Origin of the sequence: Peijinzhouia sedimentorum (assembly GCF_049340005.1) — a bacterium.
Classification (GTDB): domain Bacteria; phylum Bacteroidota; class Bacteroidia; order Cytophagales; family Cyclobacteriaceae; genus CAXBDP01.
The window spans coordinates 230454-345796 of the sequence record NZ_JBMPIY010000001.1; the positions used below are offsets into that span (position 1 = coordinate 230454).

Consider the following 115343-nt stretch of genomic DNA (forward strand, 5'->3'; position numbering starts at 1 on the left):
ATCGAAACTTGTTAATTCCATTAGATCAAATTTTGAGCTGAAATTAAATATACACTATGTATTTAGAAATCTATAATTAAAGCTTATTCGGAAAAATAATAGATGAATCGCCATAGCTTAAAAATCTATAGTCATTCCTTAAAGCCTCATCGTACAATTCTCTCCAACCATTTCCCATAAATGCAGCAATCAGCATTACAAGCGTTGACATTGGCCTATGAAAATTAGTAATCAGTGCATCACACATTTTGAAAGTATAGCCCGGATAAATAAAAATCCCCGTTTCGCCATGAATGTTTTCAATTTTATTAGAATTCATAAAATTTAAAACAGCATGCATACTTTCTGTTTTACTTGGTAAGTAATCCGCAGCCTTATATGGCAAATCCTGATCAATAAAAAAGCGGGAGGTTTTAGGGTCATTAATTAATTGAACTCCAAACCAATACAAACTTTCTAAGCATCGAAGTGAAGTTGTTCCCACTGGAACAATTGAACCTTTATGATTTAATATTTCTTCGACTTTAGTCTTATTAAAAAAAAGCTGTTCCACATGCATCGGATGCTTTTTAATATCCTCTTCGAATACTGGCAAGAATGTGCCGGCACCAACATGGAGCGTAAGAAAAGTTCTTTTAATTCCAGCATTGTCCAAGGTAGCCCAAGTATTTTCAGTAAAATGTAAACCAGCCGTTGGAGCAGCTACAGCACCTTGATGTTGCGCATAAATGGTCTGATAATCTTCCTTATCCTTACTTACAACCTCCCGCATTAAATAGGGTGGGAGTGGCACTTGACCCAAAGCTTCTATCCACGATGCTGCACTTATATGTGCTGGCTCCCATTTAAAGCGAACGGTTTTATCTTCTCGATTTTCTAATTGAAGTCTTAGATTAATTTTTTCACCATTTACTTTAAATTGCTTCCAGAGCACTTCCCCATCGCGCCATCTTTTCAAGTTTCCAACAACACATTTCCACACACATTCACCAGTCACTTGCATAGCGTCCTGCACAATATTAGTGGGTTGGTTTGGCTCTACCATAAATACTTCCACACGTCCTCCCGTAGCTCTATGGAAAATCAACCTTGCAGGAATTACTTTCGTATCGTTGAATACCAAAAGTGAATCTTTCGGCAAAAGTGAAGTCAGATCAGTGAATTTATGATGTGAAATTGCACCTTGCTTGTAGCAAATAAGCTTTGAGGAATCGCGAGGTTCAGCGGGAAATTTGGCAACAACCTCCTCAGGGAGCAAATAGTCAAAGTCTGCTAAGTTATTTTTCAATATTTCTATTCAATTCAAATTGCAACAGCAAAACTAATAGTTATTCAGTTTAAAAGCCCGATTATATAATTGCATTATCATTTGTGGCCTTTCAAGGGCATATTCGCAATTGATGTAGAATTTAAGTTTTGACATGAAGATTACCTCACAATTAATACGATTTTTCAGAAAGTACCATAAATGGATAGGCTTATCCCTTGCAATATTTTTACTTATAAGTGCGCTTACCGGCTTTTTGTTAGGTTGGAAAAAGAATGTTGATCTATTACAACCTGAAGAATTGGTACATGGACAAATGAATTTTGATGAATTCTTACCATTACCTGAGCTCAAAAAATCAGCTGATCAATATTGGCTAGAACAGTTCCCAAATGAGCCAAATGAAGTGACTCGTATAGATGTGCGGGTGGACAAAGGCATAATAAAATTGCTATTTGAAGACGGTTATTGGGAAGCACAAATAAATCCAATGACAGCCGAAGTATTGTCGTTAGAAAGACGGCATGCAGATTGGATTGAAAAGATTCATGATGGCTCGATTATCTCAGATAATTTTAAGTTAATCTCAATGTCACTGCTAGGTTTGGGCTTAACAATTCTTGTAGTTACAGGTTTCTATCTTTGGTTTGGCCCCAAGAAAATCAAACAAAATAAGATTGAAAAACCACGAAAAAGAGCCGTAAAAAAGCCTCAATAGCATGAAATTTAATATTAGGGTAGAGTCAATTGTATTTAATTTCAAATTCGACGCAGGCACTTCCCGAGGAGTTCTAAAGCAGAAGCAATCCTGGTTTATATTAATATGGGATGTGAAAAACCCACAACAAATCGGCATTGGGGAATGTGGCCCATTGCCAGGTTTGAGTCCAGAATATGGTCAAGATATTGAGAAACTACTAGTTCAATATGGAAGTGGAATAGAAGATTTATCTATTGAAAGCATCAACGAACATATAGCTAATATTCCAGCACAATTTCCAGGAATCAAATTCGCAATCGAAACTGCACTTTTAGATTTAAAAGCGGGAGGGAAGCAAGTTCTTTTCATAAGTCCATTTACAGAGCAAAAAGCTCCTATTAAAATTAATGGACTTGTCTGGATGGGAGAACAGAAATTTATGTGGTCTCAAATAGAAATGCTTGTTGATAAAGGATTTAAAAGCATCAAGATGAAAATTGGTGCGATGGATTTTGAGGCTGAGCTTGAGTTCATCGATAAGTTCAGACAGCAATACCCATCTAGCGAATATGAATTGAGATTGGATGCAAATGGCGCTTTTGAGGCTGATGTGGCTTTAGAAAAACTGTATGCACTTTCCCAATTCGAAATTCATTCTATTGAGCAACCAATTAGGCAAGGCCAAATACACGAGATGGCTCATATTTGCGCAGAATCGCCAATTCCTATTGCCTTGGACGAAGAGTTAATTGGAAAATCAAGTCTAGAAGAAAAGCAAGGTTTAATTGAAAGAGTCAAACCTGAGTATTTGGTCTTGAAACCGACTTTGGTTGGCGGATTGAAATCTACCAAAGAATGGATTGAATTAGCTGAAAGTAATAATATTAAATGGTGGCTCACGTCTATGCTAGAATCCAATATTGGCTTAAATGCAATAGCACAATTCGTAGCTACTCTCAACCCAAGCTTACCTCAAGGGTTGGGTACAGGCCAATTGTACCACAACAATATTCCATCACCTTTATATCTTGATGGTCCGTATATGAAATATGGAATGCATAGCGATTGGAAAATCCCTTTCAAATTTAGGTAAAAGTATTCCCACCAAAATTGACTTTAATTATTGACTATATTGGCCTTGATTAAAGCTAAATCTATTTCCTATGTTTTCAGAAGCTATAGAGCAAGTCTCTAATTTTACTCGTGCTATTCATACAATTTCACGCAATTACCAAAGTCAACAAATCACACCAGGGGCCGGTACGTTGTTTTTTGTGAATGAATTGGGCTATGCAGTTACCTGCAAGCATGTAGCTGAACTACTTATTCAAGCGAATAATATCAACAACCACTACGAAGGATTCAAAAAGGAGCGAGAGCTGATTCCCAAAGATGGCAAGTTCAAAAAGCAGCTAAGAGCCTTGGAAATAAAGTACGGCTATGATCCTAAGAAAACTGCTCAAATGAAAATCAATTTCGTGGGCTGTATAGATAAAATGTCAGGTTTTACATGGCATCTGCATCCTGAATACGATTTGGCAATTGTTATTTTCAATGGTTTTCAGCAATTAGGTTACGATCAATTCGCAGTGTTTCCGAAAGACACAGAGAGTATCAAGCCTGGAAATTTTCTTTGTAGATTAGGCTATCCGTTTCCGGAGTTCAGCAATTTCCAATACAATGATAGTAGCGATGATATCGAATGGACGCAAACTGGGAATCCTCAATCACCACGGTTTCCATTAGAAGGTATGGTTACCCGATTTTTGGTGGATAGGCAAGGCAATAAAAATGGAATTGAATTAAGTACGCCTGGTTTGCGCGGACAAAGTGGAGGGCCTTTATTTGATCGAGAAGGGCTAGTTTATGGAATGCAAAGTCAAACGAAACACCTTCATCTTGGTTTTGACATTGAGAATAAAAGCATCCTATCCAATGGTCAATTAAAGAAAGTAAGCGATTATTCATTTATCCATTTGGGCGAATGCGTTCATGCCGAAACGATCAAGGATTTTCTAAGAAAACATCAAGTGAAGTTTTACGAAAAGTAGCAAATTTGACTTGAAATTAAATTTGGAATTACCTAAATAAATTACTGAAAACTAGCTTAATATTGCGACCTAATTTATAAAACCATGGAATTATTCTTATTACCAGAAACCTGGATTGCCTTATTAACCCTTACCTTTTTAGAGGTGGTACTAGGAGTGGATAACATTATATTCATTTCCATTATTTCAAATAAGTTACCGCAAAATCAGCAAGCCAAAGCAAGAAATTTAGGATTGCTTTTCGCAATGGTTTTCCGTATTGCTTTGCTACTAGCCATTTCGTGGATTATCAAATTCACAGAGCCAATTATCTCAATTTATGGTTTTGATTTAAGTGGTAAAGATTTAATCCTTGCGGGAGGTGGTTTGTTCTTGCTTTTCAAATCTACTATTGAGATTCACCACAAAATGGAAGGTGTGGCTGAAGAGGTAAAAGCCAATTCAGCCAAAAGTATTGGATCGGTTGTTTTTCAAATCATCCTACTAGATATGATTTTTTCATTTGATAGTATTCTGACGGCTGTTGGTTTGGTGCAAGAAGTGATCATTATGATTATCGCTGTTGTGATAGCTCTTATCATTATGATGGTATTTGCAGGAAAAATTAGCCGATTTATCAACAAACATCCAACCTTACAAGTGCTTGCACTTTCTTTCTTGATTTTGATTGGTTTTATGCTTTTGGTAGAAGGATTCCATGTGGAAGTGCCAAAAGGTTATATCTACTTTGCTGTTTTCTTCTCTTTAGCTGTGGAACTTGTGAATATGAGAATGAGAAGGAAGAAAGATAAGCCAGAAGATAAAGTTGAATTGATTCCTCGTATAAAAGAAGCAGAAGAGTAAGACAATTTCAAAAACGAATATTGAAAAGCGGGAGGGTAAATTATCCTCCCGCTTTTAATTTTTGCTGCAATATGGGCATGCCAATTCCGGCCAATTCAGCAATTACCTCAAAGTTGTTTCTGCTTATTTCATGCGCCTTTGGATCCACCAAATATTTAGGAATTTCTGGTCTTGCAAAATCCAATAAACCTGCCGCAGGATATACTTGCAATGAAGTGCCAACAACCACAAAAATATCAGCTTTAGAAACCCATTCGGCTGCAGGTTCTATCATTGGAACCATTTCACCAAACCACACAATATTAGGTCTTAGTTGAGATCCTTTTTCACAGGTTTCTCCCATATTTAGCTGCCAACCATCTATTGGATAAACTAATGATTCATCCATGCTGCTTTTGGCTTCAAAAAGATTGCCATGCAAATGGATCACATTACTTGATCCAGCTTTCTCGTGAAGATTATCTACATTTTGGGTGATTACCACAACCTCAAAATATTCTTCTAATTCAGCAATAGAGAAGTGCCCTGGATTGGGCAGTACTTCCAATGCCTTTTTCCTGCGCCAATTGTAGAAATCTAACACTTTTGCGGGATCCTTGTGAAATGCTTCTGGAGTAGCCACCTCATATATGGAATGGCCTTCCCATAATCCTCCCGCATCTCTAAAAGTAGGAATTCCGCTTTCGGCACTTATTCCTGCACCTGAAAGTACAACTAGTAACTTTTTAGATATATGCCCCATAAAGCCTAAGGATCAAGGAGCATTCATTCTGTTCATTGTCCATTGCAAACCTTAGCGGTGTAATTCCCTCGTCAGTTTTTACATTTATATCTGCATGAAAGTGGAGAAGCAATTTGAGCATAGCCAAATTACCATGTGAAGCTGCACTATGAATGGCTCTAAACCCACCATGTTGGGCGGCATTTATATCAGCTCCGTTTGAAAGAAGCAGTCGAATAATCTCTAAATTAGCTGATGCCGTTGCTGCATGGATTGGAAATATTTTGCTGGCATTATTGGCCGCCAAATTCACATCAGCTCCTCTATCTACTAATTCGTTGGCAATTTCTTTATGGCCAAAGAAACATGCTAAACTCAATGCACAAAACCCATCCTTTGCCAATTCATTTATCAAATCTGGCTGTTTGTCCAGTATGGTTATTAACTCTTTTAATTGACCACTTGCTGCAGCTTCAAATAGACTCCATTTCTTCTTTTTTGATGCTACAATCTTTGCAAGATTAATTTGCTGCTGATAAAGCAATTGCATTAGCAAACTTTCACCATTTGCACCAATTTTATCAATTATGTCTGGCTCAGATTTTAATAGGCTAGCCAGCTCATCTTCATTTTGTATATTTTGTAACTGCATGAGTTCATTTATTTGAATTTCAATATACATATCCAAAGCATAATAAAGGAGGATATGCATTGAAATATCTGTCGTTGTTAATTTTGTATGGACAAAAAAAAGCCGACACAAATGCATCGGCTTTCAAATTAATTTTAATTGATCTTATTTCTGAACACCTGGATTTCTTTCCAAAAACTCATTGTACAAACGAGTATGGCGACTAATCATTGGGATGTTATATCCATCGATAAATACATGAGAGATATGGGAGTTTGTCTCGAAAGGATCGCCATCAATGATAAACAATGTAGCAGATTTACCTTCTTCGATTGAGCCAAGCTTATCGCTTACACCAAATATCTCAGCAGGGTTGATTGTTACCGCTTTTAAAGCATCTTCTTTTGTCATGCCATAAGCTACAGCAAAACCTGCATTGTAAGGCAAGTTTCTTACATTCTCAGTGTCCATCGTACGGATAGCTACTTTTACACCTGCATTAGACATAACGCCTGCATTTGCATACGCTCTATCGTAACGGTCGGACTGGCGAGACGGCATGCCAATTACAGGACCAGTAATAACTGGAATCCCAGATTCAGCAATTTTATCAGCAACTCTCCAACCTTCAGAAACACCCGAAAGAATTGGCTTAGCAATTTTTTGGTCTTTCACCCATTCGATTGCCGCTTCAATGTCAGCCGCACCATTTACCTCAATGATTAATGCAACTTCACCAGCAACCACTTCAGCAAGAGCTTTCATTTCTGGATAGAACCTTGCAGTGCCAGCTTCTTCATTCACTCTGTAAAGAGCTGCTCTCTCAAACATTTCATTGATTTCCTTTTGAGCTTTTTCAGCATCCTTTTTCACGTCAGCATCACTTCTTCTATCGCGGAAGCCACGACGAGATGCAGATGGGAAATTCATTAACACACCACTAAAACCTGTGTGCATCTGGTTAGGCGTATAGCCCACTAGATTGATCAAAGCAGCTGTACCAGGAATAAGCCCACCAGCAGGCATAGTTAGTACTGTAGTTACGCCAGAAACTCTCGTTACCGGAATGGCTACTGAATTAGGATTCACCGCCGTTAAAGCTTTTACATGCGGTTTCACATTACCTATTTCCTGATGGTCTTGAGTTTCAGGTACTGAATTTACTTCTATAATACCTAAGCGAGTACCACCGTCGATCATACCTGGGTAAATTAATTTACCCGTACAATCAATCACTTCGGCACCTGCAGGCACTGTAATGTTTGCTCCTAAGTTCTGAATAACACCATCGTTGATAATAACTGTACCGTTCTGGATTACACCATTAGTTACCGTATGAATGGTAGCATTTGTCAGTGCAAATAAACCTTTATAAGGTTTCAATGAGCCATCGTCAATATCTTGTCCCAACAAAGAAAGCGGGAGGAAAGAGATGGCAATTATTAATAGTTGAATAAATCTTGTTTTCATAGTTTTCCTCCTTCTTAACGTTGGCCATTAAATAAATTTAAACCAAACTGAAGAAACTCTTCAGTTCCAACCATGCAACTGTGCTCGATACCTTCTGCGTGTACATGCAAAGCTTCTACAGTTTCCTCAGGATTAACCGTCAATCGCATATCAGCAGGATCATTTTTCAAATCGAAATATACTGTACCATCTACTAAAGTGTATTGTGGTACTGCATAGATTGAAAGTGGATGATTATTGAAAATTGCGATATCTGCATCCTTTCCAACTTCGATAGAACCAACTCTATCTTCAATACCTAATTGAATGGCAGGATTAATTGTGATAAGCTTTAATGCTTCTTCATCTGAAAGCATACCGTATTTCTGAGTTTTACCAGCTTGGTGGTACAAGTGACGAATAAAATCACCAGAATCACTATTGATTGAAGTGATTACACCATTACGTGTAAGGATTGCTGCATTGTAAGCTGTAGAGTAATATACCTCAAACTTATATGCCCACCAATCAGCAAATACTGAAGCCATGGCACCAAAATCAGCAATTTCTGGAGCTACTTTAAAGCCCTCATTTGTATGCTGATAAACAAGCTTCTTAATACCGAAGTCTTTGAATACTTCCATCAACATCAAAATCTCATCAGCTCTGTAGCTATGGCAATGAACGATGATTTTACCTTCAAGAATCTCTTTTAAAGTCTCTAAACGCAAGTTGTACTCAGGAGCCATTGCTCTCGTACTGTTTGATGCCTTTAGTTGGTTGTATGTATCCCAGGCTTCTTTGTATTCAAGAGCTTCAGAAAAACCATTACGAATTACTGTTTCCACGCCCATTCTACTTCTTGGTTGGATTCCATTTCCACGACCATGAACTCTAGTTGGGTTTTCGCCAAGAGCAAACTTGATAGTACGAGCAGAACCTTCGAATTTGATATCTTCAGGATCCATTAGACCATAGCGATGTTTAATCGTTTGGTTTTGTCCACCAATTGCATTTGCAGAACCGTGCATTGCATGCGAGGATGTAACTCCTCCCGCCAATGCGCGATATATTGAAATATCCATTGGGTTGATCGCGTCGCCTGTATAAACTTCAGCGGTGATTGGACTAGTAGCCTCATTAATTGCGTCTAGTGCAATATGCGAGTGAGCATCAATAATTCCTGGCATCACAAATTGGCCAGTTGCATCAATTACTTTTATGCCGGATGGTGCACTAATATTTTGACCGATTTGGGCAATTTTTCCTCCTCGAACCAAAACATCCGTATTTTCCTTTACACCATCAGTAATGGTGAGTACGGTTCCATTTTTTATAAGCACATCGCCTTTTGGAACTTGAGCCATTACAGTTCCAAGTGCCAACAAAAAGGCGAAGCTATATGATAATATTTTCTTCATGTTGCTTTTCATTTTATTTTGAGTTGCCTGGATTTTTTACAGCTGTTAATCCAAATGAACCAAATTGGCCTGTGTCCATCATTCCTTTGAATTCATTACCTGTAACTGTTCCGCTAATTGTTAATCCGATGGTTTGTCCGCCCATGTTCATTGATATATCGAATGACAAGTTTGGTCCATCTACTTCAATATTGGATAATGGGAGAGGATCTGGACCTGCCATTGGCATAGTCATCGTGCCTTCGTAAGACCCGTTGTTGTTAGTGAAATTTAGTTCACCTTCTGATGAGCCCATTGGAGTTTCAGTTTTGTAATTCCATCTTCCATCAATTTCAGCAGCAGGGCCACCACCATTTGCTTTTGCAGGGCGAGCTTCATATTCGTACATGATACCATCTACAAATACATATCTTACTTCAGAGTCTTTGCTGAAATAATTTCCAGTAGAAATTACCAAGTTGGCAATCTTACCTTGATCTATAGATCCAATTCTATTGGATAAACCAAGCATTTCTGCTGGTGTAGTTGTCAATGCTGTTAAAGCAGCTGTCTCGGACAGACCATTTTCAGTCATTATACGAAGGTTCTTTTTCAAGTTTGAAGCATTACCTGAAAGGCTTGAGAAGCCAAACTTGATTCCAGCTTTTTCATATTCCGCTGCTTGAGAAACATACTTGCTGTAGAATTCAGCTCTTCTTTCCTCCCGCGCTTTAGCTTCGTCTTTAGCATCTTTAGAAGCTTCTTTTTCTTCTGGCAAGTCCATTGATAAAAGCACCTTAGCATTGCTTGCTTTGATATCATTTATCAATCCCCAACCATCTTTCATGTTTGCAATTACCAAATCAAAACCAAACTCATCTTTCAATGACAAAGCACGACGAACATCTAATTGATCGGCTGCATGAAAAGTAATTGGGTATTGCTTGTTGATAACTGGATAAAATGCTTCAAGCGTACGATTTTTAGTAGGTCTGTTTATTCCAGTTGAATTTGAAGCATACACACTCTCATTTTGCATTTGATTCTCTGCATTTGTGTAAAGCTCCCTCCATTTTGCCATTACTGCTATCACAGTGCCAGGATACACACCTTGGCCACCTTGAAACTGAGCAAATAATGCGGAGTTGTTCTTAAGTACCAGTTGGTCAGAAGTGGCTTTGTCAGCATACAATATCACTGCATTTGAGCCAGGAAGCATTCGACCTTGTGGAGCAACTTGCGCTACAGTGAATCCTGCTTTACGCATATCCTCCATTGCTTTGGCTCCTAAGTCAATATTATCCAAAACAGTATTTTCAGGTGTAATGCCTGCAATATTGTTTGGTGGATTATTTGGCTTTAGATCTCTTGGTCTTTCTGGGTTTTCATAGCTTTTTACACCATTGTGTGTAAGGCCATCTATAAAGCCTGGATACACAAACATATCACTACCGTCGATCTCGAATGTGCCGGCTGGTACCGTTACATTTTTGCCAACAGCGGTAATCAATCCGTCTTTGATCAAAACGGTGCCGCCTTCGATCACTTTTCCCGGTGCCTGAACAATTGTGGCATTTTTTACTGCATAAGTACGAGTAGCTGGCGCTTTAGCGTCGCTATCACTTTGGGCTTGCAGTAAAACCGGAAAACTAAATAACAACCCCACGGCGAGGATTGCCTTAGTTAACAGTTTTAGTCTCATCTTCATATTTGTGGTTTATATTGAATAACAACTTACAATCTAAGGCCATCATTGACCTAAATCAAAGCTTGTTATTTATATGGTTAAAATGGTAATCTAACTGCCTTATTCGGGGAGGAAAGGAAAAGGAATATTTTTTCCAGCGGCTTAAACTTATCTGACTTTTGTCTGTCATATCAGCCGAAGCAAAATGCAACAAACTCAATTAAATATTTTTAGGAACAGCAAGTATATTTGGATGGCATTTTGCAATAGACTGAATTGAAAAAATCGCACTTAAATTAACTATAAAGCATAAAATGAAAAGTCTGAAATCATTATTTCTATCTGCCCTTTTTGTAGCCACTGGGCTTAGTGTTTCCGCTCAAAATGTAGAGGAAATTCTCAAAAACCACCGTGAAGTAATGGGCTTTGAAAATTGGGCAATGGTACAAACCATCATTCTTGAAGGTAAAACCATGGCGGGCAATTTTGAAATCCCTTACAAAACCACCATTTATGGCAATAACCTGCGCAATGAAATCACAATGGGGCCAATGTCGCTTGTTCAGATAACTGATGGTACTAAAGGTTGGATGAATAATCCCCAAAGCAGTGAGATTATTGAATTGCCTTTCGCGGCGGTTCAAGCCTTACAAGGAAGAGTAGATTTTGGTCTTGATTTGCTTAAAATAGCTGATTTAGAAAATTTAACTTTAGTAGGTACTCAAGAAATGGATGGCCTAACTGTTTATCAATTGAGATACGATACGCCAAGCTATCCACTTACAGATTTCTTCGTAGAATCTGAAAGTTTTGTCCTTTTGAGAAAAGATATTACTCGTGAATGGGAAGGTGAAAAAACAATAACACGCACAGATTACTCTGACTATAAACTAGTAAATGGATTGCTAATCGCTCATAGCAGAAATGCTACAGTAGAAGGTGGTGCTAATGCAAGAAGAGGAGGAGCGGGAGGTCAATTTGGCGGCGGTCCTGGCGGTGGAAGAGGCCAAGGTGGTGGAGGCGGAATGGCCAACATGATCACCAATATGGCATCACGTGGTGGCAAAGATGTAATTACAAAATTGACTTTCAATGAGCAATTAGACGCTTCTCTTTTCGATAAGGATAAGTTGAAATAAGAAATATTAATCTCAATCAAAATTGGAAAAGCGGAATGGGTATTCACCTAGCTCCGCTTTTTCTTTTAGCTTCAATTGTACCATTTGCTTGTCTTCCGGATAGGTAAACCCAAACCAATCTTTTCCTTCAGCCAAAACTTTTACGGCGATTTCATTCCTTTCAATTAGTTGATTAATCACAGTCGGAAATTGGAATTCACTCGATTGATCATCCTTGGAATCGGATAGGAATTCTTCAAATGCCACTTCCAATTTCGGAAAAATAGATGAGTTTAAAGCCCATAAATTCATGGAAACTAAAGCATTTTTATCCTCCCGCTTTTTTCCAAATTCCGGGTGTAATATAAATGGCCCATTATCATCGTTTTGAATATTTGTGTGTTCTTGAATTGCCTGCAAGTTTCTATTTTCATCAATTTTACAAATGCCTCTATTTACACTTCCATTTTCAGACAATGTATCATGTAATACATAAGGAACCATTGCGTAAAAATTTGAATCATTGTTCTTTATAAAAAACTCAGTTGCGGACAAAAAAGCTTCCTTTCCATAATAATCATCAGCATTGATTACTATAAAATTTCCTTGGACAACATCCTTGGCTGATAATATTGCATGAGCTGTACCGTAGGGTTTTGCTCTATTTTTTCCTTGAGTCTGGATCACATATTCAATATTCAGTTGCTTAAACTTTGATGAAGAATAATAACTTCTCATTTGATCTTTAATCTCCTCTCGGATTACCAGAATCACCTTTTGAACACCAGCTTTTAGCGCATCATAGATATTAAATTCCAACAGCGTCTCATTGTTTGGACCAACCGGTTCCAATTGTTTCAATCTACCAAAGCGAGAGGACATGCCGGCGGCTAATATGACAAGGGAAATTTGGGAGCTTCTATTCATTTGGGAAAACTATAAATTTTTAGCTGTAGAAAGAAATTACCTATATTTCGATTCATTGAGTTTCCTCTACCAAAAAACATTGACTCAATTGATGGAATCTGTATTCCAAACTAGCCTTTGATTAATTTTGTCTAGCAAACCTTAAATTTTAAAATGAGCCTAAATATTCTTGACTGGTCGATCATTGCCGTTATTCTATTGATTTATTTGGCAATTGGCTTTTATACCTCTCGCACTGCTGGCAAAAATCTAAATGAGTTTTTCTTATCTGGCAGAAATATGCCTTGGTGGCTTTTGGGAATTTCCATGGTTGCTACCACATTTAGCTCAGATACTCCCAATTTAGTCACGGATATCGTTCGTAACGATGGTGTATCAGGCAATTGGGCTTGGTGGGCATTTTTGTTGACTGGGATGCTTACTGTTTTTGTATATGCAAGACTTTGGCGTAGATCGGGAATTAGTACCGATTTAGAGTTTTATGAACTTCGCTACTCAGGTAAAGCAGCCTCTTTTTTACGTGGCTTTCGAGCGCTTTATTTAGGATTCTTCTTTAATATTTTCATCATCGCTACGGTGACTTTGGCAATGATCAAAATTGCTGGTGCATTGCTTAATACCGATCCGATTACCACGGTGGTGATAGCCTCTGTTATTACGGTAGCTTACAGTATGCTTGGTGGACTTAGAAGTGTGATTCTGACAGACTTCGTGCAATTTACCATTGCCATGGTGGGTGCTATTTGGGCGGCTTTTTATGTCGTGAATTTGCCTGAAGTAGGAGGGATTGACGCTGTGCTAAGTAATGTAAATGTGGTTGATAAATTATCCATGTTGCCCGATTTCAACAATCCTGACGTTTATATTCCTTTGATGATCATACCACTAGCTGTACAATGGTGGAGCGTTTGGTATCCCGGAGCTGAGCCGGGTGGTGGTGGCTATATTGCTCAGCGAATGCTCTCTGCTAAAAATGAAGACCATGCAGTAAAAGCAACTTTGCTTTTCAATGTGGCGCATTATGCATTAAGACCTTGGCCTTGGATTATTGTTGCTCTATGTTCATTAGTTGTATTCCCGGATATTGCTTCACTGAAATCGGCCTTTCCTGATCTACCGGATTCAGTAATTAAAGATGACTTGGCATATCCGGCGATGTTAGGGTTTTTGCCGGCTGGTTTGTTAGGATTGGTAGCTGCATCGTTGATTTCGGCATTTATGTCTACTGTTTCCACTCACCTCAATTGGGGCTCATCTTATCTGGTAATTGACTTCTACAAAAGAATGCTTGATCCGAAAGCATCAGAAAAGAAACTGGTAATGCTTGGTAAATTATTCACCATTCTGTTGATGGTTTGTGCTGGAGTTTTGGCCTTATTTCTAGAAAGCGCAAAACAAGCCTTCAATTTATTGCTTCAAATTGGTGCGGGCACAGGCTTAATATTTATCCTTAGATGGTTCTGGTGGCGCATCAACGCCTTTAGCGAAATATGGGCAATGATCGTGTCTTTTGTACTGGCATTTTATTTCCAATTGGTGCACACCAAATTGGGTTTTGAGCCTATTCCAGACCACATGCAATTGATCTATGGAGTAGCGATTACAACTGTTGCTTGGCTTATTGCGACCTTTGCGACCAAGGCTGTAAACCCTAAAGTTCTTATAGAGTTTTGTGAGAAAATTAATCCAGGTGGCCCGGGTTGGAGGCATATTCAGAAAATGAGAATGACGAAACCGAAGCCCAAAAAAGCATGGAGTGTGCCTTATGAAATTGCCGCAATGCTCACAGGTTGTGTGATGGTTTATGCGTTTTTATTTACCACAGGATCAATTATTTATGGCAATTATACTCAAGCTGGAGTTTTAGGCCTAATTGGCTTGCTTACGCTGTATATCTTAATTAGGCTTTGGAATAAAATAAGGAAATTAAGACAGGTTAGTTCTTAACTCCGCACAGTTTGATGGTCATTTCCTGAGCTTCACGCAAGCCCATATTTGCAGCGATTCTGAAGTCGCTACAGGCTTCGGCTAATTTACCGTTTTTCTGAAATGCAACGGCTCTATTGAAATGGTAAATGGGATTGGTAGAATCATAAAACAAAGCTAATTGGAATGCCTCAATTGCAGCCGTATAGTTTTCTAATTCGATGTGATTATTACCCATTGCAGCCCATGCCGGAGCATGATCCGGTTGTAAGTTTATGGCCTCCAATAAATTCTCATTCGCTTCTGAATAGCGTTCCATTTTGGTAAGAACCAATGAGCGATTGAAGTAGTAAATTCCTTTATTTTCATCCAATTCAATAGCCCTATTTGCATTATCTAGCGCTTCCAAATAGTCACCTTGCTTGTAATGCAAAATGCCCTTATTCATAAATACTTCAGCTATATCAGGAGATGTGGCTAATATTTCTTCATACAGTTTGAGAAGATCATCTTCGGTAACATCCTCAGTGCTCAATTGAAGCAAATTAAACTTTGCTTGCTCGTTGCTTGGGTTAATAATTAGCGCATTTTTCAAATCATCAGTAGCTGCTTTGATGTCACCTTTTGCCAATTGTACATCTGATCGACCAACCAAATAATGAGAATTTTCGGGCGATGACGAGACTAATTCCTGATAGTAAAGCAAAGACTCCTCATATCTATTCAATTTCAAAAGTGTTTTAGCCTTCCATTCTTTAAATTCATTGACCCAGCTTACTGATGTATTGATGTCCTGCAATTGAGTGGCGCTATTCTCAGATGGAGTCCAGCCTTTAAACTGCACCATTCTAGTTTCCCTTACTGGAATTTGCTCTCCTTTTATAAAATCATCAAGTGCCGCTTCGAATTGCTTTTTATCATACCTGATTTTACCTCTGTTCATATAGATTTCAGGCAATTCGAATTCATAGTGAACCAACAGATTGTAATAAATAAGAGCTTGATCAAAATCATTCAATGCTTCTGTGGTAAGCGCCAAACCAAACAATACCTCACCATTATCAGGGTATTCCTGTAACATTGCATTGTAGGCTTGGTACGCTGCTTCTAATTCTTGATTGTTGTATAGCAGTCTAGCAGATTCTATTTGATCTTCGGGTGGACTTGGGAAAGTATTAGTAAGGCCTTGTGCTATAGATACTGAGTGTGAGAAAGCAACGATACAAAAAATTTGTAAGCAGCGCGTGAATAATGAATTATTAAGGTGGTACATTTGCGGCATATTCACTAAACAATAATGCAGGGTAAAATAGTTGCCCATTTATGCAATTACACCATAAAGTGAGGGCTGTAGAAAAGGTTTTTTCTAGTCTTCAAAAAGAGATAGAGTCGTTTCAAGGTGAGTCCGGACTATCATGTGTTGCCAATTGTGGCTTTTGCTGTACCAAAGCCGATATCGAAGCTTCAGCGCTTGAATTTCTTCCTTTAGCCTATGCGCTCTATAAAAAAGGCGAAGCCATGAATTGGTATGAAAGAATGAAAGCTGATATCGATAATCCCACTTGCTCCATTTTTAGAAGTTTGAAAAATGCCGAAGACAAAGGTTTTTGTTCAAGCTATGCTTATAGAGGTCTAATTTGTAGATTGTTTGCATTCTCGGCTATTCGAGACAAATATGGAGAGAAGAGCTTTATTGTATGCAAACCACTGAAAACAGAAAAGGCAGAATTGATCGCTGATATCAAGCAAGGAATAGCGGGAGGAATGAAAATCCCTATGATGAGCGATTACTATTACCAATTATATGCGATCGACGAAGCTATGGGCAGAGAAAGAATGCCTATCAATAGAGCCATTGTGAGAGCATTAGAAGAAGTGATGTTCTATTACGCATACAGAAAGCCACCAAAAATGGCTTCTTAGGTTCGTTTTGCTAAAGTAAATAATTAGTGAAAACTAATAATTTTAGTAAATGATTTGAATACTAATTTTATTATCTTTCCGGCATGTTTGCCATTGTAGATATTGAAACAACAGGAGGGAGGCCACAAGATGGCGGGATTACAGAAATTGCGATCATTCTGCATGATGGCAAGCAGATAATTGAAACCTACGAAACACTCATAAACCCTCGACAAAATATTCCATCATTTATTACCGGCCTTACAGGTATTGATAATGAAATGGTGAAACAAGCTCCCTTATTCGAGGAAATTGCTGATGAGCTCAATCGTTTGCTTAATAATCGAATATTTGTTGCTCACAATGTGAATTTTGATCATTCATTCTTGAAGCAAAATTTTGAGGAGTTGGGCTATCCATTTAGCCCAAAGAAACTATGCACCGTAAAGTGGGCTAGAAAAGTAATTCCAGGTCTTAAATCCTACAGCTTAGGCAGGCTTTGTAGCGATTTGGATATTAGCATTGAAAATAGACACCGAGCTATGGGCGATGCTATGGCAACTGCCAAATTGGTGGAAATGCTCTACGACCAAGACCAAACCGGCCATTGGCAACAAATGAGTAAAGCCAACAATGGTATGTACCTCCCGCCATTAATCGACCAAGAGAAGATTCAATCCTTGCCTGAGGCTACGGGCATTTACTTTTTTCATGATGAAAAAGGGAAAATTATCTATGTCGGAAAAGCCAAATCTATCCGCTCCAGAGTGCGAAGTCATTTCACTGGAAAGGATGGACAAAAGAAGCAAGATTTACGAAGAAAAATTGCCAATATCAGTTATGAAATTACAGGTAGTGAATTCATCGCATCGCTACATGAAGCTGCTCAAATCAAGAAATTTTTTCCAGAATTCAATAAAGCTCAAAAATTCCCGGATCCTAAATTCGGGATTTACAAATGGGTAGATCAGCAAGGATTTGAAAGACTGAGTTTATCCAAAGTTGTTAAAAATATGAAACCCGTGGCCAGCTTCACTTCATTCACCGAAATGCGATCGATGATTGGAAAAGCGAGCTTGGAATTACAGCTTTGCCCAAGACTTTGTGGCATGGAAGTAAAAGAAGGATTATGCGCTATGCATCAAGGAAATTGCCCAAAGATTTGTGTTCAAAGTGAGAATACAATCGAGCATAATCAACGCTTAAATGAATTTATAGCTTCTAAATTCTATACAAATGAAAATGAAGTATTTATAGACAAAGGAAAAACCGATAATGAATTGAGCTTTGTCTTATTTCTCAATGGTGTTTACATCGGTTTTGGATATATCCAATCTGATCATTTTCAGTTGGAATTAGCTCTACTCCAGCAACATTTGATTCCCCAAAAAGAAGACACAGAGATAAAAAGAATTCTTAAATTTTATCGCCAAATATGGCCAGAGAAAAAGCGATTTGTATTGAAATAATTGCGAACTCCTCACATTAAAATATCTGCTTCGAAATCATTGAATTAAGGTTTACTCACAATCGCTTCGTATAGTTTTTTGTCTCGATTGTAAAGATCATTTCGAAAATGCGTTTGTCCTTGCTGGTCGGTCCAGGCTGTGAGATAACCAATAAAAACAGGTATTGGCTCAGGCAAGCGTACGATTTGCTCACGACCAAGATTCATTGCTGCTCTTATTTTCGTTTGATCCCAATTCAAGTCTTTCAATAGAATTTCCGCTAATTCAGCTGGATTTTGAATGCGAATACAGCCCGAACTCAATGCTCGATTGTCACGACTAAAAAGCTCGCGACTAGGCGTATCGTGTATATACACATTGTATGAATTTGGAAACATAAACTTCACCAAGCCAAGCGCATTTGCAGGTCCCGGAGCTTGACGAATCATATAAGGAAAATTCCTCCCGCTCACATTCGACCAATCTATAGAATTTGCAGAAACAGGTTTTCCGCTATAATCCAGCACTTGCATATTTTTTGAGCTCAAATAATTGATATCCTTTTTCACAGCAGGGATTACATCATTTGCCAATATAGTAGGAGGGATGGTCCAAGTTGGACTAAATACCAAATGATCCATCTTCGCTTCAAATACAGGCGTGCTGCGGTATTCTCGGCCTACAATTGCACGTGTCGAAAACACGGTATCCTTATCCTGAATCATAAATACAGATTGATCAGCGATATTACAGACAATGAATTTTTGGCCAAAATCCCATGGCAGCCAACGCATTCTTTCAAGATTGATTTCCAATGACTTCACTAGGTCTTCATTAGGTAAATTGAGCAATGCCAAAGTACCCCCGCCAATTATAGCATCTTGATTTAAGCCATGTTGCTTTTGTAGCTTCTTAATTCCTTCCTGCATTTGTTCGTCATACAAGAATTGCTCTCTGTAATTATAGGGCTTTAGCAAGCCCATGATTACCAACCTTTGTCGAATTGATGGGACAACATCTGAAATACTATCCGGCCTAATGGTTTCCTTCGCTCGAATTTCTTCCATTTTAGGCAATCTTTCTCTCAATCTAAACTCCCGCAAAGAAGCCATCATCGCTGGATACAAGGTATTTTGAGGATAAAATTTCTTGAGCATTTGATTTGGAGTCAAGCCTTGGGAAAGCATTATTTCCAATTGCTCATCCATATTCAAATCCGGTCTACGTCTTTGAATTTTCCATTCAGCATTTATCTTTTCGGGATTCACTTTTCCTTGGTACAAATGCGATGACATCATAAAAAACGCATCGGTGAATAGAATATCCAATTCAGCAATACTTAGCGGACTTTCAGTACCCTCCCGCATATCGGATGCAAGTCGAGCAAAAGCTCTTCTGATGGTTTTGAAATGATAATCTTCAGCTTGCAGGCCGTGCCATTGCATGCCTTCAATTTCTGCTATAAACATACTCGCTCGATCAATATCATTCGGACCGGCAATCCAAGCAGGTTCAAAATTTCTATTGGTATAGAAGGAAGGGACGAGCACGGAAGAAAATAATCTTTCCCCCATAATCTTGATATGCTGCCCTTGCTCTACATTTTCCAATCGATTTTTTATCACATTAGATGAAATAGATTGAGAAAGAGAAGAAAAATGGCCTCCGAATAGGAATAGCAGAAAAATAGTTATTGAGAATGGAAATTTGGATTTGTTCACAGAAGTAAAAATAGACTTGGGAATTTAGATTTCTAAATCAGCATTTGCAAAAAATGCTACTGATTGATGGCTAAACGTGTTCAAAATAAAAACAGACAAGATATCAGTAATTATAATACACACTCAAGTGAAATAAAAGCGGGAGGTAGGGCATTTTGGAAAGTAAATCTGAATTTTCAGAACGTTCATCTAATATCTGCTTAAACTCCTAAAGCTCAATTAGATTTCGTTATTTTGATTAGAGCTGATACTATATTTTGTCAATTAGCATAAATCCAACATAATATACCTTTAGGGAAAATCTAGCAAAGTTCTAACGCTCTTAAAATGAAGGCTTAACGCTTCTGAGCTACTATATTTAATTGCATTACTTGCTTATTTATTTAATTATTAATCGTACCTTTGCGGTTCACTTAAAAAATGTTATTTGAAAAATTTTCATGAATTGGGCTTGAACGAGCCTATCCTTAAAGTACTTCCTGAATTAAATATTCACGAACCTACTGAGATTCAACGACAAGCAATTCCTATTCTGATCCAAAACAACACAGATTTTATCGGTTTGGCACAGACAGGAACCGGTAAAACAGCTGCATTTGGACTTCCCCTTGTACAAAACATCGACCCATCTTTCAAAGCCGTTCAGGCTTTAGTAGTAACCCCTACAAGAGAGCTAGGTCAACAAGTGGCCCAGCAATTAGCTGCATTCGCTCGCTACCAACCAGGAGTAAAGGTTGAAGTAGTTTATGGTGGAAAACCCATCTTTCAACAAATTAAAAATTTGCAGCGCAAGCCGCAAATCATTGTAGCCACACCAGGTCGTCTTATCGATCTAATTCAACGTAAGGCTATATCTCTCAAGTCTATCAGAAATGTAGTACTTGATGAAGCTGATGAAATGTTGAACATGGGATTCAAGGATGCGATCAATGAGATCCTTACTTACACCCCGAAAGAAAAGAACATTTGGTTATTCTCTGCCACAATGCCTGCCGAAATACGTCAGATTGTTGGTGATTACATGAGCAATCCTCAAGAGGTTGCCGTTAACAGTTCCGTTAAGGTAAATGTTGACATCGATCACCAATTTATGCGTGTGAAATCAAGCATGAAAAAAGAGGCTTTCCAGACGCTAGTTGATTCAGATCCGGAAATGCGCGCAGTCGTTTTTTGTCGTACAAAAAATGACACTCGCGATTTAGCTCATCAATTGAGCAGAATGAATTACCCTGTTGATGCTTTGCATGGCGATTTGAGCCAAGGTCAAAGAGACAAGGTAATGCGTAAATTTAAGTCAGGTCAATTGCAATATCTTATCGCTACTGATGTAGCTGCAAGAGGTATTGATGTAGACAACCTGTCGCACGTTATTCACTTCCAGCTTCCTGATGATATCGATTTTTACACTCATCGTGCAGGTAGAACTGCTCGTGCAGGTAAAAAAGGTGTTTCATTGGTATTGGCGTCTCGTTCTGATTTCCACAAGATTGATTCATTACAACGCAAGTTGAAAATCAATTTTAGCGAATCAGCACTAGAAATTGGTGATGCTTATGAAGAAGCAGCTAAGCCAAGAGAAGGCAGATCATCTAGAAGAAGCGACGATGGTTTCAGAACCAGAGGTCAATTCAGAGAAAGATCTGAAAACAGAGGTGGAGATCGCAACAGAGGCGACCGTAATAGAGGTGGTTCTGACAACAGAAGATCTGATAATAGAAATTCTGATAGCAGAAATGCTGGCTACGGCGATCGTAACAACAATCAATCAAGTGCTCCAAGGCAGCAAGGCGAAGCGAAAGAGACCGTAAGTTTCTTCGACCGTGCCGAAGGTGGCTACAGCAAGCCTAGACGCGATGGCGGTTCTGGCAGAAGTAGTGGAGGCTCGAGCTATGGCAATTCCAATAGAGGCGAACGCAGAGAAAGCTCTTCTTCGAACTATGGTGGCGGCGGCAGATCCAACAGAAATGGTGGTGGCGGCGGCAGACGCGGTGGTAATGAAGGCGGAGGAGGAAACTTCCGAAAAAGGAAATCTGCTTCAAATTATTAATAATCTAAAGTGGTCCTAAAAAGACCACTTTTTTTTTAACCTTTTCCATCAACGGACAGATTATTATACATTAAGTAAAATTTGGATCGAATTTTACAGTTTATTTGTATTGATATCAACCACGTGAAGCAAGAAGAAATCATAGCCCAATATCAACCGCTTTTGCAAAGTATTGCAAGCAAAATTCTCGGCTCTACCGAAGATGCTAAAGATGTGGTGCAAGATACTTTCTTGAAATGGCTAAGTGTAGATCGTAGCAATATTGACAACACCAAAGCCTATCTCATCCGATCTGTCAAAAACAATGCGCTCAGCCATTTAGAAAACCTCAAAAACAAGAAAGAGGAATTCAATCCTAACTTCGATATTATCGATAAGCTGGACAATTGGTACAAAGAGACTGAGTTTCCCAAAATTGATATCGAAAATGAATTGGCTGCGGCTTTATTCATTTTGCAAATGAAATTGGAGCCTTTGGAAAGGGCCGTGTTTCTAATGAAGGAAGTTTTCAATTTCGACTATGAAACGATTCAAGAGACTTTAGAAAAGCGAAAAGACCATTTGCGCCAATTAGTTTCCCGAGCCAAAAAGAAATTGGCAATGGATAAAGAAAACTTTTCTTTTCCGGTGATCAAAAAACCTGAATTTATTAACAGTGTGGTAAAAGCCTGTGATTTAGGTAGTTTCAATGATATGATAGCCCAGCTGAAACTTGAAATTGCATCTCCATTCAAAAAGTAAAAATTATTTTTTCATTCCTGTCACAAACAGACACTCAAGCAGTCTATGTAAGTGAATGGGAGAGTTACGTTCTGTCCCAAATAATTTAATCTCAACTTAAAAAATAGAAAATTGGAAGTAATATTAGCTTTCTTTATTGCACATTGGTATTTGTCTCTCTTTTTCCAGACATTTTTTCTTCACAGATATGCCTCGCACAAAGCCTTCACCATGAGCCCAGCTATGGAAAAGGTATTCTTTGTACTTACTTGGATATTCCAGGGAAGTAATTACTTAAGTCCATACGGATATGGCGTGATGCACAGAATGCACCATGCTTATGCAGATACACCTAACGATCCACACTCTCCAAAATACGATGAAACGATTTGGAAGATGATGTGGAAAACTAAAACCATATATTCTGATATTACAAACAAAGTTGTACAAGTAGATAAGAGATTTACTGAAGGTGTACCAGAGTGGACATGGTTCGACAAAATGGCTCGTTCATGGCAATCCAGAGTTCTCTGGGGCGCTCTTTATGTAGGAGTCTATTTTGTATTTGCTGATGTTTGGTGGTTGTGGTTGTTATTACCCATCCAGTTTGCTTTGAGCCCAATACATGGCGCGATCATCAACTGGTTTGCGCATAAGTATGGATACAGAAATTTTGAAGTAGGAGATACGAGTAGAAACTTCCTTCCTGTAGATGTTTTGATGATGGGAGAGAGCTACCATAACAATCACCATAAGCATGGAAACAGAGCTAATTTTGGTGGTTTCAGATGGCATGAGATTGATCCGACTTATATAGTGATCAAGCTATTGGATAAAGTCGGTGTGATAGAATTGCCGAAAGCGAAAAATATTGAAATGCAGAATATTAAAAAGGCTGCATAAAAAACAGCGGGAGGGAAGATGGCTACACAGCTACATTCACCTCCCGCTTTTTTATTTTCTACGATATGGCTAAGGGATTAAAAAATATATTATTACGCAATATTAGGATGCTAACTTTTACAGAGTTACATTTGTGAGCGTTTAAGAATAAGTGTTTGCCAATACCTCCTCAGAGTACATTGTTTCCCACCTACCTTAATTTAATAAACCTCGTTTCCGGTAGGAATTTAATACCAAGAGTAATTTATCGCAAGACCAAGGTTTAACAGACCTTTCAACAAGAATTTTTTTTAATAATTAATAAATACAATGCAAGGAACAGTAAAATTCTTTAATGAAACCAAAGGTTTCGGTTTCATTAAACCATCAGATTCAAGCGAAGATATCTTCGTACATTCTTCAGGTCTTATTGACGAAATTCGTGAAAACGATAACGTTAAATTCGACGTGGAAAGAGGCCGTAAAGGCATGAATGCAGTTAACGTAGAAGTAATTGACTAATATTATATATAGTATCAATTTTGCTTAAATTATTAAAAACCACCTTCTTAGGTGGTTTTTTTTTGCCCAAATTTTTTTAGAAATTAGGGAAATCATCAAAACAAAGAATCTATTTAGCGGTTTAACAATACTATGAAAAACACACTACTTACCCTATTACTAATATTGACAGTGAGCCTAGCGGCTAGCAGTCAGAATAGAGATACGCCCGACCAATACGCTACCGATAATGGCAACCTGATTGTTCACCCCATTACGCATGGCACTTTCGCTATGGAGTGGAATGGCATGACCATTTACGTGGATCCTTATGGCGGTAAAGCAGGATTTACCGGCTTGAATGCCGCTGATTTGGTTTTGATTACGGATATCCACGGCGATCACTTAGACAAGAATACATTGGCTGAGCTTGAATTGAGCAAGGCTACTCTGATAGTACCTCAAGCTGTAATGGATATGCTATCGGATAACCTAAAAGCTCAAGCAAGGGTAATTGGAAATGGAGAAAAAACAGATTTGATGAATATCAGTATTACAGCTATACCCATGTACAACTTGCCGGCAGATGAGGAAACCAGGCATCCAAAGGGTAGGGGCAATGGCTATGTTTTATCAATGGGTGGAAAGAGAATTTATATTTCTGGTGACACTGAAGACATTCCTGAAATGCGTGCCTTACCCAATATTGATATCGCTTTCGTATGTATGAATTTGCCTTATACAATGAGTATAGATCAAGCCTCAAGTGCTGTAAATGAATTCAAACCAAAGGTAATCTATCCATACCATTACCGTGGCACAGGAGGATTGGCCGATGTAGCCAGCTTTAAAGAAATGGTCAAAGAAGATGAGCTAGGTATCCAAGTAAAATTGAAAAACTGGTATCCGCAGAATTAGTCTTTTTTAAGCAATTATTTTGAACCCTAATAGGCTTTGTGGCTTAAACATGTAAGGGGAGTAAATCAATCAAACCAAATTAAACTTATTACATATCCATAGCTGTCGGAATAATAGCATTGCTCATACATCCGTCTGTTTGCTCTGTTATCATTTGAAGGTGTGTAAAACCAGTCGTCTGCTGATACGGATTCAATTCCTATGTATTTACTGTTTTCTTTTGTAAAATACTCTCCTACAACTGTCGTCTGCGGAACTGTGTTACCTATTTTAAATTTAAAAGTCCAATTTGGAAAGTCAATACTTTTCACAAACCACTTAGCAACATTATCTTTTGAAATAACAGCAAATATTTCGTGCGTTCCAACTTCTCCGAAACGGATAAGGGTTGATAATACGCTTGTTTGAAAGCTATTTGAAAGGCTAAGAATTGTATCAATAGAAAACTTTTTGTTTCCAGTTAGTTTCCTGTATTCTGAGGAAAAGTTTCTGAATTTGTCTTTTGGCATTAGTAGGCAACTTGCAAAATAGTCTGCTTCTAATTCAATTGCCGATTTGTGGTTGATGTTATGAAATGAAGCGTGTGGTTCAAGCAAACCGTATTTTAAACCCAAACGATGTTCGTCCAAGAAAAAATGGCCGAGCTCGTGAGCAAGTGTAAATCTTCCACGTTTAGAGTTTTGCTTGTTCCCGTTATCAATATTTATGTGAATGTGAAAGTCTTTGTTATCTATATCATATAGCAACATTCCATCAAAAGCGTCTTCGTAGTTATCAAAATGAATCGGTACACTTTCAAACTTGGCAATCTCATCAAGCAAAGTAAGATTTTTGTTTGAAAACTCATTAGCAATATATTCTGCTAATTTACTTATTTGTGTTTTCCGACCCGTCTGAATCATCTTTTGGTTTACTTTGATTTTTCTTGATTTTGTCCATAATGTGCTTAGCCAAGTTATTGCCATTACGTGCTGCCACACGATATGGGTTGATTTCTTCCTGATTAATGTAAGTAGGCTTTTTTACAATTTTTTCCTCTCTAAAAGTGCCGTTAATGATTTTATCTGGGTCAATTTCTTTCCCTGTTAAGCCGAAATCAACATCACCATATAGTTTTTCAAATCTTTCAAGCTCAACTTCGTTCCTTGGGAAAAGGAAACCCGTAGAAGATAACCATTCAGTTATGTTCTCTGGTGTAATATGTTTTTTATTTTGAGCCATATATTTTTATATGTGTATTAACTGCTTCAATTGCTTGTTTCTTGTAAACACGAATACTGTTTTGCGTTAGGTCAAGCTCGTCTTGTAACTTCTTCGTTAAATGTCTCGGTAAATTATACCCTTCACTTGTTATTGATTCGTGCTGCTTATATGTTAGGTAAATTATCTTATGCTTTGGCGAAAGTTTGGATAGAGCTTCATTTAAAAGTTCATATAGTCTTTTTAATTGAGCTTTACGTTCTTTCCCTAACTCTAACATTTCTATATCAGGAAAATCACGAATTATGTCTTCGTCTCCTGTGAATGGATTAGGTTCTTCTGTTTCATTTCTTTTGAAATCAGCTAAAAGTCGTTTAGCAATTCCAAAAAGGTAAAATGTGATAGCTTTACTGTAATCTTTTTGTTTCGATTTTGAAAGGTCAAATTTTGGATATTTCCAAATTCTGTCAAAAGTCTCGTAAGCTAATTCATTTGCAACCTGTTTATCATATCCCCAATTTATACAGATTGGTACAAGTTTCTTAAGAAGGTCTAATTGGTAACGAAAAATAAAAACCTTCAATGCTTCTTTAGCTACTTCCGCATAGTCAGGTTCATCCTTCCATTGGATATATTCCAAGAGATTTTCCGTTGGTTCGTTATTTAAGTCCTGACTTGTACTCATTTTTTACTGCTACATATTAGCTACCAAAAACCGTTAGTAACGGTTTGAGTAGTATGGATGAACGCTGTTACAAAGGTAAAATAATGTAACGCTTTCAGTAGTTAGTTTGAATAATTAAATTTTAAAGCAATGTCAGAAAAAAAAGAAACCAAACCTACAGGTGAAAAAGGTAAACCTGAATTTAAACTTTCAATCAATGGTAAGTTGTATGAATGGAATCATCCGAACATTACGGGTGCAGAAATTAGAAGTCTTGGGAATATCTCATTAGAGGATGAAATATTTCTAGAAAACACTAAGCCAAAGGAAGATGAATTAATTCCAGACGATAAGAAAGTAAATCTTGCCCGTCCCGGTATTGAACGCTTTTACTCTAAGACTAAGGAAGTAATCATTTTAGTGAACGGAACGCAGCACAAATGGACAAAGGAAAAAATCAGTTTCAAAGAGGTTATTGTTCTAGCGTTTGGGCAATTTATAGATAAGCCGACAATGGTTTACACTGTTGCATACGAAGATGGGCCAAGACAAAATCCCGAAGGTTCAATGTTTGCCGGTCAAGAGGTTTTTGTTAAAAATAATATGATTTTCAATGCAACAGCAACTGATAAGTCTTAATCCAGACTTGAATCGTCTGCAAGAAGAAGGTTACAATATTGAGGTAAAGGGCGGACACTTGGTTGTCCGCCAAATTCCCTACGCAACTCCTTCTAAAAACGTAGCCTACGGTACGTTGGTTTGTGTTTTAAACTATGCAACCCCAACAAAAATATCTACGCCACCTGACCACACGATTTTTTTCTGTGGTGAAACGCCTTGTAACTCTGATGGAAAACCACTTGTCGCAATAATTAATAATTCAAATAGACAACAATTGACGAGTGAACTTTTAGTAACACATTATTTTTCAAGCAAACCAAGTTCAGGCAACTACCCTAACTATTACGAAAAAATCAGGACTTATGCCGAGATACTTAGTATTAATGCAAAAGCTATTGATATTACAGTAACAACTAAACCTTTTAAAAAAGCTTAAATGAAAATAGAAGTGATGAGTGATGCAAACGTTTTTAATTATCCTGATACCAATTCTTCACGTGCAGGAATTGAGTTTCTAAATCGCAAATTTGAAAGTCAAAAAATCGCAATTATCGGATTAGGTGGAACTGGTTCATATATTCTTGACCAAATTGCAAAAACGCCTGTCAAGGAAATACACATTTTTGATGCTGATGTTTTCCAACTACACAACGCTTTTCGTTCTCCTGGTGCTGTTTCAACTGAAAAATTGGAAGCAGAAAACGGGATAAGGAAAGTAGATTACTACTATGGAATTTATTCGAATATGCACGCAGGAATAAAAGCACATGCGAAGTATGTAACGCTTGAAAATATAAGTGAGCTAAAGGATTTTAGTTATGTCTTTATAAGCATTGACAAAAATGAAATTCGCTACAATCTTACTAAAGCGTTCTTGAAGATGGGCGTAACATTTATTGATGTCGGAATTGGTGTGAACAAAGCCGGTGATTGTCTAAATGGTGCTATTCGTGTTACAGTTGGAACGACTGATAAATGCGACCATTTGGATTTTCGGATTGGTTCATCTGAATCGGAAGAAAACGAATATTCAAATAATATTCAAATTGCAGACTTGAATTGTCTTAATGCTATACTAGCAGTTTTAAAATGGAAAAAGCTAAGTGGCTTTTATCAAGATTTAAAGCAAGAGCATAATAGTTTGTTTTTAATCAATACAAATAAATTACTTAATGAGGACAATCCAGCATAAATTTATTGAGTTCATACCGAACTCTCCAGAACCAGGTATTCTTTATATTTCCGTTGAATATCGAACGGCTGTTCATTTGTGTATCTGTGGGTGTGGGAATAAGGTGGTAACCCCAATCTCACCAACAGACTGGGAAATTCGTTTTAATGGAAGATCCGTTTCTCTTTATCCATCTATTGGCAACTGGAATTTTGAGTGTAAGTCTCACTATTTCATTACACAAAATAAAATATTAATTGCTAGAAAATGGGAGGATTGGGAAATTGATGAAGTTCGTGTTGAGGATAAGATCATTAAGGAAAAATATTTTAAAAAGCAAAATAAAAGAAAGAGAAAAGATTGATTTAATTTGAAATTCATAGCCTTGTCGATTACAAGGAATTTGTTTAAAAACTAATGATAAATTGTTTCAAGTGCGGAAAATATTTGAGTAGGGTCGAATTAGCAAGTGAAATATTACTAGAGCATACATTGCCTGTTTGATTATTTATTTTCGCACATCATTAATATAGAATGAAACTCTGTGAGTTGGATTTTTAGATACAGCTCATTTGTTCCATAATTTATATTATGTTAAATTATAAATTCTAAAATAAGAAAGGGAGCTTTTACACTCCCTTTTATTCTTTTGTAATCAATTGTGCTTATTCACCAAACAACTCAATCAGTTTGGCTTCTAAGGTTGGTCCTCTTAAGTTCTTTGCAATAATTACTCCTTCAGGATCTACCATCACTGTAAATGGAATAGCATCTACTTTGTAAAGCAAGGCTGCTTCTGAATTGAAGTACTTAATATCGGAAACCTGTGGATAAGGAAGTCCATCTGCTTCGATGGCACCAACCCAATCCTCCCGCGTTCTATCAAATGAAACACCGAATACGGTAAAGCCTTTGTCATTATACTTGTTGTACAATCGTACTACATTTGGATTTTCTTCTCTACAAGGACGACACCAGCCAGCCCAGAAATCTATCAATACATATTGTCCTCTATAATCTGAAAGCGATAAAATCTCACCGTCAGGATTTGGAAGGGAAATATCCGGAGCTACAGCGCCTACAGCTAATGAGCGTGCATCGTCCACCATTCTGCCCAAGTCTGTTACCAATACAGAGTTTGGAAAGGCTGTGCGTAAATCATAAGCAAGCGAATCCATAAACTGGAAATCTGTGTCAACATCAAAGAAATTGAGCACCAAGAGCGACGCAATTGAAGGATCATTACTATAGATCAGGTTCTTCAAAGCATTCTTCTTTTGCGCTTCCACATTAAAATATTCATCTCTCAAGGAATCCATTTTATCACCATCACCTTGCTGACTTGCAGCTACAAACTGATCGTTTAAGGCTCTCTCCTTTTCCTGATATTCACGAATGATCACCTGCATTGCCGTAAATAAATCCGTATCTCTAGAACCTTCGATCTTAGCTTTATCACTTGATTCTGATGCATCTAAACTTACTTTAACATCCTCATCATTAAGCACTAAAGTGATTGGAGTTAAATCAAAAACACGCAATAAAAATAGGTTTGGTTGATCTAGAGAAACTATAGTTTCAAAGGAATTCTTATTGTCTAAGCTTATCGTATCAATAGTTTTCAATTCATTCGCTTCAAGAGCTTGAAGAAGAATAAGTCCCTCCTTTGGATTCTTAATTTCGCCACTCAGCGTAATTTCTAGCGGAAAAGTTTGTTGCTTATGCTCGGTCTCTTGAGGCTGGCAAGCAATGAATATTAACAGGCTTAAAATACTTAGTATCAAATTCTTCATTTGTTAAATTTTGATCAGTCCTAAAAACTTGGAGTTATATGGTTTAGTTCCTTTCGAGAACTTCTCTAACCAGTCCGCTCGCAACTTTAGGATCAGCTTTGCCTTTACTCTTTTTCATTACTTCGCCCATAAACATTCCCAAAAGGCCTTTTTTGCCATCTCTATATTCTTGCGCTTTCTCAGGAAATGCAGCGATTACCTCTTCGATAATTGGCATTAATGAATCTTCGCTACTATCCTGCACCAAGTTCAATCTCTCTGCAATTTGCAATGGATTTTCTCTTGGATTCTTTAATAGCTCCGGATAGATCTTTTGTGAAGCAGATGAGAAGTTCACCTTTCCGCTATCTACCAAATCGATCAATAGTGACAATTGCTTGGTCGTAATTGGGAAGTCTTCGATATGAAGAGTTAGTTCATTCAAATAAGATTTCACCGGACCCATTACCCAATTGGATGCAGCTTTGTAATTCTTCGTATGTGTACACAAATCTTCAAAGAATAAGGCAATCTCTTTGCTATCCGTCAACACTTGCGCATCATATTCGGGCAGATTATAATCCTTCATAAAACGATCGAACAATACCCAAGGAAGTGGCGGCATATCGTTTTTCACATTATTAAGCCATTCTTCTGAAACCACCAATGGGCTTAAATCGGGCTCTGGGAAATAACGATAATCGTTCAAATCTTCCTTCGTACGCATGCTGCTTGTTTTGCCCGATACAGCATCGAAAGTTCTGGTTTCGGATGGGATATTTTCACCCTTCTCTACCATCAAGATTTGGCGTTCAATTTCATGTTCAATCGCTCTTTGAACATTCTTAAAGGAATTCATATTTTTCACTTCCACTTTTTTGCCAAATTCCTTAGCATCCTTGAGCATGACAGAAACGTTGGCATCGCAACGAAGCGAGCCTTCTTCCATATTGCCATCGCAAATTTCTAAGTAGCGAACAAGCTTTTTGATCTCAGTTAAGAATGCATAAGCTTCGTCGGAATTGTCAATATCAGGATTGGTTACAATCTCAATTAGCGGAACGCCCGCTCTATTCAAGTCAATCAACGTATCCGTTTCTTCCGCCATGTGGATGGATTTACCGGCATCTTCTTCCATGTGAATACGTGTGAGCGTAACTGTTTTCTCCTTCTCTCCCACCTTTATTTTCACGCCACCGCCAATACAGATCGGTGTACGATCTTGCGTAACCTGATAGCCTTTTGGTAGATCTGGATAGAAGTAATTTTTGCGATCGAAGATTTGATATCTACTGATTTCACTATTACAAGCAATACCCATTTTGATGGCATATTCCACTGCCGTTTTGTTGACTTTGGGCAAAGTACCCGGATGACCTAAAGTAATTGGGCTGATATGCATATTGGGCATATTGCCATATTCCGTAGAATCCGAAACATACATTTTGCTTTGTGTCAATAATTGAGCGTGAACTTCTAGTCCAATTACAACACGGTATTTATCTCTTATTGTGGTAGTTAACATTTCCTATTTTTTACAATATCTCTTTAATCATTGATTGTGCAGCTTCTATAACTTTTGGCAAACCAGCAAGGTTTTTACCTCCCGCTGTTGCGAAAAATGGCTGACCTCCCCCTCCACCTTGAATATTCTTGGCGAGTTCTCTTACCATTTTACCAGCATCTAAGCCTTTTTCGGTCACCAAATTATCTGCAATCATCACAGCAATCATTGGCTTTTGGTCGATCTCAGCACCTAAGATAAGCATCAAGTTTTCAACCTCATTTTTTAATTCATAAGCGATCTTTTTCAGCGCATCTGCATTGGGCAGATTCACTTGCTCTACGATCACATTCATGCTGGAATGAGCAAACAGCTTTTGCTTCAATTCATCCTTCATACCGGAAGCTTTGTCGAGATGCAGCTTTTCCAATTCCTTTTGCAGATTGCTACGATCGTCCAGCAATTGTTGGAGTGCTTTGGCAACATCTTTTGGTGCTTTCAATATCTGTTGCACTTCATTAAGAATGGCTTCTTTTTCACGCATATAAAGTTCGGCTCCTTCAGAAGTCAACGCTTCGATGCGTCGAACACCCGCAGCAACAGAACTCTCGCTCACTATTTTAAAATAGCCAATATTACCTGTTGCCGGAGTATGCGTACCACCGCATAACTCTACGCTGAAATCCTGTCCAAAAGTAATCACACGTACAAATTCGCCGTATTTCTCACCGAATAGCGCTGTAGCACCCAATGCTTTTGCATCTTCTATTGGCACATTTCGCTTTTCGTCTAAGGCGATATTCTCTCTGATTTTACGATTTACAATATCTTCGATTCTTTGGATTTCGCTTTCTTCCACTTTGCTGAAATGCGAGAAATCGAATCTTAATATTTCTGAATTTACCAAAGAGCCTTTCTGCTGCACATGATTGCCTAATACTTCTCGTAAAGCTGCATGAAGCAAATGCGTTGCGCTGTGATTATTGCGTGTTCTATTTCGCTTCTCTACATCGATTTGGCAAAGAAAGTCTGCTTCCAGATTGCTCGGTAGCTTTTTCGTGAATTGGATGATCAGGTCATTTTCCTTTTTGGTATCGAATACTTCGATAGTTTCATCACCACAAATCAACCTGCCGCTATCTCCTACTTGGCCACCACTTTCGGCATAAAATGGTGTTTTGTCCAATACCAATTGGTAATATGTGCCTCCTTTTTCTTTTATCTCTCTATAGCGTAGCAATTTGGCAGATGCTTCAGTATTGTCATATCCCACAAATTCCACATCCGTTTCATCCGATACGATCATCCAATCTGATTTCTCTTGCTCAGCTGCTTTGCGCGATCTTGATTTCTGAGATTCTAATTCTTTTTTGAATCCTGCCTCATCTAATTGGAGGTTATTTTCTCTTGCTAATAAAGCCGTGAGGTCATAAGGAAAACCGAAAGTGTCGTACAATTCGAAAATCTGACTTCCTGGAATAGTATTGGATTTTAAGTTCTCTTTAATCTGCTGGAAGCTTTTAAGACCATTCTCAAGTGTACGGAGAAAAGAAATTTCCTCTTCCATAATCACACGAGCGATGAAATCTTGCTGGCTTTTAAGTTCCGGAAATACGCCATCGAACTGATCGGCCAAAATCGGTAGCAGTCTGAATAAAAATGGATCGCGGAAATTCAAGAATGTATAGCCATAACGAACTGCACGACGAAGAATCCGGCGAATTACATAACCCGCCTTATTATTACTCGGCAATTGACCGTCCGCAATCGTGAATGAGATAGCTCTGATATGATCCACAATTACACGGATGGCAATATCCGTTTTGGTATCGGCGCCATATTTCACTCCGGCTTCAGCGGAAATTGCTTCGATCAATGGAGTGAATACGTCGGTATCGTAATTTGATGTCTTTTGCTGAATGGCCATGCAAAGCCTTTCGAAACCCATTCCTGTATCCACATGCTGTGCAGGCAAAGGCTTCAAACTTCCATCGGCCATGCGATTGAATTGCATAAATACCAGGTTCCAAATCTCCACAACTTGCGGGTGGTCATTGTTGACCAAATCACGACCCGGCACTTTATCTACCTCAGATTGAGGTCTTAAGTCTATATGGATTTCCGAACATGGGCCGCAAGGACCTGTATCGCCCATTTCCCAGAAATTGTCCTTTTTGGAGCCATAGATAATACGCTCTGCCGGGATTATTTCATTCCACAAGTCAAACGCCTCCTGATCGAAAGCCAAGTTATCATCCTTGTCACCTTCAAACACAGATGCATACATTCTGTCTTTTGGCAGTTGATATACTTCCGTCAACAATTCCCAAGCCCATTGGATCGCTTCCTTCTTGAAGTAATCGCCAAAGGACCAATTTCCTAGCATCTCGAACATGGTGTGGTGGTAGGTATCCATACCAACATCTTCCAAGTCATTGTGCTTGCCCGAAACCCGAAGGCACTTCTGACTGTTGGCAACGCGAGGCCAAGGTGCCACCTTATTACCCAGGAAATAATCCTTAAACTGATTCATACCAGCATTGGTAAACATTAAGGTTGGGTCATTTTGTACTACTAGAGGCGATGAAGGCACATAACTATGCTCTTTGCTTTTGAAAAACTCGATGTATTTTTGACGTATTATTTTCGATTCCATTCGGATCTTGGACTTTTTCGTAAGACTTGAACTATAAAAAACTATAATCGTATATTTGCGACAGTAAAATTACCGTTATTTGGGTGTCTTGATTAAATATTTTACACCAAAGCACAAAATTAAGATAATATTTAACCCTACCACATGGCAAGAATAAAATATTACTACGATACCGAAACCTGCAAGTACGAACGCGTACGAGTAAGCAAATGGGATGTATTTCTCAATTTTTTAGGTTTCTTCTCAGTATCATTTATCCTTGCCATCAGCATACTTTTTATTTACAGCCAATACTTCGAATCTCCAAAAGAAGCTCAACTCAAAAAGGAAAATGAAGAGCTCGTAATCTATTATGAGTTTTTCAAACAAGAGCTAGATAAGATGAACTCTGTGATAGCTTCATTAGAAGAAAGAGATGATGATATATACCGCGTAATATTTGAAGCAGAGCCGATTCCAGCGACTATCCGCAGAGGTGGCATTGGCGGTGTTGACAGATACAAATCCTTCAAGGAAAGTGGTTTACAGCGGGAGGAATTAATTATTGACTTGATGAAAGAGGTTGACATACTAAAAAGGAAAATGTATGTCCAAACACGAAGTCATGACGAACTGATGGAGCTGGCCATGAATAAAGAGGAACTTTGGGCGGCCATTCCATCTATCCAGCCAATCAACAATAAAGAATTAAATAGACTTGCTTCCGGCTATGGAATGCGAACCCATCCAATTCTGAAAGTAAAGAAATTCCATGCCGGTGTAGATTTCTCCGCTCCTCGTGGCACACCAATCTACGCAACAGGTGATGGCGTAATAGTAGAAGTAAAAACCACTTTTGGGGGATATGGAAAATATATAGAAGTAGATCATGGATTTGGCTATTTAACCAGATATGCACACATGAGTGCTTTTGAAGTACGAAAAGGTCAAAAAGTAAAGCGTGGCGAAAAAATCGGCTATGTTGGTTCAAGCGGTCAATCTACTTCGCCTCACCTGCATTATGAAATATTGAAAGATGGCAAATTCGTAAATCCAGTAAATTACTTCTTCCAAGATTTGACTCCTGAAGAATACGAGAAATTGCTTGAGCTTGCTTCAATCGAAAACCAATCACTTTCTTAATTAGAATGCATTATATTTAAGCACCGAATACCAAAACGAGATGCCTTACAAGGAAAAAGAGATAGAGAAAAAGTATTACACCATTGGGGAAGTTGCTGCAATGTTCAAAGTAGCTACCTCAATGATTCGTTTTTGGGAAAGTGAGTTTGATATAATAAAGCCGGGTAAGAACAAAAAAGGCAATCGAGTATTCACCAAGAAAGATGTAGAAAGCGTAAAGCTCGTTTACCATCTCGTAAAAGAAAAAGGCTACACATTGCAAGGTGCTAGGGAATTTATCAAGAATTCACAGCAAGAAGGTACAATTACCGACAATGTAGCCATGATCAATTCACTCCGTAACATCAGAAGCTTCCTTGTGGAGCTACAGGAAAGCCTTCCTTAGTCAATGGCCGCAGACGATAGGCTATATCAACTTGCGCTGTACCTCACTCCTTCCATTGGTGATTTCAATATCCGGCAACTCATAAGTTATTGTGGTAGTGCGCAAAAGGTATTCGATTTACCTGAAGGCAAACTTTTGAAAATCCCAGGCGTTGGTAAAAAAACGACTGAGATTATTAAAACCAAATCTACTTTTGACATAGCCAAAGCTGAACTGGAGGAAATCGACAAGCATGGCATCGATCTACTTTTCTTTACAGATTCTCACTATCCCACCAAGCTCAAGCATATTCCAGATGGCCCGGCCGTTTTGTATTTCAAAGGAAATAGGGCATCTCTGCAAAGCTCATTCAATTTGGCAATTGTAGGCTCTAGAAATGCATCAGAATATGGTCGATCAGTTACCGAAGAACTCATAAAGAACATTGCAGGCAAGGATATCATGATTGTAAGTGGACTTGCTTATGGGATTGATATTCAAGCTCACAGAATGGCTTTGAAGTATGGATTACCTACCATTGCGGTGATGGGTAATGGTATGGATAAAATTTACCCTGCAGCACATCGAGATATAGCCAAGCAAATGCAAGAAGCGGGAGGAATTATGACTGAACTTCCATTAGGTTCAATTCCAGATGCACATAATTTTCCTGCCCGAAATAGAATAGTAGCTGGAATGGCCGATGCCGTGATTGTGGTAGAAGCTGCAAAAAAAGGGGGTGCATTGATTACTGCCGAACTTGCCAATGGTTACAATAGAGAAGTCTTTGCCGTTCCGGGTAATTTGGGTAATACATATTCGGAAGGCTGTAATAATTTAATTAGCCAAAATAAGGCTAGAATTTTCACCAGCATCATCCAATGCCTCGCAGAAATGGGCTGGGATGATACAGATTTGTCCGCACCTAAAAACCAAAATGGGAATTACAACCAAGCGGATTTTACTGAAGAAGAATGGCAAGTATTAAATCAATTGATTGAGGCTAAAAGTGCCATTCTACTTGATGAGCTTAGCTGGCGTACACAAATAAACGTAAGCAGACTAGCAGGAATACTATTGAGCCTTGAATTTAAAGGTGTTGTGAAATCATTGCCGGGAAAAAGATTTGGTCTTTCTTAAATTAGATTATTGAATTTCCTGCAATTACCGTAATTTCAAACCTGCAATACACCTATTTCCCATGAAAACCAATCCTAGTCATACAAGACTAGCACTTATTGATCTTTGGCGAGGAGTACTTTTGGTGCTTATATCCTTATTGACCCTGTGGTATTTCACAGGCAATAATATGGGTGCTGAATTTTGGACTAGAAGACAGTTTGCCGACCTCCCGCCTTTTCAATTTTGGGCAACTTTGGTAGCGAGCTTAGCTATTCCAAGCATTTATATTTTGCTAGGCGCATCAATCATTTTGTTTTCTAAAAACAAAAAATGGGAAAGCTGGAATACACCGAAAATAGCTCGAACGATGGCAACTCGTGGTGTTTTCTTAATCGCTCTTCAATTTTTAATTGAAAACCCTTTGCGCATATTAGCCAATTTTAAATTTCAAGGTTTTTCTATACAGCAAATTAACACCGGCTTTGAGTTTTACTCTTCCAATCTATTATACTTTGGAATCCTTTCATCTTTGGGATTCTGCCTTATATTTTGGAGTGTATTCACCAAGATTAGAAGCAAACAGCTATTGGCTATATCGGTTCTTTTAATGGGACTTGGCTGGACAATTATAAATCTAAAAGGCCTTTCAAACCCAAATGAGGCTATTTATTTTAGATTTTTGGCAATTCCAGGATTCACCATTCCCATTAAAGTTGGATTTGCATTATTACCTTGGATGGGCTTACCGGGATTCGGAATGGTGCTAGCAAGATATTACCGAAAGCAGCCAATACAGACGTTGAAAATCACCACTATACTAGCCTTGGTTTTGCTATTAGTTTTTGTGGTTCTTCGATGGAAAAATCTTTACGATGATTTCACAATGAGAGACAATGGTTTGATAGGCTTTTTTAATTTCAGTAAACTGCCACCATCACTCAGTTATATTGTTTTATCTACTTCTTTTGGATTGACAATACTTTACTTGAGCTTTCATTTTATCAAAAAGAGAACCTTGGTGAGAGATGCGCTTATCGTTTACGGTAGTTCTCCCCTCCTTTTCTATATCCTGCAATTGTTTCTATTTGGCATTGCAGGATTGTTTATCGATTTCTCAGCTTCACCAGTATTGACAATACTTACTTGGCTAAGTATGCTCACCATTATTCTGCTACTACTCGATTACTTTGAGCATAATTTCAAAGCACTGAAAACTGAGTCGGTGTGGAATTACTTTTAATTAGGGAAGATTTCTCCCGCCATTGTTAATGACTTTTTGAATTCAGATTTATCCAAGCCCAATTCTATCTTATTGGCTTCTAAAACAGCTATTAATTGCTCAGTAGCTAAATTTCCGGTCAAATCATCCTTTGCCATTGGGCAGCCACCAAATCCTCGCATTGCAGAGTCAATTCGTTGCACATTTGCCCTAATCATTGCTTCAATTTTCACCATCGAAGTATCTGGCGTGCTATGCAGATGCGCACCAAATTCCACTTCCGGAAATGCTTTCATCAATGCCGGGAAAATATCTTCTATCTGCTGAGGTTTTGCATTGCCAATGGTATCAGATACGGAAATGATTTTTACTCCCAAATCAGCAAGCTTCTCGGTATATTTCTCTACCAATTCCACATTGTACACATCATTGTATGGATTCCCAAATCCCATCGAGATGTAGGCTACTACGGCTTTATTTTTCTGCTCGGCTATTTCTTGAATTTTCGCCAACTCCTCCAAAGCTTGGGCAATAGTTTTGTTTGTATTTCTTAATTGGAAGGTCTCTGAAATAGAAAATGGAAAGCCCAAATAATCGATTTCTTCAAATTGTGCTGCATCAGTTGCTCCTCGAACATTGGCTATGATGGCAAGAAGTTTAGACTTAGTATTACTCAGATCTAATTGAGCCAATACCTCAGCTGTATCGCGCATTTGAGGAATTGCTTTTGGCGAAACAAAGCTCCCAAAATCAATGGTATCAAAACCAACTTTTAGTAATTGGTTGATATAAGCAGCTTTTTGATCAGTATCTATAAATTCTTTAATGCCTTGCATGGCATCTCTTGGGCATTCAATAATCTTCATGGCTTAATTCGATCAGAAATAATTTGTCTGGATTTAAAAGGCTTTTAGTTCTAAAATAGTTCTTTGGCTATTTGAACAATAGAATCTGATTTGCCCATTGAATAATAATGCAAACAAGGCACTCCGTAATCCATCAATTCTTTCGATTGCTTGATCGACCATTCTATTCCAATTTTCTTTACTTCTTCATTGGTTTTGCAAGTTTCCAAAGCATCTGCAAATTCCTCAGGAATATCAATATGGAAAATACGCGGGAGGGTAGTTATTTGCTTTTGAGTAGTGAGTGGTTTTAAGCCAGGAATTATCGGCACATTTATTCCATTTGCTCGGCACTTTTCTACAAACTCAAAGAACTTCTGATTGTCAAAAAACATTTGAGTAACGATATAATCAGCGCCCATATCAACCTTCATTTTCAGGTATTTAAGATCTGACTTTAGGTTTGGTGCTTCAAAGTGTTTTTCAGGGTAACCTGCTACACCAATACAAAAATCGGATGGAAAGTGATTTTGCAAATCGTCTTCTAAATACCTTCCTTCATTCATATCTTTTACCTGCTTCAACAGGTCTGTCGCATATTTATGGCCATCAGGTTCCGATATAAATACAGGCTCCGATTTAATAGGGTCGCCTCTTAATACAAGCACATTGTCAATACCCAAGAAATTGAGATCGATCAAAGCATTTTCAGTTTCTTCTTTTGAAAAGCCACCACAAATTATGTGTGGTACTGTGTCTACATCGTATCGGTTTTTAATGGCCGCGCATATTCCTACAGTTCCAGGTCTTTTGCGTACAGACTTTTTCTCAAGCAAGCCATTCCCACGGTTCTTATAAACATACTCTTCCCTGTGGTAGGTAACATCAATAAAAGGAGGTTTGAACTCCAACAATGGATCAATATGATCGAAAAGCTTATTGATGCTTTCGCCTTTTAATGGTGGCAAAACTTCAAATGAGAAGAGTGTTTTATCGCCAGCTTTTTTGAAATGTTCAGTTACTTTCATTCTATTTTTGAAATGAGATCATTGCTTAAAGATCTCTTGTTTAATTTAATAGTTTACAAATTTTAAACTTCTACTGTGACAAAATCACTTGGTTCGTAGTTGAGGTTTGGAGACAGCCATCTTTCCAAATCTTTCAAAGGCATATTCTTGCGTTTAGCAATGTCTATTACTTGGTCTCTACCAATTTTTCCTAAGCCAAAATACTTTGATTGCGGATGCGCATAGTACATTCCGCTCACCGATGAAGCTGGATACATCGCCAAACTATCCGTGAGTTCAATAGAAGCATTTTTCTCTACTTCAAGCAAATTGAACAGTGTGATTTTCTCAGTATGATCTGGACAGCCAGGATAGCCCGGAGCTGGTCGAATACCTCTATATTCTTCTTTGATCAACTCATCATTTGGCAGACTTTCATCTGAAGCATAGCCCCAATATTCCTTTCTTACTCGCTCATGCAAGTGTTCAGCAAATGCTTCTGCCAGTCGATCTGCTAAGGCTTTTAGCATTATAGAATTATAATCGTCATGTTCAGCTTTGAATTTGTCTAGCCACTTTTCGATTCCCAATCCGGCTGTTACTGCAAAGCCTCCAATATAATCCGGCAAATTAGTTTCCACTGGTGCTACAAAGTCCGCAAATGAAATATTTGGAATTCCTCCCGCCTTTTCTCCTTGCTGCCTTAGTGTGTGAAACTGCGTGATTACTTCATTCCTGTCATCATTTTCGTACACCAAAATGGTATCATCGTCTTTTACATTTGCCGGGTAAAACCCAAATACGGCATTTGCCTGAATCCATTTTTCACTAACTATTTTTTGCAATAATTCCTGTGCATCATCAAACAGCTTTTTGGCTTCTACACCATAATTTGGATCGTTCAAAATTTTCGGATATCTGCCTTTCATTTCCCAAGTCTGAAAAAATGGTGTCCAATCGATATAAGGAACCAAGTTTTCAAGAGGATAATCAATCAATGTTTTGGTTCCTAAAAAGGTCGGTTTTGGCGCAGAAGGTTGATCCCAATCTATTTTGAATTTATTCGCTCTTGCACTTTCGATGTCGATAAATCTCTTGTCTTTATTTCTGCTTTTATGGTCGGTGCTTAGCTTGGTATATTCCTCTTTGATGGATTGGAAAAAGGCTTCCTTATTTTCGGATAATAAGTTTGATGCAACAGGAACACTGCGGGAAGCATCATTTACATGCACTACAGGGCCTGAATATACGGGAGCAATTTTCACGGCTGTATGAATGCGGGAGGTTGTAGCACCTCCTATAAGTAATGGCGTTTTCATTCCTCTCGCTTCCATTTCTTGGGCTACATATACCATTTCATCCAGCGATGGGGTAATCAATCCACTAAGTCCGATTATATCAACTTGGTGTTTTTCAGCTTCGGCAAGGATTTTCTCTAAAGGCACCATTACGCCAATATCAATCACTTCGAAGTTATTACATGCCAGCACCACTCCTACTATATTTTTACCAATATCGTGGACATCCCCTTTTACGGTAGCCATCAATATTTTACCTGCATTGCTAGAAGCTCCTTCTTGCTTTTCGGCTTCCAAAAATGGGAATAAGTAGGCCACGGCTTTTTTCATTACACGCGCGCTTTTCACCACTTGTGGGAGGAACATTTTACCTTCGCCAAATAAATCACCAACGATGTTCATTCCAGCCATTAATGGACCTTCAATTACACTTAGTGGCTTGTCAAATAGCTTTCTGGCTTCCTCAGTATCTTCATCTATATATTCAACTATCCCTTTCACTAAGGAATGGCTAAGGCGCTTTTCTACAGGCTCTAATCTCCAGCTTTCGTCGCGTACCTGCACTTTTCCTTTGGAGGTGATTTTCTCGGCTTGTTCAAGCAATCTCTCCGTAGCATCTTGTCGGCGATTGAGGAGTACATCTTCAATTCGTTCTAGCAGCTCTTTTGGAATCTCTTCATATACTTCGATCATCCCGGCATTTACGATTCCCATATCCATTCCTGCTTTAATCGCATGATATAGGAATGCAGAGTGCATCGCCTCCCTTAATACATCATTGCCACGGAACGAAAATGAAATATTGGATACACCACCACTTACTTTGGCATAAGGAAGATTTTCCTTTATCCATCGAGTGGCATTTATAAAGTCAACTGCGTAATTATTATGTTCCTCTATACCCGTTGCGACAGTCAGAATATTAGGATCGAAAATGATATCGTGAGCTGGAAAACCTACTTTTTGAGTAAGGATATCATAGCACCTTTTACAAATTTCGATTCTGCGTTCATAATTATCGGCTTGACCATTTTCATCAAAAGCCATAACAATAATTGCAGCGCCGTATTTTCTAGCTTTGTTGGCTAGTTCTATAAATTTCTCTTCACCTTCTTTCAGGCTTATTGAATTGACAATTCCTTTGCCTTGGATACATTTTAGTCCTGCCTCAATTACCGACCATTTAGAGGAATCTACCATTATGGGTAGTTTGGAAATATCAGGTTCTGAGGCAATCAGGTTAAGGAATAGGGTCATGGCAGCTTCTGAGTCAAGCATGCCTTCATCCATATTCACATCGATGATTTGGGCGCCACCTTCTACTTGGCTAAGGGCTACTGTAAGCGCTTCATCGTAGCGATCTTCACGAATAAGTCTCGCGAATTTTTTGGAGCCTGTTACATTCGTACGCTCACCAGCATTTACAAAATTGATTTCTGGAGTGATATTGAAAGCTTCCAATCCACTCAGCCTCATCAATGGTTTTATTTTAGGAATAGCTCTTGGACTGTATTTATCTGCAATAGCAGCTAATGCTCTAATATGAACTGGCGTAGTTCCACAACAGCCACCGATTATATTGATCAATCCCTCTTTAAGAAATTCCTCTACGATACTTGCCATTTCGCTGGCACTTTGATCGTACTCTCCAAATTCATTTGGCAGGCCAGCATTTGGATGCGCACTTACAAAAAATGGTGCTTTGCGCGAAAGCTCTTGCAGATAGGGCTTAAGTTGTCTAGCGCCTAAAGCACAATTGAGTCCAACCGAAAGTAAAGGAGCATGACTAATGGAATTGAGAAATGCCTCTGTAGTTTGCCCGGACAGTGTCCTCCCGCTTGCATCTGTAATGGTTCCAGAAACCATAATTGGCAATTCTCGGCCAATTTCCTCGAAAAGATCCATTATAGCGTAGAGTGCGGCCTTGCAATTCAAGGTATCAAAAACCGTCTCTATTAATAGGATATCTACTCCACCTTCAATTAAAGCTCTTGCTTGTTCTTTGTAATCTGTCACCAAATCGTCGAACAGAATTGCTCTATACCCAGGTGCATTTACATCTGGAGATAAAGAGGTGGTTTTATTTGTAGGACCAATTGAGCCTGCAACAAATCGAGGTTTATTTGGATTTGCTTTTGTGTATTCTTGAGCAGCTTTTTTAGCCAATTTTGCAGATGCCACATTAAGCTCATAAACGAGCTCTTGCATGTCATAATCTGCCATAGAAACGCGGGTGGAATTGAATGTGTTGGTTTCCAATATATCCGCACCAGCTTCTAAGTAATCCTTATGGATTTGATAAATAATATCAGGTTGGGTTAGGGAAAGTAGATCGTTATTTCCCTTTAGTGGCGAAGGATAATCTTTAAATCTTTCACCTCTATAATCCTCTTCACTCAATTTGTAGCGTTGGATCATTGTGCCCATTGCACCATCCAGCACCAAAATTCTTTCCTTTAATACGTCTTTGATTTGCATAGTTGTCTTTCTAGATGCTCAAATACAAGAAAGACAGTCAAGGTAGGCTCAACTTATCTATACCAACTATTTGTTGGTAGGGATTTGGCACCAAGTCGAACAAGGTTGCCAAGACGTCAAAGGGCCCTTCCCTCGGTCTTTCTTGATAAGATTTACAAAAGAAGCACAAAAGATTCGCTTTGCAAAGCTTTTACACTTTTTCAAGAAATACTTTCTATAAGGTTTTATTCAATGGGATTGAAGAAGTAATTTAGATTCATTGATTACATTTGATTAGATTAAATATTTCTACTTTGAAAATTGCTGCTATAGACATCGGTTCCAACGCTATTCGACTTCAAATTACGAGTGTATTAGAGTATGAGGAGAGCATTACTTTCAAAAAAATAGAGTACGTTCGTTTTCCTCTTAGGCTTGGTCAGGATGTTTTTACGGAGAAATTGATTAAGCCTGACACTGAGGAGAAATTTGTGAAGTTGATGCGATCGTTCAAAATCTTAATTGATTTGTTCGAAGTAGATATATATCGAGCTTGCGCAACCTCAGCAATGCGGGAGGCAAAAAACGGAGCCACAATAGCCGCTAGAGTTTTGAATGAAATTGGCCTTAAGATCGACATTATCAATGGCGATAAGGAAGCGGAAATAATCAACAATTCACTCTCATCTTATCTTGAAGACAAAGCCTATTTGCATATCGATGTGGGCGGTGGTAGCACGGAGTTGAATATTTATGTGAATAAGCAAAAAGTTGCTGCTAACTCATTTAAAATAGGTTCAGTTCGGCGTTTGTCTTTCCATCAATCTCCACTTGTGTGGAAAAGAATGGAGGATTGGATCAAGCAAAATATCAAAAAAGAATATGGTAGAATCACAGCTATTGGCACTGGAGGAAACATTAATAAATTAGCTGATCTGGCTAAGAAAAAACCCGGTAAAACCATTTCTATCAAAAAAATTGAAGCTGTAAGAGAATATCTTGCAGGATTTACGCTGGAAGAAAGAATCAACAAATTACAATTGAATCCTGATAGAGCTGATGTAATCTTGCCAGCATCGGATATATACATGTTTGCAATGAAAGCAGCCAAAGCCACCAATATCCTAGTGCCAGATATGGGTTTGAAGGATGGTATGATTCAAGATATGTATAAAAAATTGAAATATGGGAAAACTCAACAGAGAAGAAGCAAAGGCCTTATTGCTTGAAATGACTAAAGGTGAAAGCCTTTTAAGACATGCGAGAAGTGTAGAATTGGTAATGGAAGCTTATGCAAACAAACTTGGTGAAGATCCTGAGGAATGGGCAATTGCAGGACTGTTGCACGATGCAGATTATGAGGCTTTTCCTGACCAGCATCCAAATATTATAGTTGCCAAATTGAAAGAATTGCGGGAGGATAAATTGGCTCATGCCATATCTGCCCACTACACCAAATGGGGGAAAGAATACACCAATACATTGGATAAAGCACTAGTTGCTTGCGATGAGCTTACAGGTTTTATTATAGCTTGTGCTCAAGTAAGGCCGGAAGGAATCAACCAAATGGCCGTAAAAAGTGTGAAGAAAAAATTAAAGCAAAAGTCCTTCGCCGCTAGTGTAGATCGTGAAGAAATAAATAAAGGAATGGAAATGCTACAAGTAAATGAAGATGAGCATATTTCCTTTATCATTGATGTACTCGAGAAGAATAAAGAAGAATTAAAAATCGGTTAATTATCGATAACTTTTCTTCTCATCCTCTTTTGCCATTCCTGAAAATAATCCATTCAGAATAGATAAAATTAAGCTAAAAGCTAAAGCCCACCAGAAATTGACTACAATAAAGCTGTCTATAAAATAAGCGGCAATCATTACCATTAATGCATTGATTACGAGTAAGAAAAGACCTAAGGTAAAAATAGTTACTGGAATGGTTAAGATAATGAGAATGGGTCTTACCGTAGAATTTAAAATAGCCAAAAAAGCGGCTACAATCAAAGCAGCCCAATAATCTTCTACAGAAACTCCAGACAAAAGGAATGCAGCAATAATTATTGCAATAGCAGAAATAACAAGACGAATAAGCAGATTTACCATGATGATAGATTTAAAATTGATTGGAAGAGCTCAACTACACTAATCTAAATCTACCTCCCGCTTCCTTTTCAAATCTAAATAATTATTTGGTAAAAAATAATGAGATAAGGCCTGAAAATTCAAAGACTAAAAATTCAAGCCATTATAATAAGAGGTGATTTGAACTAAGTCTGAGCGCTGATCAACTTTCAATTTATTCCCTTTAATATAATCCTTAACATTTGAGGCGTGATTATCCATAATATTTAAAAGAGTACTTCTTTTACGATTAAACTCTTGTATTTCGCCTGTTTGAGCATTTAGAAAAAAGTACTTGAAATCTAATCGCTGGTAAGGCCACCAAAAGCTCCCTCCCCTACTAAACCATGAATTATATCTTGGAGATGACTCTGTTAGAATATATTCTCTAGCTAGCAAGGTAAGATTTCCCTCAAACAGTACTTCAAAAAATATGGGTCTTTCGTAGCCTTCATCTGTGAAATAAGGAAGTGAGTAGAAGTATCTAAAATCACCAAAAATCTCATCGAAGATTTCAAAAAATTTAACTTGAAGAGATGAAAATGTTTCTATTCCATTACCATTGGTTACCTGAACAGCATTGTTATCCAAGTCATATTTTACTTTGCCTGTTACAGAATCACCTTCCATTAAAACTACCCTCCCAGAATGCCATAAATCTGAAGGGAAGGTTTGGGAATTTGCTTGAAGTGAAAAACAAACAATAATTACTGAAAGGAAGAAAATATTTTTGAACATACTATGAATAAATTAACCAAGAATATTGTGACCCATTTTATCACGTTTGGTTTGCAAATACTTCTCGTTATGTGGATTAGGAGAAATTTCAATCGGAACGTTTTCAACTATTTCCAAACCATAGCCCATCAGACCAACACGCTTCTTTGGGTTATTCGTAATTAATGACAATTTGGTTATACCTAAGTCACGAAGTATTTGAGCACCAACGCCATAATCTCTGTGATCCATGCTAAAGCCAAGTGCTTCATTTGCTTGAACTGTATCCATTCCCTCCTCTTGAAGTTTGTAAGCTTTCAGCTTATTAATTAAACCAATACCTCTACCCTCTTGGTTCATATATAGAACTACTCCTTTTCCGGCTTTCTCTACCATATCCATGGCTGCATGCAGTTGAGGACCACAATCGCAACGGCATGAACCGAAAATATCGCCTGTAACACAAGATGAATGGACGCGCACTAAAACCGATTCATCCTTTTTCCACTCTCCCTTGATCAACGCCAAATGTGTTTCTCCGGTACTTACCTGCTTATATGCAACCAAGTCAAAATCACCAAAATCTGTAGGTAATTTCACATCGATCAATCGCTCTATTAGGCTTTCCTTTTGTAGTCTATATTCAATAAGATCCTTGATGCTAATGATTTTCAGATTGAATCGTTCAGCAACTTTCAGCAATTCCGGCAAACGAGCCATTGTGCCATCTTCGTTCATTATCTCAACCAATACACCAGCTGGCTCAAACCCAGCTAATCTAGCAATATCAATAGTGGCTTCAGTATGTCCGGCGCGGCGTAATACTCCGCCACGCTTAGCACGCAAAGGGAAAATATGACCTGGTTTACCCAGCTCTTCAGGTTTGGTTTCAGGATTGATTAATGCTTGAACAGTTTTGGCTCTATCCGAAGCCGAAATACCAGTGGTGCAACCATGCCCACGTAAATCGACAGAAACGGTAAATGGCGTTTCATGCAAAACAGTGTTATGGCTGACCATCAAGTCTAATTGCAGCTCATCACATCTATCTTCAATCAATGGAGCGCAGATCAAACCACGTCCATGTGTAGCCATGAAATTTATGATTTCCGGAGTTACATTTCTTGCAGCTGTTAAGAAATCGCCTTCATTTTCTCTGTCTTCGTCGTCAACAACAATGATAATCTCACCATTACGAATGGCTTCCAAAGCCTCATCTATTGTGTTTAATTTCGTCAATTTACTCATATCTATTTTTCAATCCCGAAGGCAAATTTACTTTTTATTTTTTGGGAATAATTACCAATGTACACCTAACATTATTATGGCTCCTGTGGTTCTGAAAATTATCTGGCCACTACTACACCTAATTGCTTGGCTAGTTCCATTTCTGTGATCTTAAAATTTTTATGTCGGTTCATCAAGATAATTATGTCATCATCGGAACTAGAGTTCTTTAATTCGAGCATATTTTCTCTAATCAGCATTTGAACGATTCTAAATTTCAATCGAAGGATATTCGTCACAACCATCCTATCCAATATTTCTGATTCATGTGGAATCAAAATTTCATGCTCATGTTCCCACCTTTCACTTATTTCGTAGCGAGTACTTACCAAGTCAATTACGACTTCTTTTAAATCACCTTTTGTGTTCTCAATAAAGTATTGAGCATCCGGTACTTTTCCATTTGCAAGCTCAATTTTGTAGAGATTTATAAGCTCAGCATAGTGCGGTGTTGTGAATTCAACATCGGCCAAACTCGCCATAATAAAGTCTGCTAGACTGCCTTCATCCTCCAATTCATTGAAGCCATAATTGATTAGCAATCGCACACTTTCCTTTTCTTGAAGCTTAATTACTTCCTCTAAGCTTTGGCTTGATTTACTTTGATTTTCAGTATGATCTGGAGTATCTTCTGGAGGCAATGGTAGCTCCAGCTCTTCTCTATTTTTGGCCCTCCTTTGCTGAATCGTAATCTTATTCAACTCAGCAATAAGAATATCTTCGCCAATTTCAAGCAGTTTGCTACACTCCTTTAAATAGACAGTTCTTTTGATCGGGTCTGGAACTTTAGCAATACTCTCAACTATATTGCGAATGGTACCTGCCTTTTTTACAGGGTCATTTCCAGCTTCATTTACAAAGAGCTTGGTTTTGAAAGAGATAAAATCTTGTGACTCTTTTTCTAAATATTCTGCAAACGCTGAGCTGCCAACCTTTCTAGAATAGGAATCCGGATCTTCTCCAGTCGGGAACATTACCACCCGCACATTCATATCCTGCTCCAATATCATATCGATACCACGAAGCGAAGCTTTTATCCCAGCTTCATCACCATCGAATAGCACTGTGATGTTTTTGGTAAACCTTGATATCAGCTTTATCTGCTCTTCTGTAAGAGAAGTACCAGAGGAAGAAACCACATTCTCTACACCAGATTGATGCATTGAAATCACATCCGTATAGCCTTCTACTAGATAGCAATTATCAGCATTTCTTATGGCAGCTTTTGCCTGAAATAAGCCGTAGAGAATTTTACTTTTGTGATAAACAACCGACTCGGGCGAGTTGATATACTTTGGCTGCTTTTTATCTTTAGACAAAGTCCTAGCCCCAAAACCAACCACTTTTCCAGAGGTATTATGGATTGGGAACATTACTCTGCCTCTAAATCGATCGTATTTTTTGGCATCGTTTACCAAGATCAAACCCGCTTTTTCGAGAATATCTTCGCTGTAAGAATTCTGAATAGCCAGCTTCATCAAGTAATCCCATTGGTCTATGGTATAGCCTAGCTCAAATTTGCGAATAGTGCTTTCGCTAAAAGCTCTTTCTTTAAAATAGCTCAGCCCAATTGCCTTCCCATCTTCATTTTCCCAAAGCAAACTTTTGAAAACATCATTGGCGAAATTGAGGACGATAAAGAGACTTTCTCGCTCATTTTGCTGCAACTGTTCTTCGGGTGTACTTTCTCTTTCTTCAAACTCAATTCCATATTTTCCTGCCAGAAATTTTAAGGAATCAATGTATGATAAGCCTTCAATCTCCTCAATAAAAGTAATTGCATCACCTGCTTTGCCACAGCCGAAGCATTTGAAAAATTGCTTATTGGGAGAAACGGAAAACGAAGGAGATTTTTCGTTATGAAATGGACAGCAAGCCCAAAGGTTTTGACCTTTCTTCTTGAGCGAAACGAAATCAGATACCACTTCAGTGATATCCATTCTTTCTTTTATTTGATCGATCGTTTCTTTACTCAGGCTCATTCTGCAAAAATACCTAAAAACATGGAAGCGGGAGGAATTGCGACGAATCTATTTACAAAACCGCAATGACCGCACTATACAATCATATTTACCATTCAATAGAGAAGAAAACACATCAAAAGAAAAACAATAAATCATTTACCCGCAATTTTGGTTAAGCATTTAATATTAATGAACTTAATTTGCACAAAGTTTTAGAGAATTGAATAGAAGAATGGGAATTACGAAGGAAACAATAACCAAAGCATTAAGTACAGTAGAAGATCCAGATCTCAAAAAAGATTTGGTAACCTTAAACATGATCAGGGACTTAAGTGTAACAGATCAAAAAATCTCCTTTCAGTTGGTATTGACTACGCCAGCTTGCCCAATGAAGGAAATCATCAAAAATGATTGTATTGCGGCAATAGAAAAGGTAGCAGGAACTGAAATTGAAATAGATATTGATGTCACGGCAGAAGTAACAAGTATCCGCAGTGGAGCTAATTTTCTGCCTAATGTAAAAAATATTATTGCCGTTGCATCCGGCAAAGGTGGTGTTGGGAAATCTACCGTAACTACCAATTTGGCTGTATCCTTAGCGAGACAAGGTGCCAGAGTTGGTTTGATAGATGCCGATATTTCCGGCCCAAGTATCCCAACCATGTTTAACTGCGAAGCTGAGCAGCCAACTTTAAAGCAAGTTGACGGCAAAAATCTAATTGTACCTATACAGCAATATGGAGTTAAATTAATTTCAATTGGCTTTTTGGCACCAGCGGAGAATGCAGTAGTTTGGAGAGGACCCATGGCAAGTTCGGCTTTAAGGCAGTTTTTTAATGATACAGATTGGGGTGAATTAGATTACCTTTTAATAGACCTCCCGCCAGGTACCAGCGACATACATTTAACGATGGTGCAATCTGTACCGGTAACGGGCGTGGTAATAGTAACAACTCCACAGAAAGTGGCACTGGCAGATGCTCGCAAAGGTTTAGCAATGTTTAAGCAACCTCAAATTAATGTACCCGTTTTGGGTGTTGTAGAAAACATGGCTTATTTCACTCCAGAAGAACTTCCCAACAATAAATATTATATTTTTGGAACAGGAGGAGGAAAAAAATTGGCATCTGACAATGACATCCCTTATCTTGGTGAAATACCTATTGTACAGAGCATTAGAGAAAGTGGTGACCTGGGTTACCCAATTGTGCTCAAGAATGATGTTATTTCTGAATCATTCCTCAATTTAGCTGAGGAAGTAGCACGCCAAGTAGCCATCCGAAATGCAAAAGGTGAAAAAACAAAAGTGGTTGAATTAAAAGCTTGAAAATGAATACAATAACGAATATAGATCCTGAATTGCTTGATAGATTAGAAAAGGCTCTTGATAGCATTAGACCCTATTTGCAAACAGATGGTGGGAACGTACGAATTTTAGATCTTTCTGATGATATGGTTTTATCATTGGAATTGTTGGGCACTTGTGGCACTTGCCCTATGTCTACAATGACGCTAAAAGCAGGAGTTGAGGAAGCTGTAAAAAAGGCAGTTCCAGAAATTAAAGCTGTAACGGCTGTAAATTTGACTCAGCCTGAATTCTGATTTCCTTTTTATCTCCTACTATGAATTTTTTCAATTTCACTGTTTGTAAGGCTCTCCTCATTACAAGCAGTTTTTTTATTTTATTCCTAAGTCAATTCCAAAGCCAAGCACAAAGCGAATTTGATAAGGAGTGCGGCGTTACCTACTTTGAGGAGATGCGTCAAAAGCGTTTTCCTGGCCGAAATCTCATTATGGAATTCGAGCAATGGATGGATCATAAGCAGAATGAGCGCTTAGAAAATTTTGGCCAAATTCAGCTTTTTGCTAATCAAGAAAAGATATATAAAATACCCGTAGTCATCCACGTATTGCACAAAGGCGAGTCCTACGGTCAAGGCACAAATATTCCAGACGAACAAATCCTTGCTCAAATTGATATTTTAAATGAGGATTTTAGACGACAAAATGAAGACGCAATTAATACTCCAGAGCGCTTCCTTCCAGTAGCTGCAGATGTGGGAATTGAATTTGTGTTAGCTGGAACTGATCCTGATGGTAACCCAACAAATGGAATTATAAGAAAGCAAGGCACACGTAATATTTGGGGACAGCCAAATAGCCAAGAAATAAGCAATAATAGCTTTTGGCCTTCAGAAGACTATCTTAATATATGGGTTGCTGATTTGACTTTTGGAGTAATCGGCTGGGCACAATTCCCTGACTCTGATTTACCCGGTATTGAGCCAAGTTTAGGTAGAACCACAGACGGAGTAGTGATAGATTATGAGCTTTTTGGGACTGGAGGAAGTGCAAGAACAACCTCCTTGGGAAGAACAGCAACACACGAAGTTGGACACTTTTTTGGATTAAGGCATACTTGGGGGGATGGTGGCTGTGATGTGGATGATTTTTGCTTGGATACACCTAATATGAGTAGTCCATCTGCAGGTTGTGATCCAGAAAGAGAAAGCTGTGGAGAAATTACCATGGTGCAGAATTACATGGATTACTCCAGCGATGCTTGCATGAATTTATTCACGCTAGATCAAAAAGGACGGATGCTTACAGTAATCGAAAATAGCCCAAGACGCCAAAGTTTGTTGAATTCGCCTGGGTTGATTGATGCTAATGAAAGCTTTACCGATTTAAGTATTACAAGTCTTATCAGCCCTGATATCGCCACTTGTGAAAATGGATTTGAAGCAACAATAAGAATCAGAAATATTGGAACAGAACCAATCACAAGTGCTAGTATAAGTTTATACAGCAACAATTCATTAGTTGAAACTCATGAGCTTACTCAAGTGCTAGCTTCTGGAGCTGAAAGAATAATTTCATACAGCCCGGTTTTTGTAACTGAAAGAGGCGTTCAGTCTTTATCCTTTTCTATTGAAACTGTAAATGGTGAAGTGAGTGACGATCAGCCTGAGAATAATACATTGCTGCATGAGATAAATGTGCCATTCAGAGCGAATCTTCCTGTATTTGAAACTTTCAGTAGCTTTCCTGCAAATTGGAGTACATATAATCCTGATAAACTTTTTACTTGGGAATTAAATGCTGCTCCTGCTATTACTCCAGCCAACCAAGCTATTGCATTGAGGTTTTTTACTCATGGTGAAGTGGTAATTGGAGCAACGGATTACTTACTCTCTCCATTATTAGATTTCACTACAGCCGAAGCTCCAGAATTATTTTTCAGATATGCCTACGCAATGAAAAATGAAGCTTTCTATGAAGATGAGTTCAAAATAATTTATTCGACAGATTGTGGAAAAACCTTTCCAGAGAGCAATACATTACTGCATTTGAAGGGAAGTCAATTAGCAACTGCATCCTCCCGCAACAATCAATTTGTTCCAGCGGGAGCGCAAGATTGGACGTCAAGAACTATTGATCTTAGTTTGCTAAAAGGCTTATCAGATATTCAGATTGCATTTATTGGAATCAATAGCAGAGGTAACAATCTCTATTTGGATGACATAGCCATTTTACCAGATCAAACTCCACAAATCGATTTGAGTTTAACTGCTACTACCGAATTAAAACCAATTTACTGTCCCGGCCAAATTGATTTTGATATCATGATTTCAAATTTGAGCCCTTTCGATATAAAAGGTATTGTCATCAACTATCAAATTGGAGATCAGGAATTTAGTGAAAATCTAAATCAACTAGAAATTGGTGCTTCAGGTGTTTATAACCACACAATCTCTGCCAATGTAGGTCAAATTGGAATTCAAGATTTGAACATCTCGGTAAGTCCTTTGGAAGGTAGCGATATTGATTTTAGCAACAATCTGATTGCAAGCAAGTTTGGCGTTAGTACCAATACTGCATTAACTCCCTATCGCGATAAAATTGAAGGTAACTTTCCAGATGGATGGTTATCATTTTCAACTCAATCAGATACTCAATGGGAATTAAGTGTAGCACCTGATCAAACACCTGAAAATGAAGCTTTGAAGTTGCATTTATTCGAATCGAATGAGCCAACAAACAATTACTGGTTAGTTTCTCCGGCTTTCGATCTTTCCAATTTAGATGAGGCTTCTTTCCATTTCAGACTCTCCTATGCACTCAATACAATCTATGAAAATGACATTCAAGTCTATGCATTTAAAGAATGCTCTGAAGAGAATGGTTTGCTGCTTTGGGAAAAAGAATGGGAGGAACTGGAGGAAGAAACTGAAGATAATGATGAATGGATTCCTAACTCACGAGAGGATTGGGAGAACATTTATGTATCCTTAAATGAAATAGCGGGAGGTGGAAATTACCGATTAGCCATTAAAGTTACATCAGGTAATGGCAATAATCTATACATCGATAATCTAGAGCTATTTATCCAAGATATTGCCCAACCAACTCGAATTCCAGAAAATAGCTTTTATATCTATCCAAACCCAACACAGAGCCTACTCAATATTGTATTTGTTCGCGATGAAAGAGAGTCAATTAAAATGACCTTATTTGACCTTTCAGGTATTCCATATTTTGAGCAATTTTACCCAAATACTCTTAACCAGACCTACACATTGGATTTAACAACAATTCCGATGGGAATGTATATCTTGCAAATTGAAGGTCAGGGCTTTAAAGAGGTAAAAAGGATCGTTAAAAATTAAGAAACTTTATTTATGATTAACAAAATTGCGTTGCAGCAGCATTGCCTTAATATAGTTGCAGAAAAGTTGAAGAGCACTAAGGAAGAAATGAATTTGACCAAAGAGGCTTCTTTCGAAGAAACAAAAAGCAGTGCAGGCGATAAATTCGAAACTGGCAGAGAAATGATGCAACAAGAAGCTGATAAATTCACTCGTCAAATCGAAGAACTCAATAAAATCTACAGATTAATAGACACATTAAATCTTAGTAAATCATCAGAAAAGATCGAAGCTGGGAGCATTGTAAAGACAAATTTGAATACCTTTTTTATATCAGCAAGCCTTGGAATGGTTGATTTTCAAGGAGAAAAGCTAATGCTTATCTCAGCAATTTCGCCGCTTGCTTCTGCCCTACTTGATAAAAAGGCTGGTGAACAAATTACCTTTAACAGCCGCACTTATACAATCGAAGAAGTTTATTAGCATTAGAATAAAATCAAAAATGAAACCCTGTCAGAATTTACATCTAGCAGGGTTTCATTTTTGAAAATGTTCTTTCCTAAAATATCGTCAGACAAAACGAACCGTTATTTAAGACTACTGAACTAAAAAAACCGTCCTCTTTCGAAGACGGTTTAAATATTAGTAAATTCTATTCTTAAAGTTTAAAGTTTTTCTAATACAGCCATTACGTCGCGTACGTGCTGTTCAGATACTTTCAATAGAGCCATTTCTTCATCATTCAAATCAAGCTCAATAACTTTCTCTACACCATTTTTACCTAAGATTACCGGTACGCCTAAGTAGCAATTTTTGATACCATATTCGCCATCTAATTGCATACATACAGGGAATACTCTACGCTGATCTTTTACGATAGCTTCTACCATTTGTGCCGCAGCCGAACCTGGTGCATACCATGCAGAAGTACCCATTAATTTTACTAGCTCACCACCACCAAATTTGGTGCGCTCTATGATTGCATCCAATTTATCTTTGGCGATCAATTCCGTAACTGGAATCCCCGCTACAGTAGTATATCTTGGAAGTGGCACCATTGTGTCACCATGACCACCCATTAGTATCGCTTGAATTTCTTTTGGAGAAACATTTAGCTCCTCAGCCAAAAATGCTCTGTAACGAGCTGTATCCAAAATACCAGCCATACCCAATACGCGTGTTCTTGGGAAATTTGAAGTGATATGCGCTTGGTAAGTCATCACATCTAGTGGATTTGAAACCACAATGATGATTGCATTTGGAGAGTATTTTACCACATTTTCAGTCACCGACTTCACAATACCGGCGTTGGTACTAATCAAGTCATCACGAGTCATTCCTGGCTTTCTTGGCAATCCAGATGTAATAACTACTACGTCTGATCCAGCAGTTTTGGAATAATCGTTTGTAGAGCCTGTAGTGCGGCTATCATACACATCGATTGGTGCTTTTTGCCAAATATCCAAAGCCTTGCCTTCAGCAAAACCTTCTTTGATATCCACAAGCACAATTTCATTAGCAATTTCCTTATAGGCTAATACGTCGGCACAGGTTGCTCCTACATTGCCAGCTCCTACTACGGTTACTTTCATTTTATATGGGATTTATTATTAGATTAAATTATGGTGCTAAGTTAATTACCAAAGCCCACAAAGGAAAAGTCTTTTACAAAGATGGCAGACAATCTTAAGGATTCTTGTAAGTCTGCGATAGATCGAAGAAACCAAAGGATGCCTGATAAGCTCTAAATAGATTTTGGGTGTATCCATTGTACAATTCCGACAAGGAGGTCATTACCTTGGCTTGAATCTCTATATGGTCTTGAAAAATCTCCATTAGGTTGACATGCGGAACCACATAAATATCAGCAGATTCTGATTTTACAATGGCTGTGTATATACGCTGCGCATTCTCCAGAAGTGAATTGTCTCCAAATGCCTTATTAGCAGTAATTTCCGTTAATGCTTCGAAGGTATCATTTACATCTACTGTCAAAGCTACCCTCCCACTTTTTACAATATAAAAGGCGTTTGCAGGATCGTTTCTGAAGAATACAACTTCCTCAGCAGTATAATGTCTTAAATACAAATAGGGAAGAAAAACAGATAGCTCTTTATTATTTAAGCGTTCAAAAACTTTTATTTTTCTCAAAAATCGGAATAGCACCAACTCTTTATCCGTGTAGCGTTTCTTAAATGGATTAATCATGCGGTTGGTACGTTAGTTTTAATATTCTCTTTGTGCTATTTGTAAGCTTAAATTTATCATCTATTCTGTGGCTGATTACCCAAGCAATTTTTTCGCCAGAGCAAAGTAGCAAAACAGAACTTTTCAAGTTTAACGGAATTTTGGCATCTATCATAAAATCACTGAGCAATTTTTTGCCTTTCATGCCCAAGGGCTGAAAATGATCGCCTTCTCTCCAATTTCGAATTGTTAATTCCTCTTCAATTTTATCAGCATCAAAATACGCAATATTTGGATTTTTAAAATCGGGCATCCTTTCAAAATCCATCAGCTGCCATTCCAAGGTGCCAAAACCCTTTATTTCTATAGCTCCATTATCTGCATCAAGTATAATTACTAAATCCTGAAAAGGAATTTCTCCATCTATTTTTTTAGGAGAAATAATCAAAAAATCTCGATCAATCAAACCAGTGAAATATTCGCTGTTAAATCGACTGCCCGTTAGCAAATTTTCTGTCTCGGTAATATTCTGACATTGGCTTTCTGTAAACCCCAATTCTGAAATCCACTCATGAAGTATAAATGCCGGATGTGGGTTTTTCAAAAGAAGCAGGAGGTTAATTTTGATTGAATCATTCTCTCGCAATAGAATATTGGATTTCAGCTTATCGAGAGTCGCTTGCATCAATGTTTCAGCTGCTTGAAAATAGGCTACACTACTTTTCATACTCTCACTCCATGCTGGATTCAAATGCTGAAATTGAGGAATCAAATTATGCCTTATATAATTACGCTGATATTTATCACTTGCATTGGAAGCATCCTCCCGCCAAATTAAATTCTGCTTGTCAGCATAGGATTCCAACTCATCTTTACTTGCAAATAATAGTGGTCTAATCAGATTTCCCTTTTTGGGTAATATACCGTGCAAGCCTCTAATGCCCGTGCCTTTTGCCAAATTCAACAATACAGTTTCTACCGAATCGTCCCAATGATGCGCCGTAGCAATTTGTTTATAATCGTATTTGATAGCCAATTCTTGAAACCAAGCATATCGTAATTCGCGCGCTGCCATTTGAATCGACACTTTATTATGGGAAGCAAATTCTTCCGTATTCATTTTCTTTACATGGCATTCAACCCCATACTTTTTGGCAAGTTGGATCACGAACTCCTCGTCACCATCGGACTCAATTCCCCGCAAAGCAAAGTTCACATGAGCCAATGCAAAAGGCAGATTTGCTTGATAGAATAGATGCGTCAACACCACCGAGTCGAGACCACCACTAATTGCTATAAGGGTTTTGTCGCCGTGGCATAAGAGTTGCTGTTTGCCGATGTAGCTTTTAAAAGCGTGAATCATAGCGTAAAGATACTTTATTCCCTATTTTTGTCAGAATTTCTTCTTAATGATTAAAAACTTCCTCCTTTTACTCTTTTTAGGCTTTTCTCTTTCGGGATTTGCCCAGCAAGGTTCCAGAATAATTTTGGAAGAAGGTGCAGCTGAATTAATCGGCGCAGAAGTAAATGGCCGAAAATTCAATATCATAAAAGGAGGTAATGTGAGCCTGCGTCAAGACGACACCCAAATGACAGCAGATTCGGTGCATCTTTATCGCGATACTAACTCGATGGAGGCTTTTGGTCGTGTGCGTATTTCAGATGGCGACTCTGTAGTGATTTACGGCGATTACCTCAACTATGAGGGAAATTCTGGTAAAGCAATTCTCAGGGGTAATGTTCAATTTAATGACATGGTGGTTCAGTTATTTACTGAAAACCTTGATTACTACAGAGGTTCAGAAACAGCCTATTATTTTGAAGGTGGTCGTCTACTTGATAGTGTAAATGTACTAACAAGTCAGAATGGAACTTATGTAATGCCCATTAAACAATTGGATTTTTACACCGATGTAGTTTTGGTCAACCCTGAATACACCCTGAAAGCTGACACCCTAAAATACAACACTTTATCTAGAGAAGCTCAAACTTTTGGTCCAACTGAAATAATTGACAAAGAAGGCCAAATAATAATTGCTGAAGAAGGTAGTACCTACCAAACTGACTTGAAACAAAGCCAATTTACAGATGGCATTATCAAAACAGATACTTACGAACTCACCGGCGATGTAATTTCAGCAGACGAATTGCGTAAAATCTACAAAGCTGCAAATAGGGTTAGTTTATGGTCTCGAGAAGATAGCATTCTCATCACTGGAAAATTTGGAGATTACTATAAAGAGCAAGGAATTACCAAAGTATATGGTGATGCTATTTTCAGAAAAATAAGCGAAGGCGACACCATTTTTATGCGTGCAGATACACTTACTTCATTGGAATTTGAGGATGGTAAAGAGAATAAAATTATTGCAAATAGAAACGTTAAAATTTTCAACAAAGAATTTCAAGGTCGAGCTGATTCACTGCATTATCGCTCAGTAGATTCTACACTATATTTCATTCGGGATCCGATCCTATGGACAAACAAAAACCAATTGGTAGCCGACCAAATGGAAGTTACTTTTATTAAAGACAAAATCCATGAAGCTAGGCTGTTGAATAATTCCTTCGTGTCGAACATTGATACACTTGAGAACTTCAATCAAGTGAAAGGCCGAACCATGACTGCCAAATTTCTGGATGATCAGATGCATCAGATTTTGGTAAATGGAAATGGCGAAAGTATCTTCTTTGCCCTCAATGACACTACAAACCAAATGATGGGCATGAACAAAATTGAGTGTAGTGATATAAATGTCAATTTTGTGGATGGCGATGTGGTAGAAGTTTTATTTCTCACGCAGCCTGACGCAAAGTTTATTCCTCCACACGAATTAAAAGAACCTGACAAGAGACTTCCGGGTTTCGAATGGAAAATAGATTTGAAACCTACGAGAGATTCCATATTTGTGGTTACTCCCATAGATTCAACACTTATCAAAACCGATTCGCTAAGCACTCCAAAATTACCTGATAGCACTTCTATGGATTTGGAGATTATCAAAGATGAAAAAATATTAGAGGTAGAGGAATTGATAACTGAAGAAACTGTAGAAGAAAGCACAGGAGAAGAAAAAGCTAATACTGAAACAGGAGAAAAGAAAAAGGAAGAAGAAACGGAAGTTGAAAAGAAGAAAGAAAATACAAAAAAAGAAGAAGGTGAAGAAGAAAAGCGGGAGGATAATTTGGCTTTAAATCTTGATCAAATAAATTTAAAACCCAAGCCACAGTATTTTAATTGGTAAATCTGGCTTATATTATGTAATTTTGCGGGCTTATGCGAATACTCAGATTCTTATTTATCATTTTAGTAGCGACTTCGGTACTGTCCTCTTGTTCCAAATACGCCAAATTGGAAAAAGTAACAGATTCAGAGGTTTTATTAGAAGCAGCAAACGAATACTACGAAAATGAGGAGTATCGTAAAGCAGCAGAACTTTATGAACGCATACTACCTGCAATCGGTGGTAGTAGTCAAGCTGAAGATGTAAGTTTCAAAGTCGGAATGGCCAATTATTTGGTAGGCAATTATATACTAGCTGATTACCATTTCAGGAGATTTCATGAGAATTACGGTAGAAGCCCTAGAGCTGAAGAGGCATTTTACCTGCAAGCTTATTCTCTTTATAAGGAAGCTCCTATATCTTCCCTTGATGCAACCAATACAAGAGAAGCCATTGCCACAATGCAAAACTTCTTGAACAGGTTTCCATCAACTGAGAAAAGAGAAGAGGCCACAAAAATTATAGATGAGCTACAAGTAAGGCTTGAAACAAAAGCATATGACATTGCTAAATTGTATTGGGACTTATCAGAAGGCTTATTTGCTCAAAGTTATCTTGAAGCATCATTAGTCACTTTCGAAAATTTTGAAAGAGATTTTCCAGATTCAGATTACAGAGAAGAGTTAGGCTATTTGAAAGTTGAAGCTCAATTTAGAATAGCTCAAAACTCAATAGAATCAAAAAAAGAAGAAAGACTTTATAAAGCTATAGGCTATTATGAGGACTTTTTAAATTACTATCCAGGTAGTAAATATTCAGCTCAGGCACAAAAAGTCTACGAACAGTGTTTAACAGAATTAAGTAAAATCAGTAAATCCAATACATAAAATGAGTAAGCTTACAATTAATCCTTCAATCATTACTCGTGACACAGACAAAATAGCTGCACCAACAGGCAATCTATATGAGTCTATCGCAATCATTTCTAAAAGAGCTCGTCAAATTTCAGTAACCATGAAAGAGGAACTTAATGGCAAGCTTGCTGAGTTCGCATCTTCTGTTGACAACCTTGAAGAAATTTTTGAAAACAGAGAGCAGATTGAAATTTCAAAATATTACGAAAAACTACCAAAGCCATCTACTCTTGCAATTGAAGAGTTTATGGAAGGTAAGGTTTACGCAAGACTACCTGAAGAGGATAGCGAAAACGCTTAATATTCTATCATGCTCCGAAATAAGAAAATCTTACTGGGAGTATGTGGTAGCATTGCTGCTTACAAAGCGGCATTTTTAATAAGACTATTAGTAAAAGCGGGAGCAGATGTAAGAGTAATTTCTACTACATCTGCTTCTGATTTTATTAGCCCTCTCACATTATCTACACTTTCCAAAAATCCTGTTTTAACAAAGTTTGTTAAAAACGAAGAAGGTGAATGGAATAATCATGTAGAACTCGGACTTTGGGCAGACCTAATGCTCATTGCTCCTCTTAGTGCTAATACGCTTGGCAAAATGTCCAATGGCATTTGTGACAATCTCCTTCTTGCCACATACCTTTCTGCCAAATGCCCAGTAATGGTGGCTCCTGCAATGGATCTAGATATGTATGCACATCCCAGCACTCAGAAAAACCTCAATATTATTCGTTCATTTGGCAATATGGTGATTGATGCTGAGGATGGAGAATTAGCCTCTGGCTTGAGTGGCCAAGGCAGAATGGCCGAGCCTGAGAATATCATTCAGTTTGTTGAAAGCTATTTTTCCAAAAGTCAGGTGCTTGCCGGTAAAAAAATACTGATTACTGCCGGACCAACTTACGAAGCAATAGATCCTGTTCGTTTTATTGGAAACCATTCTACAGGAAAAATGGGCTATGCACTAGCAAAAACTTGTTTAACGCTAGGAGCAGAAGTAGTGCTAATTAGCGGCCCAAGTAATGAATCAATCTCTGAAAATCCTGCTTTACAGTTGATTAAAGTACAATCGGCAAAGGAGATGTTAGTAGCTGCTGAGGAAAATTTTGCTAAAGCAGATATAGGAATAATGTCTGCGGCAGTAGCAGATTATGCGCCGAAGAATGTGGCAGATAAAAAGATAAAAAAGAGTGTAGATACGCTCACTATCGAACTGATTAGAAACCCTGATATCGCCAAAACACTTGGCGCAAAAAAGCGGAAGAATCAACTGCTTATTGGCTTTGCTTTGGAGACGGACAATGAAGAAGTGAATGCAAAAAGGAAATTAGAAGCAAAGAATTTCGATCTAATTATCCTTAACAGTTTACAAGATGAAGGAGCTGGATTTGCTCACAATACCAATAAAGTAACCTTAATTACTTCAAAGGATTCACTTTCCCTCCCGCTTCTTTCAAAGGATGAAACTGCCAATAAAATCATTGATTACGTTGTAGGTTTGCTGAATCAGAAGACAGGAAATTAATTCTTTCATCTCAATTAGATTATTTTTCGTAATATTGATTATGTCTAAAAAGTCACTCCTATTTCTTGTATTATCATTTCTGAGCTACCCTATACTAGCACAAGAAATTAATTGCAATGTGACTGTCAATGCTCAAAACATTCAAATAAGTGATCGCAGTATTTTTCAAGATATGGAAAATGCCTTCGAACAGTTTTTGAATAACAGAAGATGGACAAGCGAGACATTTAGACCTGAAGAGCGAATAAGATGTAATATCGTTCTCACATTAGAGACTATGCCGAATATTGGCAGTTTTACGGCTTCTATGCAAATTCAGGTATTGCGGCCTGTATACGGCACCAATTATGAAACTGTAGTCTTCAACTTCGCAGATAGAAATTGGCAGTTTGATTATACTGAATCCCTCCCCCTCGAATTCAATGAGAATACTTTCAATACAAATCTAACCTCAATGTTAGGATTTTATGCCTATGTGATTTTGGGTTATGATTATGATTCATTTTCAAGATTGGGCGGTTCCGCATTTTTCGATAAAGCATTTAATGTAGTCATTAATGCACAACAAAGTCCACGTGCCGGCTGGAAACAATTCGAAAGCAACAGGAACAGATATTGGATTACAGAAAATCTTATGAGCAGCCAAATGGTGCCTGTGAGGGAAGCCATTTACGAATATCACAGACTTGGATTGGATATGTTTGGACGTGACCCTGAGCAAGGCCGAGATGCAATAATTGCCTCCTTACAAAAAATTAAAGAGGTGAATAAGTTAAGACCAAATTCTGTGATTGTAAATTCATTTTTTGATGCCAAATCAGATGAACTTGCTAATATTTTCTCACAAGGTAATGAAGCAAAAAGACAAGAAGTACTTGAATTGCTTAGAGAACTTGATCCTACAAACACAGAAAAATATAGCCGCATTAATCCTTAGGGCAAATTCATTTCAATAATCTATTTGTAAGCTATATTCTTAAATTAGATTTGTATTTTTGATACCAATCTAAATCTATCCATTTTGCGCTCTTATGTTGCAGCAATTAAGTATTAGAAACTACGCACTGATAAAAGAACTCGTAATGAGTCCATCTGCCGGACTGAATATGATAACTGGAGAAACAGGTGCAGGTAAATCGATAATGCTAGGTGCTGTGGGTTTGCTTTTGGGAGAAAGAGCAGATTCTTCGGTAATGCTGGAAGAAAAGGAAAAATGCATTATTGAAGGGCATTTTGACATTGCTGCATATCAGATGGAAGCATTGTTTGAGCGGGAGGAATTGGACTTTATAAATCCCTGCATAATACGCAGAGAAATGAGTCCGGGTGGCAGAACTCGAGCCTTTATCAATGATACGCCTGTAAAACTCGAAACACTGAAAATCATTGGTTCGCTGCTTATGGATGTTCATTCTCAGCACCAGAATTTGGCATTAGGTGAGAAAGTCTTTCAACTGAAAATCATCGATGCATTTGCTGGCAACAGAGCTATTTTGGAAAACTACCAGACCTTATATAAGGAATGGAAAAATGCCAAAGACGAGTTGGATGCTTTGGAGCAAAAGAGAATCAATCTTCAAAAAGACCAAGATTACAATCAATTTATGTTTGATGAGCTAGATGCCGCCAAACTAAATAAAGATGAACAAGAAGAAACAGAAGCTCAACTGTCAGTATTAGAAAATGCTGAGGAGATCAAACTAAAAATTGCTGAAGCACTAGCATTATTGAAAGAAAGTGATTTTCCTGCATTGGATGCATTAAGACAATCTAGGTCACTATTAGGGCAAATAAGCTCTTTTGGCAAAGGTTTGAAAGAACTATACAATAGGCTTGAAAGTGCATTTATCGAACTTGAGGATATTAGCCAAGAATTAGAAACTGAAACTGAGCAAGTAGAGTTTGATCCTGAAAAAACTGCTCAGCTTAAAGAGCGACTCGATCTTATATATCGTCTGCAGCAAAAACATCAAGTGGCTACGATTGCCGAGCTAATAGAAATTAAGGAACAGTATTCTGCTAAATTGTTGGACTCTGAGGATACTGATTACGCTTTCAATAAACTGAAATCACACATTGCTCAACTGGAGCAAAAGCTAGTAAAATCTGGCACTGAACTAAGCAAAGCAAGAAAAGAAGTAGCTCCGAAACTTGAAAAAGAAATTGTGAGCATACTGCAAGAACTAGGCATACCGAATGGAAATTTCCAGATTGAAATGAAGCCAGCTGAGCCAAAGTTATCTGGTGCAGATGATATTCAATTTCTATTTTCAGCGAATAAGGGTTTAAAGCCTGGAGAATTGAAAGATGTTGCATCCGGTGGTGAGTTTTCCAGATTGATATTTGCGCTCAAATTCATAATAGCTGGAAAAACCGCTTTACCAACAATTGTATTTGATGAGATTGATACTGGAGTGTCTGGTGAAATTGCTTTGAAATTGGCTAAAATGATGCGCAAAATGGCATCGAAGCATCAAGTAATTACTATCACTCACCTCCCGCAAATGGCAGTAGCTGGAGAGAAACATTTCTTTGTATATAAAGACAACAGCGAACCTCGCACGGTAAGTCGAATTCGTGAACTGTCACCAAATGATCGATTACTCGAAATTGCAAAAATGATTGGTGGTGAGAATCCAAGTGCTACCACTATTCAAAATGCAAAAGAATTGCTTGAAACCGTTAACTAATAAAATTGAACTATACCTCCAAAACATAAATTATGGCTCGCGAAAAGAAAGTTGATTCCAAAGAAGTAGGTCTTGAATTAGGTCTCGTAATATTCAGATTTTTTGTTAAAACAGACCACTTACATTATGGCCTATTTACGGATGGACTCAAAGCCGATGTAGCTGATTTGAAACCTGCTCAAGAAAAGTATACAGATCTACTAAAGAGCCTGATACCTGAAGGAACTAAAACCATTTTGGATGTAGGTTGTGGCTCTGGAGCTACTGCTCTATCCCTAATAAATGATGGCTACGAAGTAGAATGTGTGTCTCCAGGTAAAATCCTTACAGCGCAAGTGAGAAAACTATTGGGTGATAAAGCTGTTGTTCACCAAAAGAAATTTGAAGAAGTTTCTATTAACAAAAAATACGATTTGATTCTTTTCAGCGAAAGTTTTCAATACATCCCAATGGATAATTCTATTCCTGGTGCATTGAAATTGTTGAATCCAGGTGGAAGCATCATTGTGGCAGATTTTTTCAAAACGGATGCTCCAGGTAAAAGTCCACTGGGTGGGGGACATAATTACAAAGAGTGGCAAGGCAAATTGGAAAACTTTCCTGTGAAAGTGGCTTTTGAGCGTGACATCACAGAAGAAACTTCAGTTACTATGGATATTGTACATCAATTATCCAATGAGGTTTTGGCTCCAGTTTGGAAATCAGTATTCGAACTTGCCGAGGATCGTGCGCCAAGAATTATGAAATTGGTAAAGTGGAAATTCAAGAAGAAATTCGAGAAAATGGAGAATAAGCATTTCACCGGGCAACGAAATGGTGAGAACTTCAAGAAGTACAAAAAGTATATGGTCTATTTACTCAAGCCTGAGTAAAATAAATTAGGATCTGTAAATGCATTTTTTCTGCTTTATTTTTCGTAATTTGAAAATAAAAAAATTATGATTATCGCTTTAATTGCCATTGCCGTAATTGCCATCTTTTTGATCGCAACTTACAATAAACTGGTTAACCTAAGAGTAACTAGAGAAAATGCCTTTGCAGATATTGATGTCCAACTTAAGCAGAGACATGATTTAATTCCTCAGCTTGTAAACACTGTAAAAGGCTACATGAAACATGAGGAAGGCGTACTTACACGTGTAACGGAAGCTAGATCTCGTGCAATGGCTGCCACGACAATTGATGGTAAAATTGACGCTGAGCAACAGTTGGGCTCTGCTCTTGCTGGTCTAAAAGTACAAGTAGAAGCATACCCTGAATTGAAGGCTAATCAGAACTTTATGCACCTGCAAACTGAAATAAGCGACGTTGAAAACAAACTTGCTGCAGTAAGAAGGTATTTCAACTCAGCTACCAGAGAATTAAATGTAGGAGTGCAGAGTTTTCCTGCAAATATCATTGCTGGAATGTTTGGTTTCAAAACGGAGAAAATGTTTGAAATCGCTATGGAAGACCGCGCCAGTGTAGAAAAAGCTCCAGATATCAAGTTCTGATTTTCCCCCTCCCGCTATGTCCAAATATGTAGGAATCCAAGGTCAAATCCGATCAAATAATAGGAAGTCTATTTTGCTTTTGCTTGCTTTTCCTACATTGGTATTGGTTGCAGTATATGCATTTATTTACTTCACCAGTTTCGATGAAACCACAGGAGGAATCAACTCCCAAATGGTGAAGGAGGACTTCATTGCATCCATTCCTGCTACGTTGATTATTGTGGGTATTTGGTTTAGTATTGCCTATTTCTTCAATGTCAAAATGATCCAAAGTGCCACTGGCGCAAAGCCATTGGAGAGAAAAGAGAATATGAGGATTTACAATCTGACGGAAAACCTTTGCATAAGTAAGGGAATGAAAATGCCCAAAATCAATGTAATTCCAGATCCTTCGCTCAATGCTTTTGCAAGTGGAATAAATGAAAAGTCTTATACTGTAACCCTCACTCAAGGAATTATAGATAAACTCGACGATCAAGAGTTAGAAGGCGTTATTGCTCATGAGCTTATGCATATCCGGAATAATGATGTAAAGCTTTTGATCATTAGTATCGTTTTTGTTGGCATATTCTCACTCGTTGCCCAAATGCTATTTCGAATGCTAATATATGGAGGTGGCAGAAGACGCGGCAAGGATAATAAAGGTGGTGGAGCATTAATCATCGCTTTGGTAATCGCTGCAATTGCTTATTTCCTTTCTCTTATTTTCAAATTTGCCATTTCTCGGAGTAGAGAATATATGGCTGATTCCGGTGCAGCAGAAATGACTCGAAATCCAAGAGCCTTAGCATCAGCACTAAGAAAAATTAGTGGAAATTCAGAAGTTGGCACTTTAAAAAGCGAAGATGTTTCAGCTTTATTTATTGATAATTCTTCCAAAAATAAGAAAGGCTTTGCAAGCATGATAAGTGGTATATTTGCCACACACCCTCCTATCGAAAAGAGGATTAAACTACTTGAAGAGTTTTAAAAAAATCATAAATATATTTTTTGTCAAATTTTAATAAAAAGATATGTCAAATAATCTGCTCAAAGGAAAAAGAGGAATCATATTCGGTGCATTAGATGAAAATTCTATTGCTTGGAAAACTGCATTGAAATGTAAAGAAGAAGGTGCAATATTCACACTAACCAACGCTCCTGTAGCTATGAGAATGGGTGAAATTCAGAAACTTGCAGAAATGTGTGGCTCAGAAGTGATTCCAGCAGATGCTACTTCTGTGGAAGATTTAGAAAACTTATTCACCAAGTCTATGGAGATATTGGGAGGTAAGATCGATTTTGTTCTTCACTCTATTGGCATGAGCCCAAACGTACGCAAAGGCCGAGATTATGGTGATCTTAATTACGATTGGTTCTTAAAAACATTGGATATTTCGGGAGCTAGTTTTCATAAAGTACTGCAAACTGCAGAGAAAACCGATGCAATGAACGAATGGGGTTCTATTATGGCGTTAAGCTATATTGCAGCCCAAAGATCCTTCCCGGACTATTCGGATATGGCACATGCAAAAGCATTACTTGAGTCTATTGCTAGAAGCTACGGACACCGATTTGGCAAACTTAAGAATGTTCGTGTCAATACCATTTCGCAATCGCCAACAAAGACTACTGCTGGCACTGGAGTGACAGGCTTCGATGTGTTCTACGACTATGCTGATAAAATGTCGCCACTCGGCAATGCGAGTGCAGAAGACTGCGCCAATTACATTGCAGTAATGTTCTCAGATTTCACCAGAATGGTTACTATGCAGAATCTTTTCCATGATGGAGGTTTCTCTTGCGCAGGTATTACCGACGAAATCGTAGAGCAAATGCTCAAATAAAAATTCAATAATCAATCAAATCCCTGTTGCATAACAACAGGGATTTTCTTTTTTGATCCTCAAATTCCATTTTCAATGATTGCCTTTCCAAATGCCAAAATCAACTTAGGGTTAAGAATCCTTAAAAAAAGATCGGATGGTTTTCACGATATTGAAACTTGCATGTACCCTATCGGCTGGCAAGATGCGGTTGAAATAATTGAGCATGGAAAGCTTGAACTAAGTACTTCAGGATTGGAAGTGCCAGGGGATGACAAATCTAATCTCTGCATTCGGGCATATCGAGCCTTACAGAAAGCTTATGGCCTTCCAAATGCCAAAATCCACTTGCACAAAGTGATTCCTTTTGGAGCTGGATTAGGTGGTGGCTCATCAGATGCGGCGTATGTTATGAAAGTTGCTTCAGAGGTATTTCAGCTATTTCTCGAAGACGATTTGCTGGAAGAAATCGCAGCGGAGCTAGGAAGTGATTGCGCATTCTTCATTAAAAACAAACCGGCAATGGCGGGAGGTAGAGGTAATGAATTAGAAGTTCTCAACTTCAATCCAGATGGATACTACGCTTTGGTAATCTACCCAAATATCGCAATAGGTACTGCATTAGCATACAAAAATGTAATTCCAAGTACTGATGGAATTTGCATCCAAGAAGCTCTATCCCAACCAATAGAGGAATGGAAGAATCACTTACATAATCAATTTGAGGATACCATTTTTCCTGCATTTCCTATTCTAAAGGAAATCAAAGATTCCCTTTACCAGCAAGGAGCTGTCTATGCATCCATGTCTGGATCTGGTTCTGCAATGTATGGGCTATTTAAAAATGAGCCTCAGATAGATAATTGGAAGGAATCTGGCTATGCCATCTGGAGTGGTAAACTCTGAATTATTTAAAGAGCCTTGTCGAAAGTGGTCTTCTTTGCATTAATCTATTCAGAATTGGATAAGAAAGTACTGAAATCAAAATCACCAATGTGCCAATATAAAACTGCTCACTCATTTTCTCCTTTTCACCGAATACAATTACAGCTAGAATAATTCCGTAAACAGGTTCTAGATTTACAGTAAGATTTAAGAAAAAAGCACTGATTCTTTTCATCAGTTCAATTGAAACGGAGTACGCAAAGACAGTACACACAAGCGCCAATATCAAAATGTAAATGAAATCCATCCCAGTTGGCATCAATTGCAAACCTAAGCCATCAGTCATATAAACTGAGTAAAAAGGAAGAAAAAGCACAGTTCCTAAAAATGCACCAATCATCTCATAAAAGTTGATCATATATGGATGATGCTTCTTGGTAAATTTGCCATTAATTACGGTGAAAATGGCGGCTAATAGTGCTGAACCAAGAGCCATTGACAAGCCAAGTACATGATCAAACTCAAATCGAAAAATAATATAAAGTCCGAAAAGCACCACTAAACCTAAGGCTACTTCAAAGATTTTAATCTTTCTCTTTGTTAATATTGGCTCAATAATGCTTGTCCAAAGAGAGGTAGTTGCCATTCCTGCTAAGCAAATAGATGCAGTTGATACCTTGGCTGCTCCAAAAAATAAAATCCAATGTGCTGAGATCAAAAAACCTGTTGCTAACATTTTCACTATTTCCACCTGCCCAATCGAGAATGAATGTTTGCGGAAAAGTAAAATGATGCCTAATCCAAGAGCTGCTAATAAGGTACGATGAAAAACAATTTCTACAGAAGGAATACTTATTAATACGCCAAGGATTGCGGTAAAACCCCATAGCAGCACTATTAAGTGGAGCATAAAAAAATCCTTACTATCGGCGGTCATTATCTAGGCAGCGTTTTGTACAATATCAATGTGATAAATGTAAAAACAATATTTGGCATCCAAACGGCCAATAGTGGATTAATAGCTCCACCTTCCGCAATATTTTTGGAGACTAAAAAGAAAATGATAAAAACAGCTGCCAAACCAAAGCCAACTGCCATTTGGGCACCTGTACCACCTCTAGATTTGCGGGAGGAAACGATCACGCCTAATAATGTCAATACCAAAGCGGCAAATGGAGCCATAAATCGAGAATACTTCTCTATATAATACACAATAAGATTATCGGCTCCTCTTGACTCAAGCACCGCAATGTACTCGTTGAGTTCTGTAAGAGTGAGCATTTCTTGTTTATTATCCACTATTTCAAAATCTTCAGGAAAAAGATTGATAAGAGTATCTAATTCGCTACCAGTTCTAGCTTCCTCCTCCATTCCAGAAAACTTACGATATTTCCAATCTACCAAGTGCCATACGCCTGATTCACCTACTGTATCAGGTTTCCAAATGATTCGCTCCGCATAAAGTTTATCAATAAGCTGATTACCTTTTATTGTCTCAATAGTAAACCTAAAACCCGTATTAATTGCATTGGAATAGCTCTGCATATAGACGTACGATTCCGGTCCAACCTTCACATGGAAATTGGTTTGACCAAACATCTGTTTTCCATCTATATACTTTATTTCAAAATCAATCCTTGGCTTATTGGCCATTGGGATGATCCAGCCTTGCAATAAAAAGCTAGCAATAGTAATGATAAAAGCACCAATCATATAGGGCCTCAAAAGACGCTGAAAGCTCATCCCACTACTTAGCATCGCAATAATCTCTGTATGCGAAGCCAATTTGGAAGTCATAAAAACAGTGGCAATAAATATGGTAATTGGAGTCAAAACATTACCCATGTACGGAGCATAGTACATGTAGTATTTAAGAATTTCTAATGTGCTGACATTATTTTTGAGATAGGCGTCATTATTCTCCACAAAATGTAAAACAGAGATTATGGATATAAGCAACAACACCACAAAAATGAAGGTGACGAGAAAACGCTTTAGAATATATTTATCTAAAATTTTCAATAGATCTACAGAATTGGGAATGCGTTAAACAAAATTTGAACCATCATTGACACAATTACAAACGACGCGAAACTTTCTCAACCATTTCCTTTTTCCAACTTGCAAAATCACCTTCAATAATGTGGATACGAGCTTGCTTCACCAACCATAGATAAAAGCTAAGATTTTGAATACTAGCAATTTGTGCTCCTAGCATCTCCTTACTTGTGATTAGATGTCTTAAGTAGGCTTTTGAATAAAAATTACTTGAATGGGCAGTCAATCCAGCATCAATTGGGCTGAAATCATCCTTCCACCTTTCATTTCGCATATTCAAAATTCCCTCTGTGGTGAAAATCATTCCATTACGGGCATTTCTTGTTGGCATTACGCAGTCGAACATATCGATACCTAAAGCAATACATTCAAGCAAATTGGCAGGTGTGCCCACGCCCATCAGATAGCGAGGCTTTTCAAATGGCAATATATCGCAAACTACCTCTGTCATTTCATACATATCTTCAGCTGGCTCGCCAACCGATAATCCTCCGATTGCATTGCCTACCCTATCCATTGAGGCAATTTTTTCTGCTGAAATTTTTCTCAATTCCGGATATACACTCCCTTGAACGATAGGAAATAAATGCTGCTCAAACCCATAGATTCCCTCTGTTTCATCAAATCGCTTGCAACATCTCTCAAGCCAGCGGTGAGTCATTTCCATCGATCTCTTAGCATAGCCATATTCACAAGGATATGGAGTGCATTCATCGAAAGCCATTATAATATCCGCTCCGATTCTCCTTTGGATGTCCATCACTCCCTCCGGACTGAAAAAATGCTTACTCCCACTGATATGAGATTTAAACTCAACTCCAGCTTCCTTTATCTTGCGTGTGCCAGACAAAGAATACACTTGGTATCCTCCACTATCTGTCAAGATAGGTTTGTCCCAACCATTGAATTTGTGTAATCCTCCCGCTTGCTCCAATATATCCAGACCTGGACGTAGATATAAGTGATATGTATTGCCCAAAATTATTTGGGCTTGAATATCCAATTCCAACTCTCGCTGATGAACAGCTTTGACTGTAGCTGCTGTGCCCACAGGCATAAAAATGGGCGTTTCTACCGCCCCATGTGCTGTGTGGAATATACCTGCCCTAGCCTTTGTATTTAGGTCTTTTGCCTTCAGTTCAAAATTCATCTGCAACAAGTCTCATTTTTCAAGTCGCAAAAATAACATTAAATAATCCCTGAAAGACTATCTTTGGCAAGAATTGAACACGTACTTTCAAATGATATTACCTTTACTGCTCTACAGCCTCATTGCCCTTGTATTTATTCAACTTATTTATCACTTAGTTTACTTCATCCGGATTCCATTTTTCAAGCGAAAAACGGTAGATGAAAGTCAAATTGAAGGAGTATCAATTGTAGTCTGTGCACACAATGAGGAAGAAAATTTACGAGAATTGCTCCCTTTACTTTTGGAGCAGGATCATCCAAATTATGAAATAATTATTGTGGATGATAAATCTTCAGATGGGAGTTATGACTTTCTGACCGAAGAGAAATTGAGGCATCCAAAATTAAAATTGGTGGTGATTGATTCAACTCCTGATGCTTTTAACTCAAAAAAATACGCATTAACCCTGGGTATAAAAGCTGCCAAAAATGACATCGTTTTACTGACCGATGCTGATTGCCGTCCAAATAGCAAATCTTGGGCAAGCGAAATGGCTAAAACCTTCGATCCGGAAACGCAGATAGTTTTAGGTTACTCGCATTATCAGAAATCCGGCGGGTTTTTGGGCAAACAAATTGATTTTGAAACGCTTATAACAGGAATACTATATATTTCATCTGCGCTCGCTTTTAGACCATATATGGGTGTAGGTAGAAATTTGGCTTATCGCAAAAGCTTTTTCTTAAAGAATAAGGGCTTTTATGGAATGATGGAATTGACTGGTGGCGATGATGATTTGTTTGTAAATAAGTACGCCAAGAAAAAGTTCACTAAGGTGTGTATCGGTTCAGATGTGGTCTTAATGTCAGTACCTAAAAAATCCTGGTCAACATATTACAGACAAAAATTAAGACACATGGCAGCCGGAAAGCATTACAAATTTCGAGATAAATTCAGGATTGGCCTTTTCCATATTTCCTTATCGCTAATGTGGCTAAATGCCTTTATATTAGCCTTCTATTGGGAGAACTTATTAGACTACAAACTTTTATTTGGAATAGCGGCGGGAGGATTCCTTTTAAGGTTAATTTTGTTGCATACATTTTTTATTCTAGCTGCTAAGCGATTTGGTGTGAAAGTTGCTGGATTTTTATTAATTTTTTCCGAGATTTTTTATCTCAAATATTATTTATTGGTTGGCATATCTGCACAGTTTTCTAAAAGGATAAAATGGTAGCTTCACGTGGTTTTTCTCAAAAGGCTTTAAAGGATTTCGAACTTATTGACCAGGCGGTTGATGAGAAAGATCAGCAAGCATATGCAGATTTGTTGAAGAGGTACAAAAAACCTGTTTATCATATGATCCTGAAAATGGTTCGTAATGTTGATGATGCAGAAGACTTAACCATTGAAGCGTTTGCAAAGGCTTTCAAAAATCTCCACAAATTCAAAAAAGATTATACTTTCAGTACTTGGCTATTTCGTATTGCAACCAACAATGCGATTGACTTTATCCGCAAAAAGAAATTAGATACACTGAGTATTCATCATGCTTACAAAGATGATAATGGTGATTCTGTAGGTATAGAAGTGATGGATCTGAAAATGGATCCAGAGGAAGAGGCAATCAATACCCAGAAAAAAGAACTTATTAGAATATTCGTAACAAAGCTACCTCCTAAATATCAGCGACTTGTGAAGCTTCGCTATTTTCAGGAATTTTCTTATGACGAAATTGCCAAAGAAATTGAAGCACCCCTAGGCACAGTAAAAGCCCAACTTCACAGAGCAAGAGAGTTACTTTCTGACTTGGTAAGAGGGAAAGAAGAGCACATTTAACCTATCTTTGCTTCTGTGAAAGGATCAGAAATTATTTACCATTATTTCCCGGCACTTACCGAGAAGCAAATCCAGCAATTCGATCAACTGAAAAGTTTGTACGATGAGTGGAATTCCCAAATTAATGTAATATCCCGAAAAGACATGGATGAATTTTATATTCACCATGTCCTTCACTCATTGGCTATTGCTAAGATCAATCCCTTTAAGCCAGGAGCTAAAATCATGGATATTGGTACAGGTGGAGGTTTCCCAGGAATTCCACTGGCAATCTTATTTCCAGAGGCTCAGTTTCATTTGGTGGACTCCATCGGAAAAAAGATAAAAGTAGTAGAAGGCGTGAAAACTTCTCTTGGACTAGACAATGTGACAGCAGCCAATATTAGAGGAGAAAAGGTAAAAGGTACTTTCGATTTTGTGATTAGCCGAGCCGTTGCTCGCTTAGCAAATCTTCATTTATGGTCTAAGCACAAAATCAATCCAGGCCACACACACAAACTGGCCAATGGCATGCTCCTACTAAAAGGAGGTGATTTGGCTGAAGAAATAGAGGAATCAGAATTATTCGTTCAAGAATTTCCCCTTAGCAATTTTTTCAAAGAACCATATATGGAAACCAAGAAGGTGATTTACGTCCCATATACTGAGAAATAATTTATCAACCCATTTTGATCTAATTATTCCTATTTGAAATTTTAAGAGTCAGTTCTAAAAATTGATCAAGGGTTCCATCATTAATTTTGATAAATTGTGAGATAAATTTATCATTAATTTTTCATTCAGAGAATCCACTAAATTGCGAACAGCACCTACTCAAAATATTCAAACTGCACTAATTGTAGCTTTGCTATTTTTCTTTTTGCTATTCACTTGGCAAGTATCCCAATTCAATTTTGCCTTCAATTGGGATGATGATATGCAAATTTTGGAGAATGAATTAGTTAGAAACCCAGTCAAAAACTCAATTTTCAAAATATTTTCCGAGCCAGCTGCAGGTATGTACCAACCTATAGTCACCTTACTATTCAAAATTGAGACCTTGCTTTTTGGCTTTAGTCCAAAGGTCTACCATACTTTTTCGATCATATGGCACTTTATTGCAATTTTGGGTGCGTATTTATTGGCATTAAGGCTTAGTCGCAATAATTGGGTTGCCTTAATAGTAGCTTCCCTATTAGCTTTTCATCCATCTGCTTCAGAACCAATCGCATGGATTTCAGCAAGGAGTACGTTGGTCTATGCTAGCTTTGGCTTTTTTGGTTTAGCATTTTGGGTTCAATATTTAGATAACCATAAAAAGAAGCACGTTTTCATTGCAATTTTATTGGTTATAGTATCCATGTTAAGCAAGGTACAAGGAATAATTTGGCCAATAATGATGGTAGCTATATGGTGGCTGTATAGTAAAAGAAGTATTAAGGATTTTCAGAAACTATCCCCCTTTGTATTAATCGTTCCAGTTATCATTTGGTTAGGGTTCAAGTTTAGACCTAGTATTCCTGAATCTGAGAATTATACAGAACTACTATTATTGTCAGGAGTTAAGCTTATATGGTTCCTTAAGCGTATATTTTGGTTTGGAGATATATCAGCAATTTATCCCCCATTTAGCATTAGTATTATTACACACACAACACTATTATTATGGCCAATTTCATTGGTTTTGTTAATCAAACTATATCTAATTAAGTCGAAGTTTACATTTCCTCTCTTCTATTTTTTGACATTTACCACAATTCACCTAATTCAATTTAGTATAGCAAGTCCGGTCGCAGATAGATATTTGTATGTGCCCATTTTTGGTATGGCATTGATATTAGCACTAGCATTACAAAAACTGCCTATCAAACAAAATATTGCTATTTTTGCTTTGATAGTTATTTACTACGGATTCAATTTCATACAAGCATTACCCAAATGGAAAGAACCTTTAGCTCTTTGGCAGTCAGCAAGTAATACCCATCCTGATTTCTATTTTGCTTGGGAAAAATTAGCCATAACTCAAGCTGCATACGGAGATTATAATGCTGCCTTGAATAGCTATTCAAAAGCACTAAAGTTAGAGAAAAATTCAAGTCGATTATATTTCAACGCTGCAGTAGCACAATTTCAAAGTAAGAATCTGGAAAAGGCAGAAGAATACTATAGCAAAGCGATTTCTTTAGAACCTACTGTATTTTATTATTACATGAATTTAGGCAGAACCTTGTTTGAATTGGGTAAAATCGACCAAGCTTGGATTACATTGCAACAAGGAGAAAATCTAGCTCCAAATGACCCATTGGTTCAAATGACATTGGGTCAATTTGCCGCTGAAAGTGGGAAAACAAATCCCTGCCCTTATTTCCAAAAAGCTCTAAGCTTGGGACATACTCAGGCTCAAGCATTTTTAAACAACTATTGCAAATAAGCTATGTATTTAATATTCGATACCGAAACCACTGGTTTACCTCAAAACTACAATGCTCCTGTAAGTGATCTAGACAATTGGCCGAGGCTGGTTCAGTTAGCTTGGCAATTGCATGATGCAAAAGGAAATCTGGTTTCTAGTCACAATTATATAGTAAGACCAGAAGGTTTTACAATCCCTTATAACTCAGAAAAAATTCATGGAATCTCTACTGCACTTGCAGAAAAGGAAGGTCATTCTTTACGCAAGGTTCTGGAATTATTTTCGGTAGATGTTGCCAAGTCAAGTTTCCTAGTAGGCCATAATATTGGATTTGATATCAATATAATGGGAGCTGAATACCTGCGAATGAAGGAGGATAATCAGCTGGAAGGTCGTGCATCGATTGACACCAAAGACGAAGCAACAGAGTTTTGCGCTTTACCTGGAGGTAAAGGCGGGAAATTCAAATGGCCTACACTTACCGAACTTCACCAAAAATTATTTAACAAGCCTTTCAAGGACGCACACGATGCAGCATTTGATGTGGACGCCACCGCAAGATGCTTCTTTGGCTTATTGAAAGAAGGCGTAATCAAGCCTATTGAAGGAGTAATGATCAAAGAGATCACCTATCAACCTCCCGCTTTAGATGAAGCTAATTTTGTAAAAAAAGCACCTGCTAAGAAGAAACGGAGAATCATCGAACCTAATCAAAGTGTCGATATTTCTGCCCCATTTACGCATTTACATGTTCATTCTCAGTTTTCTGTATTACAGGCTGTCCCCCAAATACCCAAACTTATCGCCAAGGCAAAGGAACTGAATATGCCGGCAGTGGCTCTCACGGATTTAGGCAATATGTTTGGCTCATTTCTATTCGTAAGAGAAGCATTTAAGCAAGGGATTAAGCCTATTGTAGGTTGCGAATTTTACGTGGCTGAGGAGCGTACCAGACTCCAATTTACCAAAGATCATACTGATAAGCGCTTTAGTCAGGTGCTTTTGGCAAAGAATAAGGATGGATTTCATTCATTGGCCAAGTTGGCTTCTCTGGCATTTACAGAGGGCAATTACGGGCTTTACCCAAGAATTGATCGTGAGTTAATCGCACAATATAGTAATAATGTTATCGCATTAAGTGGTGGTTTAACAGGCGAAGTTCCAAGCTTAATCCTAAATATTGGTGAGCATCAAGCTGAAGAGGCTTTTAAATGGTGGGTAGATACGTTTAAAGAGGATTTTTATGTAGAGTTAACTCGACATGGGCTTGAAGAGGAAGATCGCGTAAATGACGTGCTACTTGAGTTTGCCGACAAATACAATGTGAAAGTAATAGCCAGCAATGATGTCTATTACTTAGATAAAAATGATGCTGACGCTCACGATATTTTGCTTTGCGTAAGAGATGGAGAGAAAAAAAGTACTCCTATAGGAAGAGGTCGAGGTTATAGATTTGGCTTTCCGAACAAAGAATACTATTTCAAAACGCAGGATGAGATGAAAAAGCTCTTTGCTGACATCCCTGAGGCGATTGAAAACATAGCGGAAATCGTAGATAAAATTGAGGCTTTCGAATTGGAGCGGGAGGTTTTGTTGCCAGCCTTCGATATACCCCAAGAATTTGTCGATCCACAAGATGCAATTGATGGAGGGAAAAGAGGCGAGAACAATTATCTGCGCCATCTTACTTATGTCGGTGCTGAAAAAAGATACGGCGAAGTCTCAGATGAAATAAGAGAAAGACTAGATTTTGAGCTCGAAACCATTGAACGAACTGGCTATCCCGGCTATTTCCTAATTGTCCAGGATTTCACCAATAAAGCGCGTGAAATGGGCGTTTCAGTTGGTCCTGGACGTGGCTCCGCTGCGGGCTCTGCAGTAGCCTATTGCATTGCAATTACCAATGTGGATCCCATTAAATATGATCTACTATTCGAGAGATTCCTTAATCCGGATCGGGTTTCACTTCCCGATATTGATATCGATTTTGATGATGAAGGCAGAGGAAAAGTAATCGATTATGTAATCAACAAGTATGGCAAATCACAAGTAGCTCAAATCATTACCTATGGTACAATGGGCGCAAAATCAGCAATCCGCGATTGCGCACGCGTAATGGAATTGCCATTGAGTGAAGCAACACAATTGGCCAAACTTATTCCTGACAAACCCATAGGCATCAATCTGCAAAAGGCTTATGAGTTGGAGCCCCAACTCAAAGCCATCAGGAATAGCAAAAGTCTTCAAGGCGAAATCCTTCGTCAAGCAGATGTCTTGGAAGGTTCGCTTCGAAATACAGGTGTTCATGCATGCGGCGTAATTATCACTCCTGATGATATTCAGAAATTTATTCCTGTAGGCGTTGCCAAGGATTCTGACTTGGTAGTAACCCAGTATGACAACTCTGTGGTGGAAAGTGCCGGCTTATTGAAAATGGACTTTTTGGGTCTGAAAACCCTGTCTATCATAAAAGACGCACTGCGCCAAATAAAGAAAAATCATGGGATCGACATTGACATAGAAACGATTCCACTAGATGACATAAAGACTTTAGAGCTTTTTTCAAAAGGAGAAACGGTTGGCCTATTTCAGTTTGAATCTCCTGGAATGCAAAAGCACCTCAAGGGACTCAAACCAGATAAGTTTGAGGATATTATTGCCATGAATGCGCTGTATCGTCCTGGCCCAATGGATTATATACCAAACTTCATTGCTCGTAAGCATGGTATCGAGCCTATCAGCTATGATATTCCTATAATGGAAGAATACCTGAAGGAAACTTACGGGATCACGGTATACCAAGAACAGGTGATGCTTCTTTCCCAATCCTTGGCTGGATTCACCAAAGGCCAAGCGGATAAATTGCGTAAAGCAATGGGTAAAAAGCAAAAGTCCGTACTGGATGAATTGAAGGAAACCTTCCTAGAAGGCTGTAAAAAGAATGGACATGAACGCAAAATATGTGAGAAAATTTGGACAGATTGGGAAGCATTTGCAGCCTATGCATTCAACAAATCTCACTCAACTTGCTATTCCTATATAGCATTCCAAACTGGCTATTTAAAAGCGCATTATCCAGCGGAGTTTATGGCTGCGGTACTTACACACAACCAAAGCGATATTAAAAGCCTTACCAAATACATGGAAGGATGCCGTGATTATGGAATTAAGGTGTTGGGTCCCCATGTGAACGAATCGGGTGTGTACTTTGAGGTAAATGAAAAAGGTGAAATACGATTTGGCTTAGGCGCAATAAAAGGTGCGGGTGAAGCTGCCGTTGAATCATTGATAGAGGAAAGAACTAAATCTGGTCATTTCAAGGATATCTTTGATTTCACCAATAGAGTGAATTTAAAGGCTGTCAATAAAAAGACTTTCGAAGCATTGGCCATGTCTGGCGCTTTCGATTGTTTCGAAGAATACCACAGAAGACAATATTTGGAAGCTCCTGAAGGTGAGGCTAATCTAGTAGAAAAAGCTATCAAATACGCTCAGAAGCTTCAAATAGAAAAAGAAAGTGCTCAAACTAGTCTATTCGGCGGTTCAGGTGGAATGGACATACCAAAGCCAAGTGTACCACCAATGGAGCCTTTCCACGATTTGGTAAAGCTCCGAAAAGAGCGGGAGGTTGTGGGACTTTACATTTCTGGTCATCCACTTGACCAATACAAATTGGAGATTCAAAGTTTTTGTAATGGAAGCCTAAGCGACCTCAATAATTTGGAGGAATTAGCTGGCAAAACCATGAAATTGGCAGGCATGGTTACCGAGGTACAACATCGAATGACCCAAAAATCAAACAAACCATTCGGCTCATTGACTATGGAAGATTACAATGGAAGTTTCCGATTTATGATTTTCGGTGAAGACTACATTAAATTCAAGGGCTTTTTAGAAACGGGCTGGTATTTATTTTTGGTAGTGAAAGTGGAAAGAAATAAATACAGAGATAATGACTTCGAAGCAAAAATTGTAAGAATTGAATTCATTAGTGACCTGTGGGAGAAATTGGCCAAAGGTGTGAAAGTGAATATAGATTTAGAGTCACTAAACCAAAGTATGATTAGTAGTTTAGATAATCTTAAAAATACCTATCCCGGCTCCGTACCTGTTAGACTACATTTTATAGACCGGCGGGAGGAAATGGAAGTGCCACTTCTTGCTCGGAAATTATGTATTAACTTAGAGCAAGATAGTTTGCGAGAGCTGAAAAGAGTTGCCAAAAGCAAACCAACAGTAATTATGCATGAAGCATGAACCTGAAAGGAAAAGTTGCTGTTTACCTTTCGAAAATCACAGAGAAAAGAATTTAAAACGAATAATCAACATAATTTAAAGTAATGGCTAAAGCAATTAATGTAACCGACCAGAATTTTGAAGAAATAATCAATTCTGACAAACCTGTAATGCTAGATTTCAGGGCAGAATGGTGTGGCCCTTGTAAAATGATCGGCCCAGTTGTAGAAGAAATGGCTGCTGAATTTGAAGGCAAAGCTGTAATCGGTAAAGTAGATGTAGATAGCAACCCAGGCGTATCTGCAAAATTTGGAATCAGAAGTATCCCGACTTTATTATTCTTCAAAAATGGTGAAATCGTTGATAAGCAAGTTGGAGCAGTAAACAAGGCTGTTTTAGCTGGTAAGCTTGAAGGACAATTAGCTTAATCTAATTAGCGAAAATCATAAAATCACCTCTAAGACAAGATCTTAGAGGTTTTTTTGTGTCAGAATTTTTGTTGGAATTGTAGAATCTTAGAATCTTCTAATCTTAATTTTCTTCTTTACTTCTTCTAATGAATGAGCAAATCTAGCGTCGGTTTCCATCATGTTATCCACAGACTGAACAGCATGAATTACCGTACTGTGATCCCTCCCACCAAAATGATATCCAATCGATTTCAGCGAATGATTAGTATATTCTTTGGCTAAGAACATCGCAACTTGTCTGGAAATCACGATTTCCTTTTTACGCGTTTTGGCTTTCATATCTTCTACTGATATGCCGAAGTATTCACTTACTGTTTTCTGGATATAATCTATACCCACCTCTGAATCAATCTCTTGAACAATATTCTTCAAAGTTTGCTTCGCTAACTCAAGATTGATTTCGCGACGCGTAAGTGAAGCGTGTGCAATTAAGGATATCAATACACCTTCCAATTCACGGACATTAGTATCTACGCTATAAGCCAAATATTCCACGACATCTTCCGGAATATCAATTCCATCGGCTTGGAGTTTCCTATTGATAATGGCGATACGCGTTTCGAAATCCGGCAATTGCAAATCTGCAGTAAGCCCCCATTTGAAACGAGAAAGCAATCTATCTTGCAAACCTTGTAAATCGCGCGGAGGTCTATCACTGGTTAGGATTACCTGCTTACCATTCTGATGCAAGTGATTGAAGATATGGAAAAACATTTCTTGCGTTTTTTCCTTGCCCGACAAAAACTGAACATCATCAATAATTAGTACATCCACTTGCAAATAAAAATGCGTGAACTGCTGAATAGAGTTGTTTTTAATAGCGTCTGTAAATTGATTGGTGAATTTCTCTGAAGAAACATAAAACACCAATTTATCTTCTAAGCTTGAACGAATTTGGTTTCCAATACTATGTACCAAGTGCGTTTTTCCTAGCCCTACACCACCATAAATCATCAATGGATTGAAAGAAGTAATTCCTGGTTTAGTCGCTACCGCATAGCCTGCAGAACGAGCCAATCTATTACAATCTCCCTCAATAAATGAGTCGAAAACATAATTCGGATTCAGTGCAGTTTGATACATAAAGGCATCCTTATATGTATCCGGCTGAAAATTACCATTAGAACTTTCATAGCCATTGCCATTCATCGAGGCCATAGCTTTTTGTCGGTTCTGGTTTGGTAAATTTATGGAAACAGGTTTGTTATTGGAATTACCATTGTCCACTATTACCGAATACTCCAATCGCCCATGCTTGCCAATTTCTTGATCTATCGCCTTACGAAGCAATTGAACATAGTTTTCTTCCAACCACTCATAAAAAAATTGACTAGGTACTTGAATAGTAAGTGCGCCATCTTCGTATCGCAGCGGAACAATCGGCTTGAACCAAGTAATATAGGGTTGTTCACCTACATTCTCTCGAATATAAGTCAAACAGTTAGCCCAAATGGTCGCACAATCATTCATTTATTAGATACTCTTCTTATTAAAAAATATTTGATGTTCAGAAAAGAGGGAGACAAATTTGATAAAAAATTACCACAGTTGAAAGGACGAAAAGACAAGTTTTCCGATTATTTAATGTCGATTTTCTATTGAATTATATATTTCCCGCAACTCATATAAGTCATCCTTGATAATTCGAGTGATAGCGGATTTTAATGTATTTTTACACAAACAAAATCTCTGAAATAGATGAGTGATTCGCCATCCAATTTTTTCTCTGCACTTTCATTTCCCGATTATTCAAAAAACGAATGGAAGGCAAAAGTATTAAAAGACCTCAAAGGCAAAGACTATGAAAGCCTTTTTTGGAAAACAGATGAAGGCCTCCAATTAGAGCCAATGTATTTTCAAGAAGATTTACAGCAGTTAAATAGTCTCCAAAATCTTCATAACATCAATGCCAACGACAATCCAGCTTTTGCAAATCGGCATTGGACCAATTTCGAAAAAGTACTGGTTTCGGATGCAAATAAAGCTAATCAAGAAGCGCTCACTGCACTGGAAAATGGTGCAGATGGAATTGAATTTCACTTACATGGTAAGGCTGAATTAGGATTACTCTTGAATGGAATAATGCCGCAATATTGTGCGCTTTCATTTTATGGAATAGCAAATAATGAGCAGTTTATAAGTGAGTTGAAAAATTGGTTGAGCAAACAAAATATAGATCAAACACTGGTAAATATTTTTATAGATCATGATCCTATGGCTGATTTCCTAAAAGGAAAAGAACGTCATTTTGAGATATCATCCTTCGCTAAACTTCTCCAATCCAATGAAAAAGCGGGTGGGTTAAAAACCTTCACTTTAGATATGGGCATTTACCAAAATGCAGGTGCCGATGCTATTCAACAATTGGGAATCGGCATACATCATTTGGTCGCATATCTCGACAAGGGTACCGATGCGGGTTTATCCGCTGCTACCATTTTCGACAATTTGATGGTAAAATCCTCTATCGGGAATGAGTACTTTATTGAGATTGCAAAATTACGCGCGTTGAAAGCGTTGATTGCTAAAATTGCAAGCAGTTATGATATCGAAAATTACTCTCAAACAATTCATGCATACTCATCTGTTTGGAGCAAATCATTTTACGATCCTTACGTGAATATGCTTCGCAATACCACCGAAGCAATGTCTGCAATAATCGGTGGAGCAGATAGTATTTCCATTAGTCCGTATGACGAAGGACTTGCAGAGCCAAGTGCATTTTCTAAACGGATTACCAGAAACATTTCCTTGATATTGCAGGAAGAATCTTACCTTGGGAAAGTCGCTGATCCAGTTGCCGGATCCTATTATATCGAAACGCTCACGGCAAAACTTATTGAAGGAGCGTGGGAATTATTTCTAGACCTTGAAGATAGAGGTACTTTCGAAGTAAATGCTACATCCGGTTATTTACTTAGCTTAGTCACAGATAAGAGAAATACAAAACTCGAAAAAGTGGCTTCTAGAAAAACCACTTTTATTGGTACCAATCAGTTTCCAAACCCAACTGACAGTCTTGAAAAGGTGCTAAAACCTGAATGGATGGAAAATACTGATTCCTTCCTCCCGCGTCATGCAGCCTTACAGTTTGAAGCATTACGTCACCAAATGGAATCGAAAAAGGCGGGAGGTAAAATTCCAAAAGCCGTTATTCTCCCTCTTTCCAATGGATTTATGCCTAGCGCCCGTATCAACTTCAGTCAAGCATTTTTTGGCACTATAGGTATTCCATTAATGGCACTTTCTACCTTCTCAAAAGAGAATTCCATTAACGAATTAAAAGAGCATAATCCAGATTTAGTAATTCTTTGTGGTTCAGATGAGGATTATATAGCAATGGGCGAATCTGTTGCTGAGAACATTAAAAATGTAGGCACAGCAAAAATTGTCATCGCAGGAAATCCTGTGGAGCATGCCGACAAGCTACGAGTGGCTGGAGTGGATTATTTTATCCATGCAAAATCGAATGTGATCAACAGCCTGAGCCAAATTATTGAAACCCTTGATTGAAATTAAATGAAGCCGAATTTTAAGAATATAGATCAAAAAGCAATTCCCTTAGCCAAGCAATCCGAAATGGATTTGCCTGCTTTTCAATCTGCTGAAGACATTGAGATAAAAGGGATGTATGCCAAAGAGGATTTGCAAAACGATATAGGATCTCGCTTTGTAGCTGGCCTCCCGCCCTATTTGCGAGGCCCATATTCTAGCATGTATGTTTATCAGCCGTGGACTATCAGGCAGTATGCAGGTTTTAGTACGGCAGAAGAGTCCAATGCTTTTTACAGAAGAAATCTCGCTGCTGGCCAAAAAGGCTTGAGCGTAGCCTTCGATTTGGCTACACATAGAGGATATGACTCGGATCATCCGCGAGTAGTTGGTGATGTAGGAAAAGCCGGCGTAGCAATCGATTCCATTTTGGATATGAAGGTGCTTTTCGACCAAATTCCACTAGATAAAATGTCTGTTTCCATGACGATGAATGGAGCAGTGATTCCAATAATGGCATTTTATATAGTTGCAGCTGAAGAGCAAGGTGTATCTCCAGACAAACTGAGCGGAACCATCCAAAACGATATTTTGAAGGAGTTTATGGTGAGGAATACGTACATCTACCCTCCTACTCCTTCCATGCGCATTATCGCCGATATTTTTGCCTACACGGCCAAGAATATGCCCAAATTCAATTCCATAAGCATTAGTGGATATCACATGCAAGAAGCTGGCGCTACTGCCGATATTGAGCTTGCCTACACCCTTGCAGATGGATTGGAATATGTGCGAACTGGCTTAAAATCAGGCTTGAATATCGATGATTTTGCGCCTAGACTTTCCTTCTTCTGGGCTATTGGGATGAACCATTTTATGGAGATTGCCAAGATGCGAGCCGCCAGAGTGATTTGGGCAAAAATGATTAAGGAATTCAATCCGCAAAATCCAAAATCAATGGCTTTGCGAACACATTGCCAAACATCAGGCTGGAGTTTGACAGAGCAGGATCCATTCAATAATGTAACGCGAACTTGCGTGGAAGCTTTGGCTGCCGTCCTTGGTCACACACAAAGTTTACACACGAATGCTTTCGACGAAGCATTAGCATTGCCTACTGATTTCTCTGCTCGTATTGCTAGAAATACGCAGCTTTACTTGCAAGAAGAAACCAAAGTAACCAAAGCCGTAGATCCATGGGGTGGTTCTTATTATGTGGAATACCTTACTGAGCAATTGATAGAAAAGGCTTGGGCATTGATAGAAGAAGTAGAGGAATTAGGTGGAATGGCCAAAGCCATAGAAAGTGGCCTTCCTAAAATGAGAATTGAAGAAGCCGCTGCCAAAAAGCAAGCAAGGATAGATTCCAAAAGAGATATCATCGTTGGGATTAATCGCTACCAAGCTGAGAGCGATAAGGAATTTGATATACATGAAGTGGACAATACCGCAGTCTATAATTCGCAAATTGCACGTCTCAAAAAACTGAAAACTGAGAGAAACCAAGCTGATGTAGATAAGGCCTTGGAAGAAATTACCAATGCGGCCAAAACAGGTGAAGGAAATTTACTAGATTTAGCTGTGAAGGCTGCTAGAGTGCGAGCAACTTTAGGCGAGATTTCCGATGCGATGGAAAAGGTCTATGGTCGCCATCAAGCAGTTATTCGATCTATTCAAGGAGTATATTCAAGAGAAGTGGCGCAAGATCCAAACTTTAAGAAAGCAAAAGAATTAGCCGATCAATTCGAAAGTATTGAAGGCCGTCGTCCAAGAATTATGGTGGCCAAAATGGGACAAGATGGTCACGACAGAGGCGCAAAAGTAATTGCCACCAGCTTTGCAGACATTGGCTTCGATGTGGATATCGGACCATTGTTTCAAACACCAGAAGAAGTAGCCATGCAAGCCGTAGAAAATGATGTGCATATCATTGGTGCTTCATCGCTTGCCGCAGGTCATAAAACACTTATTCCCAAATTAATAGAGGAGTTAAAAAGACTAAAGCGCGAGGATATTATGGTAATAGCGGGAGGAGTAATTCCACCGAAAGATTATGATTTCCTATATGAAGCTGGCGTTTCTGGCGTATTCGGTCCAGGCACTGTTATTTCAAAAGCCGCTATCGATATTCTAGAGAAACTTTTGAGTACGGATGATTAAAGTGATTGTAAATAAAATGAAGATTTATAAATGGCCGACATTGTTATCAATGCTGGCTTTTTTATGTCTAAATCTTAGTGCCATTGCCCAGCAAAGTAATAAATATGGACTTGAAATTATAAGTCAAGTTGAAGATTATCAGAAATCGGTGGAAGAAAATCCCAATAAGGAATTGGTGGATTTGAGCCAATATATTCCAAACCTAATCTTCGATATCAGATACGCAAGCACAAATAATTTCGCAAAGACTAAAGTTTATGAATTGGAAAAAGCTTATCTGCGAAAAGCTGCCACCGAATCGCTAAAAAATGCCCAAAACGAATTGAATAGTATGGGGTTAGGCTTAAAGATATTCGATGGATATCGACCTTATGCTGTTACAGTTACTTTCTATCAATTGGCAGACAAAAAGGAATTCGTAGCACACCCAAAAGATGGCTCCAGACACAATAGAGGTTGTGCAGTAGATTTAACGGTGATCAATCTAAAGACTGGTCAAGAGCTCCCCATGCCTACAGATTATGATGATTTCACCGAGTTGGCAAGCCCTCGCTATACAGAACTTCCTGCTGAACAAATCAAAAATCGAGACCTGCTAATTGGCATTATGCACAAGCATGGTTTCAAAGTGTATTTCAACGAATGGTGGCACTTCGATTTTGTAGGATGGGAGGCTTATGAGTTGATGGATATTTCGTTTGAGGAACTTGTTAGGGATTAGGGGTGATAGGTTATAGGTGATGGGTTATAGGTGATGGGTTATAGGTGATGGGTTTTATTAATTTTGAGGTATGGGTGAAAGGAAAAGTATTTTAAAGGATTGGTCATTTGAGTTTGCATTAGATATTATTGTACTGTACAAGATATTGTCTGAGCAGAAAAGAGAATATGTCTTAAGCAAGCAATTACTCCGTGCAGGGACTTCTGTTGGAGCAAATATTCGTGAGGCTCAAAACGCTCAAAGCAATGCAGATTTTATTCACAAGCTCTACATTTCACAAAAGGAATGCGATGAATCAATTTATTGGCTCGAGCTTCTATTTCATTCCGAATATATTACTGAGGAAGAATTCAAAATTCTAAACAACAAGGCAAATAGTATTCTAAAGATGCTTAGATCCGCTATTCTAACAAGCAAAAAAAAGAATAACCCATAACTCATCACCTATAACCCATAACTCAAATATTCTAAAGAAAAATCAACATCTTTAATTGAAATTAAATTTGAGATATGAATATGGAACCTATTTCAAAACCTGCTTACCCTAACCTCAATCAAAGCTTTGGTATAGTTGGGATTATCATTTTATTGATGGTTGGGCTGAGTCCTATCGCCTTTATGGAAAATATTATAGGTAAAGATGCAGCCAACTTTCTTTATTATGTAGCAATTATGGGTTTGTCATTTTGGATTATCCATAAGAAGCGATTTAATAAAATTGGCGTTAGTAAATTCCAGTTTGCAAAGTTCTCACCCAAAGTTTTGATTCTGTTAATCGTCGCTGTGATTGCCTTGCAGGTTGGAGTTAGTTCGCCAATTATCAACCTGATTCCAATGCCGGATTTTGCAAAGGAAATGTTTAGAGAGCTCTCCGGTCAAAAAGGCATATTCCCATTTCTGATGATTGTGATTGCAGCACCCGTCCTTGAAGAACTGATTTTTAGAGGAATAATTCTGGATGGGCTACTAAAGCGATATTCTTTATTCATTTCTATTCTAGCTTCTAGCCTATTATTTGGTATCGTTCATTTGAATCCTTGGCAATTTGTGAGTGCTATGGTTATTGGCTTTTTGGCAGGTTGGGTTTATTACAAAACAAAGAATTTGGCTCTCCCAATGCTGATCCATTTTGCAAACAATGGCTTTGCTTTCGGCTCTATGTTTTTCCTCGATACAGACAAAATGATGGATCAAAGTCTGGCTGAACAATATGGAGGAATGACAAATTTTTATCTGATTACAGGTGGTGCCATTTTGCTAAGTGTAGGTGCGATCCTGCTTTTAAAGGCAATTTTCCAAAAAGATGCTAAGAAGGAAAAGGTTTTTGTTTCTATTGGGCTTGAAAGGGATATTGTTAGTAGGGATGAATTTGATGGTGCTGAATAGAACGTCTGTTGGTTTGTTTGGTGGGGGAATCTTCATTAATAAAGCAAAAATACAAATCTCACTCCTAAAGGCACTTTTAAAACAGCTGGAAAGACAGACAAAATATCTTTTACAGCAAATGTTGACCTTCTAGTTTCTGTAAGCACTTAATTTCATGAATAATCTTTGAGTCTATTGATACGAGCAAGTTTGCGATTTTAACCTTTTCCTCTAAACAAGCTCCAAAAAACTTACAAATATTCAATTTACTGCAAACCTTGGAGGACAACTTTCCTAAATGACGAGTTCAGCTGAGTTCACCCTTTTTGGAGCTTCCCATTCTCAATTTAATCTAGCTATTTTTCCAAAAAATATTTTTCCTGTTTATGGTCAAGGATTCTCCATTTCTCCTTTTGTATTTAATTGTAAGTACAATAACCAAGATAATGGTGATAATCCTGAAAATATTTGAATAGACGCCTCCTAGGGCATTATCTCCTGCTGCAAAAACCATCCAGATCACGTTCATGAAAAAATGTAATAAGATTGGAATCCAAATATTAAACTTCCACTCTACATACAGCCATGCAAATAAAATCGCTCCTAATAACGTGGTTATAAAAATGCCAAAAATAGTTGCTGGATCAGAGTTTTGATAAAGATGGCTAAGCGCGAAAATTATGGCTCCAAAAAAGATTGACGGAATAAAACCAAAACGAGTGTATCGAAATACTTGTCCAAAAAGAAAGGCTCTAAAATATATTTCTTCAAAAAATGCTGCTGCGACTCCAGATATTAAGAATGTATTCAAAGTCAACTCCCTATTAAGATCAAATACTATCAGATAACCTAAGAGCATAGGACTTGTGCAAATCAAGGATAACTTGATAGCTTTTATAAGGCTTCCATTTAGTCCTAAACTTTTAAAGAACTTTGACTCACGATGCATAAGTATGGTTCCTAGAAAAATTGGAATACCCGAGACTAAATATGCAATATTGTGGCTTATTCCATATTGATGGATGACATCTTCGTGCAACCAAGATCTAAATATTCTAAAATATTGCTCATCAAGGATGTAATAAACACCAAAAGCAATTGCTACAATAAGTGTTATTTTTAATGTGGAGTACTTCATTAGCGTTTAGAGATAGCTGAAAAAGCGATTTGAATAACATTAACTAGATTACTTTTTATATTAAAAGGTTGCATTAAGTTCCAAATGATGATTTCGCTTACTGTAACCACTTTGAAACTATCCAAACTGTGCCATTGAAATCTGAGAATCATAATTTTAGAAAAATTTTCATCAGGTTTTAATTACCTCGAATTGGGCTTCATTAAAAGATAGAATTCGAATAAGTCTTACCGGTATAACTGGAATTCTCAAAGAAGGAAGTGGAAGAACTTGTTCACAAAGCTCCAAAAAAATCAATGGCTAATGATTCACCAAAATATTTAAAAGAAAACCCATCTCCCATAATTTATAACCCCTCACCGACTACCCTTCTTTCAAAAATTTTCCACATCTTTAATCGTGATTTGAGTATTCCACTAAGGCCACAATTATGAACATCCAAGCCAGACGAAATTTCATCAAAACTTTGGGAGGCGCAACGATCGGTGCTTCTATCCTCCCGCTTTCTGGAACCTTTGCCAAAAATATAGAACGAGAAGCTCGCAAATGGCAAAACCTAACTCCAAACGAAATGGCCAGTAATGAAGACTTCTGGTTCGAAATACAGAAAGCCTACGTTCAATCTGCTCATTTTATCAATCTAGAAAATGGCTATATGAGTCCGGCTGCTGAAGAAGTACTCAATGCCCAAATCAAAAATATTAGGCAAATCAACGAAGCACCGGCATTCTATATGCGCCGCAGCAAGTATGATGATATGCTTGAGATTAAGAGAAAACTTGCTACCTTTGCTGGTTGCAGTCCGGAGGAATTACTCATTACCCGCAACACTACCGAATCACTTAATACCATCATTTTAGGTCTTGATTTGCAAAAAGGAGACGAGGCATTGATGACCAACCAAGATTATGGCAGTATGCTTATTCAATTTGCATATCGTGCTCGTAGAGAAGGAATTGTGAATAATGTAATTTCCCTCCCGCTTCTTCCCAAAAACAAAATGGAAGTGGTAAATGCTTTTGAAAAAGCAATAACCCCAAACACAAAAGTGCTTTTGCTAACTCACATGATCAACCTTACGGGACAGCTTTTGCCTGCGAAGGAAATCAGCGAAATGGCACATGAACGAGGTATTCAGGTAATTATTGATGCGGCACATTCATTTGCTCATGTAGAGCATAAAATCCCTGATTTGGGTGGCGATTATTATGCAGCTAGTATGCACAAATGGCTCGGCACGCCACTTGGGCTTGGATTATTGTACATCAAGAAAGACCGCATCCAAAATGTATGGCCGCTATTCGGTGAGACTAACTTTCCAGACAATGATATTCGCAAATTTGAGAGAATAGGTACGATACCAAACTCATCTCATTTGGCCATTGCAAATGCTATCCGTTTTCATGAGGCCATAGGTTCAGCGCGAAAGGAAGCTAGACTTCGCTACTTGAAAAACTACTGGGTAGATAAGGTAAAGGATAATCCAAAAATCATTATTAATACGCCTATGGGAGATGATCAATCATGCGCCATCGCCAATGTGAGAATAGACGGAATGACGCCCGCAGAATTAGCTAAAAAGCTGTATGATGACTATAGGATTTTCACCGTAGCTATAGATATGGATGCCGTTCAAGGTGTGAGGGTAACGCCACATCTTTATACAAGAATCGAAGATGTTGAGAAGTTTGCTTTTGCGCTTAATGATATTGTGAAGAAAAACGCGGGAGGGTAAAAAACCACCCTCAATCAAATGAAGGTGGCTTTCTGTAAAATCAATTTAGATTAGAATCAACCAATCGCTTGTTTCAAATCTTCTATCAAATCCTCAGGATCCTCAATGCCTACGCTAAGTCTAATTAGGCTGTCTTTCAAGCCAGACTTAATACGCTCATCAGCAGGAATGCTCGCATGAGTCATACTTGCTGGATGTCCACAAAGTGACTCTACTCCACCAAGTGATTCTGCCAAAGCAAATAGTTTCAACGACTCTAGAACCTTAATGGCATCTTCTAATACATCACCTTTTAAAGTAAAGCTAATCATGCCTCCAAAGCCGCTCATTTGCGTAGCTGCAACCTTGTGGTTTGGATGATCTTCGAAACCCGGCCAATAAACTTTCTCTACTTTCGGATGAGATTTTAGATAATTAGCAATGGCAATTCCATTACTACAATGTCTGTCCATTCTCAAGTGAAGCGTCTTAATTCCACGTAGTACCAAGAAGCAATCTTGCGGACCAGGAGTAGCTCCACAAGAGTTTTGCAGGAACATTAATCTCTCATGTAATACTTGGTCATTCAACACCAGTGCACCCATTACCACATCGCTATGGCCGGAGATATATTTAGTTACAGAGTGCATCACCAAATCAGCTCCTAAGTCAAGTGGATTTTGTAAGGCTGGAGTCGCAAAAGTATTATCCACTGCAAGTATTGCATTGCTCTTTTTGGCAATTGCTGCAATGGCCTTGATATCAATAATGCTCATCATTGGGTTGGTGGGAGTTTCTACCCAGATAAGACGAGTTTTAGGAGTTATTGCATCTTCCACAGCTTGTAGGTCATTCATTCCCACAAACTTGAATTTGATTCCTAACGGTTGGAATACTTTGGTGAAAATTCTGTAAGTTCCCCCGTATAAATCATTGGTGCTTACCACTTCATCTCCCGGTTGTAAAAGTTTTACTACTGAGTCAATTGCTCCCATTCCAGACGAAAAACAAAGGCCATATTTGCCATTTTCCAAAGCGGCTAAACTCTTTTGCAAAGCATCCCTAGTTGGGTTGTGCGTTCTAGAATATTCGTAACCTTTATGCTGCCCTGGGGAGCTTTGCACATAGGTTGAGGTTTGATAAATAGGAGTCATTATCGCTCCTGTAGCCGGATCCGGTTCTACCCCGGCATGTACTGCTTTGGTTCCAAATTTCATATTTGCGGATTTATTATTTGTCTTTTTTATTCGTTGTCGGTTGTGAACTTTGGTAGAATGATTCTAACCTATTTCTAAGTTCTTTTTTATCATCTGGATAAATCGGTGTTAGTGAATCATGCCCTGGCACCTCTTCCAAATGTAATGTTTGAGTAGGGAATGCAAATCGAACTCCCAAAGTTTCAGCCAATTTCATTATTTCAATTAGCACTTCATGTCTTGCTCTTAATTCCTGTCCCCAATCTGGCACATTGAAAAATATATAGAACATTATATTCAAAGAGTGTGCTCCCAAATCATTGAAGTACACATGAAATGTGTCTTTTCTTGTGTCCGGGTGCTTTTCTACAATTGAGCGTAAACCTTCCACAAATAGCTCCAACAAAGCCGGAGGCGTATCATAAGTAACTGTAATAGTGGTGAAAAATCTTCTATACACTCTCAATCCGTGATTATCCACTACGCTATCTGCCAATTTAGCATTTGGCACATACATAAGCGAATTACGAAAAGTACGGATACGAGTAGATCTGAAACCAACCTCCTCCACGGTGCCATCAATATCGCCACTTGTAATCCAATGCCCAATTTGAAATGGCTTATCTATAAAGATCATTATGGATCCGAAGAAGTTCTTGAGTGTATCCTGAGCAGCTAAAGCTACAGCCAAACCACCAATGGATAAACCCGTAAGAATCGGCCAGATATCTACATTCAAACCCTCCCGCAAAATGATTAAGCCACCAATTATTATCACAAAAAATTTCAACGTCTTTTGTAATAAAGGCACTAATTGATCATCCAATGTACTCTCCGTTTTTAGAGCCATTATTTTCATATATGACCCGAAAACATCTACTAATTTGTAGAATACAACAGTGGCAGCTAATGGCTGAAGAATAGTTAAAGTACGAATAATAAATCTACCTGACTCAAATGGAAGCTGCAAAATGCGCACAAATACTAATGCAAAAGCTATAATAAGAAAGTAAGAAAAAGGCTTGGCTACAGGCAAGAGATACTTTCGGCCAACATCGGTATAACCGTATTTTGCAAGAATTTTGAAAAGGCCAATTTCGATGGCAAAGGTGAAAACCTTATGCAGAATTAGCCCAACAAAAATAATGGCCAATAGCCCAATGAGTTGCCATAAGTATAAACCAAAATACTTGTCTTGTCCAATTTCAGGAATTAATGAAAGTAGCTTATCCGTCCCAAACGGGAAAGTCTCCTTGTGTAATCTGTCCACCTCTCCTATTGTCTGGCTGGAATACAACCACCGATCTCCCACCTTTTCAACAAATATTTCAGAATGCAATGGAACGACCTCGTAAGCAGACCTATTTCTACTACTATCATAGTAATTTGGCTGTCTTGGAATCTGCTCTAAATCAATATAAAAGCCTTTCGCGTTGTAGTATTGAAAAAGCTTAATCGCTAACTCCTCTCCTCTTTCTTGACTGATACCAGAACGCAGAAATGGCTTTGCCGCCAAATCAGGGCGGTAGGTTTCATCTTGCAAATACTTTAGGTGCGTAAATACTGCTCCATACGGGGAAGAAAGATTAATTTCTGGCTCGCTGGATTCCTGTTGATTGTTGGATGGATTCTGATCTATTGCGTTAAGGGCAAACCCACTATTTCCAACAATTATTAATAAAAGGGTAAGTAAATATATAGCTTTCCTCATCAGCATAATTTTGATCCAAAATCAAAATTACATTTTAAGGCTCAAAGGAGAAAACTAAAGCTTGATCTAAATAATTTGTGAACACTCTATAAGTGCCATTTTGTGAAATATAATGTACCAAAATTGAGTGACTACTCTCCAAAGGTCTTTCTTTAATCAGTTTTCCTTCGGATGAATATAGGTATGAGAATTCTTGTACTGGATCATTTACTGCAAACACTTCCTGACCCGGAGCAAAATAATAATACTGAAAAGAAAGTGTTCCTCCCGCTACCAAATTTGTTTGGAATCGCGTTTTGCCATCCTTATCCAAAAATGAAAGCTGATTGAAATCTTGCCTCACAATAGTATATGTTCTCCCTCCTTCATCATTTATCAAATAAAATTTGCTATCTCTATTTGGCTTAATTAATTGCTCGCGTTTGGTAATATTTCCTTGCAAATTGAATTGAATAATCTCACCTTCCTCAGTAATGGTAGTCAATAAGGTATTGGCAGCTGTATTGCCATATTCTATAAAAAACGAACTACCCAATCTACCCTTTATATCTATCGGAAAACCCTGCACCGGCAATCCATCTTTGTCCATCACATGAATAAAACCTCTAGCTTGTGCTGCTATTATATAATCTCTCGTCCTCACACTCAAATGAAAGGGCACTTGAGAAAACAGTCCATTTAGCTGCACTGGTTGCCAGCCTTCCAGATTAGTCATAAACTGATCGTATAGAAATATATTCCCTATTGCATCGGTAATCAGCAAATTATAATTCTTCGAATTGTCGTAATCCAGCACATTCAAACTTTTTACTTGCAACTGCATATTATCAGGTCTATCCGGATATGATCCCACATAATTACCCTGTCTGTCAATTAGATGAATAATGTTGTTTTCAGTAATAAATAAATACTGCGTGTCACCATTCTTGTAAAAATCTATTGGGAAAATATCTGAGATAATCGCAGAGCCAATACTTCTTTTGAGAATAATTTCACCCGATTGACCAATAATAAAAAGGTTGCCGTCCTCCGTTTGCATAAAAGTTTCTAACTGGCCATTCTGCAAATTGCGGATTTGAATTGGGCGGGAGGTAATTTTGGAGCCCAATACAGTTCGTTGGCTTACCGTGTAATTCAGGCTCTTGTTTGAATCATCCAGCGGTTTCACATACTCAAGACTTATCTCAGTTTCGAAATCACCATTGCTATTTCCAAGCTGTACAAAAGCTCTTTCAAAACTCAAGAGGATCGCTTCATTTTGAGTAAAAAACCTCGTCCACGGTTCAGCCATATTCGCCAAGAGGATATTCCAAAGATTTGGGGTGTGCACAAGACTTGTGATGTTAGCTGTACTCAATTGGCTATCCCAACCTCGCTTATTTGTATCCCAAGTGCTGCCTTCTTCAATGTCACGCATCAGCTGTTTTAGCACTTCTATTTCATTGGAAATAAGGAGTTTATTGTCATACTCAGCATAGTAAGATTGTGAAAAACCAGAAAAGGCCTCTCCAAGCCAATAATAGGGCACTTCTGGCACATTAAGTAAGCGAATATCCAAATCACCAAATCGCTCTCGATAAAGGGTGTCTCCACTTAGGCCTTCCACCTGCATTCCAAATCTATCCAATTCCGTCATGGCAGTTTCCACATCAGCCAAATCAACAATTGCCAATTTTGGGCTTCCACTTTTGCTCAATGAATTCAGCCAAATCAATGAAACTTCCGTTCCAGTCCATTTGGCAAAATTGCTCAATGAGGTATTGTATTTATCGGTAATAGCCTGCCTGCCTGCTCTCAAATTTGGATGATGTACCTCCCAATAAGCTTGCAATTTGCTTTGCCAATCTTCGAAATCAGAAAGATAGTAATGTAAGAAATAGCCAGTTTGCTTTGGAATAAGATTTCCTATTGTGATATTACCCTTGCTTTGATTGGAGAAAGTATTGAGAAAGTTTTGCTCAGTTTCAGCTCCTGTTTCGGAAATACCTCTTAACCGTATTCTATTTTCTTCTTGGCTTACTTGAAGGATGGCAGTATTGGCAATTGCTTTATAAGATGCCAACCATTTTTCGGTGCCGGATGCTGAAAAAATCGAAGCAAATTCATCCAGTCTTTTCAGATTGAAATAGAAATTTCCAAAAGGGTTTTGGCTATTGGTGTATTTAAATATTTGTGCATTCGATTGATCGAAGGATTGGCGACTATCCGTATCATCCAGTAGTCGAACCACATCCTCTACCAAGAATGGCGTAAAAGACACGGACAAAAAACCATTTGCAGACAAAAGGGTAAGTATATCGCCGTTTGAAGGATGAGTTACTTCTCTTAAAGTATAGCCTCGATGATTTCGTTCACTTACTTGAAATCCAGCTGCACTATAGCTGTCCAGCACTTTTTGTAAACTTCCATCGCCCAAAGCGGGAGGATACGGGAAGTTAAATAGGAAATCAAATTCATTACGCGATGTTGTATGTAAGCTGGCAAGAAACTTCTTGCCTCTTAGTATTCTATCCAAACTTCCATCTCGGCCAGTGAGCGAATCCATTCGATCTAAATTATCACGAATAGATCCAACAGATGGAATTTCCTCAAGTATTTTCCAAATTTCACCACTTTCCCATTCGTTCCAACTCTTCACCAAATCATCTGTCTCATACACAATTAGTGCATTTTCAGGAATCAGACTCCAGCTGTTATCAATGCTTTTGGGAAAGAGCTTATCCCAAAGGAAAAAGGCGGAGACACCAAGGACTAATAGGATGATAAATACGATGGAAAATTTTCTAATCATGGCTATGGACTGGAAACGTAAAATTAAGAGGATTTCGCATCCAAAGGCTGATTAATCTTCATCTTTTGTCCAAGACATGCTACGTTTCACAGCTTTTTTCCAGCCTTTGTATAGCCTTTCCACTTTATCTTTTTTCATATCAGGTTCAAAGCAAGCATCTACCTCCCGCTTTTCTTGTAATTGCTTTTTAGTCCAAACGCCTGCTTGTAGGCCAGCTAAGTAAACAACTCCCAAAGCTGTGGATTCAATAATCACCGGTCTCTCCACATTTGTTTGCAATACATCAGCTTGAAATTGCATCAGGAAATCATTTGCAGCTGCCCCACCATCTACTTTCAAGGTTTTTAAATTCAAACCAGCATCTTGCTCCATTGCCTCCAATACATCGCGCGTTTGATAAGCCAGCGACTCCAAAGTAGCTCTTACTATATGATCTTTACCGGTATCCCGAGTAAGGCCAAAAATGGCTCCTCTGGCATACATATCCCAATATGGAGCACCTAAACCTGTGAATGCTGGAACCACATACACACCATGCTCTAGACCAACTTTCGAAGCGAAGTATTCAGAATCTGGCGCCGAATCAATAATCCGAAGTCCATCCCGTAGCCATTGTACAGCTGCACCAGCAATAAAAACAGAACCCTCTAATGCATATTCAATTTTGCCATCTAGTCCCCAAGCAATGGTTGTAAGCAAGCCATGATTGGAAACCACACGCTCCTCTCCCGTATTCATTAGCATAAAACATCCCGTTCCATAGGTATTTTTGGCCATTCCAGGTTCGAAACAAACTTGTCCAAATAAGGCTGCTTGCTGGTCTCCTGCTACCGCCAATATTGGAATAGATTCACCCTTGTATTGGAAGCTCCCGAAATCAGCGGCAGATGCTTTTACTTCAGGTAAAATATGCTCTGGAATGCCTAATACATCAAGCATTTTCTCATCCCATTTCAGGTTGTCAATATCGTAAATCATGGTGCGGGAGGCATTGGTGTAATCCGTTGCATGCACTTTCCCTTTAGTCAAATTCCAAATAACCCAAGAGTCGATCGTCCCAAAACAAGCATTTTTGTTGATGACTTGCTCACTCACCTCTGGGATATTATCAATAAGCCATTTCACTTTGGTACCTGAGAAATAGCTGTCTGGAATAAGCCCAGTTTTTGTTTTTATGTAATCAGTCCATCCTTCTTCTTTCAGCCACTCGCAAATTGGTGCGGTGCGTTTATCTTGCCACACAATTGCATGGTGCAAGGCCTCGCCCGTAGTTTTATCCCAAATTACCGTAGTCTCCCTTTGATTCGTAATTCCCACTCCTACAAGATCTTTTGCTGAGAGTTTATTTCGCTGCATCAATTTATCGAATACCTCCCATTGGGTTTCCCATATTTCTGCAGCATCATGCTCAACCCATCCATTTTGCGGAAAATATTGGGTGAATTCACGTTGTTGAATATCAATTACCTTATTTTCCTTGATTGAAAAAAGCAAGGCTCTACTAGATGTAGTTCCTTGATCTAGCGCAATTATGTAGGATTTACTCATTGTTATGATTGGGTCAATTTCAGTTTGATTATTGTTTGATTTTGAACTTTATGCGAATGAACAAAAATTTCGTTATTCATTTTCTCTATTTACCATAGAAAATTCTTAAATTCCAAACCAATTTAAATTAAGGTAGCGAAAAAGCATTAAATGGCAATAAATACATTTTTCCTGCAAAGCCACGATGGATTTACCTTGGAAGGCTTGCGTTGGAGACCTGAAAAAGTCGCTACTAAAGCCTGCGTAGTTTTAATCCACGGATTAGGTGAGCACATTCGCAGATATGCCCATGTTGCTGAGGAGTTCAACAAACATCATATATGCTTTATTGGCCTAGATATGAGAGGCCATGGCCGCAGTGAAGGTAAAAGAGGACATTCGCCAAGCATGCAGTATTTGATGGATGACATCCAGCTTTTGATTAGTCATGTTCAAGACTTATATCCAAATACCCCCATATTCATGTTTGGTCATAGTATAGGTGGCTTACTTACAGCCAAGTTTTTATATACCAAAAAGCCTAAAATTAAAGGTGCAATTATTTCTGCACCTTTGTTGAAATTGGCTTTTGAGCCTCTTAAATGGCAAATTACTTTAGGTAAAATTGCCTCTAAGATTTACCCAGCACTTTCACAGGAAAATGGATTGGATGCTAATTTACTTTCTAGAGACAAGGCTGTTTGCGCTGCTTACTTGGCAGATCCATTAGTGCATTCCAAAATAACGGCAAAGATGTTTACCGAAATGATTGCGGCTGGAGAATTTATTTTGTCTCAAAAATCAGCGCCTGAATGTCCCGTCTTATTATTTCATGGTGAAGCAGATAAAATCACTTCTGCCAAAGCTTCAAAAGAATGGGCAAGTAAGCATCCTAATTCTATTGAATTTGTATCATTAGCCGATACTTACCATGAACCACATAATGATTTAGACAAAATGCGCGTGATTGATATGGTAATTCAATGGGTTAAAAAAATGATCTAGGTGGCGAAACGTTAATGGGTTATGGGTTATGAGTGATGGGTTATGGGTAATGGGTGAAGAATGATGAGTTTTGGGTTGTTAGAAAAAGGTGATGGGTTATGGGTGATGAGTTGGAGTTTGTCTGTTGAAGATTGCAATCCTTGTTTGAAGAAAGGTTGACAGTTACAATAGGTAGGCTGATATTAAGACGACGAGCGTTAGAAGTGATGGCTTGCTCATTGGCCAAATTTGTTGGTTTTAAATTAACTCCGTAGGAGCGAACTGTTTGTAGTAGCAGAATGATAATACAACACCTCGCCCTCAGCTCCATAGAAGCGGCCTATTAATTGGTTATGTGTGATGGGTGAAATTTTATTTACACAAAATTCTAATTAATCTAATTTCCCGGTGGTTTTGCATATTTTGGATTCTTCACAAAATCTTCATCCGTAAGACTCAGCAAAAAGGCTTTTAAAGCAGCTTTCTCTTCATCATCAAAACCGAAGCCTTCAGGTGGAATTCGTTCCGAAAGCGTTGGACTCCATTTGATGTCACCGGCATAAAAATCCAATACTCGATCCAAACTCCGCATGCGACCATCGTGCATATATGGAGCTGTAAATGCAACATTCCTAAGGGATGGAGTTTTGAATGATCCGATGTCCGCAGAGTCGAGACTTATCCGAAATCTGCCCTGAAAGATGCCTTCCTTATCAGCAGAGAAATTAATATTCAGTCCGTTGTTATGATAGCCTAAATCTGTGAATAAAGGTGGTTGATGGCAGGTTTCGCAATGCCGATTGAATAACTCTAAGCCTTTCAATTCTAGCGATGAGAGTTCCTCACCTCCCGCTATATATCGGTCATATTTACTATCCGCAGAAATTATGGTACGCTGAAACTGAGCCAAGGCTCGGACTATTCCAGCAGAGGTAATGGTATCCGTTCCGAAGGCCATTTTAAACATTTTAGGATATTCATTCTCCTCATTCATCTTTTCAATTACGGCTACAATATCCGCTGCCATTTCATCAGGGTGCTGCAAAGGGCCGAAAGCTTGAGATTCTAAATCATTTGCTCCACCATCCCAGAAAAACTCCGTATGCCAAGCCAAATTAAATAATGGTGGAGAATGGCGATCTAGTCGATTGTGAGAAACACCCATGCGAGTTCTGGGCATTCCATCTGTAAATGCGACTTGGGGATTATGACAAGTGGCGCATGACACAGAACCATTTGCAGAAAGAATAGGGTCATAAAAAAGCATTCTTCCTAATTCAATGCCTTGCTCTGTTAAAGGATTTCGCTCTGGAAAAGCGGGAGGTTCAGGGAAATGCGCTGGTGTATCTAAGCTTACAAGCTTGGCAGGGTCATTACTTACTTCGCAGGAGATTATAAATACCAAAAGAAAAACCCATTTCCACATTTACTTAATCTCTTGTAGTTTGAAAAGCCCTTGACCAATATTACTGGCTATATTATCAGCAATTTCACCGCCCATTACCGAATTGTTTATAGCAATATCAATTATTGAATTTCCTTCAAAAGCCTTCAAAATATCTACATTAAAAACCATCGTGCTTTTAGTTCTGCTGTCAATTTGAGTGTCTTGAGGAATTGCAAAGTTAAGATTTTTATAATTATGATTTGAGCCAATATGGTAAACTAATCCCTGGTTTGAAGGCGTTAAACGTCCTTCGAGCAAGAGAAATTTATAGCCGGTATTCCAGTTCCAAGCCATTTCATTTGCTGGATCTAAATCACCAGTTTGGTCAAGGCTTGTATTTTTTTCAGCGTCAATTCCCCATGAAAAATTGAATTTATCATAATCATCCAAAGGCACATTTTGTAATACCAATTCGAATACTCCAGTTCCATTTTCACGGATCAAATGATAGCTATTTGGGATGTCATACTTTGTACCTGTTGCCGAATTCTCAAAAGACAAATTGCTGATATAGTATCTGAAATCTTCAACTGTAAAAGTCTGCCCAGCACTTGTGCTAAACTGTGAAGTGAAGTTCAGAGCTTCACTTCCAACCATATGCTCAAACCGCAAAGTAATATCTGCTCTATCGGGTTTGGTATCTTTATCATCTCCGCAAGAGCTCAGAACGACCAATGATAGTAAGAAAAGTAATTTTTTCATTCCTGAAAGGGATTTGAGAATTTTGGATTGTTTAGGAACTCCTCATCAGTTAACGTATGTAAAAATGCAATAATTGCTGCTTTTTCACTTTCTGTCAAATGTAATTTCACAGGTTCGCCAGCTACAATTGGCTGATTACTTCCCTCCAAAATTAGCACATCTAATGTGCTACTCATTTGTATATGTTCATTGTAATGATATAGGACTTCATCTATGCTTGCAAAACGTCCATCGTGCATATAAGGTGCCCGGACCATAATATTTCTGAGGTTCGGTGTTTTGAATTTTCCTCGGTCTGAGGGATTCCCCGTGACGGTTTGTAATCCTGGTCTTAGATTTTCATCTGTATCCAATCCATTATTGTGAAAACCAGTAAAACCATCCTTGGAACCAGCAGTAGTCAAAGAAAGATGACAATCGCCACAATTGCCTCCGCGAAGACTAATAGCTGGCTCTGGATGGGTGAAAAACAGAATCATTCCCTCCTCTTCTTGTGCAGTCAGTGAAACTTCTTCTCGGAGATACTTATCATACTTTGAGTTACCTGAAATAAGAGTGCGCTGAAATTGCGCCAAGGCTTTTCCGATTCTATCCGGTGTTACGTTTTCTGAACCAAAAGCCTTTTTAAAGTGCTCTTTATAATCTTCAATAGATTGTAATTTACCCACCAGCTCTTGCAAATCCATGCCCATTTCATTTGGGTTTTGTATTGGATGCAATGCCTGTTCTTCTAAACTTGCCACTCTGCCATTCCAGAACATTCTATTTTCCCATAGCACATTCACCAATGACATTGATTTGATATTTGTTTGCCTTCCGTTTATACCTATACTTCGAGCTAATCCATCCACAAAACCCTTATCCTGTTGATGGCAAGTTGAGCAACTTATCGTATTGTCTGCTGATAATCGTGGATCGTAGAAAAGCATTCGACCGAGTGCTACGCCTTCCTCAGTCATGGGATTACTTGAAGGGATGACAAAGTCACCAAAGTAAAAGGGGACATCCAATTCCAATGGTGTTGGCTGTGGTATGGGTTCTTCCTTTTTTGATTTGCTAAAAATGCAAGACTGAAGCGTTGCTGCTCCTAACAATAATATCCCAAAAAGCTTAACTCTGGACTGCATATATGCTAAACCACAAATTGTAAATAATGATTTTGAAGCTAAACATTATTTCAACGAAAAGCTTGCCTTTTCATTGAGTGGGTTAATTAATTCCATCAAATTTTATTTGCGCTACTCAGGGTAAGGCAAAAAAAAGCCTTAGTAAAATTACTAAGGCTCAATTCATATTCTTCTAATGAAATCTTAATAAAGCTTTGCTCTCTGCACTTTAATATCTTCGCTTTCAAGATATTCGTCGTAGGACATCAATTTATCCAACATACCTTTTGGACCAATTTCTACGATTCGATTGGCAACGGTATTTACAAACTCGTGATCTTGACATATAAAAATCACTGTACCTTGATATTCCATCAATCCCTTGTTCAAAGCTTGAATTGACTCCAAATCAAGGTGATTGGTCGGCTCGTCTAGGATAATGAAATTCGGGCTTTCCAGCATTATTTTGGAAAGCATACAACGCATTTTTTCTCCTCCAGAAAGCACTTTGGCCGATTTCAATGATTCCTCACCTGTAAAGAGCATTCTACCCAAAAAGCCTCGTACGTGTGCTTCTTCTTGGTTTGTGGAATATCTACGAAGCCATTCCACCAAATTATCATTAGTATTGAAATAGCTACTATTGTCATTTGGCAAATACGATTTTTGGATCGTTACACCCCATTTGTATTCACCCGCAGATGGTTTTGCTTCATCCATCAAAATTTGGAAAAGGCGAGTTACTGCTAGACTGTTTTTTGAAAGGAAAGCAATCTTATCGCCTTTGTTTACCAATAAGTTAACATTCGAAAAGAGCTTCTCATCATCCGCATTGGCAGCCAAACCTACAACTGACAAAATCTGGTCTCCTGCCTCCCGCTCTTGTTTAAACTGAATGCCCGGATAGCGACGGCTTGAAGGTTCGATATCTTCTACATTCAATTTCTCAAGCATCTTTTTACGAGATGTAGTCTGCTTCGATTTTGCTACGTTAGCACTAAATCTGGCAATAAATTCTTGTAGTTCTTTTCTCTTTTCATCAGCCTTTTTGTTCTGATCAGAACGCTGACGAGCAGCCAATTGACTCGATTCATACCAGAAAGTATAGTTACCAGAGTAGATTTTAATTTTGTTAAAATCCACATCCACCATGTGTGTACAAACTGTATCCAAAAAGTGTCTATCGTGAGAAACTACTATCACTAAGTTTTTGAATTCGGCAAGGAAATTCTCCAGCCAAAGTACAGTTTCAACATCTAAATCGTTGGTAGGTTCATCTAAAAGAAGGATGTCTGGATTACCAAATAATGCTTGCGCCAAAAGCACACGTACTTTTTGGTTACCATTGAGCTCTTTCATGGCCATGTAATGCAGCTCTTCAGAAATACCTAAGCCACTGAGCAAGGCCGCTGCATCACTTTCGGCATTCCATCCTTCCATTTCTGCAAAAGCCATTTCCAAATCTGATGCACGCATTCCGTCTTCTTCCGAAAAATCAGGCTTTGCATATAAAGCATCCTTTTCACTCATGATGTCCCACAATTTCTGGTGACCCATGATAACTGTTTGCAATACAGCCACCTCATCAAATTCGTAGTGATTTTGCTTTAATACTGCCATACGGGCATTAGGTGGAATAACCACTTGTCCAGAAGTTGGGTCGATTTCGCCACTTAAGATCTTTAGAAAGGTAGATTTACCTGCACCATTTGCGCCAATTACACCATAGCAATTGTTTTCAGTAAATTTAAGATTGACGTCATCGAAAAGGACACGCTTACCGAATCGAAGCGAAAGATTTGAAACTGAGATCATTTATTCTGAATTAAGCCGCAAAATTAGTCAATAGACATGAAAAACCCGCTTCTTTCTAGAAAAAGCGGGTGGATGTATTTGTAATATGTCCGTAGCTGCTAGAAAGGCAGATCTTCGTCCATATCTTTTAGAAAATCATCGGAAGAATTTCCATTGCTTACAGCACTTTCGCTTTGGTTACTTGGTGCAGAAGCACTCGAACTAGCAGGTACTAATCTCCAAGCTTGCAAACTATTAAAATATTTGGTTTGCCCTTGAGGATCTACCCACTTACGACCTTTCAAATTGAAATGCACTTCAAGTTCTTGTCCCACTTCGTAGCTATCCAGTAAATCACATTTATCTTGGATTAGCTCAAATTTCACAAATTCAGGATACTGCGGGTTTTCTGCAAACTCAACCACAAATTCTCTTTTTTGGAAACGGTCTGACACTTTTTGTGTGTCACTTTTTTCAATCAACTTTGCTTTAATGTCCATATATAAATTAATCTAAAAACTCTTTTTCTAATTTTCGAAGCTGCCTAAAATGATGCCTCCAATGCATATCACACATGTTGTACCATTGCTGGGCATTTAAAGGCCCAATAATTGGATGCTTGATTTTATAGGTCTTTGTAGCGCCTTCCACTAAAACCCTAAGTGCATCTAATTCCCTCAGTATTTTCTCTAACTGATCTTTTGCTACTGTTTGCTCAATTACTTCGGGCTGTTTGGCATTGAATCCTTGGGGTACTTTTATGTCTATTGGTGGTAAGCTATTGTAAGCGAAAATTTTCTCGCCATCTCCATTCATTTCACCGCCTTCTTGACCATAAGCTTGTGAAGCGCATCCTTTAATCATCCTAGCAAACATTCCATAATGCGCACTAATAAGGTGATCGTACATTTGCGCAAAACTCCAACCTTCATTGGCTGGCTTTGCGTTCCATTTTGCAGAATCAATGGCAGTCAGCTTTTGTATATAGCTTTCTACACTTTCTTTGATTCTAGTCGTGGTAGCATGGGTATTTAGTTCCGGCTTCATGCAACGAAGAAAGGACATTTTGAGGAAGGATAAAAGCAGATAAGCATTAATCTTTACTAATCTTCTTCTTCGATAATTTCCTCTGCTTTTGGTTTAGAGAATAAGTTCTTGGGAGACAACTTTCCCAACGAAATTGTATGAATTGGAAAGAAATATCCTACTGAAAGCTGAATATTAATAGGTTGAGATGTACGAGTTACTAACAAGCTCTTTTCAATATTGCCAAAGCTATACATATACCTACCTTCTGCTTGTAATTTTCCAGGCCCAATATCATAGCCAATCCCGAATCCAAAAGCCAATCCATAATCCCATCTATTATCACGATTTGGCAATAGTTCGTAAGCTTCAATTGTCACTTCTCCGTCTTGCATTTCCTCCCGCTCTGCTGAGAGTGCATAACCTAAATGAGGCCCGAAATGAACGTAATATTTGACTTTTGATTTTCCAAATTGCAAATGCATCAAAAAAGGAATTTCTAAGTACTTATAATTTCTACCTTGATAATTTACAGAGTCAATATCTTCTCTGTAAGAGCGTAGAGCATAATTCAATTCCAATTGAACTCCCGCATTCTTTTCGTTCAAAAACCGTAAGCCAATCCCACCATGATAATTAAGCATGCTCTTTTGCTCAATTGCAGGTTCAAAAAGTACAGATGTGAAAGATGCTCCTCCCTTCACGCCAAACTCAACCGATTGTGATATTGAATTTTGGGTAATTGCTAGAAAAAGGATAATGGTGAAAAAGTATTTCATGAATAGATAAATCCGCGCAAATATGGCAAATTAGATGGACTGGATGAAATTCGATTTTCCTTTATCAAAAATATAGCCATTCATTTGAGGCCTTTGGGTTTTTATAGGGAGAGAACTCGTAGCTTCTGTAATTATTACCTGAGACTTCAATTTAGCTACTACTTCTTGAAGGCAAGGGTTAACCGGGCTTATAGATTTTTTGATGGAGAACCATAGAAGGTGGATAGATTTATAAAAATGATTTTGTCTCCTCTCTAGACAATAACATCTTGGAGGCAATTTCTTCTACAACTGTTTACCAACAAATTCCTTAACCTTCAATTCAAACCCTCTCATCAAATCCAAAGTAATCTCACCTATTTTACCACTTCCTATTTGAAGGTCATCTACTTGAGTGATAGCTTGAATAGCTTTGGTTGTACTAGTAATAAAGGCCTCATCAGCCTCCCGCAAATCAGCCCAAGTAATTTTGCATAAGTTCACCTTGAATTTAGTACTTGCCAATGCAATGCACTGCTTTCTTGTCACTCCTTCCAATACACCATCAGCAGAAGTAAAAAGCTCTCCATTTTTGACCAAAAAGAAATTACACCTGGAAGTCTCGTAGATAAATTCACCATCGTGATATAGCACATCCAAAGCATCATTCATTTTGCCTTGAGCTTTCAATCGTACGGGTACAGAATAATTTACGGTTTTGATTAGCGGCTCATCTCTTTGATATTGGTAGCTAATCAGCTTCCCTCCTTTCTCACGGATTTCCTTTGGCACCATGTGCAGCTCCTCATGCAGAATCAGGAAATTTGGCTTACCAATGCTAAAAGCATCATCGCTTGCGCCTCCCGTCAAGATCAGCCGAAAGCCACTATCCATCATTCCGTTTTTGGCTTGCAATTCAGAAATTATCTTTTTCACATCTTCATTGCTTTCTGCCAAGGGCAACATCATCCTTTTTGCCGATTGCTGAAATCGATTTAGGTAATCATCCAAAAACAGAGGGACTCCACCTTGAACTCTAAAAAAATCGAAAATACCATAGCCACGAAGTACAGATAAATCATTAGCCTCCAATGAAATAGACTCATACTTTAGGATTTGGCCATTGAAATAGGCAAAAGGATACATAGATGGTTTTGTTAGATGCAGGAAATATCGAAATTAATTGGAATTATAAACCCATCTAAAACAAAAAACCGGGCGAACCCGGTTTAAATTTTTACTTCTTTTTAGTAGTAGCTTTTTTCTCAGCCTTTGGCTCAGTACTTTCTGGCGCTGACTTTTTCTTCTTATGTGGGCGAGTTACGCCGTATGAACCACTCCAAATTTTGCCTTTTTTCGATTTTCTGTCTCCTCTTGCCATATTATTATTGTTTTTGTTTTTTCTTAGGAGGCACAAGTTAGAAAATAAAAAATTCGAAAACCAAACATCCCTACAGTCAGTTCCATTGATAAACTAAAGATAGAACAATGGCAAAAGCAAATCCGGAATTAATTGCTGCATTGAGAAGAGCAGCATCGAAACTATCCAAAGGTGCACCTTACCAATGGGGACATATGGGCAGCTGCAATTGTGGAAATCTAGCTCAAGAACTTACAGGCTTAAGCAAAGGTGAAATACATGCCTATGCATTGAGAAAATACGGAGATTGGACAGAGCAGTCGATGGATTATTGTGTAGGCAGTGAAATGCCAATGGACTTATTAATCAGTGAATTACTAGAAAATGGTCTGAGTATTGAAGATTTGAGAAATTTAGAAAAGCTGGAAGACCATGACGTTTTGCAGAACCTACCTGGTGGCAAGCGTCACCTCCAGCACAACAAGCGGGAGGATGTAGTAGTGTATATGCAATCTTGGGCTGATCTACTAGAGCAAAAATACTTATCCGTAGTACCGAATTTTGAGATTGAAGTACCTGAAGAAATCTTAGTCGAAAAATCTTCTTACTAAGTAACAATCAATAAAAATCGAAAAAGTAAAACGAGCTGATAAAAAATATTTTTTATGACGCTATTGCTAGTTCATAAAAATATTTATTATTGCCACTTCAAAGACCATTTTACTTAACCACCAAACTTATTGAACATGCCTAGTTACGATCCAGACATGGAAGATTTCGACGATGAAGAATTGGATGACGACTTTGAGGAGGATTTCAAAGACGAAGAATTCGATATCGACGAGGACTCAGAATTTATTGATGACAAAGATTTTGATTTAGACGATGATGACCTTGATGATGACTTTGAGGACGACATCGACGATGACGATTTTTAAAAACTATTAAAAAGGCTGCAAAAACAGCCTTTTTTTATTAGCTAGATTTTTAAATCAAATCTTATTACGTACTTTTGCACCCGGCAAGTCGGTACGACCAGCTCCTGTCTAATCCCCCAGGTCCGGAAGGAAGCAAGGGTCGATGGTCGTAGCGGTGCGATACTCGGCTTGCCACTTTTTTTAGCTCACGGCGAAAGATTTTCCTACCCTCCCGCTTTTCTACCAAGCCATTTAAAATTATCTTAGTAACTCAGACTTATAGAAAGATTTAGACTCCATTGTATCCATTCTTTTTATAGCTTTGTATGAAATCAATTTTACATCTTCTATTCTATTTATATCATGCAATTTTTCATTGATACAGCCAATCTAGACGAAATAAGAGAAGCTTACGATCTTGGCGTACTCGACGGCGTTACGACCAATCCATCATTAATGGCCAAAGAAGGCATTAGTGGTCGCGAAAACATTATGAATCATTACAAGGCCATTTGCAATATTGTAGATGATAATGTGAGTGCAGAAGTAATTGCTACCGATTATGAAGGCATCATGAAGGAAGGCAGAGAACTAGCCAAAATCGATGATAAAATTGTGGTGAAAGTACCCATGATCAAAGATGGTGTAAAAGCAATCAAAGCGTTTACGCAAGAAGGCATCCGTACAAATTGTACCTTAATATTTTCGGCAGGTCAGGCATTATTGGCCGCAAAAGCTGGCGCATCTTATGTATCTCCATTTATCGGACGCCTAGATGATATATCTACAGATGGTTTACAGTTAATCGAGCAAATCAGATTGATCTTTGATAACTACGGCTACCAAACTGAAATATTGGCTGCATCGGTAAGACATACCATGCACTTGATCAATTGTGCGGAACTTGGAGCTGATGTGGCAACTTGTCCATTGAAAGTAATTACTGGCCTTCTTAGCCATCCGTTAACTGACAAAGGATTAGCACAATTCCTTGCCGATCACAAAAAAGCTAATGGCTGATAAACCTTCCACCATAGCGACAGTTAGTGATGATAAAAGCACTATATCCGAAATGTATATCATCAAAGTAAAAGGCAAAGCAAAAATCCCAGATTACATCCAATTACGGGATGACAATTTTGTGCTTATTGCCTATTTCCGCGCTGACCGTCCGCTAAAAAACATGGAAAAGTTTGGTCTTGAAGGTAAGGAAGAGGCATTAGAAAACGTTATCAACCAATTAGAATTCGGTAAGCTACAAAAACTGGAAATTTAATGTCCTACGGCTCAAATACGCTCTTAACTATACGCAAAGCAAATATCTTTCAGGACATCAATACGGTGCTGAATGATGTAAATTTTGAAATGGAAAAGGGCGAATTTGTGTATTTGATTGGCCGAACGGGTAGCGGAAAGAGTTCATTACTGAAAACCCTTTACGCCGATCTTCCACTTTTGATGGGTGATATTCAAATTGTTGGATACGATCTATCAAAGATTAAGCGCAAGGACATTCCATTTCTACGTAGAAAACTCGGCATCATTTTTCAAGATTTTCAGCTATTTCCAGATAGGTCTGTAGCTGAAAATCTTTATTTTGTTATGCGTGCTACTGGCTGGCGAGATAAGGGTAAAATGAAAAACCGCATGATCGAAGTGCTTATGCGCGTAGGATTGGGTTCAGTAGCCACCAAAATGCCACACCAACTTTCGGGTGGTGAACAACAGCGGGTGGTAATAGCCCGTGCGCTTATAAATGAGCCTTTGCTAATGATTGCGGATGAGCCTACTGGAAACCTCGATCCGGAAGTTTCTGATGGCATTATGAAACTCTTCAAGGACATTAATCGCGCTGGAACGGCCATAATAATGGCTACACACAATCACACAATCTTGCGTGATTTTCCAGGACGTATTCTCAAATGCGAAAACGCTCGATTGCTTGATTCTAGTGTTGATGAGTTTAGTCTTTAATTTTCTCAATTAGAACTTCTTTCAACTTCCTTCATCATTATTAGCTATTTTTAGCATAGCAATCCTCATGCACCGATTTTGCATATTAGCTATATGAAGTCAACTAAGGAATTTATATTATCCACACCCGTTAGCATCAACCCTTCTGATGATAAACTCAACCACAATCAGCAGATTATAAGTCTGGGCTCATGCTTTGCTGAAACAATGGGAAGCCGCTTAGCCAATAGCAAATTCAATGTATTGGCAAATCCATTTGGCGTAATTTATCACCCATCCGCTATTGCTCATTTGCTTGATTTAAGCTTAAATCCTTCTAAATCAATCGAGGATGGTTTTGATCAACACAATGGAATTCACTTTCATTACGATTTCCATTCTAGTTTATCCCAGGACTCAAAAGCAAAGCTAGATTTAACTTTAGAAAAAACCCTTAACAATACGCATGAAGCATTAGAAAAAGCGGATTGGCTGATATTGACTTTTGGAACTGCCTTTCGCTATTATTTAAAAACTGAGAAGCGACCTGTGGCAAATTGCCATAAAATGCCAGCAAAGCTATTCGACAAAAGACTTTCATTTGGCGGTGAAATGCTAGAAGATCTAAATCGTATTTTGCACTCAATACGCATGCAAAGGCCAAACCTGAATGTGATTGTGACGGTAAGTCCGGTTCGTCATACCAAAGATGGAATGGAGGAAAATATGATGAGCAAAAGTCTACTTAGAGTACTTTGCGGACAATTGGCAAAGGAAAATTCCTTTGTTCATTATTTCCCTTCTTACGAAATAATGTTGGATGAGCTCCGAGATTATCGCTACTACAAATCAGATTTAATACACCCAACAGAATTGGCAGAAGACATTATTTGGTTGAGGTTTGCACAATGCTATTTTTCCAGCAAAACGATTGATTTGATCAGTCGATTAGAAAGTATCAAACAAGACCTCTCCCATCGGATAATGCAGCCAAAAAGTGCGGCTGCAACAAAATTCTTAAATGCGCTGGAAAATAAAATCAGGCAATTTCCAATCTCGTTACCGGAAGAAGAAAAGCAATTAGCAGAAAAGAGATTGGAAATAGCTCGGGACAGCCCTCCCGACTAAATACCATCAAATTGAATTTAACATGACTCAAAAAGCCAATAAACTTATTCATGAATCTTCGCCATACCTTTTGCAACATGCCTACAACCCTGTAAACTGGTTGGCTTGGAATAGCGAATCCCTTGCACTGGCAAAGCAATTAGATAAACCCATAATTGTGAGCATTGGCTATTCGGCTTGCCATTGGTGCCATGTGATGGAGCGGGAATGTTTCGAGGACAAGGACTTGGCTTCGCTTATGAATGAGTATTTCATCTGTATAAAAGTGGATCGTGAAGAACGTCCAGATGTGGATCAAATCTATATGGATGCCCTACAAAATATGGGTTTGCAAGGTGGTTGGCCACTCAATGTTTTTCTCACACCGGATTTGAAACCTTTCTATGGAGGCACTTATTTCCCTCCTCGATCTTGGGCGCAAATACTTCGTGGAGTAAATAAGGCTTTCCTAGAAACAAGAGCGGATTTGGAAGAATCTGCTGAAGGATTTGCCAATAGCTTGCAGCAAAGTGAGGTGCAAAAATTTGGACTTCAAGTGCAGAAAAACCCATTTACTACAGAAAAGTATCAATCATTTTTCACCAAACTAGCAGTAAAATTTGATCCTGAGTTTGGTGGAATGGATAAAGCTCCCAAATTTCCAATGCCTTGCATTTGGACCTTTTTGCTGGATTTCTATTTGAAGACTGACAATGAATTAGCACTGGAGCAATTAGAACTCACACTCGACGAAATCGCAAGAGGAGGAATTTACGATCAAATAGGTGGTGGATTCGCTCGCTACTCTGTGGATGGCGAGTGGTTTGTTCCGCACTTCGAAAAGATGCTTTATGATAATGGACAATTGCTTTCTCTCTATAGTCGTGCGTATAGTCTATTGAAAAAGCCACTTTACAAGCAAGTATTAGACGATACAGTAAGTTGGCTTAAACGAGAAATGCAAAGTGAAAAAGGAGGACTATATAGCGCAATAGATGCTGATAGTGAAGGCGAAGAAGGCAAATTCTATGTGTGGACGAAAGAGGAAATAGATAAATTATTTGCAAAGGATAATGCTGACAAAATCTGCGAACTATACGACATACAAGAAAAAGGAAATTGGGAGGAAGGAAAAAATATACTGAGAAAGCAAATGCCGGATGAGGTGTTTGCTAGAAAGTATAATTGGTCGATGGAGGAATTTGAAGCCTGGCAAGCTGATATTAAAAGTCAGCTATTGAAAAAGCGGGAGGAAAAAGTAGCTCCACATCTTGATGATAAATTACTTGCAGGTTGGAATGGTTTAGCCCTTAGCGGGTTGAGCGAAACATATTTGGCCACAGGTAATCCAGAAGCTAATGAACTTGCTGAAAATATAGCCAAATTTATCGCGCAGCATTTAATCAAAGACCATAAACTATTCCGCACTATACGAAATGGCGAAGCCGTAATACCCAGTTTCCTAGAAGATTATGCAGCTGTAATTGAAGGTTTTATTCATTACTATCAAATCTCATTCGATAACTCATACCTGTATTTAGCTCAACAGCTTTGCGATTATAGTATTCAGCATTTTTGGCATGCAGAGGAATCCTTTTTCTACTTTGCTGAGGATAACAATACATCAGAATTGATCGCTCGGAAAAAGGAGATTTTTGATAATGTGATTCCAGCTTCCAACTCTATTATGGCTCATAATTTATGGAAACTGGGACATATTTTTGGTGAGGAGTCTTATTTGGGGAAAGCCCAAAATATGCTGTCAGCCGTAAGCCGACTTATAGAAACAGACCCACAGTATTTGGCAAATTGGGCTAGTCTTTATGGAAAAGTATTACAACCCATGGCCGAAGTCGCCATTATAGGTCCGAATGCGATTACAGATGCCATTGCATTACAAAAAGACTATCATCCAAATAGATTAGTATTCGCAACAACAGAAAAAAGCACTTTAGAGATTTTCGAAAATAGAGAAGCCATAAATGGCCAAACTACTTTTTATGTCTGCTTTGATAAAACCTGTAAATTGCCCGTTCACAGTTTAGCTGAGGCAAATGAACTACTCAGACAGCAAAACGTATCTTTGTAAACAATTCCAATTTTGATGTCCAAAGAAATTCCATCCTATGCGGAAGTTATCCTCCCGCTTCCCTTTTCAGTCACTTTTACCTATTTGATTCCATCTCATATGGAAGGTTTGGTGAAAAGAGGGATGAGAGTGATTGTTCCTTTTGGCAAGAAGAAAATTTATGCTGGTGTAGTTGATGGAATACATAATGAAGCACCAATTCATTATGAAGCCAAGGAGATTATTGATTTGCCCGATAGTAAACCTATTTTCACTTCACAACAATTGGATTTCCTAAAATGGATGGCCAATTACTACATGGCTGGAATCGGTGATGCACTGCAAGCAGCTCTCCCATCCGGGCTCAAGGTGAGTAGTGAGTCCATGCTTCAATTACATCCGGATTATGACCTAGCATCAGCTGAAGGCTCATTGCCCGAAAGAGAGCTATCCGTTTTAATGAATTTAGCAGAAAAGGGCAATTTGAGTTTCGATGAAGTTGCGGCAATTTCGCATCTAAAAAACCCATATCCGGTGATCAAAGCTCTTTTGGCAGAAAATGCCATAATAGTATTCGAGAAAGTAAAGGATCGCTATTCGCCCAAGAGAATTAAGAAAGTACGACTCAATCAGCGCTTTATTGAGGATAAATCTGCCTTGAAAACCTTGCTGGATGATTTAGAGAAAAAGCCTAAACAGCAGGAAGTTATCTTAAAATATTTGCGGGAGGTTCCGGTATTTCAAAAAGCTGAACTGAATGAAACCGGGTTAGAAAAGAATCGCTTGCAAACAGAAGAGCTTTCCAATTCATCTGTACAAACACTTATCAAGAATAATGTA

At 38.3% G+C, this 115343-nt stretch carries 103 protein-coding genes and 1 riboswitch (2 of these 104 cut by a window edge); of the genes, 59 read left to right on the forward strand and 44 right to left on the reverse strand.

Features of this window, described 5'->3' with window-relative positions; translation table 11 throughout:
* Together ACOXY8_RS01075 and ACOXY8_RS01080 are read right to left on the reverse strand one after the other, a co-directional pair.
* On the reverse strand, positions 1 to 21 hold the start of the coding sequence (locus ACOXY8_RS01075; protein ID WP_458329704.1) for a mechanosensitive ion channel family protein. The gene continues 876 nt to the left of window position 1, outside the view; only the first 21 of its 897 coding nucleotides appear in the window; the start codon lies at positions 19 to 21; its stop codon lies beyond the left edge, outside the window.
* Between the two features lie 55 nt (positions 22 to 76).
* A complete protein-coding gene (locus ACOXY8_RS01080) occupies positions 77 to 1288 on the reverse strand; it encodes an S-adenosylmethionine:tRNA ribosyltransferase-isomerase (protein ID WP_458329705.1) in 1212 nt (403 codons plus the stop codon).
* 133 nt (positions 1289 to 1421) lie between these two features.
* On the opposite strand from ACOXY8_RS01080, the gene ACOXY8_RS01085 reads away from it, so the two are divergent.
* The 4 genes from ACOXY8_RS01085 (at position 1422) to ACOXY8_RS01100 (ending at position 4861) form a co-directional block, all read left to right on the forward strand.
* Positions 1422 to 1985 (forward strand): PepSY domain-containing protein, encoded by a 564-nt coding sequence (locus ACOXY8_RS01085; RefSeq protein ID WP_458329706.1) that lies wholly within the window; start codon positions 1422 to 1424, stop codon positions 1983 to 1985.
* A gap of 1 nt (position 1986) precedes the next feature.
* Entirely contained in the window at positions 1987 to 3060 is a 1074-nt protein-coding gene (locus tag ACOXY8_RS01090; protein ID WP_458329707.1) for an o-succinylbenzoate synthase, read from the forward strand.
* 70 nt (positions 3061 to 3130) lie between these two features.
* Positions 3131 to 4018 (forward strand): S1 family peptidase, encoded by an 888-nt coding sequence (locus tag ACOXY8_RS01095; protein WP_458329708.1) that lies wholly within the window; start codon positions 3131 to 3133, stop codon positions 4016 to 4018.
* Positions 4019 to 4102: 84 nt separating this feature from the next.
* Complete coding sequence (locus tag ACOXY8_RS01100; RefSeq protein WP_458329709.1) at positions 4103 to 4861, forward strand: TerC family protein; 759 nt, start codon at positions 4103 to 4105, stop codon at positions 4859 to 4861.
* Positions 4862 to 4901: 40 nt separating this feature from the next.
* On the opposite strand, the gene ACOXY8_RS01105 is transcribed toward ACOXY8_RS01100, so the two are convergent.
* The 5 genes from ACOXY8_RS01105 to ACOXY8_RS01125 all read right to left on the reverse strand — a co-directional run bounded on the left by ACOXY8_RS01105 (position 4902) and on the right by ACOXY8_RS01125 (position 10764).
* The gene (locus ACOXY8_RS01105) at positions 4902 to 5603 is read right to left on the reverse strand and encodes an SIR2 family NAD-dependent protein deacylase (RefSeq protein ID WP_458329710.1); all 702 of its coding nucleotides are present in this window, start codon (positions 5601 to 5603) and stop codon (positions 4902 to 4904) included.
* Complete coding sequence (locus ACOXY8_RS01110; protein ID WP_458329711.1) at positions 5587 to 6234, reverse strand: ankyrin repeat domain-containing protein; 648 nt, start codon at positions 6232 to 6234, stop codon at positions 5587 to 5589. The genes ACOXY8_RS01105 and ACOXY8_RS01110 overlap by 17 nt, the downstream gene beginning before the upstream one ends.
* Before the next feature lie 144 nt (positions 6235 to 6378).
* Entirely contained in the window at positions 6379 to 7683 is a 1305-nt protein-coding gene (locus ACOXY8_RS01115) for an amidohydrolase family protein (RefSeq protein ID WP_458329712.1), read from the reverse strand.
* 14 nt (positions 7684 to 7697) lie between these two features.
* Positions 7698 to 9083 carry an amidohydrolase family protein gene (locus ACOXY8_RS01120; protein ID WP_458329713.1) on the reverse strand — a complete coding sequence of 462 codons (1386 nt, stop codon included), beginning with the start codon at positions 9081 to 9083 and terminating at the stop codon, positions 7698 to 7700.
* Positions 9084 to 9096: 13 nt separating this feature from the next.
* A complete protein-coding gene (locus ACOXY8_RS01125) occupies positions 9097 to 10764 on the reverse strand; it encodes an amidohydrolase family protein (protein WP_458329714.1) in 1668 nt (555 codons plus the stop codon).
* 299 nt (positions 10765 to 11063) lie between these two features.
* On the opposite strand from ACOXY8_RS01125, the gene ACOXY8_RS01130 reads away from it, so the two are divergent.
* Complete coding sequence (locus ACOXY8_RS01130) at positions 11064 to 11888, forward strand: hypothetical protein (protein ID WP_458329715.1); 825 nt, start codon at positions 11064 to 11066, stop codon at positions 11886 to 11888.
* Positions 11889 to 11900: 12 nt separating this feature from the next.
* Here the strand turns inward: ACOXY8_RS01130 and ACOXY8_RS01135 are convergent, their stop codons facing one another.
* Positions 11901 to 12794: a nucleotidyltransferase family protein gene (locus ACOXY8_RS01135; RefSeq protein ID WP_458329716.1), complete on the reverse strand. Its 894-nt coding sequence runs from the start codon at positions 12792 to 12794 to the stop codon at positions 11901 to 11903.
* A 153-nt stretch (positions 12795 to 12947) separates the two neighbouring features.
* On the opposite strand from ACOXY8_RS01135, the gene ACOXY8_RS01140 reads away from it, so the two are divergent.
* The gene (locus ACOXY8_RS01140) at positions 12948 to 14741 is read left to right on the forward strand and encodes a sodium:solute symporter family protein (protein ID WP_458329717.1); all 1794 of its coding nucleotides are present in this window, start codon (positions 12948 to 12950) and stop codon (positions 14739 to 14741) included.
* Here the strand turns inward: ACOXY8_RS01140 and ACOXY8_RS01145 are convergent.
* Complete coding sequence (locus tag ACOXY8_RS01145; protein WP_458329718.1) at positions 14731 to 15993, reverse strand: tetratricopeptide repeat protein; 1263 nt, start codon at positions 15991 to 15993, stop codon at positions 14731 to 14733. The genes ACOXY8_RS01140 and ACOXY8_RS01145 overlap by 11 nt on opposite strands.
* A 50-nt stretch (positions 15994 to 16043) precedes the next feature.
* On the opposite strand from ACOXY8_RS01145, the gene ACOXY8_RS01150 reads away from it, so the two are divergent.
* Both ACOXY8_RS01150 and ACOXY8_RS01155 read left to right on the forward strand, forming a co-directional pair.
* Positions 16044 to 16643 carry a YkgJ family cysteine cluster protein gene (locus ACOXY8_RS01150; protein WP_458329719.1) on the forward strand — a complete coding sequence of 200 codons (600 nt, stop codon included), beginning with the start codon at positions 16044 to 16046 and terminating at the stop codon, positions 16641 to 16643.
* A gap of 83 nt (positions 16644 to 16726) precedes the next feature.
* On the forward strand, positions 16727 to 18091 hold the full coding sequence (locus ACOXY8_RS01155; RefSeq protein ID WP_458329720.1) for an exonuclease domain-containing protein: 1365 nt from the start codon (positions 16727 to 16729) through the stop codon (positions 18089 to 18091).
* Positions 18092 to 18135: 44 nt separating this feature from the next.
* Here ACOXY8_RS01155 and ACOXY8_RS01160 read toward each other — a convergent pair whose 3' ends face one another.
* The gene (locus tag ACOXY8_RS01160; protein ID WP_458329721.1) at positions 18136 to 19791 is read right to left on the reverse strand and encodes a L,D-transpeptidase family protein; all 1656 of its coding nucleotides are present in this window, start codon (positions 19789 to 19791) and stop codon (positions 18136 to 18138) included.
* A gap of 427 nt (positions 19792 to 20218) precedes the next feature.
* Here ACOXY8_RS01160 and ACOXY8_RS01165 point away from each other — a divergent pair, with 427 nt between their 5' ends.
* The 5 genes from ACOXY8_RS01165 to ACOXY8_RS01185 all read left to right on the forward strand — a co-directional run bounded on the left by ACOXY8_RS01165 (position 20219) and on the right by ACOXY8_RS01185 (position 24859).
* Positions 20219 to 21838 carry a DEAD/DEAH box helicase gene (locus ACOXY8_RS01165; RefSeq protein WP_458329722.1) on the forward strand — a complete coding sequence of 540 codons (1620 nt, stop codon included), beginning with the start codon at positions 20219 to 20221 and terminating at the stop codon, positions 21836 to 21838.
* Positions 21839 to 21919: 81 nt separating this feature from the next.
* Positions 21920 to 22579, forward strand: coding sequence for a sigma-70 family RNA polymerase sigma factor (locus ACOXY8_RS01170; RefSeq protein WP_458329723.1), 660 nt, complete (start codon positions 21920 to 21922; stop codon positions 22577 to 22579).
* Positions 22580 to 22690: 111 nt separating this feature from the next.
* Positions 22691 to 23461 carry an acyl-CoA desaturase gene (locus tag ACOXY8_RS01175; RefSeq protein ID WP_458329724.1) on the forward strand — a complete coding sequence of 257 codons (771 nt, stop codon included), beginning with the start codon at positions 22691 to 22693 and terminating at the stop codon, positions 23459 to 23461.
* Between the two features lie 309 nt (positions 23462 to 23770).
* Entirely contained in the window at positions 23771 to 23962 is a 192-nt protein-coding gene (locus tag ACOXY8_RS01180; protein ID WP_458329725.1) for a cold-shock protein, read from the forward strand.
* A gap of 132 nt (positions 23963 to 24094) precedes the next feature.
* The gene (locus tag ACOXY8_RS01185) at positions 24095 to 24859 is read left to right on the forward strand and encodes an MBL fold metallo-hydrolase (RefSeq protein WP_458329726.1); all 765 of its coding nucleotides are present in this window, start codon (positions 24095 to 24097) and stop codon (positions 24857 to 24859) included.
* 65 nt (positions 24860 to 24924) lie between these two features.
* On the opposite strand, the gene ACOXY8_RS01190 is transcribed toward ACOXY8_RS01185, so the two are convergent.
* The 3 genes from ACOXY8_RS01190 to ACOXY8_RS01200 are packed head-to-tail and all read right to left on the reverse strand — an operon-like array spanning position 24925 to position 26744.
* Positions 24925 to 25680: an ImmA/IrrE family metallo-endopeptidase gene (locus ACOXY8_RS01190; RefSeq protein ID WP_458329727.1), complete on the reverse strand. Its 756-nt coding sequence runs from the start codon at positions 25678 to 25680 to the stop codon at positions 24925 to 24927.
* A 46-nt stretch (positions 25681 to 25726) separates the two neighbouring features.
* A complete protein-coding gene (locus tag ACOXY8_RS01195; protein ID WP_458329728.1) occupies positions 25727 to 26080 on the reverse strand; it encodes a hypothetical protein in 354 nt (117 codons plus the stop codon).
* On the reverse strand, positions 26067 to 26744 hold the full coding sequence (locus ACOXY8_RS01200; protein ID WP_458329729.1) for a hypothetical protein: 678 nt from the start codon (positions 26742 to 26744) through the stop codon (positions 26067 to 26069). Before ACOXY8_RS01200 ends, ACOXY8_RS01195 begins: the two co-directional genes overlap by 14 nt.
* A 129-nt stretch (positions 26745 to 26873) precedes the next feature.
* On the opposite strand from ACOXY8_RS01200, the gene ACOXY8_RS01205 reads away from it, so the two are divergent.
* The 4 genes from ACOXY8_RS01205 to ACOXY8_RS01220 are packed head-to-tail and all read left to right on the forward strand — an operon-like array spanning position 26874 to position 28879.
* The gene (locus tag ACOXY8_RS01205) at positions 26874 to 27362 is read left to right on the forward strand and encodes a multiubiquitin domain-containing protein (protein WP_458329730.1); all 489 of its coding nucleotides are present in this window, start codon (positions 26874 to 26876) and stop codon (positions 27360 to 27362) included.
* On the forward strand, positions 27337 to 27780 hold the full coding sequence (locus ACOXY8_RS01210; RefSeq protein ID WP_458329731.1) for a DUF6791 domain-containing protein: 444 nt from the start codon (positions 27337 to 27339) through the stop codon (positions 27778 to 27780). The genes ACOXY8_RS01205 and ACOXY8_RS01210 overlap by 26 nt, the downstream gene beginning before the upstream one ends.
* Positions 27781 to 28536, forward strand: coding sequence for a ThiF family adenylyltransferase (locus ACOXY8_RS01215; RefSeq protein WP_458329732.1), 756 nt, complete (start codon positions 27781 to 27783; stop codon positions 28534 to 28536). It abuts the gene before it with no gap.
* Entirely contained in the window at positions 28517 to 28879 is a 363-nt protein-coding gene (locus tag ACOXY8_RS01220) for a DUF6527 family protein (protein ID WP_458329733.1), read from the forward strand. The genes ACOXY8_RS01215 and ACOXY8_RS01220 overlap by 20 nt, the downstream gene beginning before the upstream one ends.
* Positions 28880 to 29180: 301 nt before the next feature.
* Here the strand turns inward: ACOXY8_RS01220 and ACOXY8_RS01225 are convergent, their stop codons facing one another.
* Genes ACOXY8_RS01225 through alaS form a run of 3 tightly spaced genes read right to left on the reverse strand, consistent with a single transcriptional unit; the run spans position 29181 to position 34447 of the window.
* On the reverse strand, positions 29181 to 30308 hold the full coding sequence (locus ACOXY8_RS01225) for a redoxin domain-containing protein (protein WP_458329734.1): 1128 nt from the start codon (positions 30306 to 30308) through the stop codon (positions 29181 to 29183).
* A 43-nt stretch (positions 30309 to 30351) separates the two neighbouring features.
* Positions 30352 to 31812 carry an Asp-tRNA(Asn)/Glu-tRNA(Gln) amidotransferase subunit GatB gene (gatB, locus tag ACOXY8_RS01230; protein ID WP_458329735.1) on the reverse strand — a complete coding sequence of 487 codons (1461 nt, stop codon included), beginning with the start codon at positions 31810 to 31812 and terminating at the stop codon, positions 30352 to 30354.
* Positions 31813 to 31822: 10 nt separating this feature from the next.
* The gene (gene alaS, locus ACOXY8_RS01235) at positions 31823 to 34447 is read right to left on the reverse strand and encodes an alanine--tRNA ligase (RefSeq protein WP_458329736.1); all 2625 of its coding nucleotides are present in this window, start codon (positions 34445 to 34447) and stop codon (positions 31823 to 31825) included.
* A gap of 144 nt (positions 34448 to 34591) precedes the next feature.
* Here alaS and ACOXY8_RS01240 point away from each other — a divergent pair, with 144 nt between their 5' ends.
* The 4 genes from ACOXY8_RS01240 (at position 34592) to ACOXY8_RS01255 (ending at position 38295) form a co-directional block, all read left to right on the forward strand.
* Entirely contained in the window at positions 34592 to 35569 is a 978-nt protein-coding gene (locus ACOXY8_RS01240; RefSeq protein ID WP_458329737.1) for a M23 family metallopeptidase, read from the forward strand.
* 40 nt (positions 35570 to 35609) lie between these two features.
* Complete coding sequence (locus ACOXY8_RS01245) at positions 35610 to 35954, forward strand: MerR family transcriptional regulator (protein WP_458329738.1); 345 nt, start codon at positions 35610 to 35612, stop codon at positions 35952 to 35954.
* 3 nt (positions 35955 to 35957) lie between these two features.
* A complete protein-coding gene (dprA, locus tag ACOXY8_RS01250; protein ID WP_458329739.1) occupies positions 35958 to 37073 on the forward strand; it encodes a DNA-processing protein DprA in 1116 nt (371 codons plus the stop codon).
* 61 nt (positions 37074 to 37134) lie between these two features.
* The gene (locus tag ACOXY8_RS01255; protein WP_458329740.1) at positions 37135 to 38295 is read left to right on the forward strand and encodes a hypothetical protein; all 1161 of its coding nucleotides are present in this window, start codon (positions 37135 to 37137) and stop codon (positions 38293 to 38295) included.
* On the opposite strand, the gene ACOXY8_RS01260 is transcribed toward ACOXY8_RS01255, so the two are convergent.
* The 3 genes from ACOXY8_RS01260 to metH form a co-directional block, all read right to left on the reverse strand.
* On the reverse strand, positions 38292 to 39140 hold the full coding sequence (locus ACOXY8_RS01260) for a hydroxymethylglutaryl-CoA lyase (protein ID WP_458329741.1): 849 nt from the start codon (positions 39138 to 39140) through the stop codon (positions 38292 to 38294). The two genes, ACOXY8_RS01255 and ACOXY8_RS01260, sit on opposite strands and share 4 nt — an antisense overlap.
* A gap of 50 nt (positions 39141 to 39190) precedes the next feature.
* Entirely contained in the window at positions 39191 to 40147 is a 957-nt protein-coding gene (gene metF / locus ACOXY8_RS01265; RefSeq protein ID WP_458329742.1) for a methylenetetrahydrofolate reductase [NAD(P)H], read from the reverse strand.
* Positions 40148 to 40209: 62 nt separating this feature from the next.
* On the reverse strand, positions 40210 to 43902 hold the full coding sequence (gene metH / locus ACOXY8_RS01270; RefSeq protein ID WP_458329743.1) for a methionine synthase: 3693 nt from the start codon (positions 43900 to 43902) through the stop codon (positions 40210 to 40212).
* 50 nt (positions 43903 to 43952) lie between these two features.
* A riboswitch (SAM riboswitch) is annotated at positions 43953 to 44054 on the reverse strand.
* Positions 44055 to 44195: 141 nt separating this feature from the next.
* On the opposite strand from metH, the gene ACOXY8_RS01275 reads away from it, so the two are divergent.
* Positions 44196 to 45110 carry a Ppx/GppA phosphatase family protein gene (locus ACOXY8_RS01275; RefSeq protein ID WP_458329744.1) on the forward strand — a complete coding sequence of 305 codons (915 nt, stop codon included), beginning with the start codon at positions 44196 to 44198 and terminating at the stop codon, positions 45108 to 45110.
* On the forward strand, positions 45067 to 45618 hold the full coding sequence (locus ACOXY8_RS01280) for an HD domain-containing protein (protein ID WP_458329745.1): 552 nt from the start codon (positions 45067 to 45069) through the stop codon (positions 45616 to 45618). The genes ACOXY8_RS01275 and ACOXY8_RS01280 overlap by 44 nt, the downstream gene beginning before the upstream one ends.
* On the opposite strand, the gene ACOXY8_RS01285 is transcribed toward ACOXY8_RS01280, so the two are convergent.
* The 4 genes from ACOXY8_RS01285 to dnaG all read right to left on the reverse strand — a co-directional run bounded on the left by ACOXY8_RS01285 (position 45619) and on the right by dnaG (position 49985).
* Positions 45619 to 45981, reverse strand: coding sequence for a phage holin family protein (locus tag ACOXY8_RS01285; protein WP_458329746.1), 363 nt, complete (start codon positions 45979 to 45981; stop codon positions 45619 to 45621).
* 126 nt (positions 45982 to 46107) lie between these two features.
* Positions 46108 to 46737: a hypothetical protein gene (locus ACOXY8_RS01290; protein WP_458329747.1), complete on the reverse strand. Its 630-nt coding sequence runs from the start codon at positions 46735 to 46737 to the stop codon at positions 46108 to 46110.
* Between the two features lie 12 nt (positions 46738 to 46749).
* Positions 46750 to 47964, reverse strand: coding sequence for a bifunctional 3,4-dihydroxy-2-butanone-4-phosphate synthase/GTP cyclohydrolase II (locus ACOXY8_RS01295; RefSeq protein WP_458329748.1), 1215 nt, complete (start codon positions 47962 to 47964; stop codon positions 46750 to 46752).
* Positions 47965 to 48062: 98 nt separating this feature from the next.
* Positions 48063 to 49985, reverse strand: a complete 1923-nt coding sequence (dnaG, locus tag ACOXY8_RS01300; RefSeq protein ID WP_458329749.1) for a DNA primase — start codon at positions 49983 to 49985, stop codon at positions 48063 to 48065.
* A 214-nt stretch (positions 49986 to 50199) separates the two neighbouring features.
* Between dnaG and ACOXY8_RS01305 the strand changes: the two genes are divergently transcribed.
* From ACOXY8_RS01305 to ACOXY8_RS01320, 4 genes are read left to right on the forward strand one after another with little or no spacing between them, the layout of a single operon-like run.
* Positions 50200 to 51294, forward strand: a complete 1095-nt coding sequence (locus ACOXY8_RS01305) for an Mrp/NBP35 family ATP-binding protein (RefSeq protein ID WP_458329750.1) — start codon at positions 50200 to 50202, stop codon at positions 51292 to 51294.
* A 2-nt stretch (positions 51295 to 51296) separates the two neighbouring features.
* Complete coding sequence (locus tag ACOXY8_RS01310) at positions 51297 to 51569, forward strand: NifU family protein (RefSeq protein WP_458329751.1); 273 nt, start codon at positions 51297 to 51299, stop codon at positions 51567 to 51569.
* A gap of 20 nt (positions 51570 to 51589) precedes the next feature.
* Positions 51590 to 54637: a choice-of-anchor J domain-containing protein gene (locus tag ACOXY8_RS01315; protein WP_458329752.1), complete on the forward strand. Its 3048-nt coding sequence runs from the start codon at positions 51590 to 51592 to the stop codon at positions 54635 to 54637.
* Positions 54638 to 54649: 12 nt separating this feature from the next.
* Positions 54650 to 55099: a 3-oxoacyl-ACP synthase gene (locus ACOXY8_RS01320; protein WP_458329753.1), complete on the forward strand. Its 450-nt coding sequence runs from the start codon at positions 54650 to 54652 to the stop codon at positions 55097 to 55099.
* A gap of 182 nt (positions 55100 to 55281) precedes the next feature.
* Here ACOXY8_RS01320 and mdh read toward each other — a convergent pair whose 3' ends face one another.
* From mdh to tilS, 3 genes are all read right to left on the reverse strand, one after another.
* On the reverse strand, positions 55282 to 56208 hold the full coding sequence (mdh, locus tag ACOXY8_RS01325; protein ID WP_458329754.1) for a malate dehydrogenase: 927 nt from the start codon (positions 56206 to 56208) through the stop codon (positions 55282 to 55284).
* A 94-nt stretch (positions 56209 to 56302) separates the two neighbouring features.
* Entirely contained in the window at positions 56303 to 56824 is a 522-nt protein-coding gene (locus tag ACOXY8_RS01330; protein WP_458329755.1) for a cyclic nucleotide-binding domain-containing protein, read from the reverse strand.
* Positions 56817 to 58166, reverse strand: a complete 1350-nt coding sequence (gene tilS, locus ACOXY8_RS01335; protein ID WP_458329756.1) for a tRNA lysidine(34) synthetase TilS — start codon at positions 58164 to 58166, stop codon at positions 56817 to 56819. The genes ACOXY8_RS01330 and tilS overlap by 8 nt, the downstream gene beginning before the upstream one ends.
* 46 nt (positions 58167 to 58212) lie before the next feature.
* Between tilS and ACOXY8_RS01340 the strand changes: the two genes are divergently transcribed.
* The 11 genes from ACOXY8_RS01340 to ispE all read left to right on the forward strand — a co-directional run bounded on the left by ACOXY8_RS01340 (position 58213) and on the right by ispE (position 69360).
* Positions 58213 to 60048, forward strand: a complete 1836-nt coding sequence (locus ACOXY8_RS01340) for an OstA-like protein (RefSeq protein WP_458329757.1) — start codon at positions 58213 to 58215, stop codon at positions 60046 to 60048.
* A 32-nt stretch (positions 60049 to 60080) separates the two neighbouring features.
* Entirely contained in the window at positions 60081 to 60914 is an 834-nt protein-coding gene (locus ACOXY8_RS01345) for an outer membrane protein assembly factor BamD (RefSeq protein WP_458329758.1), read from the forward strand.
* 1 nt (position 60915) lies between these two features.
* Positions 60916 to 61242: a DNA-directed RNA polymerase subunit omega gene (locus ACOXY8_RS01350; protein ID WP_458329759.1), complete on the forward strand. Its 327-nt coding sequence runs from the start codon at positions 60916 to 60918 to the stop codon at positions 61240 to 61242.
* A 9-nt stretch (positions 61243 to 61251) separates the two neighbouring features.
* The gene (gene coaBC, locus ACOXY8_RS01355) at positions 61252 to 62466 is read left to right on the forward strand and encodes a bifunctional phosphopantothenoylcysteine decarboxylase/phosphopantothenate--cysteine ligase CoaBC (protein WP_458329760.1); all 1215 of its coding nucleotides are present in this window, start codon (positions 61252 to 61254) and stop codon (positions 62464 to 62466) included.
* 40 nt (positions 62467 to 62506) lie between these two features.
* Positions 62507 to 63403 carry a type IX secretion system protein PorD gene (gene porD, locus ACOXY8_RS01360; RefSeq protein WP_458329761.1) on the forward strand — a complete coding sequence of 299 codons (897 nt, stop codon included), beginning with the start codon at positions 62507 to 62509 and terminating at the stop codon, positions 63401 to 63403.
* Positions 63404 to 63497: 94 nt separating this feature from the next.
* Positions 63498 to 65156 (forward strand): DNA repair protein RecN, encoded by a 1659-nt coding sequence (gene recN, locus ACOXY8_RS01365; protein ID WP_458329762.1) that lies wholly within the window; start codon positions 63498 to 63500, stop codon positions 65154 to 65156.
* A gap of 32 nt (positions 65157 to 65188) precedes the next feature.
* The gene (locus ACOXY8_RS01370; RefSeq protein WP_458329763.1) at positions 65189 to 66028 is read left to right on the forward strand and encodes a class I SAM-dependent methyltransferase; all 840 of its coding nucleotides are present in this window, start codon (positions 65189 to 65191) and stop codon (positions 66026 to 66028) included.
* Positions 66029 to 66094: 66 nt separating this feature from the next.
* Entirely contained in the window at positions 66095 to 66649 is a 555-nt protein-coding gene (locus ACOXY8_RS01375) for a LemA family protein (RefSeq protein ID WP_458329764.1), read from the forward strand.
* A 16-nt stretch (positions 66650 to 66665) separates the two neighbouring features.
* A complete protein-coding gene (locus ACOXY8_RS01380; protein WP_458329765.1) occupies positions 66666 to 67619 on the forward strand; it encodes a M48 family metallopeptidase in 954 nt (317 codons plus the stop codon).
* Between the two features lie 43 nt (positions 67620 to 67662).
* On the forward strand, positions 67663 to 68475 hold the full coding sequence (locus ACOXY8_RS01385) for an enoyl-ACP reductase FabI (protein ID WP_458329766.1): 813 nt from the start codon (positions 67663 to 67665) through the stop codon (positions 68473 to 68475).
* 75 nt (positions 68476 to 68550) lie between these two features.
* The gene (ispE, locus tag ACOXY8_RS01390) at positions 68551 to 69360 is read left to right on the forward strand and encodes a 4-(cytidine 5'-diphospho)-2-C-methyl-D-erythritol kinase (protein WP_458329767.1); all 810 of its coding nucleotides are present in this window, start codon (positions 68551 to 68553) and stop codon (positions 69358 to 69360) included.
* A gap of 1 nt (position 69361) precedes the next feature.
* Here the strand turns inward: ispE and ACOXY8_RS01395 are convergent, their stop codons facing one another.
* The 3 genes from ACOXY8_RS01395 to tgt are packed head-to-tail and all read right to left on the reverse strand — an operon-like array spanning position 69362 to position 72547.
* Complete coding sequence (locus tag ACOXY8_RS01395) at positions 69362 to 70276, reverse strand: DMT family transporter (RefSeq protein ID WP_458329768.1); 915 nt, start codon at positions 70274 to 70276, stop codon at positions 69362 to 69364.
* Positions 70276 to 71361, reverse strand: coding sequence for an LptF/LptG family permease (locus ACOXY8_RS01400; RefSeq protein WP_458329769.1), 1086 nt, complete (start codon positions 71359 to 71361; stop codon positions 70276 to 70278). The genes ACOXY8_RS01395 and ACOXY8_RS01400 overlap by 1 nt, the downstream gene beginning before the upstream one ends.
* A gap of 55 nt (positions 71362 to 71416) precedes the next feature.
* Complete coding sequence (gene tgt / locus ACOXY8_RS01405) at positions 71417 to 72547, reverse strand: tRNA guanosine(34) transglycosylase Tgt (protein ID WP_458329770.1); 1131 nt, start codon at positions 72545 to 72547, stop codon at positions 71417 to 71419.
* A gap of 91 nt (positions 72548 to 72638) precedes the next feature.
* On the opposite strand from tgt, the gene ACOXY8_RS01410 reads away from it, so the two are divergent.
* The 6 genes from ACOXY8_RS01410 (at position 72639) to trxA (ending at position 81424) form a co-directional block, all read left to right on the forward strand.
* Positions 72639 to 73766 carry a glycosyltransferase gene (locus tag ACOXY8_RS01410; RefSeq protein ID WP_458329771.1) on the forward strand — a complete coding sequence of 376 codons (1128 nt, stop codon included), beginning with the start codon at positions 72639 to 72641 and terminating at the stop codon, positions 73764 to 73766.
* On the forward strand, positions 73760 to 74368 hold the full coding sequence (locus ACOXY8_RS01415; protein ID WP_458329772.1) for an RNA polymerase sigma factor: 609 nt from the start codon (positions 73760 to 73762) through the stop codon (positions 74366 to 74368). The genes ACOXY8_RS01410 and ACOXY8_RS01415 overlap by 7 nt, the downstream gene beginning before the upstream one ends.
* Positions 74369 to 74383: 15 nt before the next feature.
* Complete coding sequence (rsmG, locus tag ACOXY8_RS01420; RefSeq protein WP_458329773.1) at positions 74384 to 75022, forward strand: 16S rRNA (guanine(527)-N(7))-methyltransferase RsmG; 639 nt, start codon at positions 74384 to 74386, stop codon at positions 75020 to 75022.
* Between the two features lie 142 nt (positions 75023 to 75164).
* Positions 75165 to 76778 (forward strand): tetratricopeptide repeat protein, encoded by a 1614-nt coding sequence (locus ACOXY8_RS01425; protein ID WP_458329774.1) that lies wholly within the window; start codon positions 75165 to 75167, stop codon positions 76776 to 76778.
* Positions 76779 to 76781: 3 nt separating this feature from the next.
* Positions 76782 to 81017 (forward strand): DNA polymerase III subunit alpha, encoded by a 4236-nt coding sequence (gene dnaE, locus ACOXY8_RS01430; protein WP_458329775.1) that lies wholly within the window; start codon positions 76782 to 76784, stop codon positions 81015 to 81017.
* Between the two features lie 83 nt (positions 81018 to 81100).
* Positions 81101 to 81424, forward strand: a complete 324-nt coding sequence (gene trxA, locus ACOXY8_RS01435) for a thioredoxin (RefSeq protein ID WP_458329776.1) — start codon at positions 81101 to 81103, stop codon at positions 81422 to 81424.
* A gap of 87 nt (positions 81425 to 81511) precedes the next feature.
* Here trxA and dnaA read toward each other — a convergent pair whose 3' ends face one another.
* Positions 81512 to 82936, reverse strand: a complete 1425-nt coding sequence (dnaA, locus tag ACOXY8_RS01440; protein WP_458329777.1) for a chromosomal replication initiator protein DnaA — start codon at positions 82934 to 82936, stop codon at positions 81512 to 81514.
* 228 nt (positions 82937 to 83164) lie between these two features.
* Between dnaA and ACOXY8_RS01445 the strand changes: the two genes are divergently transcribed.
* The 5 genes from ACOXY8_RS01445 (at position 83165) to ACOXY8_RS01465 (ending at position 89225) form a co-directional block, all read left to right on the forward strand.
* Positions 83165 to 84979, forward strand: coding sequence for a methylmalonyl-CoA mutase family protein (locus ACOXY8_RS01445; RefSeq protein ID WP_458329778.1), 1815 nt, complete (start codon positions 83165 to 83167; stop codon positions 84977 to 84979).
* A gap of 6 nt (positions 84980 to 84985) precedes the next feature.
* On the forward strand, positions 84986 to 87118 hold the full coding sequence (gene scpA, locus ACOXY8_RS01450; protein ID WP_458329779.1) for a methylmalonyl-CoA mutase: 2133 nt from the start codon (positions 84986 to 84988) through the stop codon (positions 87116 to 87118).
* Positions 87119 to 87134: 16 nt separating this feature from the next.
* The gene (locus ACOXY8_RS01455) at positions 87135 to 87839 is read left to right on the forward strand and encodes a M15 family metallopeptidase (RefSeq protein WP_458329780.1); all 705 of its coding nucleotides are present in this window, start codon (positions 87135 to 87137) and stop codon (positions 87837 to 87839) included.
* Positions 87840 to 87909: 70 nt separating this feature from the next.
* Positions 87910 to 88275 (forward strand): four helix bundle protein, encoded by a 366-nt coding sequence (locus ACOXY8_RS01460; RefSeq protein WP_458329781.1) that lies wholly within the window; start codon positions 87910 to 87912, stop codon positions 88273 to 88275.
* Between the two features lie 74 nt (positions 88276 to 88349).
* Positions 88350 to 89225: a CPBP family intramembrane glutamic endopeptidase gene (locus ACOXY8_RS01465; RefSeq protein ID WP_458329782.1), complete on the forward strand. Its 876-nt coding sequence runs from the start codon at positions 88350 to 88352 to the stop codon at positions 89223 to 89225.
* A 331-nt stretch (positions 89226 to 89556) separates the two neighbouring features.
* Here ACOXY8_RS01465 and ACOXY8_RS01470 read toward each other — a convergent pair whose 3' ends face one another.
* Entirely contained in the window at positions 89557 to 90342 is a 786-nt protein-coding gene (locus ACOXY8_RS01470) for a CPBP family intramembrane glutamic endopeptidase (protein WP_458329783.1), read from the reverse strand.
* Positions 90343 to 90772: 430 nt separating this feature from the next.
* Here ACOXY8_RS01470 and ACOXY8_RS01475 point away from each other — a divergent pair, with 430 nt between their 5' ends.
* A complete protein-coding gene (locus tag ACOXY8_RS01475; RefSeq protein ID WP_458329784.1) occupies positions 90773 to 92077 on the forward strand; it encodes an aminotransferase class V-fold PLP-dependent enzyme in 1305 nt (434 codons plus the stop codon).
* A 56-nt stretch (positions 92078 to 92133) separates the two neighbouring features.
* Here the strand turns inward: ACOXY8_RS01475 and ACOXY8_RS01480 are convergent, their stop codons facing one another.
* Genes ACOXY8_RS01480 through glpK form a run of 4 tightly spaced genes read right to left on the reverse strand, consistent with a single transcriptional unit; the run spans position 92134 to position 99302 of the window.
* Positions 92134 to 93273, reverse strand: a complete 1140-nt coding sequence (locus ACOXY8_RS01480) for a cystathionine gamma-synthase (protein ID WP_458329785.1) — start codon at positions 93271 to 93273, stop codon at positions 92134 to 92136.
* A 13-nt stretch (positions 93274 to 93286) separates the two neighbouring features.
* A complete protein-coding gene (locus tag ACOXY8_RS01485; protein WP_458329786.1) occupies positions 93287 to 94963 on the reverse strand; it encodes a mechanosensitive ion channel family protein in 1677 nt (558 codons plus the stop codon).
* A 34-nt stretch (positions 94964 to 94997) separates the two neighbouring features.
* Positions 94998 to 97754: a hypothetical protein gene (locus tag ACOXY8_RS01490; protein ID WP_458329787.1), complete on the reverse strand. Its 2757-nt coding sequence runs from the start codon at positions 97752 to 97754 to the stop codon at positions 94998 to 95000.
* Between the two features lie 51 nt (positions 97755 to 97805).
* Complete coding sequence (glpK, locus tag ACOXY8_RS01495; RefSeq protein ID WP_458329788.1) at positions 97806 to 99302, reverse strand: glycerol kinase GlpK; 1497 nt, start codon at positions 99300 to 99302, stop codon at positions 97806 to 97808.
* Between the two features lie 150 nt (positions 99303 to 99452).
* Between glpK and ACOXY8_RS01500 the strand changes: the two genes are divergently transcribed.
* Positions 99453 to 100286, forward strand: coding sequence for an alpha/beta hydrolase (locus tag ACOXY8_RS01500; RefSeq protein ID WP_458329789.1), 834 nt, complete (start codon positions 99453 to 99455; stop codon positions 100284 to 100286).
* A 376-nt stretch (positions 100287 to 100662) separates the two neighbouring features.
* Here the strand turns inward: ACOXY8_RS01500 and ACOXY8_RS01505 are convergent, their stop codons facing one another.
* The 9 genes from ACOXY8_RS01505 to ACOXY8_RS01545 form a co-directional block, all read right to left on the reverse strand.
* A complete protein-coding gene (locus ACOXY8_RS01505; RefSeq protein WP_458329790.1) occupies positions 100663 to 101691 on the reverse strand; it encodes a cytochrome-c peroxidase in 1029 nt (342 codons plus the stop codon).
* Positions 101692 to 102414, reverse strand: a complete 723-nt coding sequence (locus ACOXY8_RS01510; RefSeq protein WP_458329791.1) for an MbnP family protein — start codon at positions 102412 to 102414, stop codon at positions 101692 to 101694.
* On the reverse strand, positions 102411 to 103541 hold the full coding sequence (locus ACOXY8_RS01515) for a cytochrome-c peroxidase (RefSeq protein ID WP_458329792.1): 1131 nt from the start codon (positions 103539 to 103541) through the stop codon (positions 102411 to 102413). The genes ACOXY8_RS01510 and ACOXY8_RS01515 overlap by 4 nt, the downstream gene beginning before the upstream one ends.
* A 183-nt stretch (positions 103542 to 103724) precedes the next feature.
* Positions 103725 to 105335 carry an ABC-F family ATP-binding cassette domain-containing protein gene (locus ACOXY8_RS01520; protein ID WP_458329793.1) on the reverse strand — a complete coding sequence of 537 codons (1611 nt, stop codon included), beginning with the start codon at positions 105333 to 105335 and terminating at the stop codon, positions 103725 to 103727.
* 98 nt (positions 105336 to 105433) lie between these two features.
* Entirely contained in the window at positions 105434 to 105814 is a 381-nt protein-coding gene (locus ACOXY8_RS01525) for a DUF3127 domain-containing protein (protein WP_458329794.1), read from the reverse strand.
* A gap of 7 nt (positions 105815 to 105821) precedes the next feature.
* Positions 105822 to 106361 (reverse strand): DinB family protein, encoded by a 540-nt coding sequence (locus ACOXY8_RS01530; protein ID WP_458329795.1) that lies wholly within the window; start codon positions 106359 to 106361, stop codon positions 105822 to 105824.
* Positions 106362 to 106417: 56 nt separating this feature from the next.
* Positions 106418 to 107119 (reverse strand): porin family protein, encoded by a 702-nt coding sequence (locus ACOXY8_RS01535; RefSeq protein ID WP_458329796.1) that lies wholly within the window; start codon positions 107117 to 107119, stop codon positions 106418 to 106420.
* 285 nt (positions 107120 to 107404) lie between these two features.
* A complete protein-coding gene (locus ACOXY8_RS01540) occupies positions 107405 to 108244 on the reverse strand; it encodes an aminotransferase class IV (RefSeq protein ID WP_458329797.1) in 840 nt (279 codons plus the stop codon).
* 91 nt (positions 108245 to 108335) lie between these two features.
* Complete coding sequence (locus ACOXY8_RS01545) at positions 108336 to 108479, reverse strand: 30S ribosomal protein THX (RefSeq protein WP_458329798.1); 144 nt, start codon at positions 108477 to 108479, stop codon at positions 108336 to 108338.
* Positions 108480 to 108586: 107 nt separating this feature from the next.
* Between ACOXY8_RS01545 and ACOXY8_RS01550 the strand changes: the two genes are divergently transcribed.
* The 8 genes from ACOXY8_RS01550 to priA all read left to right on the forward strand — a co-directional run.
* Positions 108587 to 109069 carry a hypothetical protein gene (locus tag ACOXY8_RS01550; RefSeq protein ID WP_458329799.1) on the forward strand — a complete coding sequence of 161 codons (483 nt, stop codon included), beginning with the start codon at positions 108587 to 108589 and terminating at the stop codon, positions 109067 to 109069.
* Between the two features lie 135 nt (positions 109070 to 109204).
* Entirely contained in the window at positions 109205 to 109396 is a 192-nt protein-coding gene (locus ACOXY8_RS01555) for a hypothetical protein (protein WP_458329800.1), read from the forward strand.
* Positions 109397 to 109738: 342 nt separating this feature from the next.
* Positions 109739 to 110395: a fructose-6-phosphate aldolase gene (gene fsa, locus ACOXY8_RS01560; RefSeq protein ID WP_458329801.1), complete on the forward strand. Its 657-nt coding sequence runs from the start codon at positions 109739 to 109741 to the stop codon at positions 110393 to 110395.
* A gap of 52 nt (positions 110396 to 110447) precedes the next feature.
* Positions 110448 to 110651, forward strand: a complete 204-nt coding sequence (locus tag ACOXY8_RS01565) for a fructose-6-phosphate aldolase (protein ID WP_458330093.1) — start codon at positions 110448 to 110450, stop codon at positions 110649 to 110651.
* Positions 110651 to 111349 carry a cell division ATP-binding protein FtsE gene (locus ACOXY8_RS01570; protein WP_458329802.1) on the forward strand — a complete coding sequence of 233 codons (699 nt, stop codon included), beginning with the start codon at positions 110651 to 110653 and terminating at the stop codon, positions 111347 to 111349. The genes ACOXY8_RS01565 and ACOXY8_RS01570 overlap by 1 nt, the downstream gene beginning before the upstream one ends.
* 93 nt (positions 111350 to 111442) lie before the next feature.
* The gene (locus ACOXY8_RS01575) at positions 111443 to 112456 is read left to right on the forward strand and encodes a GSCFA domain-containing protein (protein WP_458329803.1); all 1014 of its coding nucleotides are present in this window, start codon (positions 111443 to 111445) and stop codon (positions 112454 to 112456) included.
* A 22-nt stretch (positions 112457 to 112478) separates the two neighbouring features.
* Positions 112479 to 114524, forward strand: coding sequence for a thioredoxin domain-containing protein (locus ACOXY8_RS01580; protein WP_458329804.1), 2046 nt, complete (start codon positions 112479 to 112481; stop codon positions 114522 to 114524).
* 15 nt (positions 114525 to 114539) lie between these two features.
* A protein-coding gene (gene priA / locus ACOXY8_RS01585) for a replication restart helicase PriA (protein ID WP_458329805.1) crosses the window boundary here: on the forward strand, positions 114540 to 115343 show its 5' portion. It continues 1686 nt past the right edge of the window; the window shows 804 of its 2490 coding nt (coding positions 1-804); the start codon lies at positions 114540 to 114542; the stop codon falls past the right edge of the window.

Coding starts and splice junctions, on each gene's coding strand:
- ACOXY8_RS01085 (WP_458329706.1), top strand. CDS start 1,422: ATGAAGATTACCTCACAATTAATACGATTTTTCAGAAAGTACCATAAA.
- ACOXY8_RS01090 (WP_458329707.1), top strand. CDS start 1,987: ATGAAATTTAATATTAGGGTAGAGTCAATTGTATTTAATTTCAAATTC.
- ACOXY8_RS01095 (WP_458329708.1), top strand. CDS start 3,131: ATGTTTTCAGAAGCTATAGAGCAAGTCTCTAATTTTACTCGTGCTATT.
- ACOXY8_RS01100 (WP_458329709.1), top strand. CDS start 4,103: ATGGAATTATTCTTATTACCAGAAACCTGGATTGCCTTATTAACCCTT.
- ACOXY8_RS01105 (WP_458329710.1), bottom strand. CDS start 5,603: ATGGGGCATATATCTAAAAAGTTACTAGTTGTACTTTCAGGTGCAGGA.
- ACOXY8_RS01110 (WP_458329711.1), bottom strand. CDS start 6,234: ATGCAGTTACAAAATATACAAAATGAAGATGAGCTGGCTAGCCTATTA.
- ACOXY8_RS01115 (WP_458329712.1), bottom strand. CDS start 7,683: ATGAAAACAAGATTTATTCAACTATTAATAATTGCCATCTCTTTCCTC.
- ACOXY8_RS01120 (WP_458329713.1), bottom strand. CDS start 9,083: ATGAAGAAAATATTATCATATAGCTTCGCCTTTTTGTTGGCACTTGGA.
- ACOXY8_RS01125 (WP_458329714.1), bottom strand. CDS start 10,764: ATGAGACTAAAACTGTTAACTAAGGCAATCCTCGCCGTGGGGTTGTTA.
- ACOXY8_RS01130 (WP_458329715.1), top strand. CDS start 11,064: ATGAAAAGTCTGAAATCATTATTTCTATCTGCCCTTTTTGTAGCCACT.
- ACOXY8_RS01135 (WP_458329716.1), bottom strand. CDS start 12,794: ATGAATAGAAGCTCCCAAATTTCCCTTGTCATATTAGCCGCCGGCATG.
- ACOXY8_RS01140 (WP_458329717.1), top strand. CDS start 12,948: ATGAGCCTAAATATTCTTGACTGGTCGATCATTGCCGTTATTCTATTG.
- ACOXY8_RS01145 (WP_458329718.1), bottom strand. CDS start 15,993: ATGTACCACCTTAATAATTCATTATTCACGCGCTGCTTACAAATTTTT.
- ACOXY8_RS01150 (WP_458329719.1), top strand. CDS start 16,044: ATGCAATTACACCATAAAGTGAGGGCTGTAGAAAAGGTTTTTTCTAGT.
- ACOXY8_RS01155 (WP_458329720.1), top strand. CDS start 16,727: ATGTTTGCCATTGTAGATATTGAAACAACAGGAGGGAGGCCACAAGAT.
- ACOXY8_RS01180 (WP_458329725.1), top strand. CDS start 23,771: ATGCAAGGAACAGTAAAATTCTTTAATGAAACCAAAGGTTTCGGTTTC.
- ACOXY8_RS01185 (WP_458329726.1), top strand. CDS start 24,095: ATGAAAAACACACTACTTACCCTATTACTAATATTGACAGTGAGCCTA.
- ACOXY8_RS01195 (WP_458329728.1), bottom strand. CDS start 26,080: ATGGCTCAAAATAAAAAACATATTACACCAGAGAACATAACTGAATGG.
- ACOXY8_RS01200 (WP_458329729.1), bottom strand. CDS start 26,744: ATGAGTACAAGTCAGGACTTAAATAACGAACCAACGGAAAATCTCTTG.
- ACOXY8_RS01205 (WP_458329730.1), top strand. CDS start 26,874: ATGTCAGAAAAAAAAGAAACCAAACCTACAGGTGAAAAAGGTAAACCT.
- ACOXY8_RS01210 (WP_458329731.1), top strand. CDS start 27,337: ATGCAACAGCAACTGATAAGTCTTAATCCAGACTTGAATCGTCTGCAA.
- ACOXY8_RS01215 (WP_458329732.1), top strand. CDS start 27,781: ATGAAAATAGAAGTGATGAGTGATGCAAACGTTTTTAATTATCCTGAT.
- ACOXY8_RS01220 (WP_458329733.1), top strand. CDS start 28,517: ATGAGGACAATCCAGCATAAATTTATTGAGTTCATACCGAACTCTCCA.
- ACOXY8_RS01225 (WP_458329734.1), bottom strand. CDS start 30,308: ATGAAGAATTTGATACTAAGTATTTTAAGCCTGTTAATATTCATTGCT.
- gatB (WP_458329735.1), bottom strand. CDS start 31,812: ATGTTAACTACCACAATAAGAGATAAATACCGTGTTGTAATTGGACTA.
- alaS (WP_458329736.1), bottom strand. CDS start 34,447: ATGGAATCGAAAATAATACGTCAAAAATACATCGAGTTTTTCAAAAGC.
- ACOXY8_RS01240 (WP_458329737.1), top strand. CDS start 34,592: ATGGCAAGAATAAAATATTACTACGATACCGAAACCTGCAAGTACGAA.
- ACOXY8_RS01245 (WP_458329738.1), top strand. CDS start 35,610: ATGCCTTACAAGGAAAAAGAGATAGAGAAAAAGTATTACACCATTGGG.
- dprA (WP_458329739.1), top strand. CDS start 35,958: ATGGCCGCAGACGATAGGCTATATCAACTTGCGCTGTACCTCACTCCT.
- ACOXY8_RS01255 (WP_458329740.1), top strand. CDS start 37,135: ATGAAAACCAATCCTAGTCATACAAGACTAGCACTTATTGATCTTTGG.
- ACOXY8_RS01260 (WP_458329741.1), bottom strand. CDS start 39,140: ATGAAGATTATTGAATGCCCAAGAGATGCCATGCAAGGCATTAAAGAA.
- metF (WP_458329742.1), bottom strand. CDS start 40,147: ATGAAAGTAACTGAACATTTCAAAAAAGCTGGCGATAAAACACTCTTC.
- metH (WP_458329743.1), bottom strand. CDS start 43,902: ATGCAAATCAAAGACGTATTAAAGGAAAGAATTTTGGTGCTGGATGGT.
- ACOXY8_RS01280 (WP_458329745.1), top strand. CDS start 45,067: ATGGGAAAACTCAACAGAGAAGAAGCAAAGGCCTTATTGCTTGAAATG.
- ACOXY8_RS01285 (WP_458329746.1), bottom strand. CDS start 45,981: ATGGTAAATCTGCTTATTCGTCTTGTTATTTCTGCTATTGCAATAATT.
- ACOXY8_RS01290 (WP_458329747.1), bottom strand. CDS start 46,737: ATGTTCAAAAATATTTTCTTCCTTTCAGTAATTATTGTTTGTTTTTCA.
- ACOXY8_RS01295 (WP_458329748.1), bottom strand. CDS start 47,964: ATGAGTAAATTGACGAAATTAAACACAATAGATGAGGCTTTGGAAGCC.
- dnaG (WP_458329749.1), bottom strand. CDS start 49,985: ATGAGCCTGAGTAAAGAAACGATCGATCAAATAAAAGAAAGAATGGAT.
- ACOXY8_RS01305 (WP_458329750.1), top strand. CDS start 50,200: ATGGGAATTACGAAGGAAACAATAACCAAAGCATTAAGTACAGTAGAA.
- ACOXY8_RS01310 (WP_458329751.1), top strand. CDS start 51,297: ATGAATACAATAACGAATATAGATCCTGAATTGCTTGATAGATTAGAA.
- ACOXY8_RS01315 (WP_458329752.1), top strand. CDS start 51,590: ATGAATTTTTTCAATTTCACTGTTTGTAAGGCTCTCCTCATTACAAGC.
- ACOXY8_RS01320 (WP_458329753.1), top strand. CDS start 54,650: ATGATTAACAAAATTGCGTTGCAGCAGCATTGCCTTAATATAGTTGCA.
- mdh (WP_458329754.1), bottom strand. CDS start 56,208: ATGAAAGTAACCGTAGTAGGAGCTGGCAATGTAGGAGCAACCTGTGCC.
- ACOXY8_RS01330 (WP_458329755.1), bottom strand. CDS start 56,824: ATGATTAATCCATTTAAGAAACGCTACACGGATAAAGAGTTGGTGCTA.
- tilS (WP_458329756.1), bottom strand. CDS start 58,166: ATGATTCACGCTTTTAAAAGCTACATCGGCAAACAGCAACTCTTATGC.
- ACOXY8_RS01340 (WP_458329757.1), top strand. CDS start 58,213: ATGATTAAAAACTTCCTCCTTTTACTCTTTTTAGGCTTTTCTCTTTCG.
- ACOXY8_RS01345 (WP_458329758.1), top strand. CDS start 60,081: ATGCGAATACTCAGATTCTTATTTATCATTTTAGTAGCGACTTCGGTA.
- ACOXY8_RS01350 (WP_458329759.1), top strand. CDS start 60,916: ATGAGTAAGCTTACAATTAATCCTTCAATCATTACTCGTGACACAGAC.
- coaBC (WP_458329760.1), top strand. CDS start 61,252: ATGCTCCGAAATAAGAAAATCTTACTGGGAGTATGTGGTAGCATTGCT.
- porD (WP_458329761.1), top strand. CDS start 62,507: ATGTCTAAAAAGTCACTCCTATTTCTTGTATTATCATTTCTGAGCTAC.
- recN (WP_458329762.1), top strand. CDS start 63,498: ATGTTGCAGCAATTAAGTATTAGAAACTACGCACTGATAAAAGAACTC.
- ACOXY8_RS01370 (WP_458329763.1), top strand. CDS start 65,189: ATGGCTCGCGAAAAGAAAGTTGATTCCAAAGAAGTAGGTCTTGAATTA.
- ACOXY8_RS01375 (WP_458329764.1), top strand. CDS start 66,095: ATGATTATCGCTTTAATTGCCATTGCCGTAATTGCCATCTTTTTGATC.
- ACOXY8_RS01380 (WP_458329765.1), top strand. CDS start 66,666: ATGTCCAAATATGTAGGAATCCAAGGTCAAATCCGATCAAATAATAGG.
- ACOXY8_RS01385 (WP_458329766.1), top strand. CDS start 67,663: ATGTCAAATAATCTGCTCAAAGGAAAAAGAGGAATCATATTCGGTGCA.
- ispE (WP_458329767.1), top strand. CDS start 68,551: ATGATTGCCTTTCCAAATGCCAAAATCAACTTAGGGTTAAGAATCCTT.
- ACOXY8_RS01395 (WP_458329768.1), bottom strand. CDS start 70,276: ATGACCGCCGATAGTAAGGATTTTTTTATGCTCCACTTAATAGTGCTG.
- tgt (WP_458329770.1), bottom strand. CDS start 72,547: ATGAATTTTGAACTGAAGGCAAAAGACCTAAATACAAAGGCTAGGGCA.
- ACOXY8_RS01410 (WP_458329771.1), top strand. CDS start 72,639: ATGATATTACCTTTACTGCTCTACAGCCTCATTGCCCTTGTATTTATT.
- ACOXY8_RS01415 (WP_458329772.1), top strand. CDS start 73,760: ATGGTAGCTTCACGTGGTTTTTCTCAAAAGGCTTTAAAGGATTTCGAA.
- dnaE (WP_458329775.1), top strand. CDS start 76,782: ATGTATTTAATATTCGATACCGAAACCACTGGTTTACCTCAAAACTAC.
- trxA (WP_458329776.1), top strand. CDS start 81,101: ATGGCTAAAGCAATTAATGTAACCGACCAGAATTTTGAAGAAATAATC.
- dnaA (WP_458329777.1), bottom strand. CDS start 82,936: ATGAATGATTGTGCGACCATTTGGGCTAACTGTTTGACTTATATTCGA.
- ACOXY8_RS01445 (WP_458329778.1), top strand. CDS start 83,165: ATGAGTGATTCGCCATCCAATTTTTTCTCTGCACTTTCATTTCCCGAT.
- scpA (WP_458329779.1), top strand. CDS start 84,986: ATGAAGCCGAATTTTAAGAATATAGATCAAAAAGCAATTCCCTTAGCC.
- ACOXY8_RS01455 (WP_458329780.1), top strand. CDS start 87,135: ATGAAGATTTATAAATGGCCGACATTGTTATCAATGCTGGCTTTTTTA.
- ACOXY8_RS01460 (WP_458329781.1), top strand. CDS start 87,910: ATGGGTGAAAGGAAAAGTATTTTAAAGGATTGGTCATTTGAGTTTGCA.
- ACOXY8_RS01465 (WP_458329782.1), top strand. CDS start 88,350: ATGAATATGGAACCTATTTCAAAACCTGCTTACCCTAACCTCAATCAA.
- ACOXY8_RS01470 (WP_458329783.1), bottom strand. CDS start 90,342: ATGAAGTACTCCACATTAAAAATAACACTTATTGTAGCAATTGCTTTT.
- ACOXY8_RS01475 (WP_458329784.1), top strand. CDS start 90,773: ATGAACATCCAAGCCAGACGAAATTTCATCAAAACTTTGGGAGGCGCA.
- ACOXY8_RS01480 (WP_458329785.1), bottom strand. CDS start 93,273: ATGAAATTTGGAACCAAAGCAGTACATGCCGGGGTAGAACCGGATCCG.
- ACOXY8_RS01485 (WP_458329786.1), bottom strand. CDS start 94,963: ATGAGGAAAGCTATATATTTACTTACCCTTTTATTAATAATTGTTGGA.
- ACOXY8_RS01490 (WP_458329787.1), bottom strand. CDS start 97,754: ATGATTAGAAAATTTTCCATCGTATTTATCATCCTATTAGTCCTTGGT.
- glpK (WP_458329788.1), bottom strand. CDS start 99,302: ATGAGTAAATCCTACATAATTGCGCTAGATCAAGGAACTACATCTAGT.
- ACOXY8_RS01500 (WP_458329789.1), top strand. CDS start 99,453: ATGGCAATAAATACATTTTTCCTGCAAAGCCACGATGGATTTACCTTG.
- ACOXY8_RS01505 (WP_458329790.1), bottom strand. CDS start 101,691: ATGTGGAAATGGGTTTTTCTTTTGGTATTTATAATCTCCTGCGAAGTA.
- ACOXY8_RS01510 (WP_458329791.1), bottom strand. CDS start 102,414: ATGAAAAAATTACTTTTCTTACTATCATTGGTCGTTCTGAGCTCTTGC.
- ACOXY8_RS01515 (WP_458329792.1), bottom strand. CDS start 103,541: ATGCAGTCCAGAGTTAAGCTTTTTGGGATATTATTGTTAGGAGCAGCA.
- ACOXY8_RS01520 (WP_458329793.1), bottom strand. CDS start 105,335: ATGATCTCAGTTTCAAATCTTTCGCTTCGATTCGGTAAGCGTGTCCTT.
- ACOXY8_RS01525 (WP_458329794.1), bottom strand. CDS start 105,814: ATGGACATTAAAGCAAAGTTGATTGAAAAAAGTGACACACAAAAAGTG.
- ACOXY8_RS01530 (WP_458329795.1), bottom strand. CDS start 106,361: ATGAAGCCGGAACTAAATACCCATGCTACCACGACTAGAATCAAAGAA.
- ACOXY8_RS01535 (WP_458329796.1), bottom strand. CDS start 107,119: ATGAAATACTTTTTCACCATTATCCTTTTTCTAGCAATTACCCAAAAT.
- ACOXY8_RS01540 (WP_458329797.1), bottom strand. CDS start 108,244: ATGTATCCTTTTGCCTATTTCAATGGCCAAATCCTAAAGTATGAGTCT.
- ACOXY8_RS01545 (WP_458329798.1), bottom strand. CDS start 108,479: ATGGCAAGAGGAGACAGAAAATCGAAAAAAGGCAAAATTTGGAGTGGT.
- ACOXY8_RS01550 (WP_458329799.1), top strand. CDS start 108,587: ATGGCAAAAGCAAATCCGGAATTAATTGCTGCATTGAGAAGAGCAGCA.
- ACOXY8_RS01555 (WP_458329800.1), top strand. CDS start 109,205: ATGCCTAGTTACGATCCAGACATGGAAGATTTCGACGATGAAGAATTG.
- fsa (WP_458329801.1), top strand. CDS start 109,739: ATGCAATTTTTCATTGATACAGCCAATCTAGACGAAATAAGAGAAGCT.
- ACOXY8_RS01565 (WP_458330093.1), top strand. CDS start 110,448: ATGTATATCATCAAAGTAAAAGGCAAAGCAAAAATCCCAGATTACATC.
- ACOXY8_RS01570 (WP_458329802.1), top strand. CDS start 110,651: ATGTCCTACGGCTCAAATACGCTCTTAACTATACGCAAAGCAAATATC.
- ACOXY8_RS01575 (WP_458329803.1), top strand. CDS start 111,443: ATGAAGTCAACTAAGGAATTTATATTATCCACACCCGTTAGCATCAAC.
- ACOXY8_RS01580 (WP_458329804.1), top strand. CDS start 112,479: ATGACTCAAAAAGCCAATAAACTTATTCATGAATCTTCGCCATACCTT.